We start from the raw sequence: 112,553 nt of genomic DNA on the forward strand, positions 1-112,553 counted from the left end.
CCGTCGCCCGCCGCAGCCCATCGCCCGGATGGTGCGTGGACAGGTCACGGCAGTGGCGTTTCCCCTTTGAGCTGGCGTTGCAGGGCGTTCTTCGCCGAGTCCTGCGCGGTGCTGCGTACCCAGCCGTCGCCCTGGGCGATCACCGGGTGGGCGGCCCAGTCGAGCAGATCCTGGCGCCGGCAGACGCCGGTATTGCCCTTGCCGGCGCCGGCGACCACCTTGTAGACCACCTGGTCCTGGCGGCTGCGCTTGTCCGGGTGGTCGTCGATCACCTGGCGCACGGCCCAGGCATCGCCGCTCAGGGCGTTGCTGTAGCTGGCACCGAGTAGTATGTCCTCGGGCGTCAGGCGCTGCGCCTGGGCATGCTCCTGGGCCAGTTGGAGAATCTTCAGCAGGTCGTCGAACTGCACGTCGATGTATGAATCCATCTTGCGCAGCGCGTGGTACAGGTCCTCCGGGGCCGGACCTGTGGGCAGCTTTGGCGTGGCGGGCAGGCGCGCCAGCGGTGCGGGATAGCGGCGCCAGGCGAACAGGCCGTTGAAGGCCACCGCAACGGCGAGGATCAGGACCACATTGAGCAGCACCGGGCTGAGTACGTAGTGGAACCCCAGGGCGCTGATCGCCGGGCCGCCGGACACTGCCGCCAGTGCGGTGGCGCCGCCGGGCGGGTGGATGCAGCGGGCGTAATGCATGACCAGGATCGCCGCCGCTACCGCGAGGGCGGGAGTGAAGCTCTGGTCAGGGAAGAGTTTCTGGCAGATCACCCCGACCAGGGCCGAGAGCACCTGGCCGCCGAGTACGGCCCAGGGTTGCGACAGTACGCCGTGGGGGACGGCGAACAGCAGCACTGCGCTGGCGCCCATGGAGGCGACGACCCAGATGGCCGCTTCGCTGGGCAGGACCCAGTGGGTGACGGCATAGATGGCGGCGATGCCGCACAGCGCTCCGATTGCGGAGAGCCATTTTTCAAGATGGCTGGTGGCGTTGGCGCGCCAGCCCATCAGGTGCAGAAAGCGTTTCATGGCAGGGAGCTGGCACGATGAGGCGAAAAGCAGTGGCGGGCGACTCGTTGGCCGCCCGCCTTATGGAGAGCGGGCCTTAGCCCTGGCGCGCACCACCCAGGCGCTCGCCCATGCGCACGGCGCTGGTGGCGGCGAGGTTTTCCGCCCAACTTACTTGCTCCGGCCCGAACAGCACGATGGCGGTGGAGCCCAGCTTGAAGCGGCCCAGCTCGGCGCCTTTCTCCAGGTGGATCGGCGCACGGGAGGCTTCGTCGTAGGAGAAGGACTTCAGCTCACGCTTGGGTGGAGTCACCAGGCCGGCCCACACGGTTTCGATGGAGGCGACGATCATCGCGCCTACCAGCACGACGGCCATCGGCCCGCGCTCGGTGTCGAAGATGCAGACCACGCGCTCGTTGCGGGCGAACAGCTCCGGCACCTGCTCGGCGGTCAACTGGTTCACCGAGAACAGGCGGCCCGGCACGTAGACCATCTCGCGCAGGGTGCCGGCCAGCGGCATGTGCACGCGGTGGTAGTCCTTGGGCGACAGGTAGACGGTGGCGAACTCGCCGCCCATGAAGGGCGCGGCGCGCTCGGCGTCGCCGCCCAGCAGCTCCATCAGGCTGTAGCTGTGGCCCTTGGCCTGGAATACGCGACCATGCTCGATCGGGCCGAGCTGGCTGATGGCGCCGTCGGCGGGGCAGAGCACCGCGTCGGCGGTTTCGTCCAGCGGACGAGCACCGTCTTTCAGGGCGCGGGTGAAGAAGGCGTTGAAGTGCTCATAGGCACGCAGGTCCTCGACCTGGGCTTCGCGCATGTCCACCCGGTAACGGCGGGCGAACCAGGGAATCAGGCGGTCCTTGAACCAGGGCGCGCGGCATTCCGCGGCGCAGCCGATCAGGCGCGACAGCAGGTGATGCGGCAGCAGGTACTGGGCGAGGATGAACAGACGATCTTTGAACGACATTCCTTAAACCTCTACGGGGGTGTCGGGATGGTTGCCCCATTCCGACCAGGAACCGGCATAGCCCTTGACCCGCGGATAGCCGAGGGCCTTGGCCACCAGGTAGGTGAAGCCGGAACGATGGTGGGTCTGGCAGTGGGTGATCACTTCCTTGTCCTTGGTGATGCCCAGGTCCTGGAGGATCTGCGGCATATCGGTACGGATGCGCAGGGCGCGGGCCGGGTCCATGCCGGCGGTCCATTCGAAATTGACGGCGCCGGGCACATGGCCGGCCTTGGCGGCGAGGACTTTCTGGCCGCTGTACTCGCTGGGGTTGCGCGCGTCCCAGATGGCCAGGTCGGCGGCGCCCAGGCGGCTCTGCAGGTATTCGCGGGTGGCGGTGGGTTCGTCGTGCAGGGTCAGCGGCAGCGGGCCGCCGGCCGGTGCCGGGACGTTCTCGGAGAGCGGCAGGTTGTCCGCGAGCCAGGCGTGCAGGCCGCCATCGACGTAGTGGTACTTGTCGTGGCCGATCACGTCCAGCAGCCAGATGAAGCGGCCGGCCCAGCCGCCGCCTTCGTCGTCGTAGACCACATAGACAGCATCGGGGTTGTGGCCCAGTTCGCCGAACAGTGCTTCCAGGTCGGCCTTGGCCGGCAGCAGGCCCGGAGCCGGTGTGCCACCCAATTGGGTACGCGCGGGGGCGACGAAACGGGCGCCGGGGATGTGGCCCTGGGCGTAGCGTGCGGCGCTGGTCAGGTCGACCAGGATCAGCTCGGGGGCGTCGAGGCGGCTGGCGAGGTCAGCCGGTTCGATCACCAGGGGCAGGGCGGAGAAGGCGGACATGACGGAGACTCCCGGCGGAAAAGGTGGGGGAGGCAAGGCGAGCAGGCGCCTTGGGCTACCCCGTGAGAAGCTGTCCAATGTCTGCCTGAGCTGCACTCGGCGAGACGTTGAACGGGTTCTGAGGGCGGTTAGTTTAAAGGGGAGACGGCGGGGCGCAAACCTTTCGCGGATCAGGAACCCCGCGCCATCTGCTTCACCGCGTGCTCGATGCACTGCACGGTGCGGCCGAAGGCTTGAGCGTGCAAGTCAGCCAGCGGCTGTCCATGACGGTCGGAGACGACCAGCATGACCACTCGCGCGCCGTTGCCCAGCGAGCGCAGCAGCAGATGTTCGCTGGGCAGCAGCGCCTTCAGCGAGCCGGGTATCAGTGCCGAGAACTCGGCCATGTTGGCCGGGCTCAGGCGCAGTTGCCCGGGTTGTTGCAGGAGTTTGCGCAGCACCGGGCTGGCGGCGACTTCCAGCTTGAAGTCGCCAATCTCGCCGTCCAGGCCGAAGTGCCGGCGCGCCTGCAACCAACTGCCGCCCTTGTCGGCCAGCAGGATCATCCCGCGTTGCAGCCCGCAGGCTTGCAGCGCAGCGGTGGCGCAGTCGAGCAATTGCACGGCGTTGCCGAAGGGGCTGGGCGTCTGCATCAGGCGGGTGCAGTGCTGGCGCCATTCGGCGAGGGTGTCCGGTGCCTTGGCCGGTTCCTCTGCCTTCGGCCCGTTGAGCCAGCGGCGCGCATCCCAGGGCCACAGCAGCGCCTCGGCGGGGTGCCAGAGGAGTGGGCGGGCATGGCGGCGGGCGCTCTGCGCGGCGAGGCCGTGGACGGTCTGTTGCAGTTCCTCCAGCGGCATCTGCAGATAAAGGCTGGTCAGGCGCTGCCAGCGCAGCATGTGCACGCCGCCCCAGGACTGGTGCGCGGCCATGGCCAGACTGTTGGCCAGCAGGATGGTGTTGGCTGGTCGGGTCAGCCAGCGTTGCAATTCCGGGTCGGCGTCCAGGCGTTGCTGCTGGCCGAGCGGTTCGTGTTCGGTGTGGGCAACGTGCAGCGCGCGTACCAGCAGGCGCTTGTCGTCACTGAGCAGGGCGTAGCCCTGGCCGACCCAATCCGGCAGCCGCCAGTTGTCGGCCAGCGCGCGGCACAGCGGCAGCAGGCGAGTGCCGAGCAGTTCCTCTTCGACTTCGCTGCTGCAGCGGCCCAGGCCGTAGACCTGGCGCTGCCAGCTTTCCATCAGTTCCGGTCTGGCGCTGGCCAGTGCCCACAGCGGGGCGAGGGTGAACAGGCTGCCCCAGTGGATTTCCTGCCACAGCCGCGCCAGGCGGTTGGCGAACAGGCCGCTGGCCTGCTGCATGGCATGGCGGCTGATCAGCAGCAATTGGCTCAGGGCGCGGGGCATCTGCGCTTCGGGCATCGCCGGCAGGCTGTCGAGCAATTGGGTGACGCGGGTCAGGCCCAGGCGGTTAAGGGCGACTTCCAGGCTTTCCGCCGGATTGCTCCGAGCGCTCTCGGCGCGGTTGGCCTCGCGCAGGATGGCGAAGGCCAGGGTTGGCGCGTCCTGCAGCAGTTCGGCGATGTCGCGGATCGAGCGGCGGCTGTCGTTCAGCGCACGGCGAATATCATCGCGCTGCTCCAGCGGAACCGGCAAAGGCAGATTTTCCAGCTGCGTGAGCCAGGCCTTGAGACGCTCTGGATGAAGCATTTGCTTTGACATGCGTAAGGCGCCGAACTGGTTTTTAGTGTTTTCGGCCTATAGTCTTGCCCGAAATCTCCGATAACAACAGGGAGGCGGGAATCATGCCTCCTTTCTGTTCACAGTTTCAGTCCGGTCCCCATGGCAAAAATCATCGGCATCATCGTCATTCTGGGTAGCGTGCTCGGCGGCTACATGCTCTCCGGCGGCAAGATCGCGGCCATCATCCAGCCGTTCGAAGTGCTGATCATCGGCGGCGCCGCGCTGGGCGCGTTCCTCCAGGCCAACCCTGGCAGCACCTTCATGACCGTGCTGAAGAAGGCGCCGAAGATGTTCGGCAACCGCTTCACCCACACCTTCTACCTGGAAGTGCTGGGCATGCTCTACGAAGTGCTCAACAAGAGCCGCCGCGAAGGCATGATGGCCATCGAGGCCGATGTCGAGGATCCGGCTGCCAGCCCGATCTTCAGCAAGTACCCGGCGGTGCTCAAGGACGAACGCATGACCGCGTACGTCTGCGACTACCTGCGCATCATGTCCTCCGGCAACATGGCGCCCCACGAACTCGAGGGCCTGTTCGACATGGAACTGGGCAGCCTCAAGGAAGACTTCGAACATCCGTCCCACGCCGTGACCCGCGTCGCCGACGCCCTGCCGGGCTTCGGTATCGTCGCCGCGGTGTTGGGCATCGTGATCACCATGGCCCTGCTCGGTCAGGGCAGCCAGGCCGAGATCGGCCACCACGTCGCCGCGGCGCTGGTGGGTACCTTCCTCGGTATTCTCGCCGCCTACGGTTTCGTCGGCCCGCTGGCCAACGCCCTGGAGCACGACGCCAAGGAAGAGCTGAACCTCTACGAAGCGATCAAGGCCTGCCTGGTGGCGTCTGCCTCCGGCATGCCGCCGTCGCTGGCCGTCGAATTTGGCCGCAAGGTGCTGCTGCCGGCACACCGTCCCAGCTTCAGTGAGCTGGAACAGGCGGTACGTGGTCGCTAAGCATGGATAACAACCAGCCGATCATCGTCAAGCGCATCAAGCGCTATGCCGCTGGCCACCATGGCGGTGGCTGGAAGATCGCCTTCGCCGACTTCGCCACCGCCATGATGGCGTTCTTCCTGGTGCTCTGGCTGCTGTCCTCGGCCACGCCGGAGCAGAAGAAGGCCATCTCCGGCTACTTCCAGGACCCGATCGGTTTTACCGAGAGCGCCAGCCCCTACGTCATTGACCTGGGCGGCACGCCGACGCCGGCGCCGGACAAGACGCTGAACCCGCAGATCCAGGCACAGCCGGACGCCGATGAGACGCGCATCAATCCGGACGAGAACGCCAAGATTACCGAGCAGCAGGCTCAGGACGTCGCCGAGCAGGTGGAAAAGGAGCGTCTGGAGCTGCTGCTGCAGGAATTGCAGAACAAGGTCGACGAGAACCCGACCCTGAAGCGCTTCAAGGACCAGATTCTCTTCGAGATCACCCAGGACGGCCTGCGCATCCAGATCGTCGACTCGGACAACCGGCCGATGTTCGACCTGGGCAGTGCGCGTTTGCAGTCGTACTTCGAGGACATCCTGCTGGCGCTGGCCGAGACCATCAAGCAGGTGCCGAACAAGATCAGTATCAGCGGCCACACCGACGCCAAGCCCTACGCCGGCAACGGCGATTTCGGCAACTGGGAGCTTTCGGCTAACCGCGCCAACGCCGCGCGTCGCGCGCTGGAAGCCGGTGGCTACCCGGAAGACCAGATTGCCCGCGTGGTGGGCTACGCCTCGTCCGCGCTGTTCGACCGCGACCAGCCGCTCAACCCGGTGAACCGTCGCATTGACATCATCGTCCTGACCAAGAAGGCCCAACGTGCCATCGAAGGTCAGGATGGCGGAGGCGACAAACCTGCCGATGGCGCAGCTCCCGGCGCTGCCGCGACCAATGGCAATGGCGCGCCGGCCAAGCCGGCGACCGGGCAGGGCGACCCGCTGCCGCCGGACCAGCTCAAGCAGAAGCTCAACCTGTTCGATGACGGCGGCACGCTGAAGCTCGACGAGTTGAACAAGCAGCAGTGATGAACGAAAAAGGCCAGCTGAAAAGCTGGCCTTTTTCTTCGCCTTTTCGCCTCAGATCGGCGAGAGGCTTTTTGTAGGAGCGAGCTTGCTCGCGAACAGAGTCCACTTGCAGTGCCGTCGCTGGGCGGTTCGCGAGCGAGCTCGCTCCTACAGGGGCCCGCAACCTCCGCGCCGCGGACGACCGACGCTCACTTGCCCATCAATATTCGTCTTCCGGCAGGCTGGCAAGAATGTGCCGGTAGCTGGCCATCCGCTGCGGCGAAATACGTCCATCTTCCAGCGCCTTGAGCAATGCACAGCCGGGCTCGCGGTCGTGCTTGCAGTCGCGGAAGCGGCAATGGCCGAGCAGGTCGTGGAATTCGATGAAGCCCGCTTCCACATCGTCACGGCTGACATGGCCGAGGCCGAATTCGCGGATGCCGGGGGAGTCGATAAGATCGCCGCCGGCGGGGAAGTGGAACAGCCGAGCAGTGGTGGTGGTGTGGGTGCCCTTGCCGGTGACTTCCGACAGATCACCAACGCGGGTGTCGACGCCCGGCAGTAGCGCGTTCACCAACGACGACTTGCCCACGCCCGACTGGCCGACGAACACGCTGACGTGCTCGTTCAGCGCGGCGCGCAGGGCGTCCAGGGCCAGTCCGTTGAAGGCGGAAACCTCCAGCAGCGGGTAGCCCAGCTCGCGGTAGGTGCCCAGCAGCGAATCGAGGAAGGGGGCATTGTCCTCGTCGATCAGGTCGGCCTTGTTCAGCAGCAGCAGCGGCTTGATGCCCGCGTGTTCGGCAGCCACCAGGTAGCGATCGATGAGATTGGCGTGGGGTTCCGGGCGCGGCGCGAAGACGATGACGATGCGATCGACGTTGGCCGCCACCGGCTTGAGCACGCCACGCATGTCCGGGCGACGTAGCTCGGAGGTGCGCGGCAACTGCGCAACGATCACGCCGATGCCCTGGTTGCCCGGCCGCCAGACCACCTGGTCGCCCGTCACCAGAGGCGGCAGGTTGGCGCGCAGGTGGCAGCGGAATACCTGGCCGGCGGCGTCGCCGTCCTGGGCCTCGACTTCCACCTGCACACCGAAGTGGGCAATCACCTGGCCGGTCTGCTCCGGGCCGAGGTCGCCGCCTTCCAGTTCTTCCAGGGCACGCGATTCGCGTTTGGCGGCGCGGGCAGCGCGCTCTTCCTGGACTTTTTCGATCCGCCAGCTCTGCCGGCGGGTGAGGTGACGCTTGGCCATAGGGTATCCACAGGGAAAATCGCGCCGCAGTTTAGCATGCGAAGGCGTGCTTCCCGCTAAACTAGAGGGCTGAGCTGAGGAGCCCCATCATGCAGAACCCACAGAACCTGATCTGGATCGACCTGGAAATGACCGGGCTGGACCCGGACAAGGACGTCATCATCGAGATGGCGACCATCGTCACCGACAGTGACCTGAACATCCTCGAGGAAGGCCCGGTGATCGCCGTGCACCAGAGCGAGGAGCTGCTCGCCGGCATGGATGAGTGGAACACCCGCCAGCACGGCCAGTCCGGCCTGACCCAGCGCGTGCGTGAGAGCACCATCTCGGCAGCCGAAGCCGAGGCGATGACCATCGCCTTCCTGGAAAAGTGGGTGCCCAAGCGCAGCTCGCCGATCTGCGGCAACAGCATCTGCCAGGACCGCCGCTTCCTCTACCGCCACATGCCGAAGCTGGAAGGCTACTTCCACTACCGCAACCTGGACGTCTCCACCCTCAAGGAACTGGCCGCGCGCTGGGCCCCGGCGGTGCGCGACGGCTTCAAGAAAGGCAACACCCATCTGGCCCTGGACGACATCCGTGAGTCCATCGCCGAACTGCGTTACTACCGCGAGCACTTCATCAAGGTGTAAGCGGAGCGAACCTGCTCTTGTAGGAGCGAGCTTGCTCGCGAACCGACTCCGCTGCGGGGGCTGTTCGCGAGCAAGCTCGCTCCTACTAATAGCCCCAAGCTTCAGGCGTTGTGGCGGCCCAGCGCCCACGCCACATGCTCGCGCACCAGTTCCGACGGGAACTCCCGCCGCGCGCGCAGCGCCTCGATCACCGGGATGGTCGACGGCGCATTGCCCAGCCCCACGGCCAGGTTGCGCAGCCAGCGCTCGTAACCGGCGCGCCGCAACGGCGAACCCTCGGTGCGGCTGAGGAACTCCTCCTCCGTCCACAGGAACAGCTCCGCCAGCGCGGCGTTGTCCAGGCTGTGGCGCGGTTGGAAGTCACCCTGGTCGGTGGCGCGGGCGAAGCGGTTCCACGGGCAGACCATCTGGCAGTCGTCGCAGCCGAACACGCGGTTGCCAATCAACGGGCGCAAGTCTTCGGGAATCGAGCCCTTCAGCTCGATGGTCAGGTAGGAAATGCAGCGCCGCGCATCCAGCACATAGGGCGCGACGAAGGCGGCGGTGGGGCATATGTCCATGCAGGCCGTGCAGCGCCCGCAGTGCTCCGTGCCGTGCTGCTCGTCCACTGGCAGTGGCAGGTCGGTGAACAGCTCGCCGAGGAAGAAGTAGCTGCCGGCCTTGCGATTGAGCACCAGGGTGTTCTTGCCGATCCAGCCCAGGCCCGATTGCTCGGCGATAGCCTTTTCCAGCACCGGCGCGCTGTCGACGAAGGCGCGGAAGCCGAACGGCCCGATCCGCTGCTGGATGCGCTCGGCCAGTTGTTGCAGGCGCTTGCGGATCAGCTTGTGGTAATCGCGGCCCAGGGCGTAGCGCGAGACGTAGGCCTTCTCCGCATCGCCCAGCACCTGCGCCATGCGCGTGTCGCCGGGCAGGTAGTCCATGCGCAGCGATACGACCCGTAGCGTGCCGGGCACCAGCTCGTCCGGCCGCCAGCGTTTGCTGCCATGGGCGCCCATGTAGTCCATTTCGCCGTGGTAGCCCGCTTCCAGCCAGCGTTGCAGGTGCTCGCCATGCGTCTCCAGGTCCAGCCCGCTGATGCCGACCTGCTGGAAGCCGAGTTCGCGCCCCCAGTCCTTGATGGAGAGGGCGAGGTTGGCGTAGTCGAGTGTTGAATCGTGCATGGAAGGCGGGAAACGGAAGTCGGGGTGCGTATAATTCTGCCAGACCTGGCCGGCGTCGGCCCGCCCGTACGCCAAGAGCCGCTCGAAATCTGCTGCGCGTCGGCAGAGCTGCGTTAGGAACAGACTCGGAATGCTCATTTACAGCAGTAAACTGCGCTTCCTCGTCTCTTTTTGCCTTGCTCTGCTCTAGCTCGCATGCTTTTGAACAGGCTCTCAGGCGACACATTCTGCCGCCCGGAACCGCGATGACTGCCCACGACGAACTGCCCCTTAATCTGTACAGCGCTCAGCAGGTGCGCGACCTCGACGCGCGCCTGATCGCCGCCGGCACGTCCGGCTTCGAACTGATGCGCCGCGCCGCCCATGCCGCCTGGCGCGCGCTGCGCCGCCAATGGCCGGATGCCGGCGAAATCACTGTGCTGGCCGGCCACGGCAACAACGCTGGCGACGGCTATCTGATCGCTGCCCTGGCCTTGCGCGCTGGCTGGCGCGTGCGCGTGCTGGCGGTAGGTGATGCCTCGCGCCTCTCCGGCGATGCGGCCTCGGCCCATGGGGAGGCGCGTGCCGGCGGGGTGGATATCGACGCCTGGAGTGACCGCGCCGAACTGCGTGGCGTGCTGGTGGATGCATTGCTGGGCACCGGTCTGGGCGGCGAGGTGCGCGAGCCCTACGCCTCGGCCATTGCGGCGATCAACGCCAGCGGCTTGCCGGTATTGGCGGTGGATATCCCCTCCGGCTTGAGTGCCGATACCGGGCAAGTCCTGGGGTGCGCGGTGCAGGCCGACCTCACCGTGACCTTCATCGGCCTCAAGTTCGGCCTGTTCACCGCCAGCGGTCCCGACCAGTGCGGCGAACTGGCGTTCGATGAGCTGGAGGCCGATCCGGCCCTGATTCCCGATGCATGCGTTGCGCGCCGACTCGCTCCGGCATCCCTGTCGCGCCTGGCCTCACGGCCGAAGGCCGCGCACAAGGGCCTGTTCGGCCATGCGCTGGTGATCGGCGGCGATACCGGCATGGGCGGCGCCGTGCTGCTGGCCGCCGAGAGCGCGCTGCGCTGCGGCGCCGGTCTGGTTTCCCTGGCGACCCGTGCCGCCCACGTGCCTGCTGCACTGGCTCGCCGGCCTGAGCTGATGGCGCGTGGCGTTTCTTCTTCTGCCGAGCTGCTGCGACTTGCCGAGCGCGCCGATGTGCTGGTGGTCGGCCCCGGTGTCGGCCGCGAAGCCTGGGGGCGTGTGCTGGTCAGCGCTGCCGCGAGCCTGGAGCGTCGACAGGTGTGGGACGCGGATGCGCTCAACCTGCTGGCTGAAGGTCTGGTCGCTCGCCCGTCCGGCGACTGGGTGATCACACCCCATCCGGCCGAGGCGGCGCGTCTGCTGGGTATTTCCACCGCCGAGGTCCAGGCCGACCGGCCGACAGCCGCTCACGCGCTGGCGCAGCGTTATCAGGCTGTGGTCGTGCTCAAGGGAGTCGGCAGCCTGGTCGCCTCCCCGGATGGCCGCCTGGCGCTGTGCAATCACGGGCATCCCGCCATGGCGGGCGCCGGACTGGGTGATGTGCTCTCCGGCATCCTCGGTGCGCTGCTGGCGCAGGGGCTGCCTGCTTTCGATGCCGCGTGCCTGGCAGTCTGGCTGCATGCACGCGCTGGCGAGTCGCTTGGCGCGCAAGGGCGCGGACTGGCTGCCGCCGATCTGATTCCTGCCGTTCGTCAGTTGCTCGAGGAGTTGTGCCCATGCCTGAACTGAATCTGTTCGCCGACGGCGAAGACGCCATGGTCGATCTTGGTCGGCGAATCGCCGAGGCGACCGGCGGGCGCGGGGTGATCTATCTGCATGGGGATCTGGGGGCGGGCAAGACCACGCTGTCGCGCGGCATCCTGCGGGGATTGGGCCATGGCGGAGCGGTAAAAAGCCCGACCTTCACCCTGGTCGAGCCCTACGAAATCGGCGATCTGCGCGCCTTTCACTTCGACCTCTACCGCCTCGCCGACCCTGAGGAACTGGAGTTCCTCGGCATCCGCGACTACTTCGAAGGCGACGCGTTGTGCCTGATCGAGTGGGCGGAGCGTGGCAAAGGCATTTTGCCAAAGGCCGACATGGACATTACCATTGTTCCGCATGCGGGCGGACGCATGCTGCGCCTAGACCCGCACGGAACACGGGGCGAAGCCTGGTGTGCCGCCCTGGCCACGGGAGCATAGAAAAAAGATGGGTTGGGGGTTGCGCCTTCGGGCGTTGTTTATCGGGGTGTCCGTTCTGCTGGCATTCTTTGCCGGTGAGGTTTCTGCCGCCACGCAAATCAAGAGCGTGCGCATCTGGCGCGCGCCGGACAACACACGCCTGGTGTTCGACCTGTCCGGCCCCGTGCAGCACAGTCTGTTCACCCTGAGTGCGCCCAACCGCATCGTCGTCGATATCAATGGCGCGCAGATGTCCGCCGCCCTCGACAAGCTCAAGCTGAGCAACACGCCGATCACCGCGATGCGCTCTGCCCAGCGTTCGCCCACCGACCTGCGCCTGGTGCTGGACCTGAAGAACCAGGTCACGCCCAAGAGCTTCGTGCTGCCGCCGAACCAGCAGTACGGCAACCGCCTGGTCGTCGATCTGTACGACCAGGGCGCCGACATCGCCCCGGACGTCCCCGCGACACCGACTCCCAGTGTGCCTGCCACGCCGGTCAGCCCTGTGCAGTCGGTCGCCAAGATTCCCGCGCCCAGCAGCGGCGGCAAGCGCGACGTCGTGATTGCCATCGACGCCGGCCACGGTGGCGAAGACCCCGGCGCCCTCGGACCGAACGGCCTGCACGAGAAGAACATCACCCTGTCGATCGCCCGCGAACTGCAGCGGCAGATCAACCAGATGAAAGGCTTCCGCGCGGAACTGACGCGCACCGGCGACTACTTCATCCCGCTGCGCAACCGCACCGTGATCGCCCGCAAGAAGGGCGCCGACCTGTTCGTCTCCATCCATGCCGACGCCGCGCCCAGCCGCAGCGCCTTCGGGGCCTCGGTGTTCGCCCTGTCCGATCGTGGCGCCACCTCCGAGACCGCGCGCTGGCTGGCCGATACGGAAAACCGTTCCGACCTCATCGGCGGCGACGGCGGCGTGAACCTCGACGACAAGGACAAGATGCTCGCCGGCGTGCTGCTCGACCTGTCGATGACCGCCACCATGTCCTCCAGCCTGGATGTCGGCCACAAGGTGCTGACCAGCGTCGGCCGCGTCACCCCGCTGCACAAGCGCCGCGTGGAACAGGCCGGCTTCATGGTGCTGAAGTCCCCGGATATTCCGTCGATCCTGGTGGAAACCGGCTTCATCTCCAATCCGAACGAATCCGCCAAGCTGGCCAGCGGTTCGCACCAGCAGGCCCTGGCACGCTCCATCGCTGCCGGTGTGCGTCAGTACTTCGTGCAGACCCCGCCGCCGGGTACCTACATCGCCTCGCTGCGCGACGGTGGCCAGTTGGCTTCCGGCCCGCGTGAGTACGTCGTGCGCAGTGGCGACAGCCTGGCGATGGTGGCCAGCCGCTTCGATGTCAGCACGTCCTCGATCCGCAGCGCCAACTCGCTCAAGAGCGACGAGCTGAAGATTGGTCAGGTGCTGAAGATTCCGGGCACCTCCCTGGCGTCGCAGCAATGAGTGAGGTGCGCCGCATCCAGCTGCTCACCCCGCGGCTGGCGAACCAGATCGCTGCCGGCGAAGTGGTCGAGCGACCTGCTTCGGTCATCAAGGAACTGCTGGAAAACTGCCTGGACGCCGGCGCCAAGCGCATCGACGTCGAAGTCGAGCAGGGCGGCGTCAAGCTGCTGCGCGTGCGCGACGACGGTAGCGGCATTCCGGCCGATGACCTGCCGCTGGCGCTGGCGCGCCACGCCACCAGCAAGATTCGCGAGCTGGAAGACCTGGAACGGGTGATGAGCCTGGGCTTTCGCGGCGAAGCGCTGGCGTCGATCAGCTCCGTCTCGCGGCTGACCCTGACCTCGCGCACCGCCGACGCCGAGCAGGCCTGGCAGGTGGAAGTCGAGGGCCGTGACATGGAGTCCACGGTGAAGCCGGCGGCCCACCCGGTGGGCACCAGCATCGAAGTGCGCGATCTGTTCTTCAATACCCCGGCGCGGCGCAAGTTCCTGCGCGCCGAGAAGACCGAGTTCGATCACCTGCAGGAAGTCATCAAGCGTCTCGCGCTGGCGCGCTTCGACGTGGCGTTCCACCTGCGCCACAACGGCAAGACCATCCTCTCGCTGCACGAAGCCAAGGACGAAGCCTCCCGCGCCCGCCGCGTCGGCGCCGTGTGCAGCAGCGGCTTCCTCGAACAGGCCTTGCCCATCGAAGTGGAGCGCAATGGCCTGCACCTGTGGGGCTGGGTTGGGCTGCCGACGTTCTCCCGCAGCCAGCCGGACCTGCAGTATTTCTACGTGAACGGCCGCATGGTGCGCGACAAGCTGGTCGCCCACGCGGTACGCCAGGCCTATCGCGACGTGCTGTACAACGGCCGGCATCCGACCTTCGTGCTGTTCTTCGAGGTCGACCCGTCGGTGGTGGACGTCAACGTCCACCCGACCAAGCACGAAGTGCGTTTCCGCGACAGCCGCATGGTCCACGACTTCCTCTACGGCACCCTGCACCGGGCGCTGGCGGAAGTGCGCCCGGACGACCAGCTGGCGCCGCCGGGCGCGACCAGCCTGACCGTGCCGCGCCCGACCGGTGCGGAAGCCGGCGAGTTCGGCCCGCAGGGTGAGATGCGCCTGTCCGGGACTGTGCTGGAGGCCCCGGCCGCCGCGCGTGCCTGGCAGCCGAGCCCGTCGTCGGGTGGTTCTGGCGGCGGTGGCGGCTACAGCTATCAGCCCACGCGCCCGGAAATACCGCCGATCCAGGAGGCCCAGGGTGCCTACAAGGCCTATTTCGCTCCGCTTGCCGACCAGGTGCTCCAGGCCCTGCCGGAAAGCAGCCAGGACGTGCCGCCGCTGGGTTACGCGCTGGCGCAGCTCAAGGGCATTTACATCCTCTCGGAGAATGCCCATGGGCTGGTGCTGGTGGATATGCACGCCGCCCACGAGCGCATCATGTATGAGCGCCTGAAGACCGCCATGGCCAGCGAAGGCCTGCGCGGCCAGCCGCTGCTGGTGCCCGAGTCCATTGCCGTCAGCGAACGCGAGGCGGACTGCGCCGAGGAACATGGCAGCTGGTTCTCCAGGCTCGGCTTCGAACTGCAGCGGCTTGGCCCGGAAAGCCTGGCAATCCGCCAGATTCCCGCGCTGCTCAAACAGGCCGAGGCTACCCAGTTGGTGCGCGACGTGCTCGCCGATCTGCTGGAATACGGCACCAGCGACCGCATCCAGGCGCATCTCAACGAGCTGCTTGGCACCATGGCCTGTCACGGCGCCGTGCGCGCCAATCGCCGGCTGACGCTGCCGGAGATGAACGGTCTGCTGCGTGACATGGAAGTGACCGAGCGCAGCGGCCAGTGCAACCACGGCCGGCCGACCTGGACCCAGCTGGGACTCGACGAACTGGACAAGCTTTTCCTGCGCGGGCGTTGATTTTCGTAAGGTTGCGTTCAGGAAAGTGCAGTAAACTGCGCGCCAATCGATTCAGCAGTGCGCAATGACTGCACTTAGTAATAACGAGCGTCCGATGTCCCTGCCTCCCGCGATATTCCTCATGGGCCCCACCGCCGCCGGCAAGACCGACCTGGCGCTGGAGCTGGCGCGTCTGCTGCCGGTGGAACTGATCAGCGTGGATTCGGCGCTGATCTATCGCGACATGGATATCGGCACCGCCAAGCCGCCCCGCGAGGTGCTGGAGGAATTTCCGCATCGCCTGATCGACATCCGCGACCCCAGTGAGGCCTATTCGGCGGCGGAATTCCGCGCCGATGCCCTGGCCGCCATGGCCGAGATCACTGCAGCCGGGAGGATTCCGCTGCTGGTCGGCGGCACCATGTTGTACTTCAAGGCGTTGCTGGAAGGCTTGGCCGACATGCCCAGCGCCGACCCCGCCGTGCGTGCCGAGCTGGAAGCCTGGGCCGCCGCCGAAGGCTGGGGTGCCCTGCACGAGGAGCTGGCCCGGGTTGATCCGGAGTCGGCTGCGCGTATCCATCCCAATGACCCCCAGCGCCTTGTCCGGGCCCTCGAGGTCTACCGTGTAAGCGGTATGTCCATGACTGCACACCGCCTTCGCCAGGCGAGTGAAAATGCGGGTCCCGGCGCGCAAGGTGGTGGACAATTACCGTATACTGTGGCTCATCTGGCGATTGCGCCTCTGCAGCGTCAGGTATTGCACGAGCGTATCGCGCAACGTTTTGACCAGATGCTGGAACAGGGCTTCATCGCCGAGGTCGAACGCCTTCGCGCAAGGAATGACTTGCACGTGGGGCTTCCTTCCATAAGAGCGGTGGGATACCGACAGGTATGGGACTACCTCGAGGGCAAACTGTCCTACGCTGAGATGGTGGAGCGCGGCGTCATCGCCACGCGGCAGCTGGCCAAGCGCCAGTTCACCTGGCTCCGCAGCTGGAGCGATCTACACTGGTTGGACAGTCAGGCAAGCGACAATTTGCCGCGTGCCTTGAAATACTTTGAGGCGGTCTCCATATAGGCTCGAGACCTTAATTCCGGCCGTCTATCCTTGGGGTTCAGGACGGCGTTAAGCCAAATTCGACTACTACTAAATCAGTTTTTTACCCTTACAAGGAGTGCGGCATATGTCAAAAGGGCATTCGCTACAAGACCCTTACCTCAATACCCTGCGCAAAGAACGCGTTCCGGTTTCTATCTACCTGGTCAACGGCATCAAGCTGCAGGGTCAGATCGAATCCTTCGACCAGTTCGTCATCCTGCTGAAGAACACTGTCAGCCAGATGGTCTACAAGCATGCGATTTCCACCGTGGTTCCCAGCCGCCCCGTGCGCCTGCCCACCGGTGATCAACCGGCTGAGCCGGGCAACGTTTGACGGGAGTCCGCCTTGTTCTTTGAGCGCCCGGGTGGTGGGGAACGGGCCATTCTGGTCCATCTGGAAGGTCAGGACCCCGAGGCGCGCGAAGACCCGCAGGAATTCCAGGAGCTGGCCCGTTCGGCAGGCGCGGAATCGGTTGCTTTCGTCAGCATTTCGCGCCATCAGCCCTCAGCCAAGTACCTGATCGGCAGCGGCAAGGTCGAAGAGTTGCACGACCTCGTCCACGCCGAGAAGGTCGAGCTGATCATCTTCAATCACACCCTTACGCCGAGCCAGGAGCGCAACCTCGAGCGAGCGCTCGAGTGCCGCGTGCTCGATCGTACGGGTTTGATCCTCGATATCTTCGCCCAGCGCGCCCGGACCCATGAGGGCAAGCTGCAGGTGGAGCTTGCCCAGTTGGAACACATGAGCACGCGTCTGGTGCGCGGCTGGACTCACCTTGAACGCCAGAAAGGCGGTATCGGCCTGCGTGGTCCGGGTGAAACCCAGCTGGAAACCGACCGCCGCCTGCTGCGTGGGCGCATCCGCCAGATCAAGTCCCGCCTGGAAAAGGTCCGCAGCCAGCGCGAGCAGGCTCGTCGTGGCCGTCGCCGTGCGGAGATTCCGGCGGTGTCCCTGGTGGGCTACACCAACGCCGGCAAGTCCACGCTGTTCAATGCGCTGACCACTTCGGAGGTCTACGCAGCCGACCAGTTGTTCGCCACCCTCGACCCGACCCTGCGCCGTCTGGAGCTGGATGACGTCGGGCCGATCGTGCTGGCCGACACCGTGGGCTTCATTCGCCACCTGCCGCACAAGCTGGTGGAGGCGTTTCGGGCTACCTTGGAAGAATCCAGCAACTCCGACCTGCTGCTGCATGTGATCGACTCCCACGAGCCGGATCGCGATGCACAGATCGAACAGGTGCTGGCGGTGCTCAAGGAAATCGGCGCGAACGAGTTGCCGATGCTCGAGGTGTACAACAAGATCGACCTGCTCCCGGATTTGCAACCAATGATCCAGCGCGACGAGCTGGGCAAGCCGGTCCGCGTCTGGCTGTCGGCGCGGGAGTCGCGTGGGCTGGAGCTGCTGGAACAGGCGATTTCCGAGTTGCTGGGGGAGGACATGTTCGTTGGAACGCTCTGCCTGCCACAGCGCCTCGGGCGACTTCGTGCTCAGTTCTTCGAGCTGGGTGCGGTACAGTCGGAGAATCACGACGAACAAGGACGCGCCGTTTTGCAGGTCCGCCTGCCGCGTGTCGAGTTGAACCGCATGGTGAGCCGCGAAGGCTGGCAGCCGGCGGAGTTCATTGCGCAACACACTTTGCAATAAAGCCCGGCACTCTGTTTTTGGCAGGGTAAGGGGCATTCGGTAGCATAGGTGGGCGCGCCGTAGGCGCGTTTTCGCGTTATCAGATGGAGAGCGCTATGGCTTGGAATGAGCCGGGTGACAACTCGAACAAGAACGACCAGGACCCCTGGGGTGGACGCCGTGGTGGTGGTCGCCAGGGCCCGCCTGATCTGGATGAGGCCTTCCGCAAGCTGCAAGACAGCCTGAACGGAATTTTCGGCAAACCCAAGCGCGGCAGTGGTTCGGGCGGTGGCGGCAGTGGTCGGGGCGGTAGCCTCGGTCTGTTCGGTATCGGCCTGGCGATCCTCGCCGTGCTGTGGCTGTACAACGCCATCTACGTCGTGGACGAACAGGAGCAGGCAGTGATCCTGCGCTTCGGTCAGTACCACGAGACCGTTGGTCCCGGCCTGAACATTTACTTCCCGCCGATCGACAAGAAGTTCCAGGAGAACGTCACCCGCGAGCGTGCCTATAGCAAGCAGGGTCAGATGCTCACCGAGGACGAGAACATCGTCGAGGTTCCGCTGACCGTGCAGTACAAGGTCAGCAACCTGAAGGACTTCGTGCTCAACGTCGACCAGCCGGAAGTGAGCCTGCAGCACGCCACCGAAAGCGCCCTGCGCCACGTGGCCGGCTCCACGACCATGGACAAGATCCTCACCGAGGGCCGTGAACAGATGGCCACCGAGGTGCGTGATCGCCTGCAGCGCTTCCTCGATACCTACAAGACCGGTATCACGGTGACCCAGGTGAACATCCAGAGCGCCGCCGCGCCGCGTGAAGTACAGGAAGCGTTCGACGACGTGATCCGTGCCCGCGAGGACGAGCAGCGCGAGAAGAACCAGGCCGAAGCCTACGCCAATGGCGTGGTGCCCGAAGCCCGTGGTCAGGCCCAGCGCATCATCGAGGAAGCCAACGGCTATCGCGATGAAGTGGTCTCCCGCGCCCAGGGTGAGGCGGATCGCTTCGCCAAGCTGGCCGGCGAGTATCACAAGGCCCCGGAAGTCACCCGTCAGCGTCTGTACCTGGACACCATGCAGGACGTCCTGAGCCAGACCAGCAAGGTGCTGGTCACCGGCCAGCAAGGTCAGAACAACCTGATCTACCTGCCGCTGGACAAGATGATGGATGGCCGTGGTTCGGCAGCTCCGAGCGCCGCGCCCAGCGCGAGCAGCAGCACGCCGGATATCGGTTCGCGGGTCGCCAGCGACCTGCAGCAGCGTGACACGCGTACCCGGGAGAGCCGCTGATGAGTAACAAGTCCCTGATCGCCCTCATCGCGGGTGTGGTGGTTGCTGTTGCCGTCTGGAGCAGCGTCTACGTGGTGCAACAGACCGAGCGCGCCGTGATGCTGCGCTTCGGTCGCGTGGTCGAGCCGGACGTGAAGCCTGGCCTGCACTTCAAGATTCCGTACGTCAACACGGTGCGCAAGTTCGACGGCCGCCTGCTGACCCTGGACTCGCCGACCCAGCGCTTCCTGACGCTGGAGAAGAAAGCGGTGATGGTCGATGCCTACGCCAAGTGGCGCGTCTCCGATGCCGAGCGCTTCTACACCGCGACTTCCGGCATGAAGCAGATCGCCGACGAACGTCTGTCCCGTCGTCTGGAAGCCGGTCTGCGTGACCAGTTCGGCAAGCGCACCCTGCACGAAGTGGTGTCGGGTGAGCGTGATGCGCTGATGGGTGATATCACCGCTTCGCTGAACCGCATGGCACAGAAGGAATTGGGTATCGAGGTGGTGGACGTTCGCGTCAAGGCCATCGACCTGCCCAAGGAAGTGAACCGCAGCGTGTTCGAGCGGATGAGCACCGAGCGTGAGCGGGAAGCCCGCGAGCACCGCGCCAAGGGGCGCGAACTGGCCGAAGGTATCCGCGCGGATGCCGACCGTCAGCGTCGCGTGCTGCTGGCCGAGGCCTATCGCGAGTCGGAAGAAACCCGCGGTGACGGCGATGCGAAGGCGGCGGCGATCTACGCCAAGGCCTACACCGCCGATCCGGAGTTCTACGCTTTCACCCGCAGCCTCAAGGCTTACCGCGAGAGCTTTGCCGACAAGAAGGACGTGCTGGTGCTCGATCCGAGCAACGAGTTCTTCCGCTATCTGGAAAAAGCTAAACCGTAAGTCAAAGTCTCCGGCGGGCGGCAGCGCCCGTCGGAGAAATCGTGTTATCATGGGTCAGCCGGGAAATCCCGGCTTTTTTGCGTCCGCGAGAATGATGTACGAGAGCCATGTGGCAGGAATTGGGCAAGGCGTTCTGTCTGTTGCTGGTGCTGGAAGGCGTCCTTCCATTCCTGTATCCGCGTGGCTGGCGCGACGCCGTGAGCGGGCTCGGGCGCCTTGGCGACCGCAGTCTGAGACTCATCGGGCTGGGCAGCATGCTGCTTGGCACCGTCCTTCTTTACTGCATTCATTGAAGTGCCGCCCGGCCTAAAAAAGGAGAGAGGCGACATGGCAACGGTAGACCGCTGGCTGCTGCCAGATGGGATCGAAGAAGTGCTGCCACCGGAGGCGGCTCGCGTTGAAGCAGCCCGCCGTCAGGTGCTGGACCTGTTCCAGCGCTGGGGATACGAGTTCGTCGTCACCCCGCATATCGAATACCTGGAATCCCTGCTGACCGGTGCCGGCCAGGATCTGGACCTGCGTACCTTCAAGGTCACTGATCCGGCGTCCGGCCGTCTGATGGGGTTCCGTGCGGATATCACGCCGCAAGTGGCGCGCATGGATGCCCACAGCCTGCGTCGCGAAGGCCCGAACCGCCTGTGCTACGCCGGCAGCGTGCTGCATGCCCGCCCGCGTGCGCTGGCCACTTCGCGCAGCCCGATCCAGCTGGGTGCCGAGCTCTACGGCAATACCGGTTCAGCCGGTGACGTAGAGGTCATCAGCCTGCTGCTCGACATGCTCGAGATGGCCCAGGTACCGGACGTGCACATGGACCTTGGTCATGTCGGTATCTACCGTGGCCTGGCCCAGGCAGCTGGCCTGTCCGGCGAAGTCGAGCAACTGCTGTTCGACGCGCTGCAGCGCAAGGCCGTGGACGAAGTCGCGGCACTGACCGAAGGGTTGCCTGCTGAGCTTGCCGGTATGCTTCGCGCCCTCGCCGAGCTGTGCGGCAGTCGCGAAGTGCTGGACCAGGCGCGCGAAGTGCTCGCTGGCGCCCCGGCCAACGTGCAGGCCGCGCTGGCTGATATCACCGCCATCGCCGACTCGCTGGCCGCACGCTTCCCGCAACTGCCGCTGTATTTCGATCTCGGCGAGTTGCGTGGCTATCACTATCACACGGGTGTGGTGTTTGCCGCGTTCGTGCCTGGGGTTGGCGAGTCCATCGCCCAGGGCGGCCGTTACGACGACATCGGCGCCGACTTCGGTCGCGCCCGTCCGGCGACCGGTTTCTCCACCGACCTCAAGACCCTGGTCACTCTCGGCCGCGCCCAGCTCGACGAGCCGCGCACCGGAGTCTGGGCGCCGGCCGATGGTGCTGGCTTGTGGCAGGCGGTGCAGCAGCTGCGCCGTCAGGGTGTGCGCGTGGTACAGGCGCTGCCCGGGCAGGATGCGGCTTCGGCTACCGAAGCGGGCTGCGACCAGCAACTGCTGGTTCGCGATGGCAATTGGCAGGTGGCTGCGCTCTGAGGCGCGTCACTTCGAGTTTTCGCCGGCCGCGGCCGGCACCGAACATCCACGATGGGGATAAGAGTTATGGGTAAGAATGTCGTAGTCCTGGGCACCCAGTGGGGTGATGAGGGCAAAGGCAAGATCGTCGACCTGCTGACCGACCAGGCTGCTGCCGTGGTGCGTTACCAGGGCGGCCACAACGCTGGTCATACTCTGGTCGTCGCCGGCGAGAAGACCGTTCTGCACCTCATTCCGTCGGGCATCCTGCGTGAAGGCGTGCAGTGCCTGATCGGCAACGGTGTGGTGCTGGCGCCCGACGCGCTGATGCGCGAGATCGCCAAGCTGGAAGAGAAGGGCGTGCCGGTGCGCGAGCGCCTGCGCATCAGCCCCTCCTGCCCGCTGATCCTGTCCTTCCACGTGGCCCTGGACCAGGCTCGCGAGAAGGCCCGCGGCGACGCGAAGATCGGCACCACCGGTCGCGGCATCGGCCCGGCCTACGAAGACAAAGTGGCCCGTCGTGGCCTGCGCGTGGGCGACCTGTTCCACCGCGAGCGCTTCGCCGCCAAGCTGGGTGAGCTGCTGGACTACCACAACTTCGTCCTGCAGAACTATTACAAGGAACCGGCCGTCGATTTCCAGAAGACCCTGGACGAGTGCATGGCCTATGCCGAAGAGCTGCGTCCGCTGATGACTGACGTGACCTCGACCCTGCACGACCTGCGCCGCGCCAACGAGAACATCATGTTCGAAGGTGCCCAGGGCTCGCTGCTGGACATCGACCACGGCACCTATCCGTTCGTCACCAGCTCCAACACCACCGCAGGCGGCACTGCCACTGGTTCGGGCTTCGGTCCGCTGTACCTGGACTACATCCTGGGTATCACCAAGGCCTACACCACTCGCGTGGGTTCCGGCCCGTTCCCGACCGAGCTGTTCGATGACGTTGGCGCACGTCTGGCCAAAGTCGGTCACGAGTTCGGTGCCACTACCGGCCGTGCCCGTCGTTGTGGCTGGTTCGATGCTGTCATCCTGCGTCGCGCCATCGAGATCAACAGCCTGTCCGGCCTGTGCCTGACCAAGCTGGACGTCCTCGACGGCCTGGAAACCGTGCGCATCTGCACCGGCTACCAGAACGCCGCCGGTGAACTGCTGACCGATGCACCGACCGATGCCGACAGCTACATCGGCCTTCAGCCGATCTACGAAGATCTGCCGGGCTGGAGCGAGTCCACCGTCGGCGTGCAGAGCCTGGAAGGCCTGCCGGCCAATGCGCGTGCTTACATCAAGCGCATCGAGGAGCTGGTCGGTGCGCCCATCGACATCATCTCCACCGGCCCGGACCGCGCCGAGACCATCGTCCTGCGCCATCCGTTCGGCTGATTCCAAGCTGAATGCCACAACGGGCCGCTCATGCGGCCCGTTGTCGTTTCCGGGGCATTCTGCGCGACGGCACGCGCTTTGCTGGTGAAACGGATTGGCGCGCTCCGCGCCAGACATCCGTTACATCCGGAGGAAGCCCGCCGTGTCCGCCGTCCTGTCTCTTCTGCGCAGCCGCCTGCTGCGCCCCGCTTTTATCGCCCTGGGGATTGCGCTGCTGGTGCAGTTGCTGATTGCCCTGTGGCTCACCCGTAGCACTGTTGATGGCCTTGTCGGCGATCTGGGTGCGCGCCTGGGTAACGAATCGCAACGCCTGGCCGTTGAGTTGGAAGAAGCTGGTCGGGAGGTCACCTCCGGCTTGAATGACCTTTCTGCGCGCACTCGCGAGCGCCTGGGTTCTGCGCTCTCCGCGCGACTGGAGGAAGAGCAGGGCGAATTGCGTCGGGGGCTGGAGCAAAGCCTGCGCCAGTCCGCCACCGAATTGGCGCAACTGTTGGCCGCCGTCGCGCCTAAGGCCATGTGGGATAACGATGTGCCGGTGCTGTCCGACTATGCTCGGCGCGCTCAGGCCAATCCCAATGTGCTCTTCGTGGTCTATGACGATCCGCAGGGCCAGCACCTGACTCGCTATCTGAACCGCGAGGATGCGCGGGTCAAGGCGCTGCTCGACAAAGGCAAGGGCGAGCGCGCGCTGGACAAAGTGCTGGAAGCGGCGAGCCATGATGATTCGGTGTTCCTCGTCGAGGCGCCAATCAGTCCTAACGGTGTGGTCATCGGGACGGTGCGCCTGGGGGTGTCCACCGATGCCATCGAGAAGCAGATTGCTGCGCTGGATCAGCGCTTCTCCGCCCTGGTCGCCAGTGGTGATCAACTGGTGGGCGATAGCCTCGCCGGCGCTGCGGCCGATAGCACCAAGGCGCTCAAGGCGCGTCTGCAATCGGCAAAGCAGGCGGCGGACGGCATGAGTCAGGGGGCGAAGGCGTCCATCGAAGACGCCGCTGGGACCCTGCGTTGGCGTATCGGCATGGGGCTATTGTTGGTTGGGCTCGGTGTATTGCTGTGCCTGGCGGTGGTGCTCGGTCATCGCGTGGTGAATCGCTTGCGCCTGCTGATCGACGCGCTGAACGATCTCGCGGCCGGGGAGGGCGATCTGACCCGCCGCGTGCGGCTGGACAGCCGTGATGAGTTGGGTGAGATGGCGACGGCGGTGAACCGTTTCGTCGACAAGCTGCAGCCTATCGTGCGCGAGGCGGGGCAGGTGGCGCAGCAGACCGGCAGTGAAATCGCCGCGCTGGCCAGCCGCAGCGCCAGTGCCGAGGCGGCGGCAGATCGGCAGCGCAATGAAGTGGCCGGCAGCCTGGAGGCGCTCTCCGGCATGGCAGCGGAAGCGGAAATGGAAAGTCGCTCCATGCAGGCGGCACTGGCTCGGGTTGGTGAGATCCGCAAGGCGGCGCAGGATAATGCGGCCATCGCGCGCAAAGTGGGTGGTCTGATCGAGACCCTTGAATCCCGTGTGCAGAGTGGCGCTGGCGTGATCGAGCGCCTGGCGCGGCAGAGCGAGCAGATCGAGGTGGTGCTTTCGGTGATTCACGGCATCGCCGAGCAGACCAACCTTCTTGCGCTCAATGCTGCCATCGAAGCGGCGCGCGCTGGCGAAAGCGGACGCGGCTTCGCCGTGGTGGCGGACGAGGTGCGTGCGCTGGCCAGCAAGACCCAGCAATCCACCGGCGATATCCAGTCGCACATCGGTGCGCTGCAGCAGGGGGCGCGCGAGGCGGTATCCGCCATCGGTCAGGCGCGCGAGCAGGCGGTACAGGGCTTGGCTGCGCTGCAGGACAGTGAGCGGCTACAGCGGGAGGTTCAGAGTGCCGTGGAAGAGGTGCACGGCGCTATCGAAGCGGCTACGCATTCTGCGCAACAACAGGCAGCCGGCGCTGCGGCGGTGCGTGGGCGGGTCGAGGTGATCCATGCCGAGGCGAGTCTCGCGGCGGAAGCGGTGAGTGCGACGGCTAGCAGTGGGCGCGTGCTTGATGGCCTGGCAGGGCAGCTGCGCGCCAGTCTCGGGCAATTCAAGGCGTGAAGGTGCGCAGGGTTCCGCCTTTTTCGTAGGAGCGGACTCTGTCCGCGATTGATTACCGGCAGCTTGGAGCCGGCCTGTTGCCCATCGCGGACAAAGTCCGCTCCTATGCGAGGTTTGGGTTCCGGATAGCGGAAAGCCGAAAACGAAAAAACCGAGCAGTGCTCGGCTTTTTCGTTTGAAGATGGTGCCCAGGAGAAGACTCGAACTTCCACGGTGTTGCCACCGCTAGGACCTGAACCTAGTGCGTCTACCAATTCCGCCACCTGGGCATGCTTTTCAGCATGGGGTGCGATGATCGCTCATCGTCTTGCGGTGATGCAACCGTTGGTTGCATCGGGCGGTCTATTGTTCGGTTATCAGGGTTCCGAACCCGCCTGATAAAGCCTGTCGATGACTGACTTTATCCTTGAATAAGTGGTGCCCAGGAGAAGACTCGAACTTCCACGGTGTTGCCACCGCTAGGACCTGAACCTAGTGCGTCTACCAATTCCGCCACCTGGGCACTGGAGTCGATGATTACTCATCGTTTCCGTGTTACAACGTCTGTCTGACGCTGTGGGCGCGAACTATACGGAGAGCGTTTTCGCTTGTAAACCCCTGATGCGATAAAAAATTTATTCTTGCCCAAAGCTGACCGACGAGCGGATTTCGCGCTTCAATAAGCACATGGCGATCCATACCCCTATATATAAGGTGACCGCACTTTAATGGCCGATTGGCAAAACCTCGATCCCGAGGCCGCCCGCGAGGCGGAAAAATACGACAACCCCATCCCCAGCCGTGAACTCATCCTGGCGCACCTCGCCGAGCGCGGCGCCCCCGCGACGCGGGCCCAGTTGCTGGAAGAGCTCGGCCTCTCCGGCGAAGAGCCGGAAGAAGCGCTGCGTCGCCGACTGCGCGCCATGGAGCGCGACGGCCAACTTATCTATACCCGCCGTGGCGCCTACGCGCCGGTGGACAAGCTCGACCTGATCCTCGGCCGCATTGCCGGCCACCGCGACGGCTTCGGCTTCCTCATCCCCGATGATGGCAGCGACGACCTGTTCCTCAGCCCGACGCAGATGCGCCTGGTGTTTGACGGCGACCGTGCCCTGGCGCGCGTGTCCGGCTTCGATCGCCGTGGTCGCCGTGAAGGCGCTGTAGTGGAAGTGGTCGAGCGCGCACACGAGACCATCGTCGGCCGTTACTTCGACGAGAGCGGCATCGGCACGGTCGTGGCCGACAACCCGAAGATCCAGCAGGAAGTGCTGATCCCACCGGGCAAGGCCGGCAAGGCCAAGCACAACCAGTTTGTCCAGGTGCGCATCGATGTCTGGCCGAGCGTGCATCGCCAGGCCCAGGGCGAGGTGGTGGAAGTGCTCGGCGACTACATGGCGCCAGGCATGGAAATCGAAGTCGCCTTGCGCAGCTATGACATCCCTCACACCTGGCCCGAGGCGGTGGAGAAGGAAGCGGCCAAGCTCAAGCCCGAAGTGCTGGAGAAGGACAAGGAAAAACGCGTTGACCTGCGCGCCCTGCCTTTCGTCACCATCGACGGCGAGGACGCCCGGGATTTCGACGACGCGGTCTACGCCGAGAAGCGCAAGGGCGGCGGCTGGAAGCTGTTCGTCGCCATCGCCGACGTCTCTCATTATGTGAAGGTCGGTTCGGCCCTGGATGAAGAGGCGGCCAAGCGCGGTAACTCGGTGTACTTCCCCGAGCGGGTGATCCCGATGCTGCCGGAGATTCTCTCCAACGGCCTGTGCTCCCTGAATCCGCTGGTCGATCGCCTTGCCATGGTCTGCGAGATGAATCTCTCCAAGGCCGGCAAGATGACCGACTACCAGTTCTATGAAGCGGTCATCCATTCCCATGCGCGCCTGACCTACACCAAGGTCAGCCAGTATCTGGAAACCCCGGACAGCCCCGAAGGCCAGCGCCTGAAGGAGCAACTGCCGGCGGTGGTGCCGCACCTCAACACGCTTTATGACCTGTACAAGGTCCTCGTCGGTGCTCGCCACGTGCGCGGGGCGATCGATTTCGAGACCCAGGAAACCCGCATCGTCTTTGGCGCGGATCGGAAGATCTCGGAGATCCGCCCGACCCAGCGCAACGACGCGCACAAGCTGATCGAAGAGTGCATGTTGGCGGCCAACGTGGCCACCGCCAAGTTCCTCGAGAAGCACGCCATTCCGGCGCTGTACCGCGTCCACGACGGCCCGCCGCAGGAGAAACTGAACAACCTGCGTCAGTTCCTCGGCGAGCTGGGGCTGACGCTGTACCGCGGCAAGGGCGATCCGACCCCGGCGGACTACCAGAAGCTGCTGGAGTCCATCCAGGGCCGCCCGGACCTGCAACTGATTCAGACCGTGATGTTGCGCTCGCTGAGCCAGGCGGTGTACAGCCCGGAGAATGCCGGCCACTTCGGCCTGAACTACGAGGCCTACACCCACTTCACCTCGCCGATCCGCCGCTACCCCGACCTGCTGACCCATCGTGCCATCCGTGGCCTGATCCGCTCCAAGGCGGCCTCCGAGCATGTGCAGCGCGTCGGCGCCGCCAGCATGCCCAAGGCGCGCATCTATCCGTACGACGAGGCGCGTCTTGCTCAGTTGGGTGAGCAGTGCTCGATGACCGAGCGCCGCGCCGACGAGGCAACCCGCGACGTCACCAACTGGCTGAAGTGCGAGTTCATGCGTGAGCGCGTGGGCGAGACCTTCCCCGGCGTGATCACCGCGGTGACCGGCTTCGGCATCTTCGTCGAGCTGAGCGACATCTATGTCGAGGGCCTGGTGCACGTCACCGCGCTGCCTGGCGACTACTACCACTTCGACGCCGTGCACCATCGCCTGAGTGGCGAGCGCACCGGCCGCAGCTTCCGCCTTGGCGATACCGTCGAGGTGGTGGTGGCGCGTGTCGATCTGGACGAGCGCAAGATCGACTTCGAGCTCTCCGACAATGTGCTCAGCGCGCCCATCGGCCGCAAGAAGCGTGGTGAGAAGGCCGAGCCGGTCGCCAAAGGCAAAGCGGCCAAGGGCAAGGCGCCCAAGGGCGCGGTTGCGAAGGACAAGCCAGCCAGGGCGCCGCGTGCCGTCGCGGACGACCCCTACCTCGCTCCGGATGTCGCTGTGCAGCCGCGCAAGCGCAAGGTTGGCGTGGTCCAGGCGTTGCCGTCGGTGGCGCCGGAGATGCTCGCCAAGGCCGAGGAAATGCTCGGCAATACCGATGTGCGCAAGAGCCGCGAAGTGAAGAAGGCGCTGCTCGAAGAGGCCAAGGTTGGCGGCAACAAGCCGGCAGCCGGCAAAGGCAAGTCCGCGCCTGCTGCGGGCAAACCGCGCAATCCGTCGAAACAGAAAGCCCGGTCCGCCAAGCCGTCCAAGCACCGCAAGGGCCCTGCCGCACCCAAGGCGGGTGCCACTGGCGGCGCACCGGCAAGCAAGCGTAAGGCGAAGAAATGAGTCAGTGGGAAAAGGTCTACGGGGTCCATGCCGTAGAAGCGTTGCTGCGCCATCACCCGAAACGGGTCAAGCAGCTGTGGCTGGCCGAAGGCCGCCAGGATCCGCGCGTCCAGGCGCTGGTTGATCTGGCCGGCCAGGCGCGCGTGCCGGTGGGCACGCGTGACCGCAAGGAACTTGATGAGTGGGCCGAGGGCGTGCATCAGGGCGTCGTCGCCGAGGTCAGCCCGAGCCAGGTGTGGGGTGAGAACATGCTGGAGGAGCTGCTGGAGCGCTCCACCGGCCCGGCGTTGCTGCTGGTGCTGGACGGCGTGACAGACCCACACAACCTCGGCGCGTGCCTGCGTACTGCCGATGCGGCGGGGGCGCTGGCGGTCATCGTGCCGAAGGACAAGTCCGCCACCCTCAACGCGACTGTGCGCAAGGTCGCGTGCGGCGCCGCCGAAGTGATTCCGCTGGTGGCCGTGACCAACCTCGCGCGCACTCTGGAGAAGCTCCAGCAGCGCGGCCTTTGGATCGTCGGCACTGCCGGCGAGGCGACTCAGATGCTCTACGAACTCGACCTCACCGGGCCGACCGTGCTGGTGATGGGGGCCGAGGGCAAGGGTATGCGACGTCTGACCCGCGATCACTGCGATTACCTGGCCAAGTTACCGATGCAGGGCAGCGTCAGCAGCCTGAACGTCTCGGTGGCAACCGGCGTCTGCCTGTTCGAGATCGTCCGCCAACGCCAGCTCAAGGCTGGCGCCTAAGTTTTTTGTAGGAGCGAGCTTGCTCGCGAACGGGCTCCAGCTCTGCGCTGACTCGTTTCGCGAGCAAGCTCGCTCCTACAAGTACCTGCTGCGGCAGCTGTACAAATAATCGTCAATTGCCTTGCGCCGCTTTCCCCCCTTCTCTAGAATGTCGGCCCTTGTCGTCCGGGCAGGCGTTTGCGCGTCCTTCCGAGCGGCAAGGAAAAAATCATTCACTCCTTGTCTGACCGCTTAGTCGGCAGGCTGCAATCCGTAAGGAGCATTTATGCGTCATTACGAAATCGTGTTCCTGGTTCACCCGGACCAGAGCGAACAAGTCGGTGGCATGGTCGAGCGTTACACCAAGGCCATCGAAGAAGACGGCGGCAAAGTTCACCGTCTGGAAGACTGGGGCCGTCGTCAGCTGGCTTACGCCATCAACAACGTGCACAAGGCTCACTACGTTCTGATGAACGTCGAGTGCACCGCCAAGGCCCTGGCAGAGCTGGAAGACAACTTCCGCTACAACGACGCCGTGATCCGTAACATGGTCATCCGTCGCGACGAAGCCGTTACCGGCCAGTCCGAAATGCTGAAGGCCGAAGAGAGCCGCAACGAGCGCCGTGAGCGCCGTGAGCGTCCCGAATCGAACGAGGGCGAGTCCGCTGACGGCGAAGATAGCCGCGACAGCGCTGACGAGTAATCCCGGACCAGTATTGAGGAGCCACACACATGGCACGTTTCTTCCGTCGTCGTAAGTTCTGCCGTTTCACCGCTGAAGGCGTGAAAGAGATCGATTACAAAGATCTGAACACCCTGAAGGCCTACGTTTCCGAAACCGGCAAGATCGTTCCGAGCCGTATCACCGGCACCAAAGCCAAGTACCAGCGTCAGCTGGCGACCGCTATCAAGCGCGCCCGTTACCTGGCCCTGCTTCCCTACACCGACAGCCACGGCCGTTGATCGGGCAGTCGACTGGAATTGATGGATAGATCGCATGCGCGCATTGGCTGAATTTGTCATGCGAGGCCGCATGCAGGCGACCCTGGTGGTCGTCGCAGCCGCGGTACTGCAGCCTTTGTTCTGGCTCGGTGCCGCAGCAGGCAGTCTGGTGCTGTTGCGCCGTGGTCCCAGCGATGCCTTTGGCATCCTGGCCTGGGCGCTGCTTCCGGCACTGGCCTGGTGGTACCTGGGTGACCCCAGCGTGAGTCTGGTTCTGGTGGGTAGTGCCGTGCTGGCGCAGGTTCTGCGCAGCAAGGTGTCCTGGAACCAGGTGATGCTGGCGAGCGTTGTGCTCGGTGCGGTGTTCGTGCTGCTGCTCAGCACGGTGTCGGCCGGGTTGGTCGCGGGTCTTGCCGATGCATTCGGCAAGGCACTGCCGCAGGTTCTGGCCGAAGCCAAGCTTTCGCCGGAACAGATGGCCGCCCTGCAGGCGGAGATGGTTCCGACCATCACCGGCCTGATGGCAGCCTCGCTGCAGACGATCAGCCTGTTGTGCCTGATGCTGGCGCGTTATTGGCAAGCAGTACTGTTCAACCCGGAAGGGTTTGGCCGCGAGTTCCGCGCACTGCGCCTGTCGCCGGGCACGGCTGTAGCGCTGCTGGTCGGCGTTGTGGCACTGCCTTTCGCAGGGCCCGCGGCCACCATGCTGGCGCCGCTGTGCATGATCCCGCTGCTGTTCGCCGGGATCGCACTGGGGCACGGCCTGGCCGCGCTGAAGAAGCTTCCGGGCTTCTGGCTGGCACCGCTGTACCTGCTGGTATTCGTACTGGGCAATGTGATCTGTCTTGTCGCCGTAGTCGACAGTCTGTTTGATTTTCGCGGTCGTCTGGCGAAACGCCAGAAAGCTGCGAACGGTGAAGGTTAAAAGTTAAGAGGTAAGACTCAAATGGAAGTCATCCTGCTGGAAAAGATCGCCAAACTGGGCAACCTGGGCGACAAGCTGAACGTAAAGGGCGGTTACGCTCGTAACTACCTGCTGCCGCAGGGCAAAGCCACCGCTGCCACCGCTGCCAACGTCGCTGCTTTCGAAGAGCGCCGTGCAGAGCTGGAAAAAGCCGCTGCTGAGAAAAAAGCCGCTGCTGAAGCTCGTGCTGCCCAACTGGCCGAACTGATCGTGACCATCGGCGCCCACGCTGGCGACGAAGGCAAGCTGTTCGGTTCGATCGGCACCCGCGACATCGCCGACGCCGTTTCGGCTGCCGGCTACCCGCTGGAAAAGAGCGAAGTTCGCCTGCCCGACGGCGCCCTGCGCGCTGTAGGCGAATACAACATCGAAGTGCAACTGCACATGGATGTTGATGCAACCCTGCACGTGGTTGTAGTCGCCGAGTAAGCGATCCGTCGCTAGGACGATTCACACGGCTTGCCTGTGTGAAGCTGTCCGCTAACAATGGGCACGGTACCGAATCTCGGTCCGTGCCCTTTGTTTTTTCAGCCGTTTCATTCAACACGAAGAGCCCATGAACGACATCACCGTCCCCGAGCAATACGACCTGCAGACCGCTTCCCTCAAGGTGCCGCCGCACTCGATCGAAGCCGAACAGGCAGTGCTGGGCGGTCTGATGCTCGACAACAACGCATGGGAGCGCGTCTCCGACGCCGTGTCCGATGGCGACTTCTACCGCCATGACCATCGCCTGATCTTCCGCGCCGTCTACAAGCTCGCCGAAGCCAACCAGCCGATCGACGTGGTCACCCTTTCCGAGCAGCTCGAGCGTGAAGGCCAGCTGTCCCAGGTGGGCGGTCTGGCCTACCTTGCCGAGCTGGCGAAGAACACCCCCTCGGTGGCGAACATCAAGGCGTATGCGGGCATCATTCGCGAGCGCGCCACGTTGCGGCAGCTGATCGGCATCAGCAGTGACATCGCCGACAGCGCTTTCAACCCCGAAGGGCGCAGCGCCAACGAAGTGCTCGACGAAGCCGAGCGCAAGATTTTCGAGATCGCCGAAGCGCGCCCCAAGACCGGCGGCCCGGTGGGCATCGGCGACATCCTGGTCAAGACCATCGACCGCATCGACCACCTGTTCAACACCTCGGACGCGCTGACCGGTATCACCACCGGCTTCACCGACCTCGACGAGAAGACCAGTGGCCTGCAGCCGTCCGACCTGATCATCGTTGCCGGCCGTCCGTCGATGGGCAAGACCACCTTCGCCATGAACCTGGTGGAGAACGCCTTGATGCGCAGCGACAAGGCGATCCTGGTGTACTCCCTGGAGATGCCCTCCGACTCCATCGTGATGCGTATGCTGGCCTCGCTTGGTCGCATCGACCAGACCAAGGTACGTACCGGCAAGCTGGATGACGAGGATTGGCCGCGCCTGACCTCGGCGGTGAACCTGCTCAGTGACCGCAAGCTTTTCATCGACGACACCGCCGGCATCTCGCCCTCGGAAATGCGCGCGCGGACCCGCCGCCTGGCGCGGGAGCACGGTGAGATCGGCATGATCATGGTCGACTACCTGCAGCTGATGCAGATTCCCGGTTCCGCCGGCGATAACCGGACCAACGAGATTTCCGAGATTTCCCGCTCGCTCAAGGCGCTGGCGAAGGAATTCAACTGTCCGGTGGTGGCGCTCTCCCAGCTCAACCGCTCGCTGGAACAGCGCCCCAACAAGCGCCCGGTGAACTCCGACCTGCGCGAATCCGGAGCGATCGAGCAGGACGCCGACGTGATCATGTTCGTCTACCGCGACGAGGTGTATCACCCGGAGACCGAGTTCAAGGGTGTCGCCGAGATCATCCTCGGCAAGCAGCGTAACGGCCCCATCGGCACCGTGCGCGTGGCCTTCCTTGGCCGCTACAGCCGCTTCGAGAATCTCGCGCCCGGCATGTACAACTTCGAAGACGAGTAACGATGCCGCATTCCGCGTGACCGACGGGCGCCTTAAGATAGGCGCCCGTTTTCATTGCAGAGGCCGCCATGCGCCCGCTCGTCGCCCACGTCGATCTAGCCGCCATTCGCCACAACTACGCCGTCGCCAAGCGCTGCGCGCCCGGCCGTGAGGCCTTTGCGGTGGTCAAGGCGAACGCCTACGGGCATGGCGCGCGTGAAGTGGTGAGCTGCCTGCATGATGACGCTGATGGCTTTGCGGTGGCCTGCCTGGAAGAAGCCGCCGAGGTGCGCGCCTTGCACGCCGGCACCCGCATCCTGTTGTTGGAAGGTTGCTTCGAGCCGGCGGAATACCTGATCGCCGCCCAACTGCGCCTGGACGTGGCGGTGCAAGGCCCCGAGCAGGCCCAGGCACTGCTCGCCGCGCAACTGCCCAGTGCGCTCAATGTGTGGATGAAGCTGGACACCGGCATGCACCGCCTGGGCTTCTCGCCCGAGGCGCTGCGTGACTGGCATCCGCGCCTGCGCCAAGCGCCGCAGGTGGCCGAGCTGAACCTGATGAGCCACTTTGCCAATGCCGACCTGCGCGGCGACGAGCTGACCGAAGATCAGGTGGCGTGCTTCCTCAGTGTGCTGGATCTGGATTTCGACCAGCGTTCGCTGGCCAACTCCGCCGCCGTGCTGACCATTCCCGCCGCGCACATGGACTGGATTCGTCCCGGCATCATGCTCTATGGCGCCACGCCCTTCGCCGACATCGGCGCGACTGAACTGGGCCTGCGCCCGGCCATGAGCCTCGAGGCGCAGCTGATCGCCGTGCGCGAGGTGGCGGTCGGTGAGAGCGTTGGTTACGGCGCGAGCTGGGTGGCCGAGCGGCCGTCGCGCATCGGCACCGTGAGCTGCGGGTATGCCGATGGTTATCCGCGCCACGCGCCGAGCGGCACGCCGGTGCTGGTGGATGGGCAGCGCACGATGCTGGCCGGGCGCGTGTCCATGGACATGCTGGCGGTGGACCTGACTGATCTGCCCAACGCCGCTGTAGGCGACCGTGTCGAGTTGTGGGGCGCCAACCTGCCGGTGGACGAGGTGGCGGCCCATGCCGGGACCATCGGCTACGAGCTGCTGACCAAGGTCACCGCCCGCGTGCCGCGCCGCTACCGCAGCTGATCAGGCACGGTCCTCGCTTTCCAGCCATTCGTTTTCCTGCCAGAGCTCGCTGGTCTCGCCAGCAGGCTCGCTGGCCATGGCATAGGCCGCCCGGCCGTTGCCCTTCACCTCGTAGAGCGCCTGGTCGGCGGCCTTGTAGAGCTTGCTGAACTGCATGGCATGGCTGGGATAGATGGCCACGCCGATGCTCGGCGTGACGCGCAGTTCCAGGCTGTCGAACTTCACCGGGCGTGACAGCTCGTTGAGGATGCGGCAGGCGATTTCCTTGGCGTGCCCCTCGGCATCCGGGCCCGAGATCAGCGCGGCGAATTCATCGCCGCCCAGGCGCGCCACGCAGTCGCTGCCGCGCACGCACTGGCGCAGGCGGTTGCCGACGTTCTGCAGCATGAAGTCCCCGGCGTCATGGCCGTGGCTGTCGTTGATCGGCTTGAAGTGGTCCAGGTCGATCAGCATCAGGGCCAGCGTCTCGCCATTCTGCTGCGCCCTGGTCAGGGCGTGCTCGGCGTGTTCCACCAGATAGCGACGGTTCGGCAGGCCGGTCAGCGGGTCGTAGTGTGCGGCGTGCTGCAACTGTACTTCGCGTTCGCGCAGCAACTGGTTGCTCTGGGTGAGTTCGGCGGTGCGCTCGGCCACGGCGGTGGCGAGGTCCTGCTGGGCGCTCTGCATCAGCGTCAGGCGCGCGCTTTTCTCGCGGTCGGCCTGTTCCAATGCCTGGGCGCGTTCGCGCTTGAGGCCCTGGATGCGTGAGGTGAGGGCGAAGGAGAACAGCACCGATTCCATGGCCACGGCGATGGGGAAGATGTAGGAGGTCAGCGGCGAGGGTTGTACGACACCCGCGGCGCGCAACACCGAGATGCTCACGCTGGTCAGCACCAGGCCGAAGCCAAGCAGGTAGAGGAAGGCCGGGAAGGAACCCTGGCGCCAGCGCACCAGGGCGCCGCCGAGGGCTGCCGGCACGCCGATCAGGGTAATCGCCACCAGCATCCAGCCGGCTACGCCACGCAGGTGCAGGGCGCCGAGGACGATGGTCAGCACATACAGCGCGCAGTTCAGGTTCAGCAGCCAGTGCGACCAGCGCACATGGCGACGGGTTTGCAGCAGGGTGATGGTGAAGCGGTGCACGCACAGGCCCCAGAGCGAGGGCAGGGTAATGCGGTCCAGCCACCAGGGTACCGGGTGGTTCGGCCAGAAGTACTCGAAACCGTGGCCAGTCATGCCCAGGCTGAACAGCAGCGCGCTGGCGGTGGTCAGCACGTACCAGAAGTACGCCCGGTCGCGGAGGGTCAGCAGGATGAACAGGTTGTACAGCAGCAGCGCGGCGATCAGGCCGTAGATGAAACCGAGGAACAGGCTGGTATCGGCGCGATGGTCCTGCAGGTCATTCAGCGACCAGATGCGCAACGGGAAGGAGTTGCCAGCCGGATCGTAGACGCGGGCATAGAGGCGTACCGGGCCGGTGCCTTCGGGCAGGTGGAAGACCGGGCGGCGATAGTCGCGATCTCGCCCTTCGGCGAAGGGCACGGCCTCGCCGGACAGCACCTGGCGGTAATTCCCCTGGGCGTCCGGCAGATAAAGGCGCAGGTCCTTCAGGTTGACCGCATCTACCTCCAGCCACCAGCCACCCACCGGCGAGGTGCGGCGGTCGAGGTCCAGGCGCAGCCACCAGCCGTCGGGGCTCTGGCCGACACTGGTGCGGCCGTTGGCCGGTACGAAGTCGCGGCTGGCCTGCACGGCCTCCAGCGTCATGGGGCTGCCGTGTTCCTGCAGCAATTCGAGGTGATCATTGAGCCAGGCGCCGCTGGCCTTGTCGTCCAGTTCGAAGGCGAGCGCCATATGGCAGAACAGCAGGGTAAGCAACAGCACGAAGGCACGACGCACGACAGGCACTCCCTGGCCTGGTCGGGATGGCCAGGCGTACTGCGGATAGTGGCTGAAGTATAGCCAGATGATGGCATTGGCAATCTACCGTGCGCCGGTTAAATCCCCCCCTAAATCTGAGTTCGATGGTCGGATTTGTACACTTTTTGTGCTATATTCCGCGCCCGCGTTTTTCCGCGATACCTACTTAGAGATACCCGGTGCCCGTGATGCAAGCCGCCAAGCCGTTGTTCGACTATCCCAAGTTCTGGGCCGAGTGTTTCGGCCCGGCGCCGTTCCTGCCCATGAGCAAGGAAGAGATGGATCAGCTGGGTTGGGATTCCTGCGACATCATCATCGTCACCGGGGATGCCTACGTTGACCATCCGTCGTTTGGCATGGCCATCATCGGTCGTCTGCTGGAGGCCCAGGGCTTCCGCGTGGGCATCATTGCCCAGCCGGACTGGCGCTCGAAGGACGACTTCATGAAGCTCGGCCAGCCGAATCTGTTCTTCGGCGTGGCGGCGGGCAACATGGACTCGATGATCAACCGCTACACCGCCGACAAGAAGATCCGCAGCGATGATGCCTACACGCCGGGCGGCCTGGCCGGCAAGCGCCCGGATCGCGCCAGCCTGGTCTACAGCCAGCGCTGCAAGGAAGCCTACAGCGACACGCCGGTGGTTCTTGGCGGCATCGAGGCTTCGTTGCGCCGCATCGCCCACTACGACTACTGGCAGGACAAGGTGCGCCGCTCCATCCTGATGGACGCCACCGCCGATATCCTGCTGTACGGCAACGCCGAGCGTGCCGTGGTGGAGATCGCCCAACGCCTGGCGGCCGGCGAGCAGGTCGAGCAGATCACCGACGTGCGCGGCACCGCCTTCGTACGCCGCGACACCCCTGAAGGCTGGTTCGAGGTGGACTCCACCCGCATCGACCGTCCGGGCAAGGTCGACAAGATCATCAACCCGTACGTGAACACCCAGGACACCGCCGCCTGCGCCATCGAGCAGGAGAAGGGCGAGCAGGAAGACCCGAACGAAGCCAAGGTCGTACAACTGCTGGCCCACCCGCGCCTGGAGCGCGAGCGCACGGTGATCCGCCTGCCGTCGTTCGAGAAGGTGCGCAGCGACGCGGTGCTCTATGCCCACGCCAACCGCGTACTGCACCTTGAGACCAACCCGGGCAACGCCCGCGCCCTGGTGCAGAAGCATGGTGAGGTGGACGTGTGGTTCAACCCGCCGCCCATCCCGATGAGCACCGAGGAAATGGACTACGTGTTCGGCATGCCCTATACGCGCGTGCCGCACCCGCTCTATGGCAAGGAGAAGATCCCGGCCTACGAGATGATCCGTTTCTCGGTGAACATCATGCGAGGCTGCTTCGGTGGCTGCACCTTCTGCTCGATCACCGAGCACGAGGGGCGGATCATCCAGAATCGCTCCCACGAGTCGATCCTCGCCGAGATCGAGGAGATGAAGAAGGTGCCGGGCTTCACCGGCGTCGTCTCCGACCTCGGCGGCCCGACCGCCAACATGTACCGCATCGCCTGCAAGGACCCGGAGATCGAGCGTCACTGCCGCAAGCCGTCCTGCGTGTGGCCGGGCATCTGCGAGAACCTCAACACCGACCACTCCTCGCTCATCGAGTTGTACCGCAAGGCCCGCGCCCTGCCGGGCGTGAAGAAGATCCTGATCGCTTCCGGCCTGCGCTACGACCTGGCCGTGGAGTCGCCCGAGTATGTGAAGGAACTGGTGACGCACCACGTCGGTGGCTACCTCAAGATCGCCCCGGAGCACACCGAGGAAGGCCCGCTGTCGAAGATGATGAAGCCGGGCATCGGCACCTACGACGCCTTCAAGCGCATGTTCGAGAAGTTCTCCAAGGAAGCGGGCAAGGAGCAGTACCTGATCCCGTACTTCATCGCGGCGCATCCGGGCACCACCGACGAGGACATGATGAACCTCGCCCTGTGGCTCAAGCGCAACGGCTTCCGCGCCGACCAGGTGCAGGCGTTCTATCCCTCGCCCATGGCCAGCGCGACCGCCATGTACCACTCGGGCAAGAACCCGCTGCGCAAGGTCACCTACAAGAGCGACGGCGTGACCATCGTCAAGAGCGACCAGCAGCGCCGCCTGCACAAGGCCTTCCTGCGTTACCACGACCCGAAGGGCTGGCCGATGCTGCGCGAAGCGCTGGAGCGCATGGGCCGCGCCGACCTGATCGGCAACGGCAAGCACCACCTGATCCCGACCTACCAGCCGCAGACCGACGAGTACCAGAGCGCGCGCCGCAAGAACTCCACTCCGGCCGGCAGCAAGAAGACCGGCAAGCCGCTGCTGACCCAGCATACCGGCCTGCCGCCGCGGGCCAGCAACGGCTCCAAGCCGTGGAACAAGGCCGAGGAAGGCAAGGCCAGCGGCTACGCCAAGGGCAAGAAGCGGACCACCAAGCGGCAGCCGAACATCCCGCGCTGATCCGTCCGCCTGTGCTGTAAAAAAGGGCGTGCCCGCTAAGCGGTCACGCCCTTTTGCTTGAAGAAGCTCACGTAGGCCTTGTCCACCTTCAGGATGTGGTGGATCAGCCAGGCCTTGAGCAGCTCCAGCGCCTCGACTGAAACAACCTCGCCATCCTCGTGGCGGTACAGCAGGTCGATGATCTGCCGATTGAAGCGGTCATGCTCGGCCCGGTGTGCCTCCTCCTCGGGATAGCCCAGGCGCTGGAACAGCACTTCCTCGACGATGAAGTGATTCATCGTGTATTCCACCAACTGCTCCAGCAGCTCACCGATGGGCTGGCCCTCGCCATCCGGGCCGTTGAGGCTGTCGTACAGCGCGTTGGTGAGGTCGACCAGCCAGCGGTGCTGTTCATCGATCCGCTCGATTCCGATCACGAACTCGTCGTTCCAGGGCATGAAGCTCATCCGTGCACTCCTTGGATTGGAAGCGCCGATCATCCCGATCCGTGGCGGGGAAACAGTGACGTCAATCAATCAAAGTGCGATGCGTCTGAAGGGCTGGCGTGGCGCGGGATGTAGGAGTATTCTCGGGCTTAATTGGTACGATAGTTCCATATGATAAAAACAAGACCGGAGCCCGCCATGCGTCTCGCTACCCTCTCCCTTCTCGCATTCTCCATTGCCCTGGCCGCCTGCGGCGAAGGCGACAAGCCCACCGCCGCCGTCAGCAGCGATTTCCAGAAGGACCTGCAGGCCCGTCTGATCAAGGCCAAGGCCGGTGATGTCATCGACATCCCCGCCGGTACCTACCACCTGGACCGCAGCCTCAGCCTGAAGGTGGATGGCGTGACCATCCGCGGCGCCGGAATGGACAAGACCATCCTCAACTTCAAGAACCAGAAGGCCGGTGCTGAAGGGCTGTTCGTCGACGCCTCCGACTTCACCCTGGAGAACCTCGCCATCGAGGACACCAAGGGCGATGGCCTGAAAGTCATCGGCGGCAAGAACATCGTCATCCGCAACATCCGCACCGAGTGGACCAACGGCGCCTCCACCGAAAACGGCGGCTACGGCATCTATCCGGTACAGACCGAGAACACCCTGCTCGAAGGCAACGTCGCCATCGGCGCCTCGGACTCGGGAATCTACGTGGGCCAGTCGCGCAACGTGGTGGTGCGCAACAACCGCGCCGAGCGCAATGTCGCCGGCATCGAGATCGAGAACACCATCGGCGCCGATGTCTACAACAACGTCGCCACTGACAACACCGGCGGCATCCTCGTCTTCAACATGCCCAACCTGCCGCAGCCAGGGCGCGGCACCCGTGTCTTCGACAACGACGTGCAGGGCAACAACCACGAGAACTTCGGCCACAAGGGCACCCCGGTGGCCAGCGTGCCGGCGGGCTCGGGCGTGGTGGTGAACTCCAACGACGACGTCGAGATCTTCAACAACCGAATCGGCAACCACAAGACCGCCAACGTCATCGTCAGCAGCTACTTCAGCACCGGCTATTCGGACAAGGCCACGCAGCCGAACTTCGACCCCTACCCCGAAGGCATCTTCATCCACGGCAACACCTTTGGGCCCGGCGGCGACAGCCCCGACCACCTGGAGCTGAAAGCGCTGAAGATCGCCAAGTTCGGCCTCAACGGACGACTGCCGGACATCCTCTGGGACGGCTACTTCAACCAGAAGAAACTGGTCGACGGCAAGCTGCCTGAAGCCCTGGCCATCTGTATCGACAACGGCAACGCCGGCATCGTCAACGTCGACGGCCCCAACGGCTACAAGAACATCAGCACCGACATCAGCTCGCACCAGTGCAAGCTCAAGCCGTTGCCCAAGATCGAACAGGCCGGGCTGGGTGAGAAGGGCAACAAGGCATGATGAAACCCGCTTCGTTCCTGTTGTCGCTCGCCCTGGCCACGTTGGTGGCCGGGTGCGGGCAGGAGAGCAAGCCGCGTTACCAGCCCGAAGGCGACGACTACCCGGAAAAGCTCAGTGGCTGGGGCATGCTGCACCTGGCGGGCGGCCACCTGACGCCGGCTGCCGAGGTACTGCCCTATGACCTGAATACCTCGTTGTTCACCGACTACGCGCACAAGCTGCGCACCGTGTGGATGCCCGAAGGGCAGTCCGCGCAGTACGCCGAGGATCGCTTCGACTATCCCGTCGGCACCGTGCTGACCAAGACTTTCTATTACCCGAAGGACGCCCAGGGCAACCTGCTGCGGAACAACCAGGACGACCGCGACCCCAAGGCCGGGCTCGACATGGCCAAGGTGCACCTGGTGGAGACCCGCGTGCTGGTGCGGCAGAAGGACGGGTGGGCGGCGCTGCCCTACGTGTGGAATGCCGACCAGAGCGAAGCGACCCTGGAGGTCGCCGGCGACAGTCCCGCGCTGGAGCTGACCGCCGAGGACGGCACGAAGACCGCCTTCACCTACATGGTCCCGGACGCCAACCAGTGCTCCGAATGCCACGCCGAGCAGAAGGGCGGCGGCATCGCGCCGCTGGGGCCCAAGGCGCGGCACCTGAACAAGGACTTTGCCTACGCCGAGGGTAGCGACAACCAGCTGCAGCACTGGCAGGCGCGCGGCTTCCTCAAGGGCCTGCCGGCGCTGGCGCAGGTGCCGCAGAACGCCCTGTGGGGCCATCCGCGCCCCGGTGAAGACCTGGAGAAACAGGCGCGCAGCTACCTCGACGTCAACTGTTCGCACTGCCACAACCCCAAGGGCGCGGCGCGCACTTCAGGTTTGCACCTTGATCCGCACACCCCGGTCTCCATTGCCTATGGCCTCTGCAAACCGCCGGTGGCAGCAGGCGGCGGTACCGGTGGGCGGCTTGAGGACATCCACCCCGGCAGCCCGGAGAAATCCGTACTGAACTACCGCGTCGGCAGCGACAAACCGGGCGACATGATGCCCGAACTGGGCCGCACGCTGGTGCACCGCGAAGGGCTGGAAATGCTCAACCGCTGGATCGCCTCGCTACCCGGCGACTGCTAGTGGAATGACGCCCGGAGCCCGCCAGGGCTCTGGGCTGAGCACTGCGACGAGCAAACGGCTGGGGCCGTGCTAGCGTTCATCTGGTCCCTTTCTCTCGCAGGTGCGCTTCCATGGACGATACGAACATCATCAATGTGGGTACGGAGAAGATCAACGCACTGTGGGCGACGGTTTCGCAGTACGCGCTCGCTTTCGGTGTAAAGATTCTCGTCGCCATTCTCTTCTGGGTGCTCGGCCGCTGGTTGATCAGCTTCGCGGTCGGACTGGTGGAAAAGGCCCTGGCTCGACAGAGTGTCGACCCGACGGTCCTGCGTTATGTGGGCTCCTTCATCACCGTCACCCTGAACATCCTCCTGGTCGTCGGCATCCTCGGTTACTTCGGCGTGCAGACCACCAGCCTCGCCGCGCTGATCGCCGCCATCGGCCTGGCCATCGGCATGGCCTGGTCCGGCTTGCTGGCGAACCTCGCGGCGGGCGGTTTCATCATCGTGCTGCGGCCGTTCAAGGTCGGTGATTTCGTCACCGCTGGCGGCGTGACCGGCACCGTGAAGGAGATCGGTCTGTTCGCCACCGCCATCAACACCCCGGACAACGTCCTGACCCTGGTGGGCAACAACAAGATCTTCAGCGACACCATCCAGAACTACACCCACAACCCGTACCGCCGCGTGGAGCTCAAGGCGCAGCTCTCCGGTGCCGCTGACTATGCGGCGGCTGTCGCCGTGCTCAAGCAACGCGTCGCGGCCATCCCCAACGTGCTGAGCGACCCGCCGGTGGATGTGGAGATCCTCGAGTTCAACCTCGTCGGCCCGGTGCTCGCCGTACGCCCGTATTGCCACAATGACAACTACTGGCAGGTCTACTTCGACACCAACCGCACCATCAAGGAAGCCCTGGGCACCGACTTCCCGGCGCCGATGCCGGCGCAGACGGTGATCGTCCAGCAGTCGGCGAACAGCTGACGGCTCCCGCTCCTGCAAAGGCCGCCGCGAGGCGGCCTTTTCTTTTATCGCGCGACTACTCCAGGCGGGACCGATGGCGTACCTGGCGGGATGAGTGGCGCGGTACTTCGGACGCCTTCCTAGCTGCACTCCCGATCCCGATCGGCTGGCGGATTTTTCCCTTCCATCTCCCAGCCAATGTCTGGCTGACCGCCCCGCGTTGTGCCTTGCACCCTTGAGGCTCATTCCTCACAGGCGAGGCGACGGGCATGGACGGCGGCAAGCGGAGCGAAGGATTCACCCTGGTGGAAGTGCTGGTCTCGGTGCTCATCCTCGGCATCGGATTGCTGGGGCTGGCAGGTCTGCAGAACGTCTGCATTGCCGCCGGCTACAGCTCGTTGCAGCGTTCCCAGGCCTCCTGGCTGGCCGTCGACATGGCTGATCTGTTGCGCGCCAATCCGGACGCCGCCCGCGCTGGCGACTACGACACGAACTTCGCCGACGTGGCCGCTGGATGCCCGAAAGGCAGCGGCGCTACACGGGCTCAACTCGACCTCGGCCTCTGGCAGAGCAACGTTTGCACGGCGCTCGGTGGTACGGGCAGCGGCTCGGTGCAGGTAGTCCGCCGAGGCGATCTGTTCAGCGCGCTGATCGCCGTGCGCTGGAGTGACCGACGTGCCCGAGATCACCTGGCGGCGTCCGGCGACGACTGGGAGACCTTCACCTACCAGGTCGGGTTGTGACATGCGCCAGCGCGGCTTGTCGCTGGTTGAGCTACTGGTCGCCATGGCGCTCAGCCTGTTGCTTCTGGCGGGTGTCATCGAGATCGTTCTCGGCAGCAAGCGCAGCTATCAGGCCGGCAATGCCCTGGCCGAACTGCAGGAGAGCGGACGCTTCGCGCTGGAGGCCATGGCGCAGGACCTGCGCAACACCGGTTTCATCGGAGCCTGCCCGGGCGGGCTGGCCAATGCTTCGGGAATGGATACCGCGCAATACGCGCTGGATAAGTCCGGCATCGAGGGTTACGGCACGGGTATGCCGGCGGTGTCCTGGTTACCGTCCGGGCGGCTGGCCAATACCGATGCGGTGCTGCTGCGCTATGCCTCGGAGCCGGTCCTCGAAGCGAAGTCGATTGTCGGTAATCGCCTGACTCTCGCAGCAAGCGGCGCTGTTGCAGGGGCGTTCTATCTGCTCGGTGATCAACAGTCCTGCCTGCTGCTGCGCAACGCCGCGAATGTCACGAGCCTGCTGGCGGATCGCTCGCTGGAGCACTTCCTGGCGTCGGCGACACGGGTCTATCGGTACCGCTACGCCATCTACTGGGTACGCCGGAACGATGATGGGACGTCGGGATTGTTCGTCACCGACAACAGCGAAACCTCGATCAAATCCACTACCGATGAACTGGTGAATGGTGTCGCCGGGATGAGCTTGCGCTATGGCGTGGCGGAGGCAGGCCGGGACGTGGTGGCGGCCTACAAGGCGGCGCGGGAAATGACCGCCAGCGACTGGCGCCGCGTGCGCACGGTGCGCATCAGCCTGTTGCTGCAAAGCCAGACCCGTGACGTGGACGAGGCACCGAAGGCGATGGAGTTCGACGGCCGGACTCTGGCGCCGGACGCGGAGCGAAGACTGCGGCTGGTGATGGGCAGCACCGTCGCGCTGCGCAATCCGTTGCCATGAAGGGGAGGACGCCGATGCGTGGTGAATCCGAGCGCGGGGCGGTGCTGTTGGTCGCGCTGGTCATGTTGCTGCTGCTCACCCTTATTGGCCTTGCGGGCATGCGCATGGAGCAGTTGGAGGAGCGGATGGCCGGCAACCTGCGCGACCGGCAGATGGCGTTCCAGTCGGCAGAAGCGGCACTGAGCGCGGGGGAGTTGGCGGCGCGGGACATTCATCAGCGTAGCGGCGCCGAGGCGTCTGCCTATGGCGCCGACGGCAGCGTGAGTGGCTTTGCGCAGATGGCCGCGGCGCCGGTTTACCAGTTGCGGTTCCTCCGCTGGCTGGGCAACGAAGGGCTGGAAGTGGGCAAAGGTGGTTCGGCCAGTGGGGTGGCCATCGAGGTACGCGCCATCGGCTTTGGCGTGCGTCGCCAGCCTTCGGGGGAACCGGTTTCCAGGGTTCGGTTGAGCAGCATCTACTTCATTCGATGACAGCAAGCAGGAGGTGGCGGTGAGGCTCGCAAGCGTTTGTCTCCTGTGGGGAAGCGCTGCCCTGGCGCACCCGGTGCTGGCCGCGCCGGTCAGCCAGGTGCCGCTGCAGATCGCCAGCGGTGCACCGGGCAATCTCCTGCTGTTGCCGTCTTCGGCCAGTTCGGCGACGGCAGCAGCGGCCAATCCGGAGCCTGCCTACGCTGCCGGCGAGCGATACTTCGGCTACTTCGACCCGGACAAGTGTTATGCCTACCGCTTCGGTGAAGCCCCGTCGGACCGCTATTTCCACCCCGTCGGCCCCGCCCAGGGCCATGCCTGTCGCCAAGCTTGGAGCGGCAACTTCCTCAACTGGGCGACGGCGCAAGCCATCGATATCTACCGCACAGTGCTGACCGGGGGCGATCGCTTCGTCGATAGCATCGGACAGACGCTGCTGCAGAAAGGCTTGAGCCTGGAGCAGGGCGAGGCTTTTGCGGATCGCGCCTTGCCGCCGAACGCTGTCGCGAGCGGCACGCCATTCTCTGGTACAGCGCTTCATCTGCGCATTGCGGGGCAGGGACGTAGCCTGTTGCTCAGTCGCAGCTCGGACTTTCCTGGTGAGCCGCAGGAGTTTGTGCCCGGCGAGCCGCTGTTGCCGGCGGCGTCCTACCGGTTGGCGGTGCGCGTGCAGGTCTGCGTTGCCGGTCAACTGGAGCGCAACTGCCAGCGCTACGGCGAGCACTACAAGCCCGAGGGGCTGCTGCAGCATTACTCTGAGCGCTTGCGCTTCAGCGTCTTCGGCCGGTCGGAGCTGGGTGAGGGCGTGGTGCTACGCGCACCGCAGAAGTTTGTCGGGCCCAGGTTGGACGATGGGCGGGATAACCCGCAGAAGGAATGGTCGGCGCAGACCGGCGTATTCATCAATCGGCCGGCCAGTGTGATGGTCTCTCTCAATCGTTTCGACGAGGCCCGGCCGAGGTCGTTCGATGATATGGGCGAGTTGCTCCATGCTGCCATCCGCTATCTGCGTCATCAGGACGGTGACGGGGGCTCGGCCCATTGGCGTGACCCGCTCACCAATGCCTGCCAGCGCAACGCCCTGCTTGGGATCGGCGGCGCGGGCGATGGCGAGGCAGGCGCGAGTCTGCTGCGCCTTGGTGATCCGGACGTGGCCTGGGCCGCGCGGCAGGTGGAGGCCATGCAGGGTGGCGCAGGCTCCGACGCCTCGCTTGCGTTGGCAGGCCTGGCCTATGACGCCCATGTGCGCGATCTGCGCCCGGACCTGCCAGGCCGGCAAAGCGCCTCCACCTACTGGCTGGCGACTCCCCAGGAAGTGACCGGGCAGGGTAGTGCGCTCTGGCTGACGGCCCTGTACGGCGGCTTCGCTGTCCCGCGTAGCTACTCGCCTGTGCTTGGCTCGCCACTGCCGGAAAGCCGATGGAAGGGGGTGGACGGCTGGCCGGCCAACCTGCTGCGGCTCGCCGAACCCGACAAGCTGCGCGATGAGCTGAAGCAGGCATTTGCTCGCGTGGCTGGCGATGATCCAGTGAGCGTCGGTAACTTCAGCGCGGGCCCGCAATCGAATGAGTGGTTCAGCACAGTATTGGAAGGACGCCGCTGGAGTGGCGACCTGCAGCTGTGGCGCGAGGGCGAGCGGCAGCCGCAATGGTCGGCCGCGCGAAAGCTGGATGAATTGAGCGAGGTACAACTGGCGGGGCGAAATCTCCTGTCCGTGCGGCCTGCCAGCGCGGCTGCGGATGGATCGCGGGTTGCCCGCGAAGGTGTGCCTTTCATCTGGAGCGCCTTGGACGACGAGCAACGTCGCAACCTGAGTGTTGAGCAGGGGGACGCGCTGATGGACTACCTGCGTGGTTCCCGACTGCTGGAGCACCGCGAGCCGGGCAGCGCCTCGTCGTTCCGCCAGCGCGCCAGCCGGCTGGGCGATATCGTCGGATCACGGCCTGTCTACTCCTGGCACGACCCTCAGCCCTACGACGAGCTGCCCAAGCCGCTGGGCAGCAGCTACCGAGAGTTTCTCACCAGCGCGCTGTATCGGCAGCGTGCGCCGCTGGTGGCGGTGGGCGCCAATGACGGCATGCTGCATGGGTTCGATGCGCGTGATGGGCGGGAGCTGTTTGCCTACGTGCCAGCGGCGGTACTGGGGCATCTGCGCGAGTTGGCCGACGCTGGCTACACCCATCGCTACTACGTCGATGGTTCGCCCACGGTGGGCAACGCCTGGATCGGCGGGCAATGGCGGACGCTACTGGTGGGAGGCCTGGGCGCTGGCGGCAACAGCCTGTTCGCGCTGGACGTCACCGACCCCGAGAGCGTGCGCCCAGGCAGTGTGCTCTGGGAATTCAGCCATCCCGACCTTGGCTACACGCTGGGGCGGCCAACGCTCATGGCCCTGGGCTCGGGCAAGTTCGTGGTGGCGTTGTCCTCGGGTGCCAGGGACCCGGAAAAACGCGGCGGGGACATCTGGTTGCTCGATGCCGAGGATGGTCATGTGCTCAAGCGCATTCATCTGCCGGACGCCGGCGATCTCGGGGCGGTGACGGCGATCAGCAGCCAGGGCGATGTCACCGCCAATCGCCTCTACGTGGGTGACAGCCTTGGCAATCTCTGGCGTGTGGACCTGTCGGGAGAAGCGGGCGGCGATTCTGCGATTCCGTCGTCACTGGGCGGCAAGCCGCTGTTCCGCGCCCTGGCGCCGGATGGCAGCCCACAGGCGATCAGCGCACCGTTGGCGGCCGCGCTGGACCGCAGCGGGCAGGTGCGTGTGCTGTTCGGCAGCGGTCGTTTCTACCGGGTGGGCGACGATGAACCTTCAGGGAAGATCGACAGCCTGTACGGCGTGCTGGATGACGGGCAGGCATTTGCTGGACGGCCCGACCTTCGGCCGGTGGGGCCGAGTGTCGACGTGGACCCCGTTCGTGGCTGGTATCTGGACCTGCCGGCCGACGGTTCGCGCACCATCGAACAGGCGCAGATACGTGACGGTAAATGGGTGCTGTTCAACCTGGTTGCGCTGGCGGAGGACCCCTGCAGCGACCCCCTCATTCATTCTGCAGTCGTGCTGGATCTCGGCAGTGGGGAGGGGCTGGCCGGGCGCTTGCCCAAGGGCGATCTGTCGAACGTTGACGGGGGGCAGCAGTCGAGTGGAGCGCTGTTCCAGGCCGATCCCTCCGGCGACCTGCGCCTCCTGACCCTGGATCGCGACGGCCGCGGGCAGAGCCGGAAGGTCGACCTGCCTCGCGACTCTGGCCGAAAGGCCTGGTGGGAGTCTCGCTGAGATGCATTCGCTGAGCCAACGAGTGGACGGCTTCACGCTGGTGGAGCTGCTGGTTTGCCTGAGCCTGATCGGCATTCTGCTGGGAATCGCTCTGCCGGTGTACCAGGAGCACATACAGCGGGTACGCCGGGTGGACGCGCAGAAGTCCCTGGTGGAGTTGGCGCAGTCGCTTGAGCGCTTCTACACCAGCCGAGGCAGCTACATTGGCGCAACGCTGCCGTTCGCGCAGTCACCACGGAGCGCAGGTCAGGTGTTCTATCGATTGGGCTTCGTCGGGGAGCCGGACGAGTCAGGCTATGTCCTGCAGGCCGAGCCGGTGGGGGCGATGGCGCGGGACGCCTGCGGGGTGCTGACGCTGACCAGCAGCGGGCTCCGCGGCGCGGCCACGGAACGCTGCTGGTAGTCGTGCGTCAGGTTGGAGTGCGGTCGACCCACTTGGGCGCGGCCAGCGGCTTCCAGGCGGCCAGGGCATTGACCAGTTCGGCCGGCGAGGCGGCGCGCTGCAGCATGTCGCGGTGCGACTGGCGCACGAAGCGCTCCTGCACCAGGTGGTCGAGGAAGGTCAGCAGCGGGTCGAAGAAGCCGTTCACTTCCAGCAGGCCCAGCGGCTTGGCGTGGTAGCCGAGCTGGCCCCAGGTCCAGACCTCGAACAACTCTTCCAGCGTGCCCAGGCCGCCCGGCAGGGCGATGAAGGCGTCGCTCAGCTCAGCCATGCGGGCCTTGCGCGCGTGCATGCCGTCCACCACTTCCAGGCGCGTCAGGCCGCTATGGCCGACTTCGGCGTCCTTCAGGCTCTGCGGAATGATTCCGATGACCTCGCCGCCAGCGGCCAGCGCGGCATTGGCGACCATGCCCATCAGCCCGACGGCGCCACCGCCGTAGACCAGTTGGATGCCGTTTTCAGCAAGGTAACGGCCGAGAGCTTCGGCAGCTTCCTGGTAGATCGGGGTGGCGCCGGGGCTGGCGCCGCAGAATACGCAGATGGAACGCAAGGTCATGGAGCTGTCCTCGATTTGCTGGCCTGGTTTTGCAGGCCGTCAGGGTAGCGGCAGAGCGAGGGGCGACCAAGCCGAAAATCCATTACTCCAATTCTGCCCGGCGGCAATCCCCGCCGCAGGCCCCGAGTGCATAGCAGGCGAGCAGGTGCTGTAACAGCGGGCTTTGTAACAGCGCAAGACGGTGCATGGCGTGAACTCCTGTTGGGCCGGGGGATGGGGTCTATGCTAGGCGGGGTGCGCTGATCTGCCTCGTTGATCCTGCTGATCGGCCTGATAGACAGTTCGTAGCTTGGCTCGTGGCCGATGGCCATTGATGCAGATCAGGGGAACCCCGATCACGTTCGGGCAGTCTTCCCTTTCAGGATTCTCCGCCCAACCTGCCTAGGAGGCATGTCATGTTCCGTAAACTCGCCGCTGTATCCCTGCTTGGCCTGTTCAGTGCCCCGCTGCTGGCCGCCGAATGCTCCGTGGACATCCAGGGCAACGACCAGATGCAGTTCAGCACCAACGCCATCAGCGTGGACAAGAGCTGCAAGACCTTCACTGTGAACCTGTCCCACCCCGGCAGCCTGCCGAAGAACGTCATGGGCCATAACTGGGTGCTGACCACCGCCGCTGACATGCAGGGCGTAGTGACCGACGGCATGGCCGCCGGCCTGGACAAGAACTACGTGAAAGAAGGCGACACCCGCGTGATCGCCCACACCAAGATCATCGGCTCCGGCGAGAAGGATTCGGTAACCTTCGACGTCTCCAAGCTGAAGGCTGGTGATGAATACGCCTTCTTCTGCTCCTTCCCGGGCCACTCGGCCATGATGAAGGGCACCCTGGCGGTGAAGTGATCCGGCCTTCGCTCGAAAGCCTGTGATCCGAAAAGCCCGACCCATGGTCGGGCTTTTTATTTAATAAAACCGAGGTAGGGTGTTGCGTGGTTGAAATCGTAACGGGGGACCCATGTACCACGGTGAACGCTTCAACGCCTGGACACACCTGATCGGCGCTGTGCTGGCGCTGGTGGGCGGCATCTGGCTGCTGGTAGCCACCAGCCTGGTGGGCGAGCCGCTGCGCATCGTCAGCGTGGCGGTGTACGGCACGACACTGACCATGCTCTACAGCATCTCCACGCTCTACCACAGTGTGCAGGGCCGGGCGAAGGTCATCCTGCGCAAGCTCGACCACCTGTCGATCTACCTGCTGATCGCGGGGAGCTATACGCCGTTCTGCCTGGTGACGCTGAAAGGCCCGTGGGGCTGGACGCTGTTCGGCATCGTCTGGTCGATGGCGGTGATCGGCATGCTGCAGGAGATCAAACCACGCTCCGAGGCACGGGTGCTGTCGATCATCATTTACGCGGTGATGGGCTGGATCGTGCTGATCGCGGTCGGGCCGCTGTACCGCGCCCTGGGCGGCGCGGGCTTTGCCTGGCTGGTGGGTGGCGGGGCCTTCTACACCATCGGCATCATCTTCTTCGCCTACGACAGTCGCTTCCGCCACTGGCATGGCATCTGGCACCTGTTCGTGATCGCCGGCAGCCTGCTGCACTTCATCGCCATCTGGCGCTACGTCATTCCCCAGCATTGATTGCCAGCGGCGCGGGATCGCTCGCGCCGTTGGCTGCCGTGTACTCAAGGCGCGGTGGGCAGAGCACGCTTGTGATGGGTCTTCTCGAAGGTGCGGACGATGATGTCGAAGGCTTCCTGGCTGACGTCCTGGCCGTGCAGGAAGGCATCGATTTCCTTGTAGGTCACGCCGTGGGAATGCTCGTCCGGCTTGCCGGGGGCGAGGTCTTCGAGATCGGCGGTCGGCACTTTCTCCACCAGATGCTCCGGCGCGCCGAGGCTACGGGCAATGCTGCGCACCTGGTTTTTCACCAGGCCGGTGAGCGGGGCGAGGTCGCAGGCGCCGTCGCCGAATTTGGTGAAGAAACCCATCACCGCCTCGGCGGCGTGGTCGGTGCCCACCACCAGGCCGGCACGGGCGTTGGCGATGGTGTACTGGGCGACCATGCGGATGCGCGCCTTGGTGTTGCCAAGGGCGAAGTCGCGGGTGGCCGGGGCCAGGCCTTCCAGCGCCTGGGTCTCGGCGGCCAGCGCCTGTACCGATGGGCCGATGTTCACGGTGTGGCGCTCATCAGGGGCGATGCAGTCCACCGAGTCCTGGGCGTCCTGCTCGTCGCCCTGCACGTTGTACGGCAGGCGCACGGCGAGGAAGCGGTAGTCCGGGTTGCCGGTCTCGGCGCGCAGGCCTTCCACGGCGCGCTGGCAGAGCATGCCGGCGGTGAGCGAGTCGACGCCGCCGCTGATGCCCAGCACCAGCGTTTTCATGCCCGAGCCCTTCAGGCAGTCCTGGATGAAGCGCACGCGGCGCTGGATCTCGGCCTGCAGCTCGGCGTCGGACTGGAAGGGCGGCTGCACGTTGAGTTCTCTGGCGATGGCGGCCTGTCTGTCTTTCATCTGGAGGGCTCCTGTGGAAAGCGGAAAAAGGGTTACACCGGCACCTTGAACACGTGGCGCAGGTAGGCGACGAAGTTCTCGTCGCGGCATTGGGTCTTGCCCGGGGTGTCGGAAATCTTCGCCACGGGGTGGCCGTTGCAGGCCGTCATCTTGAGCACGATGTTCATCGGTTCCACGCCGGGGATGTCGCAGGTCAGGTTGGTACCGATACCGAAGCTGGTGTTGATCTTGCCACGCAATGCACGGAAGAGCTGCAACGCCTTGGGCATGTCCAGGCCGTCGGAGAACACCAGGGTCTTGGTCATCGGGTCGATTCCCAGGCGGCGGTAGTGCGCGACGGCCTTCTCGGCCCAGGCCAGCGGGTCGCCCGAATCGTGGCGCAGGCCATCGAAGAGCTTGGCGAAGTACAGGTCGAAGTCGCTGAGGAAGGCGTCCATGGTAATGCAGTCGGTCAACGCGATGCCCAGTTGGCCGCGGTATTCGCGTACCCAGCAGTCCAGCGCGGCGATCTGGCTGTCGATCAGTCGCGGGCCGAGTTGCTGGTGCGCCATCAGCCACTCGTGGGCCATGGTGCCGATGGGCTTCACGTCGAACTCGCGGGCCAGGTGCACGTTGCTGGTGCCGACGAAACGGCCGGGGAAGTCGCGCTTGAGGATGTGCACGACCTCTTCCTGGGTACGGTAGGAGAAGCGCCGGCGGGTACCGAAGTCGGCCACCTGGAATTCCTTCAGTTCCTCTTCGCTGGCGTTGCCGGCAAGCCAGTCGAGCTTGCGGTACAGCTGCTCGCCGACCTGCTCCAACACCACCTCGCGGTAGCGATAGCGGTTGCGCACCTCGCTGACGATGGCCAGCAGCGGCACTTCGAAGAGGATCACATGCAGCCACGGGCCGCGCAGGCGAATGGCCAGTTGGCCGTCCTCGATGCTGGTGTGCACGTAGCGCAGGTTAAAGCGGAACAGGCTGAGGAAGCGGATGAAGTCCGGCTTGATGAACGGGATGCGTTCGAGGAAGGCCAGTTGGTCCGGCGTGGCCTCCAGCTCGGCCAGGCGCTCGATCTGGTAGCGGATTTCCGCCAGGTATGGGCGCAGGTCTTCGGCGTTGCGGCAGCGAAATTCCCACTCGACTTCAGCGTTGGGGTAGTTGTGCAGCACCGCCTGCATCATCGTCAGCTTGTAGAAGTCGGTGTCCAGCAGGTTCTGCACGATGCGCTCGGCAAACACGCTCTCGGCCATGATCAGTTCTCCCTGATGCCCGCGAGGGCGCTATCCAATTCGTTCTCGTCCGCGCAGAGGATCACCCCGGCGCTGCGCATCTCGACGCAGGCGGCCTTCGCGGTTTCCTCCGCGATGGCGCGGCAGGCCGGCAGGTAGAGCAGTACCTCGAAGCCGGCGCGGCGCAGTTGCAGCGCAGTGGTCTTCACGCAGTAGTCCAGCGCCAGGCCGCCCACCAGCACGTGGCTGACCGCATTCTGCCGCAGGTATTCGATCACCCCGGTGCTGCGCCGTTCCGCCAGGTCATGGAAGCAGGCGCCGTACGGATGCAGGTCCGGCTCCACGCCCTTCCAGATGAAGAAGTCGTAGTCCATCGGTTGTGGCAGTTCGTCCAGCAGTTCGAAGCCCGGCGTGCCCGGCACGCAGTGGCTGACCCAGGTGAGGTCGGCATTGGGCAGGCTGAGCGGTTGCAGCATCTCTGCCGGTGCGCTGACCACCCAGGGCGCTTGCGGGCTGTGGGCGTCCTTGCTGCCCAGGCGCAGGCTGGCGCGCTCGGCCATGAGGTTGAGGGCGCCGCCGATGGCGTCACCGCCGGGTACCGGCAGTTCATTGGGGCAGAGCGGTGTGAAGCCTTTCTGGGCGTCTACATCGAAGCTGGCGATCAGGTTCATGGAAGCCTCCGCTTGACCGTGGGTGGTCTGTCGTGGCTACATAATTCACGACGTGAAATAAGTCGTCAAGCAGAAAGATGAAAAATGCTCGGAGGTGGAAGGTGCTTTCTGTACATGGTGAAATAAGTCACAGGACTTCTTCCAACGAGGGAGCATTCGAGGAGCATCGATGAGTAGCGCTGAAGTGCTGGCCACCGTGGATATCGTGGCGCTGCGCCTGAACCCCGAGCGCGGGTTGGAGTTGCTGCTGATCCGCCGCGCCCAGGCGCCGTACGAGGGCCAGTGGGCGCTGCCCGGCGTGCTGATCAATGGCCGCTGCGCCGATCATGGCCTGGACGATGCTGCCCTGCGCGCGCTGCGCGAGAAGGCGCGGGTACAGCCGGCCTACATGGAGCAGGTGGCGACGGTGGGCAATGCGGTGCGCGACCCGCGTGGCTGGTCGCTGAGTGTGTTCTATCTCGTGCTGGTGGCGCCGGATACCGAACTGGCCGCCGACGATCTCGACTTCGTGCCGCTCGACGCCGTGCGCGGCGAGCGCCTGGCCTTGCCTTTCGACCATGCCCATCTGGTGCAGCAGGCTTGTGAGCGCTTGGCGGGCAAGTCGGTGTACAGCGCGTTGCCGCTGCACCTGCTGCCAGAACGTTTCACCGTGGCAGAGGCGCTGAAGGCGTTCGAGTTATCCATCGGCGAGGAAATCCAGCATTCCAGCCTGCGCGGAAGGCTGGAGCGGATGAAGGCAGCGGGCTGGGTGGAAGATACCGGTGAGCGCCACCAGCCGCCGATGGGGCGGCCGCAGCATGTCCTGCGCTTTACGCCGCAGGGAGCGGGGGCGTTTGTGTTTGATCGGAGTTTGTTGGTGTAGGTGTTCTCGGGGGAGTGCGGAGTTGGGCGTTCCCTCTCCCCAGCCCTCTCCCTGAAGGGAGAGGGAGCCGTTCGGCTTGCGCGGATAGCGGGAAGTCAGCCGGCGAGCTCTGGACGATCCGAACGCACGGAGAGTCCCCTCTCCCTTCAGGGAGAGGGTTAGGGAGAGGGCGCCCCCGACCGCACAGAAATCATCCCTCCATCCGCTCCCCGATCCACTCCACAAACGCCCTGACCTTGGGCACCGCCGCCGCATGCTCGGGGTACGCCAGGTAGTACCCGTTGCGGCTCTGCAGCCCGTGCTCCCAGGCGATCACCAGCTTGCCCTCGCTCAGCTCCTCTTCCACCAGGAAGCGCGGCAGCAGCGCCACGCCGCAGCCGGCCTGGGCGGCGCGGATGCACATGTAGAAGGTGTCGAAGCGCGGTCCGTGGTAGCTGTGCTCGCTGTGCTGGCCGAGGCTCAAGAACCACTCGTGCCAGGCTTCCTGACGCGTGGCGTTCTGCAGCAGGACCAGGTCTGCCAGCTGCGTCGGGTCGGTCAGCGGCTGCGCCGGCAGGATCGCCGGAGAGCACACCGGCACCATTTCTTCGCCGAACAGCGCCACGCACTCCGCGCCGGGCAGGGTGGCGGCACCGAAGAAGAAGGCGATATCGCAACGCGACTGCAACAGGTCGCCGGGCTCCAGCTCCTGGCGCAGGTCCAGGTGGATGTTCGAGTGGCGATGGCGCCAGCCGTTCAGCCGCGGGATCAGCCAGCGCGCGCCAAAGGTCGGCGGTGTCGCCACGCGCAGCACTTCGGTTTCGCCGCCATAGGACAGCAGGTAATGGGTGGATATCTCTACCTGCGTAAGGATCTTGCGCACTTCCACCAGGTACAGGTCGCCTGCCGGGGTGAGTTGCAGGCGGCGACGCACGCGGCGAAACAGCAGGTGCTGGAGCATTTCCTCCAATTGAGCGACCTGCTTGCTGACTGCGCTCTGGGTCAGGTTCAGCTCTTCGGAAGCGCGGGTAAAACTCAGGTGCCGTGCCACCGCTTCGAAGCATTGCAGGGCGGTCATGGACGGCAGGTGGCGTTTGCTCAGCATGGCGGGCAGTTCATGAATTTACGGAATGATGTGCATAGGAAACGTTGTTTGTTGTGCCCAGGCAAGCCAGTTATTACTTCCGGCATTCCATAAGGTCATCCGAAACAAACAGGAGTCCGCATGATTTCCGCACTGCTCGAATCCCTCGGCGTCGATTCTCGCCTGGCCACCGGTGGCGATCAGGTCATCCACTCTCCCATCGACGGCAGCCGCCTGGGCGCGGTGCGCCTGGAAAGCGCCGCCGAGGTAGAACAGAAGATCGGTCGCGCCGCCCATGCCTTCGACGCCTGGCGCAAGGTGCCGGCGCCGCGCCGTGGCGAGCTGGTGCGGCTGTTCGGCGAGGAGCTGCGGGCGAGCAAGGCGGCGCTGGGCGAGCTGGTGTCCTGGGAGGCCGGCAAGATCACCCAGGAAGGTCAGGGCGAAGTGCAGGAGATGATCGACATCTGCGACTTCGCCGTCGGCCTGTCGCGCCAGCTCTACGGCCTGACCATCGCCTCCGAGCGCCCCGGCCACCACATGCGCGAGAGCTGGCACCCGCTGGGCGTGGTCGGGGTGATCAGCGCGTTCAACTTCCCGGTCGCGGTGTGGTCCTGGAACACCGCGCTGGCGCTGGTGTGCGGCAACTCGGTGGTGTGGAAGCCGTCGGATAAAACCCCGCTCACCGCGCTGGCCTGCCAGGCGTTGTTCGAGCGTGCACTGAAGAAGTTTGGCGATGCGCCGGAATACCTGAGCCAGGTGGTGATTGGCGATCGCAGCGCCGGCGAAGCGCTGGTGGACGACGTCCGTGTCGCCCTGGTCAGCGCCACCGGCAGCACCCGCATGGGTCGTGAAGTCGGCCCGCGCGTAGCGGCTCGCTTCGGCCGCAGCATCCTCGAACTGGGCGGCAACAACGCGATGATCCTCGCGCCCAGCGCCGACCTCGACATGGCCGTGCGCGCCGTGCTGTTCAGCGCCGTCGGCACCGCCGGGCAGCGCTGTACCACGCTGCGCCGGCTGATTGCCCACGAGTCGGTGAAGGACGAGTTCGTCAGCCGCTTGAAGACGGCCTATGCCAAGGTGCGCATCGGTCATCCGCTGGAAGGCAACCTGATCGGTCCGCTGATCGACGAGCGCAGCTTCCTGGCCATGCAGGGCGCGCTGGAGCAGGCGCGCGGCGAGGGCGGTGTGGTGTTCGGCGGCGAGCGCCAGTTGGCTGAGCAATTCCCCGAGGCCTATTACGTGTCGCCGGCCATCGTCGAGATGCCCGAGCAGAGTGACGTGGTGCGCAGCGAAACCTTCGCGCCGATCCTCTACGTGGTGCCCTACAAGGACTTCAACGATGCGGTAGCGCTGAACAACGGCGTGCCGCAAGGCCTGTCGTCCTGCATCTTCACCACCGACCTGCGCGAGGCCGAGGCCTTCGTCTCGGCGGTGGGCAGCGACTGCGGCATCGCCAACGTCAACATCGGTCCGAGCGGCGCGGAGATCGGCGGGGCCTTCGGCGGCGAGAAGGAAACCGGCGGCGGCCGCGAATCTGGCTCCGACGCCTGGAAGGGCTACATGCGCCGGCAGACCAACACCGTGAACTACTCGCGGGAACTGCCGCTGGCCCAGGGCATAGTCTTCGACTGATCGCACCGGGGCCATGGGCCCCTGTAGGAGCGAGCTTGCTCGCGAACGGAGTCCGGCTGGACTTCGGCGCGATGCGGTTCGCGAGCAAGCTCGCTCCTACAGCCACCCCGGCCCACGAACGGGCCTGAAGTACCGAGTCATTCACAAGGTTCGCGTAGAAGGATCGCTGGATGTCGCTTCGCCAAGAGTGTTTGTGGGAGTACCTGACGCCCGACCGCCCGGAAGCTCCGGAGCTGCGCGGGGATCGCAAGGTCGATGTGTGTGTCATCGGCGCGGGCTTCACCGGCCTGTCCGCCGCGCTGCATCTGCTGGAACGGGACCAGAAGGTCTGCGTTCTGGAAGCCCACACCACCGGGCATGGTGGCTCGGGGCGTAACGTCGGGCTGGTCAACGCCGGCCTGTGGATTCCCCCGGACGAGATCGAAGCGGGCATGGGGGCGGAGATCGGTCAGCGGGTCAACCGCATGCTCGGCAACGCGCCCTCGCTGGTCTTCTCCCTGATCGACAAGTACGCCATCGATTGCCAGGCGCGCCGCGAAGGCACGCTGCACATGGCGCACAACGCCCGTGGCCTGGCCGACCTGCGCAGCCGCTGCGAACAATGGGGGCGCCGCGGCGCTCCTGTTGAGTTGCTCACCGGCGCCGACTGTGAACAAGCCTGCGGCACTGACAAGATCGCCGGCGCGCTGCTGGACCGCCGCGCCGGTACGCTCAACCCCATGGCCTACGTCAGCGGCCTCGCCCGCGCGGTGGTCGGTCTGGGTGGCGAGCTGTATCACCATTCCCCGGTGGTTGGCCTGGTGCGCGTCGGCAGCGCGTGGAACGTGATCACCGCCGGTGGCGTGGTCACAGCCGACAAGGTGGTGATCGCCTCCAGCGCTTACACCGAGGGTGAGTGGACGCAGCTGCGCCGTACCTTCTTCCCCGGCTACTACTACCAGGTCGCCTCGCGCTCGCTGGAGGGCGCGGAAGCTGCGCGCATCCTGCCGGGCGGGCAGGGCTCCTGGGATACCCGCCAGGTGCTCAGCAGCATCCGCCGTGACGCCGACGGCCGCCTGCTGCTCGGCAGCCTCGGCAAGGGCACCGGCAAGCCGGCGTGGTTCCTGAAAAGCTGGGCGGACCGCATCCAGCAGCACTACTTCCCGAAGCTGGGCAAGGTGGACTGGGAGTTCACCTGGACCGGCTGCATCGACTTCACCCCCGACCACCTCATGCGCCTGTTCGAGCCGGCGCCGGGGCTGGTCGCCATGAGCGGCTACAACGGTCGTGGCGTCACCACCGGCACGGTGGTGGGCAAGGCCTTCGCCGACTTCCTGTTGGACGGTGACGCCAGCGCCTTGCCGATGCCGCTGCGGCCTATGGAGGAAATCTCCGCGGTTGGCCTGCGCAGCTGTCTGTACGAAGCCGGCTTCTCCCTCTACCACGCCGGGCAGTGCCTGCGGGTGGTGATCTGAGACGGTTCAAAGTGGGGCGCGCGCCGCCCCGGTTTGACCCACCAACGCTCGCTGCACTTTGGTCTAGCCTCTTATGGTGCGTTACCCCGACGGGTCTGCACCGCGGATGTGCAGTTCGGTGACAGCGACGGTTACGGTTGGGGTTGCGCCTGTGGTGGCTGGAAAAAGCCAGCTCACGGGAAGGTTGGTTGCACCCTGCTGCCTGTTCGGTTGCACCTTTTTCTTTCAATGGGTTGCACGTGTCTAGCGCTTGATGTCTGCCAGCTTGCGCTGTTTTCGCTGTAGGACTTGGTTAATAACAAAAACGAATGGCACGCCGCTTGCTGTCGATATCTCGCTGAATCGCTTAAACGAGAAATCGCCAACAAGAAACACAACGCGCCATTACAAAAACCCTCAGGAGCAAAACTCCATGTCGCAGAAGATTTTCAGAAAAGGCTTTCTGGCTCTGGCGGTAACCACCGCACTGGGTGTGTCTTCCGTAGTACAGGCCGATGTCGTTATCGGGGTCGCAGGTCCGCATACCGGGGCGAACGCCTCGTTCGGGGAACAGTACTGGCGTGGGGCTAGCCAGGCCGCGGAAGACATCAACGCCGCTGGCGGTATCAATGGCGAGAAGATCAAGCTGGTGAAGGCGGACGACGCCTGCGAGCCGAAACAGGCCGTGGCCGTGGCCAACCGCCTGGTCGACCAGGACAAGGCGGTCGCCGTGGTCGGCCACTTCTGCTCCTCCTCCACCATCCCCGCCTCGGAGGTCTACGACGAGGCCGGCGTCATCGCCATCACCCCCGGTTCCACCAACCCGCAGGTCACCGAGCGCGGTCTCTCCGGCATGTTCCGCATGTGCGGCCGTGACGACCAGCAAGGCGTGGTCGCCGGCGATTACATCGTCGACGTGCTGAAGGCCAAGAAGGTCGCGGTGATCCATGACAAGGACACCTACGGCCAGGGCCTGGCGGACGCCACCAAGGCGCAGCTGAACAAGCGCGGCGTGAAGGAAGTGCTGTACGAAGGCCTGACCCGCGGCGAGAAGGACTTCAACGCCCTGGTCACCAAGATCCGCGCTTCGGGCGCAGAGGTCGTCTACTTCGGCGGCCTGCACCCGGAAGCCGGCCCGCTGGTCCGTCAGATGCGCGAGCAGGGCCTGACCGCCAAGTTCATGTCCGATGACGGCATCGTCACCGACGAACTGGTCACCACCGCTGGCGGCCCGCAATACGTCAAGGGCGTGCTGATGACCTTCGGCGCCGACCCGCGCCTGATCCCGGACGGCAAGGCCGTGGTGGAGAAATTCCGCGCCAACGGCTTCGAGCCTGAGGGCTACACCCTCTACGCCTACTCCTCGGTACAGGCCCTGGCCGCTGCCTTCAATGGCGCGGGCAAGACCGACCCGGCCAAGGCCAGCGAGTGGCTGAAGTCGCACCCGGTCGCCACCGTCATGGGCCAGAAGGAATGGGACAAGAAGGGCGACCTGAAAGTCTCCGACTACGTGGTCTACGAGTGGGATGACAAGGGCAAGTACCACCAGCTCGACGCGATGAAGAAGTAAGCCCGCCTGACCGGCCGGCGCCGCTACCCGCGGCGCCGGCTTCCCCGCAGGTCGGCGGTACGCGCGCAGCTGGTCACAAGCCGGTGATTGCGCGAGCCGTCAGCCTTTCCTGCCCTGCTTGCGCGAGTACCCAATCGTGGACGGTATCTTTCTTCAGCAAATGATCAACGGGCTGACCCTGGGGTCGGTCTACGGTCTGATCGCCATCGGCTATACGATGGTCTACGGCATCATCGGCATGATCAACTTCGCCCACGGCGAGGTGTACATGATCTCTGCCTATCTCTCCGCGGTGGGCCTGGCCCTGCTGGCCTTCTTCGGCCTGCAGTCGTTCCCGCTGCTGATCCTCGGCACGCTGGTCTTCACCATCTTCGTCACCGGCGTGTACGGCTGGGTGATCGAGCGGATCGCCTACAAGCCGCTGCGCAACTCCACGCGCCTGGCTCCGCTGATCTCCGCCATCGGCATGTCGCTGATCCTGCAGAACTACGTGCAGTTAGCCCAGGGCCCGCGCCAGCAAGGCGTGCCGACCCTGCTCGACGGCGCCTTCAAGTTCCACATCGGCGAAGGCTTCGTACAACTGACCTACACCAAGGTGTTCATCCTCATCGCCGCCTTCGTCGGCATGGGCGTGCTGACCTACGTGATCCAGTACACCAAGCTGGGGCGCATGTGCCGCGCCACCCAGCAGGACCGCAAGATGGCCTCGATCCTGGGGATCAACACCGACCGGGTGATCTCCTACGTGTTCGTCATCGGCGCCGCCATGGCCGCGCTGGCCGGCGTGCTGATCACCATGAACTACGGCACCTTCGACTTCTACGCCGGCTTCATCATCGGCATCAAGGCATTCACCGCCGCGGTGCTCGGCGGCATCGGCTCGCTGCCCGGCGCCATGCTTGGCGGGCTGATCCTGGGCGTGGCCGAGGCGCAGTTCTCCGGCATGGTGAACACCGACTTCAAGGACGTGTTCGCCTTCGGCCTGCTGGTGACCATCCTGATCTTCCGACCGCAAGGGCTCCTGGGTCGTCCCCAGGTATCGAAGGTGTAAGCATGACGTCCGTTACCCAGACCTCTGCCGCGCCGAAAGCAGCGCGCATCGATATCCGGAAGAGCCTCGTCGACACCGTCCTCGCCGGTCTGATCGCCCTGATCGTGTTCGGCCCCATCGTCGGCATCGTGCTCGATGGCTACAGCTTCAAGGTCGAACCGGTCCGCCTGGCCTGGATGATCGGCGCGGTGATGCTCGGCCGCCTGCTGCTCAGCCTGTTCCTGCAGACGCCCGCCGGCCTGCGCATCATGGATCGCTTCGAAAGCTCCGACTCGGGCATCAGCGTCCTGCCGCCGGGCTACAAGACGCGCCTGCGCTGGATAGTCCCGCTGGTGATCCTCGCCGCGGTGATCTTCCCGTTCTTCGCCAGCAAGTACCTGCTCACCGTGATCATCCTCGGGCTGATCTACGTGCTGCTGGGCCTGGGCCTGAACATCGTGGTCGGCCTCGCCGGGTTGCTCGATCTGGGCTACGTGGCCTTCTACGCCATCGGCGCCTACGGCCTCGCGCTGGGCTACCAGTACCTTGGCCTGGGCTTCTGGACGGTGCTGCCGCTGGCGGCCATCGTCGCCGCGCTGGCGGGAGCGTTATTGGGCTTCCCCGTGCTGAGGATGCACGGGGACTACCTGGCCATCGTGACCCTGGGCTTCGGCGAGATCATCCGCCTGATCCTCAACAACTGGCTGTCCTTCACCGGTGGCCCGAACGGCATGCCGGTGCCGTCGCCGACTTTCTTCGGCCTCGAGTTCGGTCGCCGGGCGAAGGAGGGCGGCACGCCTATCCACGAGTTCCTCGGCATCGATTACAACCAGAACTTCAAGTTCCTGTTCATCTACGTGGTGCTCTTCCTGGTGGTGCTACTGGTGCTCTACATCAAGCACCGCCTGACCCGCATGCCGGTCGGTCGCGCCTGGGAGGCCCTGCGCGAGGACGAGATCGCCTGCCGCGCCATGGGCCTGAACCACGTGCTGGTGAAACTCTCGGCGTTCATGCTCGGTGCCTCCACCGCAGGTCTGGCCGGCGTGTTCTTCGCCAGCTACCAGGGCTTCGTCAACCCGTCGTCCTTCACCTTCTTCGAGTCGGCGCTGATCCTCGCCATCGTGGTGCTGGGCGGCATGGGGTCGACGGTCGGCGTGGTGATCGCTGCCTTCGTCCTCACTGTCGCGCCGGAACTGCTGCGCAGCTTCGCCGACTACCGCGTGCTGCTGTTCGGCATCCTCATGGTGCTGATGATGATCTGGCGTCCGCGCGGGCTGATCCGCATCAGCCGTAGCGGCTTTGCCGTACGCAAGGGGGTGGCGCCATGAGCGGTGACAAGATCCTCAGCGTCGAGCACCTGATGATGCATTTCGGCGGCATCAAGGCGCTCAACGACGTCAACCTCGACGTGGAGCGTGGCTCCATCACTGCGCTGATCGGCCCCAACGGCGCTGGCAAGACCACGGTGTTCAACTGCCTCACCGGCTTCTACAAGGCCACTGGCGGCAACATCCTGCTCAACACCCAGGGCGGCACCACGGATGTCATCAAGGTGCTCGGCCAGCCGTTCCAGGCTGGCGACTTCGTCAACCCGGCGCAGTTCGGCAACCGCGTTTTCTACAAGATGTTCGGCGGCACCCACCTGGTGAACCGCGCCGGCTTGGCACGCACCTTCCAGAATATCCGGCTGTTCCGCGAGATGTCGGTGGTGGAGAACCTGCTGGTGGCCCAGCACATGTTCGTCAACCGCAACCTCATCGCCGGCATACTCAATACCCCCGGCTACCGCCGCGCGGAAAGCGAAGCGCTGGACCACGCCTTCTACTGGCTGGAAGTGGTGGACCTGGTGGATTGCGCCAACCGCCTGGCAGGCGAGATGTCCTACGGGCAGCAGCGTCGCCTGGAGATCGCCCGCGCCATGTGCACGCGGCCCGAGTTGATCTGCCTCGACGAACCGGCTGCTGGCCTCAACCCCGCTGAAACCCAGGCCCTGGCGCGCATCGTTCGCTACCTGCGTGACCACCACGGCATCACCGTGCTGCTGATCGAGCACGACATGGGCATGGTGATGAACATCTCCGACCACATCATCGTGCTCGACCACGGCGTGGTCATCGCCCGTGGCGGCCCGGAGGAGATTCGCCACAACGACAAGGTCATTGCCGCCTATCTCGGCGCAGACGAAGAGGAGCTGGCATGACGGCGCCGATGTTGGAATTCCGTGAGGTCGATGTGTTCTACGGGCCGATCCAGGCGCTGAAGAAAGTCTCGCTGACCGTCAACGAAGGGGAGACCGTGGCGCTGATCGGCGCCAACGGCGCGGGCAAGTCGACGCTGCTGATGTCGATCTTCGGCCAGCCCCGTGCGGCCGGCGGCGCGATCCTCTACAAGGGCCAGGATATCCGCCACAAGTCCGCGCACTACGTGGCCTCCAACGGCATTGCGCAGTCGCCGGAAGGGCGCCGGGTGTTCCCCGACATGACGGTGGAGGAGAACCTGCTGATGGGTACCATCCCCATCGGCATGGACCACGCTCAGGAAGACATGCAGCGCATGTTCGATCTCTTCCCGCGCCTGAAGGAGCGGCGCAACCAGCGCGCCATGACCATGTCCGGCGGTGAGCAGCAGATGCTCGCCATCGCCCGCGCGCTGATGAGCCGGCCCAAGCTGCTGCTGCTCGACGAACCCTCGCTGGGCCTGGCGCCCATCGTGGTCAAGCAGATATTCCAGACCCTGCGCGAGCTGGCGCAGAGCGGAATGACGCTGTTCCTCGTGGAGCAGAACGCCAACCATGCGCTGAAGCTGTCGGACCGTGGCTACGTGATGGTCAACGGTGAAATCCGCCTGAGCGGCACGGGCGCGGAATTGCTGGGTAACCAGGAGGTTCGCAACGCGTATCTGGGTGGGCACTGACACCGTCGCCTTTCGTAGGAGCGAGCTTGCTCGCGAACATCTCCGCAGCGGGGCTTGTTCGCGAGCAAGCTCGCTCCTACAGGTTCTTCGCCGCTTTGTAGAGGGGTTTCCATGCAAGACCTCCGCTTCCTCACCAACGCCGACGTCGCCCAGCGCCTGGGTTATCCCCAACTGATCGAAGCCTTGCGCATCGGCCTGGCCGGAGCCTGCGAAGCGCCGGTGCGCGGTTGCCACGAACTCCCCGAAAACGCCTCGCTGCTGACCATGCCGGTGTGGCGGCCGGGGCAGGACATCGGCGTGAAACTGGTCACCGTATTCCCCAATAACAGCGCGAAGAACCTGCCGGCGGTGGCCGCCTTGTTCTGCCTGTTCGACGGGCAGACCGGCCACCCCCTGGCGATGCTCGAAGCTTCGGAAATGACTGCGCGGCGTACCGCCTGCACCTCCGCACTGGCCGCCGATTACCTGGTGCGGCGCGATGCGCGACGGCTGTTGGTCGTTGGCAGTGGCACCCTGGCGCCGCATATGGTCCGCGCCCATTGCTCGGTGCGCGAGTACGAGGACATTGCCCTCTGGGGGCGCCAGGAAGACAAGGTGAACGCCCTGGTGAAGCAGCTGCAGGACGAGGGCTATCCCGCCCACGCCTGTGTCGATCTGCGAGGTGGCGTGGCGGCAGCGGATTGCATCAGTTGCGTCACCACCTCCCGCGAGCCAATCGTGCTCGGCGCATGGCTGCGTTCGGGTTGCCACCTCGATCTGGTCGGCGCCTTTCTTCCGAGCATGCGCGAGACCGACAGCGAAGCCGTGCGCCGTGCGCGTATCGTCGTCGATACCTGCGAAGGTGCGCGGGAGGAAGCGGGCGATCTGCTGATTCCCCTGGGCGAAGGCGTGATCGATGAGAGCGCCATTGGCTGCCAGTTGGCCGACCTCCTGCAGGGGCGCGGTGCACGCAAGGATGACAGCGAGATCACCCTGTTCAAGTCCGTCGGTTATGCACTGGAAGACCTGATCGCGGCGCGTCTGCTGGTCCTGTGAAGTTGTCCCGAAATTCTGTGGGCGGGGCTGTGGATAACGTCTGGGAGAACCTTGCGAGCCCGCGTCGCCACAGGCGCCGCCAAAGCCGCTCGATTTCTGTTCGATTGCCCTGCAACCCCTGTATGGATGGACAGGTACGGCTTCGCGGAAAAGTTCCGGGAAGCTGACAATTGTCCCCGTCTGCCGTTGAAAGACTTGTGGATAACCTTGGGAAGAACTTCTCCAGCGCAGCGGCGGCGCGGCTTGCAGGCAAGCGCTCGAAAATCGTCCAGCGGAAAACGCCATTCCGCTTGCCCACAGAAACCGTGGAGCAGCCTGTGGACAAGGTGGGTGCAGATCTCGGCGGGCCTTTAGCCATGGGGCTCTCAAGCGGCTGTTCGGGTTTTATCCAGCACGGCTGTAACGCAACGCGGCAGGCCCGGGCTGTTATGCTCGGCCGACCGACAAGAACGCGCACCGCACGAATCTCCGGCATGCACCGGTGACGGCGGCGCCAGCAAAGAGGATTTCAGTGATGACCACTCCCACCCTGTTCATTACCGGCGCCACCTCCGGCTTCGGCGAAGCCTGTGCACGGCGCTTCGCCCGTGATGGCTGGTCGCTGGTGATCACCGGCCGCCGCGAGGAGCGCCTGAACGCGCTGGCCCAGGAACTGTCCGCCGAGACCGACGTGCTGCCGCTGGTGCTCGACGTGCGTGACCGTGCCGCGATGACCGCCGCCGTGGACAGCCTGCCGGAGAAGTTCGCCAAGCTGCGTGGCCTGATCAACAACGCCGGCCTCGCCCTGGGCACAGACCCTGCGCAGGAGTGCGAGCTGGATGACTGGGACACCATGGTGGACACCAACATCAAGGGCCTGATGTACGCCACCCGCCTGCTGCTGCCGCGCCTGATCGCCCATGGCCCGGGCGCGAGCATCCTCAACCTGGGTTCGGTCGCCGGCCACTGGCCCTATCCGGGCGGTCACGTCTATGGCGCGACCAAGGCCTTCGTCGAGCAGTTCTCGCTGAACCTGCGCTGCGACCTGCAGGGCACCGGCGTGCGCGTCACCAACCTCGAGCCGGGCATGTGCGAGAGCGAGTTCTCCCTGGTGCGCTTCGGCGGCGACCAGGCGAAGTACGACAAGACCTACGCTGGCGCCGAGCCGATCCAGTCCGCGGACATTGCCGAGACCATCCACTGGATCATGAACCAGCCGCCGCACATCAACATCAATACCCTGGAGATCATGCCGGTGAGCCAGGCCTGGGCGGGGTTCTCGGTGCATCGCAAGGGGTGATCTATGGTCGGGTAACCGTCGCACTCAGGGGGCGTGCCGGGATTTCTCCCTCACCCCAGCCCTCTCCCAGAGGGAGAGGGGGCCGTCTGAGCCGGCTGACACCGAGGCTTCATCCTGCACCAAACGGTCGTCTCACCCACTGGGAGAGGGGGAGGGGCTTTTGATCTTGTAGGAGCGAGCTTGCTCGCGAACCAATCCCGCTGCGAGGCCGTTCGCGAGCAAGCTCGCTCCTACAAAGAGCAGGTCAGCCGGCGAGCAGCCAGGCGCCGGCGCCTGCCGAGGCCAGGCCTGCGAAACGCACCAGCGGCGCCGCGGCCTGCGGCAGCACGCGAACCAGACCGTAACCCGCCGCATGCAGCGCGGCGGTCGCGCCGACGAAGCCGGCGGCGTACAGCCACGGGCTGCTCAGGTCCGGCAGTTCCAGCCCGTGCGCCACCCCGTGGGCGAGGGCGAACAGCGCCGTCGCGCCCATCGCCAGGAACAGCGGCGGACGCACCGCCAGCGCCACGCACAGGCCCAGCGCCAATACCGAGGCGGCGATGCCGGTCTCCATGAACGGAATCTCCAACCCCTCGAAGCCCAGCAGCCCGCCGATCAGCATGGTGCCGACGAAGGTGCAGGGCAGCGCCAGTCGCGCGGCGCCTTGCTGCTGGGCGGCCCAGAGGCCGACGGCAACCATCGCCAGGAGATGGTCGAGGCCGGTGATGGGGTGGGCGATGCCGGCGATCAGGCCGTGGTCGCCGTGGCCCGGATGAGCGAAGGCCACCGCCGGGGTGAGGAACAGCGCCAGGCTGTAGAGGGCTTTACGCAGGGTCATGGTCATTCCTTGGTCTGTGGGTCTGTTCAGGCTGCGGTCAGCAGGCCCTGCCGCTCGATGAAGGCGATGATCTCGGCCAGGCCCTGGCCGGTCTTCTGGTTGCTGAACACGAACGGCTTTTCGCCGCGCATGCGGGCTGCGTCCTGGTCCATCACGTCCAGCGAGGCGCCCACCAGCGGGGCGAGGTCGATCTTGTTGATCACCAGCAGGTCGGACTTGCAGATGCCCGGCCCGCCCTTGCGCGGGATCTTGTCGCCGGCGGAGACGTCGATCACGTACAGCGTCAGGTCCGACAGCTCGGGGCTGAAGGTGGCCGAGAGGTTGTCGCCACCGGACTCCACCAGGATCAGGTCGAGGCCCGGAAAGCGGCGGTTGAGCTGATCCACGGCTTCGAGGTTGATCGAGGCGTCCTCGCGGATCGCCGTGTGCGGGCAGCCGCCGGTTTCCACGCCGATGATCCGCTCCGGCTCCAATGCCTCATTGCGCACCAGGAACTGCGCGTCTTCCTGGGTGTAGATGTCGTTGGTGACCACGGCGATGTTGTAGCGCTGACGCAGGGCGCGGCACAGCGCCAGGGTCAGGGCGGTCTTGCCGGAGCCCACCGGGCCGCCGATGCCGACGCGAAGGGGTTGAGAGTTCATGGCAGTTCTCCTAGGAGCGGAACAGACGGCTGTATTGGGTTTCGTGATTCATGCAGGCCAGCGCGAGACCGAAGGGCGCGCCGCCGTGGGGATCGTTTTCCAGCGCGGCCCGGCAGGCGGCGTCAAGGTCGGGAAGCAATTGCGAGGTAAGCTTCTGCGCGGCCAACTGGCCCAGCGGCAGGGTCTTCATCAGCACCGCCAACTGGTTCTCAAGCCAGCTCCACAGCCAGGCACCGAGGGCCTGTTCCGGGGAAAGCGCCCAGGCGCGGGCGGCCAGCGCCCAGGCGGCGGCGAAGGAGGGTTCGGCCTGTTCGGCGAGCCACAGGCGAGCGGGTTCGTCCAGTTCGGGCAGGGCTTCGAGCAACTGGCCGAGGGAGAAGCCCATCTGCCGGTTCTCCAGGCCCAGTTCGCGGGTTTCGCGGCTGGCGCGATGGCGCTCGGCGGCATCGCCCAGGGCGTCCCAGTCGGCGCTCTGCGCGGCGCGCAGCAATTCGGCCAGCAGCGGGCCTTCGAAGCGCGCGAGGTTGAGATGCAGTTGATCGACGAGCCAGGTGCGGGCGCCATCGGCGTCCTTCACCTGGCCCTGGTCGATGGCGCTTTCCAGCCCTTGCGAGTAGCTGTAGCCGCCGATGGGCAACTGCGGGCTGGCGAGGCGCAGCAGCGCCCAGAGGTTCGAGATTTCAGTCACGAGCGACTATCTGCCAGGGCATGCTGTTCGGCTCCCTCTCCCTTCGGAGCGGGGCGCGCAGCCGGGGTTGGGGAGAGGGTGCTAACCCGTTGCGCCGAGTTCACCGGCGCACTCCGAACTGATGCAGCTTCGGCGCGTAGTTGAACTGCTCTTCGCCGTGGTGCGAGTGATGATGCCCACCACCATAGGCGCCGTGCTCGGGCTGGAACGGCGCTTCGATGGCTTCCACCGTGGCGCCGAGCTGGTCGAGCATGGCCTTGAGTACGTAGTCGTCGAGCAGGCGCAGCCAGCCGTCGCCGACTTGCAGGGCGACGTGTCGATTGCCCAGGTGATAGGCCGCGCGGTTCAGCTCGCGGGCATTGGCGCAGGTGACGTGCAGCAGTTTCTCGGGCGCCGCGCAGACCCGTACCACGCGACCATCGTTGGCCAGCAGGCACTCGCCGTCGGCCAGCGGCGACTGGCCGCGCTCGAGGAACAGGCCGACGTCTTCACCGGTACTGGTGAAGCAGCGCAAGCGGCTCTTGCTGCGCGCTTCGTAGTTCAGGCGCAGTTCGGCGTCACAGTGTTCGCGGGGTTCGATTCGTTGGTGGATGACCAGCATGGCAGCGTCCGGCAGTAGCAATGACGGTGCTAGAGCAAGGGGCTTGCCAGCGCAGGTGCATGTCAGCGCTGGCGCGGGCTGGCGGGGTTGTCCGGGCGATCAGGAATGGTGCGCGTGGGCAAGGATGGTGCGCACGAAAACGGTGCGCACCAATGCGGGGCGATGCGGATCTTTGTAGGAGCGAACTTGCTCGCGAACAAATTCCGCAGTGAGGCGGTTCGCGAGCAAGCTCGCTCCTACAGGTCGTGCAGGGGCGAAGGGCGGTCGGGGGTCAGGGCCGTGAACCGATCCCGGTCCAGTGCTTGGCGCCGATCATGATGAAGCGCAGCTGCTGGGTGATCTTGGCCTGGGGCGAGAGGTGCGTGGGCAGCGAGTCGGCCGGAGGGTCGATCAGCTCGGGCAGGGTGGCGAACACCGTCTTCACCACCAGGTCGGCGATCACGTCGATGTCCTGGGCGGTGAGGTGCGGCAGCTTGTTGAGCAGCGCCAGGTCGGCGGCCAGGTCGTCGGTGATGCGCTGGCGCAGAGCGCCCACGGCCTGGCGGATCGGGTGCGAGCCGCCGTACTGCTCGCGGGCGAGGAAAAGGAACTGGGTGCGGTTGGCAGTCACGGCATCGAGGAAGATGCGTACTGACGCCTCGATCACGCCGCCCAGTTCGAACTCGTTGTGGCGCACCACGCGCAGGGTTTCGCGGAAGGTCTCGTCAACATCGGCGACCAGGGCGAGGCCGAGCTGGTCCATATCGGCGAAATGCCGGTAGAAGCCCGCCGGGACGATCCCCGCGGTTTTCGCCACTTCGCGCAGGCTCAGGGTGCCGAAGCCACGGCCGCTGTCCATCAGGCTGCGCGCGGCATCCATCAGGGCCAGGCGGGTCTGTTGTTTCTGTTCGGCGCGGGGAGTGGACATACGACTGGGCTATCCAAGGCGAAGGCGCAGGCACTCTAGCAAATGCCGCCTGGCGTTGGGGAAGTTCGTGATCAGTCCAGTGAACAGGTGTTGACTGAAAAGTCCTGTGCATGCGATTTTAAGTGAACACGTGTTTACTGTCTGGTGTTCGACCATGTCCCTGTTTCCCTTCGCCGGCCTGCGTTTCGTATCGCCGCTCTTGTCGCCGTTGCGTGCATTGGTGCATGGCCAGTGGCTGCGCGAGTCGGACATCGATGCCGTGCTGCGCGCCTGCAATAGCGGCTGGTCCTTGCAGCGCGTATTCGCGCGGGTCGAGGCGCGGCAGTGGGTGGCGGACGACATGCTCGAACTACGCCTGCGCCCCAATGCGCACTGGCGTGGCGCGCGGCCCGGCCAACACCTGCAACTGTTCGTCGAGCGCGATGGAATTCGCCATAGCCGCAGCTACAGCCTGACCCGTGTCGCCGCCGACGGCTGCCTGGAATTCGCCGTGAAGTTGCAGCCGGGCGGGCGGATTTCTTCCTTCCTGCTGCAGCAACTCTGCGTCGGTGACGTGCTGGAACTGGGCCAGCCGGACGGCGACCTGAGCTGGCCAGCCGATGGCCAGGGCGTGCTGCTGCTCGCCGCCGGCAGTGGCCTGACGCCCTTGCTCGGTCTGCTCCGCGAGGCGCTGGCGCGCGGCTACAGCGGGCCGGTGACGCTGCTGCATTACGTCCGCGAGCGTGGCCAGAAGGCCTTCGTCGTTGGGCTGGAGGCGCTGGCGCGGCAATACCCGAACCTCGAACTGCGCTGGGCGCTGAGTGGTGATGCCGCACGGGAAGGCGAGCTGTCCGGGCGCCTGCAGCGTGATCACGTTGCTGATCTGGCTGGTCGTCACGTGCTGGCTTGCGGCCCCGGCGGGTTCGTCGAAACCGTGCGGCAGGTGCTGGGTGCGAGCAGCCGAAGTTTGCAGGTGGAAAGCTTCAGCCCGCCCGCCTGGGACGAGAACCAACCAGCCAAGTCAGTGACCCTGCGCTTTGCTCGCAGCGCACTGCAAGTGCAGGGCGACAGCCGCCGTAGCCTGCTGGAGCAGGCTGAAGCCAGCGGCCTGCGCCCCGTACATGGTTGCCGCCAGGGCGTCTGCACCAGCTGCACCTGCACGCTGGTCAGCGGCTGTGTGCGTGACCTGCGCAGCGGCGAGCTGTTCAGCGAACCGGGCCAGCCCATCCGCATTTGCGTCAGCGCGCCCCAGGGCGACCTGGCCGTCGATCTCTAGGAGCTCTCATGCGCGAAGACCGCGACCTCACTGCCGCCGAGCTGGCGGCCTTCGGTGCCGAGCTGGACGCCCTGCGCCAGCGCACCCTGCACGACCTGGGCGAGAAAGACGCCCGCTACATCCGCCGCATCCGCGCGGTGGTGCGCTTCTGCTGCTGGAGCGGGCGCGCGTTGCTGATGGCCGGCTGGTTCCCGCCCACCTGGCTGCTGGGCACCTTTCTGCTCGGGCTGGGCAAGATCCTGGAGAACATGGAGCTGGGCCATAACGTCATGCATGGCCAGTACGACTGGATGAACGATCCGGAGTTTTCCGGGCAGAACTACGAGTGGGACATCGTCGGGCCATCGGACTTCTGGCGGCACACGCACAACCACGTGCACCACACCTACACCAACGTGCTGGGAATGGACGACGACGTTGGTTATGGCGTGGTGCGGCTGTTCCCCGAGCAGAAGTGGAAGCCGTTCTACCGCTGGCAGCCGATCTGGGTGACCCTACAGGCGCTGCTGTTCCAGTACGCCGTGGCGGTGCAGCACCTGCGCCTGGACAAGTACGTGAAGGGGCGGATGAGCAAGGAAGAACTGCGCCCGTTGCTGCGCCAGTTCAACGCCAAGGTCGGGCGCCAGTGGGTGAAGGATTACCTGGTTTTCCCGCTGCTCGGGTTGTTCACGGGGGCCTTCGGCGCAGTGCTGCTGGGTAACGTCATCGCCAATCTGATGCGCAACCTGTGGACCTTCACGGTGATCTTCTGCGGCCACTTCACCGAGAAGGCGGCGGTGTTCCCGCCCGAGGTGCTGCAGGGCGAGACGCGCGGCCACTGGTACCTGCGCCAGTTGCGTGGGTCGAGCAATCTGGAAGGCGGCCCGCTCTTCCACATCCTCACCGGCAACCTCAGCCACCAGATCGAGCACCACCTCTATCCGGACCTGCCGGCGCGCCGCTATGCGCAGCTGTCGAAGGAAGTACAGGCGATTGCCGCGCGCTACGGCCAGACCTACAACAGTGGCCGGCTGTCGGCGCAGTTCGCCACGGTGCTCAAGCGCATCTGGGTCCATCGCCGGCCGACACAGCCGGCGGTCGCCTGAGCCGAATCAGGCACGGCGGGTCATCGGCGAGGCGATCTCCTCACGCAGGGCGCGCAACTCGGCGGCGTCCTGATTGAGATGGTGGATGGACTTGAGCAGCTTCTGTCGGAGCAGGTCATCCTGGACCTGTTCGACCGCCCGCATGACTTCCAGGGCCGTGGCCTCGTTGTTGGCGGCGACGGCATCGAGAGTCTTTCGCAGGCTGCGGGTTGCGTGGTTCACGTTGGTGTTCTCCTGAAAACTGCACGCACCCTACGACCTGAGTATTTCCAATAAATTTCAACAAGTTGCTTTCCGATCGACGGTCATGATGTCGCACCAGTGGCGCATCGGTTCAGGAAAGCATGCACAACGCCAGCAGTGGCACCAGGTTGAGCAGCAGCACGCCGATCTTGTAGATCGCCATGCCGCCGTAATGAATGCCGTCGAATCTCTCCACCGGCAGGGCGAACCAGCGGGTGTGCAAGCGATAGACGAAGTCGTGGGCGAGGGTAAAGGCGGCGAACCAGACCAGCAGGATGGCGTAGTTGATCAGGGTGCAGTAGAGCAGGAAGGGTTTCAGGTCCATGAGCGGCATGATGATTCTCCGGCCACATACTGCATTGGAGTCGCCGCCGGGCGCAGGGTTTCACCGGTTGCCGGCGGGCGCGCGTCCGATAGCCGGGGCGCTGGCCGACGGCCATAATGCGGATCGCGGCAAAGCGTGTGATCTTTGCCTCACCTGCGCTGTCCGATGTCCGGGCGGTCGCCGATGCCGCCACAATCCCATCCCTCTCTGCCTGCCGGACTCGCCATGTTCAGCCCGCTCGTCACGTTCCCTGCGCTCTATACCGCCACGCTGTTGATGCTCGCCGGCTCCGGCCTGTTCACCACCTACATGGGCCTGCGCCTCACCCAGGAAGGCGTCAGCGACCTGTGGGTCGGCGGCCTGATGGCGGCCTACTATTTCGGCCTGGTGTGTGGCGGCAAGTTCGGCCACAAGCTGATCGCCGGCTTCGGCCATATCCGTTCCTACGTGGCCTGCGCCGGCATGGCGACGGTGATCGTGCTGATCCACGCGCTGGTCTCGCAGCTGGAGGTGTGGATCGTCCTGCGCTTCGTGATGGGCGCGGTGATGATGAACCAGTACATGGTCATCGAGAGCTGGCTCAACGAGCAGGCCGAAGGGCACCAGCGCGGCAAGGTGTTCGCCGGCTACATGGTGGCGGTGGACGCCGGCCTGGTGGTCGGCCAGGGCCTGCTGGCGCTCAGCCCGGCGCTGGATTACAAGCCGCTGCTGCTGGTCGCCATCTGTTTCTCGTCCTGCCTGATCCCGCTGGCGCTCACCCGCCGCGTCCACCCGGCCAAGCTGGTGGCGGCGCCGCTGGAGATCGGCTTCTTCTGGAAGCGCGTGCCGCAGTCGCTGGGCACCATCTTCGTCGCCGGTCTGATGGTCGGCGCCTTCTACGGCCTGGCGCCGGTGTATGCGGCACGCAATGGCCTGGACACATCACAGGCGAGTTTCTTCGTCGGCATGTGCATCGTCGCCGGCTTCTGCGCACAGTGGCCGCTGGGCTGGTTGTCGGACCGGGTGAACCGCAGTTGGCTGATCCGCGCCAACGCCTTGCTGCTGTGCCTGGCGGCGGTGCCGATGTGGGGCCTGATCGAGCTGCCCTATACCCTGCTGCTGGTGAACGGTTTCGTCACCGGCATGCTGCTGTTCACGCTCTACCCGCTGGCCGTGGCGCTGGGCAACGACCATGTCGAGCAATCGCGCCGCGTGGCGCTGTCGGCGATGCTGCTGACCACCTACGGCGTCGGTGCCTGTATCGGCCCGCTGTTCGCCGGCGCGATGATGCGCCACTTCGGCCCGGGCATGTTCTACATGCTGGTGTCGGCTTATGCGCTGATCCTGATCTTCTGGGTCCAGCCCAAGCGCGTCACCGGTGTGCACCGTGTCGACGAAGCACCGCTGCACCACGTGGCGATGCCCGATACCGTCAGCCCAATGGCCGCAGCGCTGGACCCGCGTGTCGAGGAAGTGCCGGATGAGCTGGTGGTGGAAGCGCCGGCGACCATTGGCCGCTCCGATGGCGAGCCGGACAGCGCCGAGAACAAGAGCTGATCGCGCTCAGCGAATCGCGGAAATGAGAAAGCCCGGCAGATGCCGGGCTTTTCTTTCGCCTGTGCGGCGTATTTCGCTGGATCAGGAAACACGCTTCAGGTGGGCATCGAACACGGTGTCGCCACCGGACTCGGCGACCATGTTGCTGTGCAGTTTGTCGATGGTGTGCTCGGAGCCGTTCTCGGCCACGCGGACGTCATCCATTTGCTTGTGCAGGCGGTCGATGGTGCGTTCGGAACCGTTGTCGGCGACGCGGGCGTCGCCCATTTGCTTGTGCAGACGGTCGATGGTGCGTTCGGAACCGTTGTCGGCGACGCGGGCGTCGCCCATTTGCTTGTGCAGACGGTCGATGGTGCGTTCGGAACCGTTGTCGGCGACGCGGGCGTCGCCCATTTGCTTGTGCAGGCGATCGATGGTGCGGTCGGAGCCGTTCTCGGCGACGCGGGGTTCAGCGCTCTGCTGCTGCAGTTGATGAGTGCTGCGCGGGCCGTTGTTGAGGATGGCCGGGGCGGCGAAGACGGCGCTGGCGGTCATCAGGGAGGTGAGTGCAAGGCTGAGGGCGATCTTGGTTTTCATGTTGAGTGGCTCCGAAAGGGGGGCGGTATGTTTTGGCTACAGGGTTATTTTCCCTTCGGATAAATCGATTTAAAAACGATGCTGGGTAATACAGAGCATCAGTGATGTCGATTATTTAGCCGGCTAATTTCAACTATCGCCGCCAATGATGGAACGACGAAAACCGCTCTAGGGCGGCGTTTGCAGGCGTGTTTCAGGAGGTTTCAGGCAAGACGCCGTTACAAATCACGGCTGGCCTGTTATCGATGGCAGGGTTTTGCGGATCCTGAGTGATAAGAAAGCCCGGCGGGGCCGGGCTTTTCTCTCACCTTGCGGTGTACTGCGTGCAGCGTTACGCCTTCAGGTGGGCGTTGAAGACGGTATCGCCACCGGATTCGGCCACCATGTTGCTGTGCAGTTGGTCGACGGTGTGCTCGGAACCGTTTTCGGCCACGCTCATGTCGCTGTGCAGACGGTCGATGGTTTTGCTCGAACCGTTTTCAGCCACGCCCAGTTGCTTGTGCAGGCGGTCGACGGTCTGGCTGGAGCCGTTCTCGGCGACGTTCATCTGCTGGTGCAGGCGGTCAACCGATTGGCTCGAACCGTTTTCGGCAACGCTCATGTCGCTGTGCAGACGGTCGATGGTTTTGCTCGAACCGTTTTCAGCCACGCCCAGTTGCTTGTGCAGGCGGTCGACGGTCTGGCTGGAGCCGTTCTCGGCGACGTTCATCTGCTGGTGCAGGCGATCAACCGATTGGCTCGAACCGTTTTCGGCCACGCTCATGTCGCTGTGCAGACGGTCGATGGTTTTGCTCGAACCGTTTTCAGCCACGCCCAGTTGCTTGTGCAGGCGGTCGACGGTCTGGCTGGAGCCATTCTCGGCAACGTTCATTTTCTGGATCAGGCGATCAACCGACTGGCTGGAACCGTTTTCGGCGATGCGCGCCTTGGCAGCGTCCAGTTGCTTCTGCTGTTGGTCCAGGGTGCGTTCGGCGCCGTCCTGAACAATGATCTGAGTCTGGCTGGCGTTGATGACCGGGGATTCCTGCTGGGAGCCGGCGAAAGCGGCATTGGCAGCAAGTACGGAGAGGGCAAAGCCAAGTACGAGGGTGCGTTTCATGATGCGGCTCCAGAAAGAGTGGGGAGTTCGTTGGACACGGGCTCAGTATCTGTTCTGGATAATCGATTGAAAAACGATGCTGGAAGATAGTCGCTATCGATATGGATGATTGTTGATTTATTTATTTAAAATCAACAAGTTGACTTTAAAAATTGACTTCTATCAATGCCTTCGATTGGCAGTATCGGCGCCATTGTTAGTATCTGATAAATCGATGTGTTTGTGAGTGCGATGGGTTGCAGAGGCTCTGGATCGGGGCTTTTCGCTGAGCGGCAGGGGGAAAAGCAGGATGCCCGGCGCGGGCCGGGCATCGATGCGGGCGATTGGGGGGATGCGGGGAAAGGCTATTTCAGGTCCTGAAGCAGGTCCGCCATGTCGTCGGCATGCTCTTCTTCCTGCGCGAGGATCTCTTCGAACAGGCGGCGCGTGGTCGGATCGTCGTTACCGAGGTAGATCACGATCTCGCGGTAGCTGTCGATGGCGATGCGCTCGGCGACCAGGTTCTCGGTGATCATCTCGCGCAGGTTCGCCCCGGCCACATATTCGGCGTGGGAGCGCTGGGACAGGCCTTCGGGGTTGAAGTCCGGCTCGCCGCCCAGTTGCATGATGCGTTCGGCCAGCTGGTCGGCGTGCTGTAGTTCCTGGGTGGCATGCTCGAGGAATTCGGCAGCGGCCACGCTGGCCTTCAGGCCGGTGGCCATGAAGTAGTGGCGCTTGTAGCGCAGGTAGCAGACCAGTTCGGTGGCCAGCGACTCGTTGAGCAGGCGCAGCACGGTCTTGCGGTCGGCATGGTAGCCCTCGGTCACCGCGCCTTCTTCGATGTTCTGGCGCGCCCTCTGGCGCAGGGTCTGGACGTCGGTCAGTTGGGCCTGGTTCATCAGCTATCTCCTTAACGGCGGGACTTGTGACGGGCCGGCGCTGCGGTGGCGCGCGGCACGATTCGGGTCACAAGGTTGTGAGTCATGGGCCGGTGGGAAAGTTTGGTTTTTTTCTCCGGCAGGTTCGCCAGGAGCATTTGCTGCACAGATTGCGGGAGCCATCGCCTCGCTATGCTGGTCCAAGACGACAGGCCAAGGGAGAATGCCGGCCCGGCATGCTCAGGCGGCCATTGATACCGGCAGCGGCGTGGGGACGTTGCTGCTTCCACCGACGCGGCAAGCAGGGAGTTCAGGTATGACGCGCGGGAAAAGAATTTGCCTCTGGAGCTTCACGGGTTTCATTGCGGTGATCACCGCGCTGGTGGTGTTCATCGCCACCTTCGACTGGAACCGGGTGAAGCCGACCATCAACGAGAAGGTCTCGGCCGAACTGGGCCGCCCGTTCGCCATCAACGGCGACCTGCAGGTGTTCTGGCGCACGGAACCTGCGGAAAGCGGCTGGCGCGCCTACGTGCCGTGGCCGCACTTCAGCGCCGCCGATATCACCTTGGGCAACCCCGACTGGGCGGCCGGCAAGACGCGGTCGCCCAACTTTGCCAGCCTGGAGAAAGTCGAGTTTCGCCTTGCCCCGTTGCCGCTGCTTTGGCAGACGGTGAACATCCCGCAGATCGTCCTCACCCGCCCCAGCGCGGACCTCCTGCGTCTGGGGGACGGCCGCGCGACCTGGGTCTTCGAGCTGCCGAAGAAGGATGAAGACCCCAACGCGATGCCGGAGAAGTCGCCGTGGAAGTTGGATATCGGCGAGATCGGCTTCGACAAGGGCAACGTCACCCTTGATGACCAGAGCCTGAAGACGCGCCTGGAGCTGGTGGTGGACCCGCTCGGCAAGCCGGTGCCCTTCGGCCAGTTGGCGGGCAAGGCGCTGGCTGGCGGCGACAAGGCCGGAACCCAGGACTATGTGTTCGGCTGGAAGCTCAAGGGTCAGTACAAGGGCCTGCCCCTGAATGGTTCGGGCAAGGTCGGCGGCATGCTTGCCCTGCAGGACGCGGCCAAGCCCTTCCCGGTGCAGGCGGACGTCTCTGCCGGCAGCACCCGCGCCAGCATTGTCGGGACCCTGACCGACCCGCTCAATCTTGGCGCGCTCGACCTGCGCCTGAAGCTGGCCGGCACCAGCATGGCCAATCTCTTCCCGCTGACCGGGGTGACCCTGCCCGACACCCCGGCCTACGAGACCGATGGCCGCCTGAAGGCCGAGCTGCACGATTCGGCGGGCGCGCAATTCCACTATGAAAACTTCAACGGCAAGGTGGGGGACAGCGATCTGCATGGCGACCTGGTGTTCGTCAATCGGCAGCCGCGGCCCAAGCTCTCCGGCAAGCTGCGTTCGGACCAGCTGCGCATGGCCGACCTCGGGCCGCTGATCGGCGCCGACTCGAACAAGCAGAAGCAGGCGCGTGGCCAGAGCACCCGCCAGCCGGCGGACAAGGTGCTGCCGGTGGAAGAGTTCCGCACCGATCGCTGGCGCGCCATGGATGCCGACGTCGAGTTCACCGGCAAGCGCATCGTGCACAGCGACAAGCTGCCGATCAGCGACCTCTATACCCACCTGGTGCTCAACGACGGCCTGCTGAACCTGGAGCCGCTGCGCTTCGGCGTGGCCGGCGGCACACTGGAATCACACATCCGCCTGGACGGCGGCAAGACGCCGCTGCAGAGCAAGGTCCAACTGCAGGCGCGCAGCTTCAAGCTCAAGGAGCTGTTCCCCAGCTTCGCGCCGATGCAGTCGAGCTTCGGCGAACTGAACGGCGATGCGGCCATTACTGGCACCGGCAACTCGGTGGCGACCATCCTGGCCGGCGCCAACGGCGAGATGAAGCTGCTGGTCAACGATGGCCGCATCAGCCGCAGCCTGATGGAGATCGCCGGGCTCAACGTGGGCAACTACGTGGTGAACAAGCTGTTCGGCGATGACGAAGTGAAGATCAACTGCGCCGCCGCTGACGTGGGCATCACCAACGGTTTGGCCAAGCCACGGGTGTTCGCCTTCGATACCGAGAACGCGATCATCACGGTGGACGGCACCGCCAACTTCGCCACCGAGCAGCTGGACCTGGACATCACGCCGCAGAGCAAGGGCGTGCGCATCTTCTCCCTGCGTTCGCCGCTTTATGTACAAGGCACCTTCAAGAACCCGAAAGCCGGCGTGCATGTGCTGCCGCTGGCGGCGCGGGGCGCGGGCATGGTCGCCCTCGGCGTGGCGGTGGCTCCGGCGGCGGCGCTGCTGGCCCTGATCGCCCCGAGCAAGCAGGACGACAACCAGTGTGCTGCGCTGCTGCAGCAGATGAAGCAGCCGTCGAAGGCGCCCACGCCGGCCACGCGCAAATAAAAGGCGGTGATCCTGTAGGAGCGAGCTTGCTCGCGAACCGCCTCACGACGGAGTTTGTTCGCGAGCAAGCTCGCTCCTACAAAAAGCGGACGCGGATCGTCTCGGTGAGCAGGACGCATGACACTCGAGGCGTTATGCGTCCTATTCAGCTTCGATGCCAGCCGGGGGGCGCGAGCAAGCTCGCTCCTACAGGAAGCAAAATGCGGTCGCGGGTGGTGTCAGTAGATCGGCACGTACAGGTCGGTTTCCGAAGCCGGGTCTTCCGGGCCGAGGAAGCGCTCGGTGTAGCGCTCCAGGTCCACGCCTTTCTTCGGCTCCAGGCCGTGGCGGGTCAGCAGGCTGGAGTAGATGGCCTGGAAGCTGTCGGCGATGGCGGCGACCGGGCCGATATGGGTGAACACCGCGTACTTCTGCGCGGGCACCTCGACGCTCATCATGCCGTCGGGCACGACGGCGCCGGCGTCCACCGGCAGCCCCGCGATGTAGTGGAACTCACCGCCCGGCAGCTGGGTGCAGACGCCATAGGCGGTCTTGTCCTTCGCGCTGGCGGCGACTTCCGCCTCGCGCGGCAGGAAGCGTTGCCAAAGCTGGCCGATGCTGTCGCCCGCTGCGCTGCCGCGGTAGTCCATGCCCACCACTTCGAAGGCGGGCAGTTCGATGATGCGGTATTTCATGGTCGGCTCCTGAAGTGGCTGCTGGGATGATAGACGGCCACCGCGCGGCGCGAATATCCCCGGTGTCCCGGACTGTGGCGTCATGCCGAATGAAAAAGCCCCCGCCGGCTGGCGAGGGCAATGTCGTCACAAATGGAGGTCCGTCACGGCTGGGCGTCGCGCTCGTGGCGGTCGAGCTCGGAGCAGGTCATGAAGCCCGAGCCGTCAACCCGGCCGCTGCTGTCGAAACTCACGTAGAAGGGCTGTTGCTGCCCATCCTTGCTGAGGATGTAGCTGTTGCAGCTGCCCGGCTTCATCAGGCGCTTCTGCGTGGAAGACGGGGTGCCGCCAATCTTCAGGACTTCTTCCTGGCTCATCCCCTTCTCGACATTGCGCACCAGAGGCTGGTCGCGGAAGGTGATGTAGTTGACCGGGTTTTGCACCTTGGTGGAGGCACAGCCCGCCACCGAGGCCAGTACGAACAGCGCCAGCAGTGATCGCTTGTACATGGTGTTCTCCTTGGTTGAGCAACTCACTCGCTCAACTTGGAGCCTAGGCGATGATCCGGCGTTCAAGAAATCTGTGCGGTACGGCGTTTACTGGGTGTCCTTCAGGGCGTCGTCCAGGCGCTGCTGGTTCTGCGCGTTGGCCGCATCGACCTGCTGCTTGAGCTGCTGCATCTGCTGCTGGGCCTGTTGCGCCTGCTTGGCCTGCAGGTTGGCGGTGGTGGCCGCAGTGGCGGCGGTCTCGCCCAGGCCGCAGGCGGAAAGCGCGGCGGACAGGAGCAGCAGGCAGGTCAGTTGGGCGATACGCATGGCGGGCTCCGGGCGCGAGGGGGATTACCGCCACACTAGCGTATGGCGGCATTCCCGTCAGTGAGCGGCCGCTCAGCCGTAGCGCTTCATCGCCTCGATGGCCAGGCCGTTGCCGATTCCGCCGAAGCGGTCGCCGTCCACGTGACGGGCATTGGGCAACATGGCTGCCACGCTCTGGCGCAGCGCCGGCACACCGGAGGAGCCGCCGGTGAAGAACACCGTGTCGACCCGCGCCGGGTTCACGTCGGCGCTATTGAGCAGCTCGCTGATGCTGCCGCGCACGCGCTCGAGCAGCGGGCCGATGGCGCCTTCGAACAGTTCGCGGCTGAGTTCTGCGACCAGGCCGGCTTCGACACGCGCCAGGTCGATGTCGCGGCGCTCGGCGTCGGATAGCTCGATCTTGCTGGCCTCCACCTGCATCGCCAGCCAGTGGCCGGCGCGCTGCTCGATGAGCTTGAACAGCCGGTCGATGCCGGTGGCGTCGACGATGTCGTAGCGCATGTTCTGCAGCGCCAGCTGGGACTTCTGCGCGTACACCGCGTTGATGGTGTGCCAGGTGGCGAGGTTGAGGTGGTAGCTGGTCGGCATGAAAGCGTCGCTCTTCATCTTGCTGCCGTAGCCGAACAGCGGCATCACGCCCTGGATGCTCAGCTGCTTGTCGAAGTCGGTACCGCCGATGTGCACGCCGCCGGTGGCGAGGATGTCGCCCTGACGGTCGGCCACTTCGCGACGCTCCGGCGACAGCCGCACCAGCGAAAAGTCCGAGGTACCGCCGCCGATATCGACGATCAGCACCAGTTCTTCGCGCTGGATGCTGCGCTCGTAGTCGAAGGCCGCGGCAAGGGGTTCGTACTGGAAGGAGACGTCCTTGAAGCCGAGCTTCTGCGCCACGGCCACCAGGGTGTCCTGGGCTTCCTGGTCGGCCTTGGGATCGTCGTCGACGAAGAACACCGGGCGACCCAGCACGACGGACTCGAACTCGCGCCCGGCGACCGTTTCGGCGCGCTTCTTCAGTTCGCCGATGAACAGCCCCAGCAGGTCCTTGAAGGGCATGGCACTGCCCAGCACGGTGGTCTCGCTTTTCAGCAGCGAGGAGCCCAGCAGGCTTTTCAGCGAGCGCATCAGGCGGCCTTCGTAGCCTTCCAGGTATTCGTGCAGGGCCAGGCGGCCGTACACCGGACGGCGTTCCTCGACGTTGAAGAAAATCACCGAGGGCAGGGTGATCTTGTCGTCTTCCAGGGCGATCAGCGGTTCGGTGTCCGGGCGCCACCAGCCGACGGTGGAGTTGGAGGTGCCGAAGTCGATGCCCAGGGCGCGGGCAGCTGTGGTCTGGAACATGGGGCGAGTGTCCGGAGAAAAAACGGCCGCGCAGTGTACGCGAGTGTTTGCCGAAATTCAGGGTATCCGTCGGGAAGCGATGGTGGCAAAGAGGGCTTGGGGAGTAGCTTGTAGTTTTGCTACATTGTGTTCCTGTAGTTTTCCTACAAGAGTTTTCCACTATCTGATTTCCGTTCTCCCACCCCGTATTAGCCGTTGGATCCCACCATGCACAGAGCCTCCTTCCACGAATTGCGCAAGGATTTCCGCGCCTTACTGAATTCTTCAGCCTGCTATCACACCGCTTCGGTGTTCGACCCCATGTCGGCGCGTATCGCCGGCGACCTGGGTTTCGAAGTAGGCATCCTGGGCGGTTCTGTAGCTTCACTACAAGTTTTGGCGGCGCCTGATTTCGCGCTGATTACCCTGAGCGAATTCACCGAGCAGGCCACCCGCATCGGCCGTGTCGCCCGCCTGCCGGTGATCGCCGACGCCGACCACGGCTACGGCAACGCGCTGAACACCATGCGCACCATCGTCGAGCTGGAACGCGCCGGCGTGGCCGCACTGACCATCGAGGACACCCTGCTGCCGGCGCAATTCGGGCGCAAGTCCACCGACCTGATCCCGGTCGAGGAAGGTGTCGGCAAGATCCGCGCGGCACTGGAAGCGCGCATCGATTCGGAAATGGCCATCATCGCCCGCACCAACGCCGAAGTGCTGGAAGTGGACGACGTGATCCGCCGCACCCTGGCCTACCAGGCTGCCGGCGCCGACGGCATCTGCATGGTCGGCATCCGTGATTTCGACCATCTGGAAGCCATCTCCCGCCACCTGTCCGTGCCGCTGATGCTGGTGTCCTACGGCAATCCCGAGCTGCGCGATGACGCGCGCCTGGCCGAGCTGGGCGTGCGCATCGTGGTCGACGGTCACGCCGCCTACTTCGCCGCGATCAAGGCCACCTACGACTGCCTGCGCGAGCAGCGTGGCGTGCATGCCTCCGACCTCACCGCTTCGGAGCTGGCGAAGAAGTACACGCTGCCCGAGGAGTACCAGATCTGGGCTCGTGAATACATGGAAGTGAAAGAGTAAGGTCGCGCCGCAGTTCCCCGGCACATCAGCTCTGGGGCAGATGGCGTGTGAGGTATTCGATCTGCGCGTTGAACGGGTAGAGCAGGGTGCCCGTGGGGCCTTCGGCTTTGCGCAGATAGGTCCAGCGCATCAGCAGCGCATCTCGCTCGTTGCCGGCTGGCATGGCCTCGAGCTGGGACTGGATGGCTTGCTGCAATGCCAGGATCTGCTGCGACTCTTCATCGGCCGGCTCGCCCAACAGCTTGCCATTGGCCTTGCGCGCCTCCAGCAGTGCCAGCTCGCGCAGGTCGATGTGCAGCTTGGAGGATGTGTCTGCACCGGCCTCCAGGAAGCTGTCGAACAATTGGGCGACCTCGCGGGTTTGCCGGACGGCGGTGGGCAGGTCGACCCCCTTCTTGTTGTAGGCATCCCGTACCTTGGCGAGGGTCTGCTGATAGAGCGTCCAGATGTCCTTCAGGGCGGTGGCGTTGCGCTGGGCGGCGAGCTTGTCGGCAAAGGCCGTGCCCAGATTATCGAGGCGCGTCAGGAACCGCTCATCGCCGGTGGCGCTGTACAGCAGCAGATAGCGTTCGATGTCCTTCATCAACGGATCGGTGGTGAACGTTTCCGGCTCGCCCGCCAGCGCGATTGCAGCGGTGGTTGTAAGCAGCAGGCAGCTCAGCAGCGCGGAGAGGCGGCGCATGACGTGGTCCTTGAGTTATCGAAAGTGCCGACATTTTCGAGGTCCGTCTCCGGAGTGGATGTCAGATAAATCCGATATAACGCGCCCGAAGTTTCGCTTTCCTGCCTGACGCTGCCCTTGCAAAGCGCGATCTCAACCGTCATATCTGTACAAATACTGAGCAAGGTATGGGAGGTCGTCATGGCCAGTGGTTGGGCAAACGACGGAGCGGTTCAGGAACAGATCGACAGCACCATCGAGGACGCCATCGCCCGGGCGCGCAGCCAATTGCCCAAAGGTGAGAGCCTGACCCACTGCGAAGAGTGCGATGTGCCGATTCCCGATGCGCGCCGCAAGGCCATTCCCGGCGTGCGCCTGTGCGTGAACTGTCAGGCCGAGCACGACAAGGAACAGTCCGCGCACAGCGGCTACAACCGTCGCGGCAGCAAGGACAGCCAGTTGCGCTGAGCTTTCTTTGTCCAATGAAAACGGCGCCCCGAGGCGCCGTTCTGCATTCCAGGAGCGAGCTCGCTCGCGAACCCTGGCAGGGCACCGAGGCTCGGGGCGGTTCGCGAGCAAGCTCGCTGCTGCAGGGCTTTGTGGTATCAGGGCGCTGGTCGCAGTGGCACCAGCACATTGAAGGTGATGATGCCGTCGGCCTGTTCCACTTCGATGCGGCCGCCATGGGCGTTGACGATGGCCTGGGAGATGTACAGGCCTATGCCCAGCCCGCTTTTGTTGCGGCCGTGGCCGCCGGCGTCCTGCTTGAACGGCTCGAACAGATTGGCGATGCGCGTTTCATCCAGCGCTTCGGCCTCGTTGAGGATACTCAGCCGGGCGACGTCGTTCTGCCGGCACAGCTCCACCAGCACCGGGCGGCCGGGGCGGCCATGGTGGCGGGCATTGCTCAGCAGGTTGGCCACCACTTGCAGGTAACGGTCCGGGTCGACCTGGGCTTCGACGCCGCTTTCGATGGCGGTTTCGATGGACAGGCCCGGATAGGCCACGTCGGTTTCCTGGACGATATCGCGCACCAGTCGCGAGAGGTCGGCAGCCACCGGCTTCACTGTCATTCCCGCGCCGCTCTGTAAGCGGCTCATCTCCAGAATCTGGCTGATCAGCCGCTCCATGCGACTGCTGGAATAGGTGATGTGCTGGCGCAGTTCGGCGTTTCGCACATCGCTGGAGGAGAGCATGGCAGCGGCCATGGAGATCGATTGCAGCGGGTTGCGCAAGTCGTGGCCGAGCACGGCGATCAGGCGCTGGCGCATGCGGTCGATCTCGCCGGCGCGGTTCAGGCACAGCTCCACCAGTTCGGTGCGCAGCTTGTCGGCGATGCTCAGATCGATGCCGGTCCAGGGCATGGAGCGCCCGCGCACCACTTCCTCCCAGGCCTCGAACGAACCGCGCGGCGTCAGGCGCGGGCCAGAGGGGCCGGTGCTGACGATTTTCTCCGGCTTGCCGCCCCAGCGGATGCGGTGCACCTGCTCCAGGCGTAGCCAGACGATCCAACCCGATTCCTGGCGGTGGAAACGAATCGCCATGACGCCGCAGTAACGCGGGTCGTGTGGGGCGTCGGGCAGGTCCTGGCGGCGGTCGCTGTGGAACAGGTCAAGGTCGTCGTGCTGCTGGAGTTCGGCGACCATGGCCACCGCCAGCGCCTCAAAATCCCCCCCGATGCTGCTGGCGCGTCCGCCGAGCATCACCACCGCGCCGTCGCACGGCAGCAGGTCGGCGACGCTGGCGCCGGGGCGCGACAGGGCGCTGAGCAGGTCGTCGGAGTCACGGGTGCGACGCAGCAGCGCCTGCTGACGTTCGGAGGCCTGGCGCAGCAGTTCGCTGGTGCGCGCCTGTTCCAGGCGCTCGACCATGGCGCTGCACACCTGGGAGAACACCTGGAATGACATGCGGATCGGGTAGGGCACCACCTTGGGGCTCATGTGGTGGCAGGAGAAGAGTCCCCACAGCCGCCCGCCGACCACGATGGAAATGCTCATCGAGGCGCGCACGCCCATGTTGGCGAGGTACTCGCAGTGGATCGGCGAAACGCTGCGCAGGGTGCTGAAGCTCAGGTCGAACGGCTTGCCGCTGCTCGGGTTCAGCGTCGGGTGCACAGCCACCGGTTGGTAGGCCGCATCGCCAATCAGCCGCACCGGGTTCTGCAGGTACAGGCGGCGGGCCTGGGCGGGGATGTCCGACGCCGGATAGCGCTGGCCGAGGTAGCTTTCCAGGTCCTCGCGGCGGGATTCGGCCACCACCTCGCCGGAGTCGTCCTCGTTGAAACGGTAGGCCATGACGCGGTCGTAGCCGGTCATCCGCCGCACTTCCTCGGTGACGCTGATGAGCAGGCTCTCGACGTCGTTGCGCAGCTGTAGCTGGCTGACCAGGCGCTGGGCATTCAGGGCGAAGGTAGTGAAGGACGCGGTGCCGGCCGCCCGCCGTTCGAACTCCAGGTAGCGCACGCCGTCATGGCTGTGGCCGATCACGTCGAAGAAGCGCCGGTTGATCCGCGCTTCCACGCTGTTGACCCAGGGACCTTCCACGCTCAGTCCCTCGGCGAGCATCGCCAGTACGCCGGGGCCGACGTCGGCCTCCGCCAGCAGCTCGCCCCGCTGCGGGGCGATGCCCAGCAGGGTGCCGAGGTTGTCGCTGAAACCGAGCACTCGGCCTTGCTCGTCGAGAGCGATCAGTGCGCCGTGAGGCTGGATCGCGCCGGGCACATGGATGGGTTCGTCCTCGCAGTTGGCGAGGGTGACAGTCTGCTCGCTCATGCCAGGACCGCCCGTTTCGGCGCGGCGTCCAGCACCCAATCGCGGAAGGAGGTGAACGCGCGCACCGCCGCAGCCTGGGCGCGGGCGATGTCCTCGGGCGTGCTGACCTGCTCGGCGAGCTGGCGCTGGAAGGCGGTCCAGCGCTCGCCGGTGTGTTCGCCATAGCCTTGCAGCCAGTGCAGCGGCAGGGGCTCGAGAGAGGCCTTGTGACGTTTGTAGAGCACGCGCCCGCCCAGTGTCGCGCCTTCGGCGACGTAGGCGATGCCGAAGGCTTCGGCCAGGCAGGTTGGCGTTGGTGCCACGGGGCACTCGGGCAGTGTGTCGAGGGGGTGGCCGCCAGCCTGCAGGTCGGCTTCCAGCCACTGGCTCTTGCCGCGCCGCAGGCGGGCATCGTGCTGATCCGGCCAGAGGGGCCAGAGCGACTGCTCCAATGGGCGCATCCAGACGAGTACGCGGGCGGCGTGGTCAAGGTAGTCGGCGTGGGTCAGCACGCCGCCGAATGGCGAACGGCTGTCGAGGTCGGCATGCAGCGCATGGGTGGCGGCGCGCAACGCGGCCAGCGCGGGCGAGATGCCCGGGCGGTCGTTCGTCTGGGAAGTCATCGCCGTCATCGCAGGTCTACCTTTTTCTTCGAGCATCAGAGCATAGCAGCAGAGGTGTACGACCGGGCTGACAGAAGAAAATTGACTGAGTCGTCAGGGTTTTCACTCCTGTAAGAGCGAGCAAGCTCGCGAACCGCCTCACTGGATGTGTCTGGTTCCGCGCTTGGCTCCCTCCTGCGAAGAGGGCATGTGGCCAAGGGGCCGCATCCCGTGTGCCGGGGTTCGCGAGCAAGCTCGCTCCTACAGGAGCGGGATGAGAAAAAGGGCCGCCGCACGTTGCGTGCGGCGGCCCTGGTTCACGACAGGATCAGAAGTTGACCTTGAAGCCCACGGTCACGGCCTGGTCGCGGTAGCCGTTGTCGCCGAACTGGTGGCCCACTTCACCCCAGACGTTGACTCGGCTGTTCACCTTGCTGGTGGCTCCGAGCTTCACTTCGAAGATGTCACTGGCGCCGTCCATCTCGAACTTGGTGCTGCCCATCTTCGCGCCGAAGTCCTTGGAGTTGTGGATCCAGTTGGTTTCCACGTAGGGCTCCACACCGTAGGTGTTGGCGAAGCCGCCTTCCTGGTTGCTGCGCACGGCGGCGCGGGCGCCCAGACGGGTCATGACGTTGCCGTCGCCCTTGCCGGTGACCTTGGTGCCGTTGGCCTCGCGGTGGCTGTCAGCCTTCACGCCCATGTAGACCACTTGCGCCTGCGGCTGCACGTAGTAGGTAGCGCTCTCGGTCTTGGCCACTTCGAAGGTCTTGCCGGCCTCGATGGAGGCGGTGATGCCCTTGAGGTCGTAGCTTTCCTTGGCCAGTTGATCGCCCTTCACGTCGGCGTCGAACTCGTTGTAGAGAACCCAGCTGTCGACATAGGCGCCGTTTTCGTCCTCCTTATTTTCGTACCAGGTGCCGTACACGCCCAGGCTGTAGCCATCGATCTCGCCGCGCGAGCGGTAGCCGGTGATGCGCGACTTGGTGGTGGAGTTGCCATTGGCGTAGCCGGCCATCACGCCGAATACCCAGTCACCGTTGTCGGTTTCCTTGCGGTACAGGTCGCTGCCCAGTTGCAGCACATAGCGGTTGGACTCGGTCTTCAGCTGCCCGGTGCTGTCTTCCCAGCGGGTCGAGCCGTCGACGTTGCGCATCCACAGCATCGAGGTCACTTCCTTGCCGGTATCCGGGTCGACGTAGGTCAGGTTGCCGGTGCGGTCATGCAGGCGATGCAGGAACATGGTGTTGGCCGCCGCGATGTTGGCGGTGTAGCTACCACCTTCGGGCTGACGCACGCGGTCCTTGTCGTTGGGCGCGGGTTTTTCCGGCACCGGGTCGGTCGGGCCCGGATCAACCGGACCTGGCTCTTCAGGACCTGGATCGACGGGGCCCGGCTCTTCAGGACCCGGATCGACCGGACCCGGATCTTCGGGGCCCGGATCGACGGGACCGGGGTCTTCCGGACCCGGATCTTCGGGGCCTGGATCGACGGGACCGGGGTCTTCCGGACCCGGATCGACAGGGCCCGGATCCTCAGGGCCGGGGTCGACCGGATCGGGATCTTCCGGCTCCGGCTCGGTCGGCTTGTAGGACGTCAGGTACCAGTCGCTGTCCCGGCCAGTGGAACCGACGAAGCTGCCGCCACGACGCAGCACATACTCGTATCCGCCCTCGGTGACCCGGTCGGACTTGAACTCGCCAGCGGAGGTGCCGCCCACGGTGATCATCTGGATGCCTTCCAGGGTTTCGGCACCGGGGCCGTCGGTGTTGTTGACGGTGACGCGCGTATCGCCCGAAGTGCTGCCGCTGATGGCGAGCTTGTCGGTCTCGGACGTGTCGTCGCCCAGGTAGGTATTCATCACCAGGTGACCGCCGCCGGTGAAGTCGCCGTCCACGGTCAGGGTCTTGTAGGTGTATGCGCCGTGTTCGTCATGACGGTCATAGACCAGTTGGGCGCCATCGGTGAGCGTGAGGTTGGTCAGGTTGGAGTTGCCGGTCATGAACCACTGGCTGGAAGCACCGTCCATGGCCAGGTCGATCACGCCATCGGTGGCGGTGCTGGTGGTGCCATTGAGATAGGAGCCGGCAGCCATCTTCAGGTCCAGCTTGCCCTGGTTCTCGGCATAGAGGGCCACGCCTTTGCGGTTGGCGAGGTCTTGTGCGGCGCTGCTGTCCAGCACGTAGATCGCAGCATTCTCCGAGACGATGCTGGAGTCCGCGCCGTTGGCCGACATGGCGCGGGTACCGTCGATCACGGTGACCTTGGTGTCGCCATACAGATGCACCTTGCCGCCGCGCATGCCATTGAAGTCTTCCAGGGTCTGCGCATAGATGCCGTAGGCGTTGTTTCTGCCGGTGGTGATATCAGTGCTGCCCAGGTGGATCTCGCCGCCGCGGTTGGCGAACACGGCGTGGGCGGAAGAACCCGTCGTGCTGATGGTGCTGCCATCGTCGATGCGCACTTCGGCATCACCCTTGTACAACAGTGCTTCGCTGTCCCGGTTGCCGGCATAGACCGCGTAGCCATTGCCATCGCTGCCATTGGTGCCGCTGCCGGTGGTAGCGATCACCGCGCCTTTACCCAGCAGGATGCGGTTGGTGCCGCCATTCTTCGAGGTATTGGCGCGCACGCCCATGCCGGAAGTCGTGATGCTGGCGTTGTCGCCGATGGTCACCGTGGAGTTGTAGGCATTCTCGGTGACGTTGATGCCGTCAGCCGAGGAGCCCTTGGTGACGATGGTCAGCTTGTCGATGGAAATGTTGTTCGTGCCGATGTTGGCCTGGATGGCATCGGCCTTGTAACCGCTGAGCAGGCCCGAGACGGTGCCGGTCATCAGCGTCGCTTCCTTCAGGTTCCAGCTCGAGCCGTTGCCGTACATGGCGAAGCCTGCCATGGGGCCCATGCTGCCGCGTGCGTTGCCGGTATCGACGTGGACGCTCTCCACAGCGCTATCGAGCCCCCACCACAGGGTCTCGTCGCAGGTGTATGTCTTGCCGTCACCGCTGGTGGTGCAGGTGGCACTGGCTGTGCCCACTTGCCCCGCCAGGGCGATGGCCAGCGCGATGTGCGTGGCCAGAAGGGTCTTGGTAAAGCGCATTGCAAACCTCCTTGCACCCGTCGCCGAGTGGCGATGCGGGGCGGATTTCCAGCGCCTGTGTGAGCCTGTCCTGGCGGGGGATCGGAGTACTCCGGATCGGGGTCCTGCTTTCACTGGAAGTTGCGTTGGGGAGGCATGGCTGCGAGCCGTCGCGCCACGCCAGATCGGCCGCCGCGTAAGGCTTTGCCGGATCAGTGGGCACATTGTTCAGCGCGCGTTCAGGTAGCCGAATAAGACGAATCTCAATCGGCGGGCGGTGAGGCGGGGGATGGCGCAAAGCTTGATTTATGGCAAGGGATGAAGCCGGACCGGGCATGGCGCGCCGGTCCGGGAAAACAGCGGAGCCTTACTTGTTCAGCTTGACCACGTCACCGGAAACGGTGGTGGTGTAGCCGGTCAGGACCCAGGCCCAGAACCAGTTTTCCTGCACCTGGGTGTTGATCAGCGCATCACCGCCCTTGGTCTTGACCGCGGCGTTCTGCGCGCGGACGAAGCGGTCGTTCTGCTGGATCGGGATGAAGCCGAACAGCAGGATGCCAGTGGCCTTGCCTTCGCTGTGGCCGACCACGGTGTACTGGTCGGGGCTGTAGCTCTGGGTCTTCATCGGGGTGCCGGTGCAGCCGGCGAGAACGGCGGTGGCCAGCAGGGTGGCGGCGATACGGGTGAACTTCACATGACTCTCCTGAGATTGAAACCCCTGGGACTCTTTCCCAGGGGGCCGCAGGGTAGCCATCATTGCGCCATAGCGGAAGCCGGCAATGTGTCGCAATCTTCGGAGTCGGTCTTCGGAATAGTCTGTCCTTACAGCAGCTTCTCTCAGAAGAGGAAGTACCGCTGTGCCATCGGCAGCACGTCCGCCGGTTCGCACCAGAGCAACTGGCCGTCCGCGCGCACCTGGTAGTTCTGCGCATCGACCTCGATGTGCGGCAGGTACGCGTTGTGGATCAGGTCGGTCTTCTGCACGCTGCGGCAGCCCTTCACCACGCCGATGCTCTTGCGCAGGCCCAGTTCGTGATGCACGCCGAGGTCGAACGCGGCCTGGCTGATGAAGGTCAGGCAGGTAGCGTGGCGGCTGCCGGCGTAGCTGGCGAACATCGGCCGGTAGTGCACCGGCTGCGGCGTCGGGATCGAGGCGTTGGCGTCGCCCATCAGGCTCGCGGCAATGGCGCCGCCCTTGAGGATCAGGCTCGGCTTCACGCCGAAGAACGCCGGGCGCCAGAGCACCAGGTCGGCCAGCTTGCCCACTTCGATGCTGCCCACTTCATGGGCCACGCCATGGGTGATCGCCGGGTTGATGGTGTACTTGGCGATGTAGCGCTTGGCGCGGAAGTTGTCGTTGCGCGCGCCGTCGCCGTCCAGCGCGCCGCGCTGCTGCTTCATCTTGTCGGCGGTCTGCCAGGTGCGCGTGATCACTTCGCCGACGCGGCCCATGGCCTGGCTGTCGGAGCTGATCATGCTGAAGGCGCCGAGGTCGTGGAGGATGTCCTCGGCGGCGATGGTCTCGCGGCGGATGCGCGATTCGGCGAAGGCCACGTCCTCGGCGATGCTCGGGTCCAGGTGATGGCAGACCATGAGCATGTCCAGGTGCTCGTCGATGGTGTTGCGGGTGAACGGCCGCGTCGGGTTGGTCGAGCTGGGCAGCACGTTGGCGAAGCCGCACGCCTTGATGATGTCCGGCGCGTGGCCGCCGCCGGCGCCCTCGGTATGGTAGGTGTGGATGGTGCGGCCCTTGAAGGCGGCCAGGGTGGTTTCGACGAAGCCGGACTCGTTCAGGGTGTCGGTGTGGATCGCCACCTGCACGTCAAGGCGGTCAGCCACGGACAGGCAGTTATCGATCGCCGCCGGAGTGGTGCCCCAGTCCTCGTGCAGCTTCAGGCCGATGGCGCCGGCGCGCACCTGTTCTTCCAGTGGCAGCGGCAGGCTGGCGTTGCCTTTGCCGGTGAAACCGATGTTCATCGGGAAGGCGTCGGCGGCCTGGAGCATGCGCGCCATGTGCCAGGGGCCGGAGGTGCAGGTGGTGGCGTTGGTGCCGGTGGCCGGCCCGGTGCCGCCCCCAATCATGGTGGTCACTCCGCTCATCAGCGCCTCTTCGATCTGCTGCGGGCAGATGAAGTGGATGTGCGTGTCTATACCGCCGGCGGTGAGGATCATGCCCTCGCCGGCAATCACTTCGGTGCTGGCGCCCACGGCGATGGTGACGCCGGGCTGGATGTCCGGGTTGCCGGCCTTGCCGATGGCGGCGATGCGACCGTGCTTGAGGCCGACGTCGGCTTTCACGATGCCCCAGTGGTCGATGATCAGCGCGTTGGTGATCACGGTATCGACGACCTGCGCGGCACACAGCTGGCCCTGGCCCATGCCGTCGCGGATGACCTTGCCCCCGCCGAACTTCACTTCCTCGCCGTAGACGGTGAAGTCCTTTTCCACTTCGACCCACAGGTTGGTGTCGGCCAGGCGGACGCGGTCGCCGACGGTGGGGCCGAACATGTCGGCGTAGGCTTGTCTGCTGATCTTCATCGGGGCTCCTTGGTCGGTCCTTGCGCTGGTTTGCCCTCTCCCCAACCCTCTCCCTGAAGGGAGAGGGGGCTGATCGGTGCACTGTGCTGACTCACTGCTCGCGCTGCTTTCTCCCTCTCTTCAGGGAGAGGGCGGGGGAGAGGGGCTCTATGTGGCATTTAGCTCAGAGCGCGCCCATCACCCGCCCGGCAAATCCGTAAACCTTTCTCTCGCCCGCCAATTCCACCAGCTCCACCTCGCGGCTCTGCCCCGGCTCGAAGCGCACGGCTGTGCCGGCCGGGATATTCAGGCGCATGCCGCGAGCCGCGTCGCGGTCGAACAGCAGCGCGTCGTTGGTCTCGAAGAAGTGGTAGTGCGAGCCGACCTGGATCGGCCGGTCGCCGCTGTTGGCCACCGTCAGGGCGAGCGTGCGGCGGCCGGCGTTGAGTTCGATCTCGCCGGGCTGGATGTCGTATTCGCCAGGGATCATGGGACGCTCCGTGAGTCGAGGTTCAATTGCATGAAGGTGAGGTCCAGCCAGCGGCCGAACTTCTGGCCCACCTGCGGCATCTGCCCGGTGGTGATGAAGCCCAGGCGCTCGTGCAGGCGGATCGACGCCGCGTTGCCGCTTTCGATGGCCGCGACCATCACGTGCAGGCTCTGGGCGCGGGCGCGCTCGATCAGTGCGTGCATCAGGATCGGGCCGAGGCCCTTGCCGCGCTGGTCGGCGCGTACGTAGACCGAGTGCTCGACCGTCTCGCGGAAACCGTCGAAGGCGCGCCACGGGCCGTAGCTGGCGTAGCCCACCACCTCGCCGCCATCTTCGGCCACCAGCACCGGGAAGCCCTGCTGCGCGCGCAGTTCCAGCCAGGCGCGGCGGTTCTCCAGGTCAATGGCGACCTCGTTCCAGATGGCGGTGGTGTTGAGCACGGCGTCGTTGTAGATGTCGCGCAGACTGCCGAGGTCGGCTTGGCTGGCGTCGCGGATGAGCATGGTGGTTCCTCTATACGTAGGGCGAATGAAGCGGAAGGCTTCATCCGCCATTGTCGCTGCCCCCTTGTTGGATGGCGCGCGATCAGGCGATGGGCTGATGCACGGTGACCAACTTGGTGCCGTCCGGGAAAGTGGCTTCCACCTGGATTTCCGGGATCATTTCCGGCACGCCTTCCATCACCTGTTCACGGCTCAGCAGCGTGGTGCCGTAGTGCATCAGGTCGGCGACCGTCTGGCCATCTCGCGCGCCTTCGAGCAGCGCGGCGGAGATCAGCGCCACGGCCTCCGGGTAGTTGAGTTTCACACCACGGGCGAGGCGACGTTCGGCGACCAGGCCGGCGGTGAAGATCAGCAGCTTGTCTTTTTCGCGGGGCGTCAGGTCCATCTCAGGTGCTCCAGATTCGGGGAAGAACGGCTTCGCGGCCGAGCAGCGCCGGCCGCAGCCGACGCCAGAGTTCGATGAGCCAGGCGCGGGCGTGCAGCGCCTCATGGGCGAGGCAGCGGGCGACCACCAGGCCGGGCAGTTGGGTGAGGTTGCCGCGCCCCTGGCAGGGCACGGCGCGGCAGGCTTCGAGCAGCGCCGCATCGATCTGCCCACTGGCGATCAGCGTCGCCATCACCGGGTGGCCGGCGAGGCCGATGGGCGAATCGAGCAGGCGGTCGCTACCCGTCACGCGCTGGCGCTCGTGCCACAGGCGCTGGCCGTCGCGGCGGATGTCCAGGGCGGCGGCGAAGTGGCCTTCGTCGAAGCGCTCGCCACTGGCTGGGCGGCCGAGGGCGACCACGTCCCAGTAGAACAATCGGGCGTCGGCTTCGAGATCGATACGGGTCGTGAGTTCGGCCTGCGCGCCGGAGTAGACGATGGTTTCCTGCGGCAGCCATTCCAGCGTGGCACCGGGGCCGACGCGGATGTCCAGTTGCTGTTTCGCCACGCAGTTGGCGCGGTACCACTTGGCCGCGCCGGGGCTGGTGAGCTGCGCCCAGCTGTCGTTGCCGGCGCGGATGTCGAGGCTCAGGGTGTCGCCGCCAGCGATGCCGCCAGGCGGATGCACGACGATGTGCTGACAGACTTGCGGCCCTTCCGCATAGAGGTGCTTCTGCACCCGCAGCGGCCCGAGGTGGCGCCGGGTGACCGGCCGCGTGCAATCGCCGAAGCGAGCGTAGGCAAGCTCCAGCTCGGCGTGCCAGGCAGGATGGAAGAGGATGGCCGGTGCGTTCATGGGCAGCTTCGAAACGAAGGATGCTCAGGACAGAGCAATCAGCGTGCCGGGATGCGCCAGGATAGTGCGTGGCGCCTGCACAAGGTGCCGCAGGGCCCGTTCGGCGCGGGGTATGGGGTGCCCAGGGTGATTGTCCGATCGGTCAGGTACGGGCGCGGTTGCGGTGCGTCCTCGATCAATGCGCACCATGGTGGTGCGCTCGCTCCTACAAGAGCCGCGCCTCAGCCTAGCTGCTTGCGCATGTACACGCGGCGGAAGCCGTTCTCGACTTTGCGCGCGTACTCCTGGTACCCGTTCTTCGCGTAGAGCTCGATGTTCTCCACCATGCGCTCGTTGGTGTACAGGTAGAGGGAGCTGAAGCCCAACTGGGCGGCGGTTTCCTCGGCGTGGATCAGCAGCACGCGGCCGATGCCCTGGCCGGCGCACTCGGGCAGCACGGCGATGTTGTCGAGCAGGAAGCCTTCGTCGGTCTCGCGCATCACCAGCAGGCCGACGGGCACGCCGTCCTGCTCGGCGATCAGCACGCGGTCCTCGGCGATGATGGCGTGATAGTCGTCCAGCATCGGACCGGGCTTGCGGCCGAGTTTGGGAATCCACTGGGCGTAGGCGGCTGCCACGCAGACTGCGGCGAATCCGGCGTCGTCATTGACGGCGGGGCGCAGGACGAGGGGCATGACGAACTCCAGAAAAATCCAGTACGGGGCCTGGCAGCTTGCCATCCGCCGCGCTCATGCGCCAGTGACAGGTCGTCTCAGCGTGGGCGTGGGTGTGGTTCGCGAGCAAGCTCGCTCCTACAGATCGGGTCTGCATGCTCTTTGTAGGAGCGAGCTTGCTCGCGAACCCCGTCGGCCTAGATAGTCACCAGCCCGCGTACGCCCTCGGCTTCCATATCCGCCCCCCGGCCCTGCTGGACGATCTCGCCACGGGACATCACCAGGTACTGGTCGGCCAGTTCGGCGGCGAAATCGTAGAACTGCTCCACCAGCAGGATGGCCATGTCGCCGCGTTGGGCGAGCTTGCGGATCACCGCGCCGATCTCCTTGATCACCGACGGCTGGATGCCTTCGGTGGGCTCGTCGAGGATCAGCAGGCGTGGCCTGCTGGCCAGTGCGCGGCCGATGGCGAGCTGTTGCTGCTGGCCGCCGGAGAGGTCACCACCGCGGCGCTGTTTCATCTCCTTGAGCACCGGGAACAGTTCGTAGATGTGTTCAGGCACCGCCCTGGCTTCGTTGGCGCTGAACCGTGACAGGCCCATCAACAGGTTTTCCTCCACCGTCAGGCGCGGAAAGATTTCCCGGCCTTGCGGCACGTAGGCGATGCCGGCGTGCACGCGCTGGTGTGGCTTGAAACCGGTGATCGGCTTGCCTTCCCAGCTGACCTTGCCTTCCTTGGCCGGCACCAGGCCCATCAGGCAGCGCAGCAGGGTGGTCTTGCCCACGCCGTTGCGGCCGAGCAGGCAGGTGACCTCACCGATCTTCGCGTCGAACGACAGGCCACGGAGGATGTGGCTGCCGCCGTAATACTGGTGGAGTTTGTCGACTTGCAGCATGGGTGTTTCCTTTGCATTCGGCTGCGGCGGATAACGCTGCGCGTTATGCGCCCTACGGTTGCTTGCGGCGTCGGGCGAATGAAGCGGAACGCTTCATCCGCCGTCGTACTAGCGGCCCAGATAAACCTCGATCACTTGCTCGTTCGCCTGCACTTCCTCCAGCGAACCCTCGGCCAGTACATGCCCCTGGTGCAGCACGCTGACGTGGTCGGCGATGCTGCCGACGAAGCCCATGTCGTGCTCCACCACCATCAGCGAATGCTTGCCGGCAAGGGACTTGAACAGCTCGGCGGTGAACTCGGTCTCGGCGTCGGTCATGCCCGCCACCGGTTCATCCAGCAACAGGAGTTGCGGCTCCTGCACCAGCAGCATGCCGATCTCCAGGAACTGCTTCTGCCCGTGGGACAGCAATCCTGCGGGGCGATTGCGCGACTCGTGCAGGCGGATGGTGGTGAGCACTTCCTCGATACGGTCCTTCTGCTCGCGGGAGAGCTTCGCCTTGAGGCTGGCCCACACCGACTTGTCGGTCTTCTGCGCAAGCTCCAGGTTCTCGAACACCGAGAGCGCCTCGAACACCGTGGGCTTCTGGAACTTGCGACCGATGCCGGCCTGGGCGATTTCCACCTCGCTCATGCGGGTGAGGTCGAGGGTTTCGCCGAAGTACGCCTTGCCGTTGTCCGGGCGGGTCTTGCCGGTGATCACGTCCATCAGCGTGGTCTTGCCCGCGCCGTTGGGGCCGATGATGCAGCGCAGCTCGCCGACACCGATGTACAGCGTGAGGTCGCGCAGGGCGCGGAAGCCATCGAAGCTGACGTTGATGTCTTCCAGGGTCAGGATGGTGCCGTGGCGCACGTCCAGCTGGCCGCTGGCGCTCGAACCGATGCCGATGGCATCGCGGCTGGCGCCAGGGTCGCGGTTGGGATCGTAGGCCGGTTCCAGCATCAGGTGGGGGACCGCTCTCATTGCTCTTTCTCCGCGGAAATCGTCAGGAGCGCGTCGCGAGCAATCCCGACTGCAAGGCGCGCCGCGCACAGCGACGAGACAGTACGATGGAGTACGGTGAGGAGTGAGCGCGGCGCAACGCCGCAGTCGGGATGCGCAGTAGCGATCATGATGATTTCCTCAGGCCGATGATGCCGCGCGGCAGGTACAGGGTGACCACGATAAACAGCGCGCCGAGGAAGAACAGCCAGTACTCGGGGAAGGCCACGGTGAACCAACTCTTCGCGCCGTTTACCACGCCAGCGCCGAGCAGCGGGCCGATCAGCGTGCCGCGCCCGCCGAGGGCAACCCACACGGCAGCTTCGATGGAGTTGGTCGGCGACATCTCGCTGGGGTTGATGATGCCCACCAGCGGCACGAACAACGCGCCGGCCAGGCCGCAGATCACCGCGGACAATGTCCAGACGAACAGCTTGTAGCCGCGCGGGTCGTAGCCGCAGAACATCAGGCGGTTTTCCGCGTCGCGCAGGGCGGTGAGCACCCGGCCGAACTTGCTGCGCGCCAGGGCAAAGCCAATGGCCAGGCTCGCCGCCAGCAGCACGACGATGGCGATGAACAGCGCCACCCGCGTGCCCGGTGCGGTGATGGAAAAGCCCAGGATGCTGCGGAAGTTGGTGAAGCCGTTGTTGCCGCCAAAGCCCGTCTCGTTGCGGAAGAACAGCAGCATGCCGGCGAAGGTCAGCGCCTGGGTCATGATCGAGAAGTACACACCCTTGATCCGCGAGCGGAAGGCGAAGAAGCCGAATACCAGCGCCAGCAATCCGGGCGCCAGCACCACCAGGCACAGCGCCCAGATGAAGTGCTGGGTGCCGGCCCAGTACCAGGGCAGCTCCGTCCAGGAGAGGAAGGTCATGAAGGCTGGCAACTGGTCGCCGGCGGCCTCGCGCATCAGGTACATGCCCATGGCGTAGCCGCCCAGGGCGAAGAACAGCCCGTGGCCCAGGGACAGCAGGCCGGCGTAACCCCAGACCAGGTCCAGCGCGAGGGCGACGATGGCGTAGCAGAGGATCTTGCCGGTGAGCGTCAGCCCGTAGGCCGACAGGTGCAGCGCGTTGCTTTCCGGCAACAGGTGCAGCAGCGGCAGGATCAGCAGCGCGATGAGCGCGGCGCCGACGATGCCCGCGGTGAGTTTCGGGCCGGCCTTCTGCGCGGCCGTCACGGTGAGTGGCTGGTTCACGAATAAGTCTCCCCGGCTTTCTGTAGGAGCGAGCTTGCTCGCGAACAGATTTCCCGTTGGCTTCGGAGTTGGGCGGGTTCGCGAGCAAGGGCTGAGGCGCCCCCCTCGGTCCTACGAAGAGCGGATGGATAGAAGGGGAACGTTTTCATCAATCGATGACCCTCCCTTTCAGAGCGAAGAGCCCCTGCGGACGTTTCTGGATGAACAGGATGATCAGCGCGAGGATCAGGATCTTGCCCAGCACCGCGCCGATCTGCGGTTCGAGGATCTTGTTCGCCACGCCCAGGCCAAAGGCGGCGAACACGCTGCCGGCGAGTTGGCCGACACCACCGAGCACCACCACCAGGAAGGAGTCGATAATGTAGCTCTGGCCCAGGTCCGGGCCGACGTTGCCGACCTGCGACAGCGCTACGCCGCCCAGGCCGGCGATGCCCGAGCCCAGGCCGAAGGCGAGCATATCCACGCGGCCGGTGGGCACCCCGCAGCAGGCGGCCATGTTGCGGTTCTGGGTCACCGCGCGGACGTTCAGGCCCAGCCGCGTGCGGTTGAGCAGCAGCCAGGTGAGCGCCAGCACGAACAGCGCAAAGCCGATGATGACGATGCGGTTCCACGGCAGTACGAGGTTGGGCAGCACCTGGATGCCGCCGGACAGCCACGCCGGGTTGGCCACTTCGACGTTCTGCGCGCCGAACAGCACGCGCACCAGCTGGATCAGCACCAGGCTGATGCCCCAGGTGGCGAGCAGGGTTTCCAATGGGCGGCCGTAGAGATGGCGGATCACCGTGCGTTCCAGTGCCATGCCGATGCACGCAGTGACCAGGAAGGCCACCGGCAGCGCGAGTAACGGATACAGCTCCAGCAGGCCGGGAGCGAAGCGCTGGCAGAGCAACTGCACCACATAGGTGGAGTAGGCGCCGAGCATCAGCATTTCGCCGTGGGCCATGTTGATCACCCCGAGCAGCCCGTAGGTGATCGCCAGGCCCAGGGCGGCGAGCAGCAGGATCGAGCCCAGCGACAGGCCGCTGAAAGCCTGGCCGAACAGATCGCCCATCAACAGACGGCGCTTGACCTGGCCGAGGCTGGTGGCGGCGGCGGTGCGCACCGAATCGTCGGGTTCGACAGCGGGGTCGAGGATATTTTCCAGGCGGGTGCGCGCCTGCGGATCGCCGGATTCGCCCAGCAGGCGCACGGCGGAGAGGCGCACGGCGGGAGCCGGGTCGGCCAGCTGCAGGTTGGCCAGGGCCAGTTGCAGGGCGGCTTTGACGGCGTCGTCGGATTCTTCGTTGAGACGGTATTCGAGCAGCGTGCGCTGCGCCGGGCGGGCACTCTTCTGCAATTGACGCGCGGCTTCCAGGCGCACGTCGGCGCTGTCGGCGACCAGTTGGTGGCTGGCCATTGCGGTGTTCACCAGGCCGCGCAGGCGGTTGTTCAGGCGTAGCTTGTCGGGCTCGCCGACTGGTGCGGCACCGCCGTCGGCGGGGTGGTATTGCCCCTCGTCACCGAGGACGAAGGCACGACCCTGCGCATCGATGGCGAGGCGGCCGGACTGGATGGCTTCCAGCAACGGCAGGCGGTCGGCATCAGGCGCGGCGGCCCATTGCTCCAGCAGTTTGGCGCGGGCGTCGTTATCGGCGCTGGCGAAGTCCTGCGCGGGGCCGGCGAAGGCGAGCTGCGGCAGCAGCGCGGTCAGTGCGAGGGCGCAGAGGCGAAGCAGGTGGAGCAGGGCAGTGGGCATGGTGTGTTCCCTGAAAGGCGGGAGTGGGCGGATGCCCCCTCTCCCCAGCCCTCTCCCTGAAGAGAGAGGGGGTTGTCCGTGCCGCCAGATACTTCTGGCTTCATCCTGTGTCTGACTGTTTTTCTCCCGTCAGGGAGAAAGCCGTCCGAGCCGGCTGATGCCTTGGCGTGATCTTGCGCCATACGGTTCCCTCTCCCTTCAGGGAGAGGGTTAGGGAGAGGGGCTCTGGCTCCCCGGAGGATCAGTTGCTGCGCACCGCGTAATCCGGCTTCTTGTCGTTGCCCGGAATGAACGGGCTCCACGGCTGGGCGCGGATCGGCTCGGGGGTCTTCCAGACCACGTTGAACTGACCGTTGTCCTCGATCTCGCCGATCATCACCGGCTTGTGCAGGTGGTGGTTGGTCTTGTCCATGGTCAGGGTGAAGCCCGAGGGCGCCTTGAAGGTCTGCCCGCCCATGGCCTCGCGAACCTTGTCGACGTCGGTGCTGCCGGCCTTCTGCACGGCCTGCGCCCACATGTGGATGCCGACGTAGGTGGCCTCCATCGGGTCGTTGGTCACGGCGGTGCTGTAGTTGGGCAGGTTCTTGGCCTTGGCGTAGGCCTTCCAGTCAGCGACGAACTTGGTGTTTTCCGGGTTCTTCACCGACTCGAAGTAGTTCCACGCCGCGAGGTTGCCCACCAGCGGCTTGGTGTCGATGCCGCGCAGTTCTTCCTCGCCCACGGAGAAGGCCACCACCGGTACTTCGGTGGCTTCCAGGCCCTGGTTGGCCAGTTCCTTGTAGAACGGCACGTTGGAGTCGCCGTTGACGGTGGAGATCACCGCGGTCTTGCCGCCGGCGGAGAACTTCTTGATGTCGGCGACGATGGTTTGATAGTCGCTGTGGCCGAACGGGGTGTAGACCTCCTGGATATCCTTGTCGGCCACGCCCTTGCTGTGCAGGAAGGCGCGCAGGATCTTGTTGGTGGTGCGCGGGTAGACGTAGTCGGTGCCCAGCAGGAAGAAGCGCTTGGCGGCGCCGCCGTCCTCGCTCATCAGGTATTCCACGGCCGGGATCGCCTGCTGGTTCGGCGCCGCGCCGGTGTAGAAGACGTTGGGCGACATTTCCTCACCCTCGTACTGCACCGGGTAGAACAGCAGGCCATTGAGCTCCTCGAACACCGGCAGCACCGACTTGCGCGACACGCTGGTCCAGCAGCCGAAGACCACCGCGACCTTGTCCTGGGTCAGCAGCTGGCGCGCCTTCTCGGCGAACAGCGGCCAGTTGGAGGCGGGGTCGACCACCACCGCTTCGAGCTTCTTGCCGTTCACCCCGCCCTTGGCGTTGATCTCGTCGATGGTCATCAGCGCCATGTCCTTGAGCGAGGTCTCGGAGATCGCCATGGTGCCGGACAGCGAATGCAGGATGCCGACCTTGATGGTCTCGGCGGCCTGGGAGCTGAACGGGAACAGACCGGTGAGCAGCAGGGCACTCACGGCCAGCGTACTTTTCAACAGCGGACGACGTTTCATCGCGGCAGCCTCCTTGGCTATCCAGGGGCGGGGAGTTGCCGGGCGGCAGCTTCCCCGGAAATGGGGCGATCCTTGAGCGGGATCGAAGCTGCCATCGCAGCATCCGTGCCAAACAGGCAAAAGCCTTGGCGCAGATGGGCTGCACGCGATTTTCTGTCGTAATGGTGAGGTTTTTCAGTGCGCAGCTTTGGTGCGCCGAACGCCCTTTGGTGCGCGGCGCTCCCCAAAGGAGCGCGTCATTGCGGGAGGAAGTAGCCGCGCACGCCGGTCATGATGATCTGCGCGGCGAGGGCGCAGACGAACAGCCCCATCAGGCGGCTGACGATCATCAGGCCCTGTTCGCCGAGGACCTTTTCGATCTTGTCGGAGAGGTAGAGCGTCACACCCACGGTCAGGCAGGCCAGGAAGATCGCCGCCAGGGCCAGCAACTTGTGCTCCCAGTCCTGGTTCACGCCCATCACCAGCAGCGCACCGATGGTGCCGGGACCGACGGTGATGGGGATGGTCAGTGGGACGATGGTGACGTCCTGTTGCACGTTGTCCGCCTGCACCGCCGAGCGCCCTTGCGCCATGCCCAGGGCGGAGATGAACAGTACGGAGCCTGCGCCGATGCGGAAGGCATCGGCGGTGATGCCGAACAGGGTGAAGATGTAGCGGCCGAACAGATACAGCAGAACGCTGGCGATCAACGCCGCCAGGGCCACGCGCCAGGCCATGCGCTTGCGGTCGCGCGGGGCGAAGCCGCGGTTCAGGCTGATGAAGCAGGACAGCACGAAGAATGGGCTGTAGAGCACCAGCATCTTCAGGTACACGCTGAACATCACTTGCATGGGAACGACTCGTCCGGATTGAGAGGGCGCGGCAGGGCAAAGCATAGCGGGTGGGACGGCGGGCGGCATTGCGGCGGGGCAATTGCCCGGTAGGTCTATCGGGTTACGTAGGAGCGGACTCCGTCCGCGATTGACGTCCGGCGCGATACGGAATCTATCGCGGACGGAGTCCGCTCCTACGCCAAGGGATATGACGGGGGAAGGGCGAAATCAGGATGGCAGCGCGTCGCTCTGCTGCTGGCGCAGGCGGCGATCCCGCTCGCCGACCCAGTAGGCCACCAGCTCGCGCAGTTGCGACAACTCCACCGGCTTGGCCATGTGGCCGTCCATTCCGACCAGCCGTGCGCGCTCCTTGTGCTCGCTGAGGATGTGCGCGGTGAGCGCCACCACCGGGGTGTGCGGGCGGTGTTCGCTGGCTTCCCAGGCGCGCAGGCGCTCGGTGGCGGAGAAGCCGTCGAGCACCGGCATCTCGCAGTCCATCAGTACCAGGTCGTACTGGGTGGACTTCATCGCGGCCAACGCTTCTTCACCGTTGCTGGCGGTATCGGGCTGCAGGTTGAGCTTGCTCAGCATGCCGCGGATGACCTTGGTGGAGATGCTGTTGTCCTCGGCGACGAGGATGCGGAAGTCGCTGGGCGGCACGTTCGAAGCCGGCTCGCTGGTTGGCGCAAGATAGTTGCTCACGCCACTCGGGCCGCGCTGGGACAGCTCTTCGGCCAGCGTCGCCTTCAGCGTATAGCCCGCCACCGGCTTGGCCAGGATGCGTTTGATCCCGGCATTGCGCGCGATGATCTTGCTCGGCGCGTTGCTGATGCCGGTGAGCATGATCAGCAGGATGTCGTGATTGAGGTTCGGGTCTTCCTGGATCTTGGTGGCCAGTTGCATGCCGGTCATGCCGGGCATGTCCTGGTCCAGCAGGACCACATCGAAATACTCGCGCAGGTGCGCCTTGGTGCGCAGCTGGGCCAGCGCTTCCTTGCCCGAGGACACCGCGCTGACGTTCATGCCCCAGGCGCTGCACTGCTGCACCACCACCTTGCGGCAGGTCTGGTTGTCGTCCACCACCAGCAGACGCGCGCCCTGCAGCGGGCTGTCGAGGTCGGCGCCGGCCTGGTCGATCTGCTGCGGGTCCAGCGGCAGGCTGAGCCACAGCAGGTTGCCCGAATCGCCACCGCTGTCCCCGCTCTCTATTCCAAAATCGCCGTTCATCAGGCGGATCAACTGGCGCGCGATGATCAGGCCGAGGCGGCTGCTCATGCGGGTAGCGGAGAGGAAGTCACGGCTGTGCAGTTCGGCGGTGAGCAGGGCCTGGCGGTCGGCGGCATCCAGCGGGCGACCACTGTCCTGCACGGCGATGCGCAGGCGCGGGCGCTCGGCCGAGCCGTCGAGGGCGACGACGAGAAGGATTTCGCCCTCATCGGTCTGTTTGAAGGCGTTGTCCAGCAGGCTCAGCACGGCCTGGCGCAGGCGTGTCGGGTCGCCGCTGACGATGCGCGGCACCTGCGGCTGGGTGAAGCTGATCAGCTCGACCTTCTGCTGTTCGGCCTTGGCGCGGAAGATCGCCAGGCAGTCCTCGATCAGCGCGCCGAGGTCGAACTGCACTTCATCCAGTTCGATCTGCCCGGACTCCAGCTTGGAGATGTCGAGGATTTCGTTGATCAGCGAGAGCAGTTCGTTGCCCGCGCTATGGATGGTCTGCACGTAGTCGCGTTGCTTGGCCGAGAGCGGGGTGCCGAGCAGCAACTCGGTCATGCCCAGCACACCGTTCATGGGCGTGCGGATCTCGTGGCTGATCTTTGCCAGGAAGTCGCCCTTGGCCTTCAGCTCGGCGACGTTGGCGGCGCGCTGGCGGCTGGCGGCGAAGTGGTCGTTCTGGATTTTCCGCTGGCGCTCGGCGAGGGCGAGGCTGAGCAGGAAGCCGACCACCGCCGAGAGACCGAGCAGGCCGCTGCCGAGCCATTCCGCGCGAGTCGCCACATAGCCCAGCAGCGACGGCAAGCACAGGCACCAGACCACCACGAAGACGCCCATGCCGATAGCGAACAGGCGCGCCGGTTGGTAGGAGTGAATCCAGTAGTAGACCGCTACGCCGAGCATGCCCAGGGTCACCAGGGTGATCAGCCCGTAGACCAGGCTGCTGATGGACAGGGCAAGCACCAGATTGAGGACGACGCTCAGTACCACCAGTACGGCGGTGCCGCCCAGCAGCAGACGCTTGAGCGGCAGGCGCGGGGTGAGGCCAGAGAAGAAGCTGGCGGTGTAGCCCAGCGCGCAGAACAGCGTCACCACCAGGCAGGCTAGGGCGGCCATCGGCTGCAGCGACTGGCTGTTGCCGTACCAGGGGCTGAGCAGGCCGAACAGGTTGAGGCAGGCCAGCAGCAGGCTGACGTGCACGCCGGCCAGCCACAGGCCGCTCGCGACGCGGGTGTAGGCGAAGCGTACGAGGTTGTAGAGCAGCAGCATGGCCAGGCAGCCGATCAGCACGCCGAAGTGCAGCGGGCGCTGGTCGTTGCTCGGCTGGCCGGCGGCTTCGATGCTGATGTTTGGGCGCAGCGGCATGGCTGAGGCGAGGCGCAGGTAGAGGTCCAGCGGCTCGGCGGCGGTGCGCAGGGGGATCACCAGATCACTGTTGAGCAGCGGACGCTGCACCGGGGAGAGGTTGCCGGCACTCTTCTGCTCGAGGATTTTCTGCCCGTCGAGGATGAACATCTCGAAGCTGTCCAGGCTCGGCGCGAACAGGCGCAGCTGCTGGGGCTCGTCATTGGCGGGAAGGCGGAAGTGCAGCCAGGTCGCGCCGGGGCCGGCGGGGGCGTGCAGGTCGTTGATGTCGAGCGGGCTGAAGAGGGTGCGGTAGCGCGGGGAAATAACGTCCTGCAGTTGCAGGCGGGCGTCACTGTCGTGGAGCTGGGACCAGCCGGGTTCCTGGCTTGCCGCATAGGTCGGAAGACAGACCAGAGCGGCCAGCAGCAAGCTGACGAGGAGTCCTGTGGCAGTCCAGAGCCGACGCACGGCGAAGTCCCTTCGGTAGTGAGTGGGCGGATTATAGCCAAGTGTGCTGAAGGCCGTAATCCACCCGGGCACGCCGGGACCAGCGGGAAGGAGGCGTCCGACGGGGGACGCCTCCGCCCGTCGGATCAGCCCTCGCCGCGTTCGCGGGCGATGGCGCGATAACCGATGTCCTTGCGGTAGAAGCTGCCGTTCCAGCGAATCTTCTCGGCCAGGCGGTAGGCCTGTTCCTGAGCGGACGAAACGGTCGGGCCGAGGGCGGTGGCGCACAGTACGCGACCGCCAGCGGTGACGATCTGGCCGTCCTTGAGCGCGGTGCCGGCGTGGAACACCTTGCCGTCGAGCTTGGCGGCCTCGTCGAGACCGAAGATGGCGTCACCCTTGGCATAGTCGCCCGGGTAGCCGCCGGCGGCGATCACCACGCCCACGGTGGGACGCGGGTCCCAGGTGGCTTCGACCTTGTCCAGCGCCTTGGCCAGGGCGGCCTCGACCAGCAGGACCAGCGACGATTCCAGGCGGACCATGATCGGCTGGGTTTCCGGATCGCCGAAGCGGCAGTTGAACTCGATGACTTTGGGCTTGCCGCTCTTGTCGATCATCAGGCCGGCGTAGAGGAAGCCGGTGTAGACGTTGCCTTCCTCGGCCATGCCGCGCACGGTCGGGTAGATCACTTCGTCCATCACACGCTGGTGCACGTCCGGGGTGACGACCGGAGCAGGAGAGTACGCACCCATGCCGCCGGTGTTCGGGCCGGTATCGGCGTCGCCGACGCGCTTGTGGTCCTGGCTGGTGGCCATGGGCAGCACGTTCTGGCCGTCGACCATGACGATGAAGCTGGCCTCCTCGCCGTCGAGGAACTCTTCGATCACCACGCGCGAACCGGCGTCACCGAAGGCATTGCCGGCGAGCATGTCGCGTACGGCCTCCTCGGCTTCGGCCAGGGTCATGGCGACGATCACGCCCTTGCCCGCGGCCAGGCCGTCGGCCTTGATCACGATGGGCGCGCCTTTCTCTTTCAGGTAGGCCAGCGCCGGCTCGACTTCGGTGAAGTTCTGGTAGTCGGCGGTGGGGATCTGGTGGCGCGCGAGGAAGTCCTTGGTGAAGGCCTTGGAACCTTCCAGCTGGGCGGCGCCCGCGGTGGGGCCGAAGATGTCCAGGCCGCGCGAGCGGAACAGGTCGACCACGCCTTTGACCAGCGGAGCCTCGGGGCCGACGATGGTCAGTTGCACGTTCTTCGCGGCGAAATCGGCCAGCTCTTCCAGGGCCAGTACGTCGATGGCGACGTTCTCGCATTTGGCTTCAGTGGCGGTGCCGGCGTTGCCCGGCGCAACGAAGACCTTCTGCACGCGCGAATCCTGCGCGACCTTCCAGGCCAGCGCGTGCTCGCGACCGCCGCTGCCGATGATGAGTACGTTCATTGGAGTTCTCCTGAACAGTTCCGGCAGTGCCGGATCGTTGGGTATCGCTTCGCTCGCGGAGCGCCGCCCGACCCAACCTACGAATTCTTTATGACCGGTCCGCTCTTCACGAACCAATCTCAAGGGGCGCAATCGGGCTCGTAGATGCAAGGCGCCCGGCCCTTCACCCAGCGGAGTTGCCTTCTGGCAATGAGCATGGGGGAAGGGCCGGGCAACGCCGCAGATGCGGGTCCGAGTGCGTCCTTACCACTTAGTGGCGGAAGTGGCGCATACCGGTGAACACCATGGCAATGCCGGCTTCGTCAGCGGCGGCGATCACTTCGTTGTCACGCATCGAGCCACCCGGCTGGATCACCGCGGTGATACCGGCCTTGGCGGCGTTGTCGATGCCGTCGCGGAACGGGAAGAAGGCGTCGGAAGCCATGACCGCGCCTTTCACTTCCAGACCGGCATGCTCAGCCTTGATGGCAGCGATGCGGGCGGAGTTCACGCGGCTCATCTGGCCGGCGCCGACGCCGACAGTCTGGCGCGCCTTGGCGTAGACGATGGCGTTGGACTTGACGAACTTGGCGACTTTCCAGGCGAAGATCAGGTCATGGATTTCCTGCTCGCTCGGGGCGCGCTGGGTGACGATCTTCAGGTCATCGGCGGTGATCATGCCGATGTCGCGGCTCTGTACCAGCAGGCCGCCGTTGACGCGCTTGAAGTCCCAGCCTGGCGCACGCTCGGCCGGCCACTCGCCGCATTCGAGCAGGCGCACATTGGCCTTGGCAGCGACCACGGCACGGGCGGCTTCGGAGATTTTCGGCGCGATGATCACTTCGACGAACTGGCGCTCGACGATGGCCTGGGCGGTGTCGCCGTCCAGCTCGCGGTTGAAGGCGATGATGCCGCCGAAGGCCGACTCGGTGTCGGTGGCGTAGGCCAGGTCGTAGGCCTTGCGGATGCCGCCTTCGTTTTCCGGAACCACGGCTACGCCGCACGGGTTGGCGTGCTTGACGATGACGCAGGCCGGCTTGACGAAGCTCTTCACGCACTCCAGCGCGGCGTCGGTGTCGGCCACGTTGTTGAACGACAGTTCCTTGCCCTGCAGCTGGATGGCGGTGGAGACGCTGGCTTCGCCCTTCTTCGCCTCGACGTAGAAGGCCGCGCTCTGGTGCGGGTTCTCGCCGTAGCGCATTTCCTGCGCCTTGATGAACTGGCTGTTGAAGGTGCGCGGGAAGGCGCCGCGGTCTTCGGTGGACAGGGTGTCGCGCGCCTGGTCGATGGTGCCCAGGTAGTTGGCGATCATGCCGTCGTAGGCCGAGGTGTGCTCGAAGGCCTTCAGGGCCAGGTCGAAGCGCTGGGCGTAGGTCAGGCCACCGGCTTTCAGGCCAGCCACGATGCCGGCGTAGTCGCTGGCATTGACCACGATGGCGACGTCCTTGTGGTTCTTCGCCGCGCTGCGGACCATGGTCGGGCCGCCGATGTCGATGTTCTCGATGGCGGTCGGCAGGTCGCAGTCGGCCTTGGCCACGGTCGCTTCGAACGGGTACAGGTTGACCGCCACCAGATCGATCGGCTTGATGCCGTGCTGCTCCATCACCGCGCTGTCGAGGTCACGACGGCCGAGGATGCCACCGTGGATCTTCGGGTGCAGGGTCTTCACGCGGCCGTCCATCATTTCCGGGAAGCCGGTGTAGTCGGCCACTTCCACGGCGGCGATGGCGTTGTCCTTGAGCAGCTTGTAGGTGCCGCCGGTGGAGAGAATCTCCACGCCGAGGGCAGCCAGCTCACGGGCGAAATCGACGACGCCGGTCTTGTCGGAAACGCTGATCAGCGCACGGCGGACGGGCAGGCGGGTGGTTTGGTCGGTCATAACGGCTTCCACAAAGGCTTCGGGCTTTTCGCGTGTCAGGCGTGGGCCCGGCTGACCTTGAGGTCGCGGGCCCGCGCCTGCCACCTGTCAGAGAAGATCGTACTGCTTGAGTTTCTTGCGCAGGGTCCCGCGGTTCAGCCCCAGCAGTTCGGAGGCTTTGGTCTGGTTACCCTTCACGTGGTTCATGACGGTTTCCAGCAGCGGCGCTTCGACTTCGCAAAGCACCATGTTGTACACGTCCGTGACCGGCTGCCCTTCGAGATGGGCGAAATAGTTGTGCAGTGCCTTTTCCACGCTGTCGCGGAGGGTCTGGCCCTCCTGCGTCGGAGTGGTCAGGTGCTGTTTAAGGTTGGCGTTGTCGCTCACGGGTGTCATTCCACTCACTAATGTCTCGGTCATCGTTGTCATGCGGCCACCCCTTCTCCGTTATTGTGGCGCTCGGCGAAGAACTGCCTGACGCTGGCGCTCTGTGCATCCGTGTCCTGCAAACGATTGAACTGGGCGCGGAACTCCGCCGCGCCCGGTTGGGTTGCGAGGTACCAGCCCACATGCTTGCGGGCAATGCGCACACCCATTTCCTCCCCATAAAACGCATGCAATGCAGCGAGGTGTTCGAGCAGGATGCTCTGCACCTCGTGCAGACTCGGCGCCGGCAATAGTTCGCCGGTGCAGAGGTAATGATCGATCTCGCGGAAGATCCAGGGGTTGCCCTGGGCAGCGCGGCCGATCAGCAGGGCATCCACGCCCGTCTGCTCGAAAACCTGCCGTGCCTTTCGCGGTGAATCGATATCACCATTGGCGAAGACCGGAATCGAAACCGCCTGCTTGATCGCCGCGATGGTTTCGTACTCCGCCTCGCCGGTGTAGAGGTCGGCACGGGTCCTGCCGTGTACCGCCAGCGCCTGGATGCCCGACTGCTCGGCGATCCGCGCCACCGTCACACCGTTCTTGTTCGACCGGTCCCAGCCGGTGCGAATCTTCAGGGTGACGGGAACCTCTACCGCCGCGACGACCGCCTCGAGGATGTCGGCCACCAGCCGTTCATCCTTCATCAGCGCGGAACCCGCGGCCTTGTTGCACACCTTTTTCGCCGGGCAGCCCATGTTGATGTCGATGATCTGGGCGCCGAGCTCCACGTTGCAGCGTGCAGCTTCCGCGAGCATTTGCGGGTCGCCGCCAGCGATCTGCACCGAACGGGGTTGATCCTCATGGTCGTGCTGCAGGCGCAGGCGCGACTTGCGGCTGTTCCACAGGCGGACGTCGCTGGTGACCATCTCGGAAACCACCATGCCGGCGCCGAGGCGGCGGCACAGCTGGCGGAACGGACGATCGGTGACGCCGGCCATCGGGGCCAGGATCAGTCTGTTGGGCAGTGTGTAGGAGCCGATGCGTACCACCGACTGGATTTCCATGGTCAATGGGGCGGGAACACCGAGGCGCCGCGCGCTGTACAACTCGCGGATGCGTTTCGGGGCCTGCCACCGGTGCTAGCAAAAAAGGGAGGGCATGATACCCGCTCTCGATGACCGGATAAAGGCGATTTTGGATAAATTCTGAACAGCTTCGGGCTTAGCACCCAAGGTAGGAAGACGAGTGGAACTGGCGCTCTCAGGCGCTTTGAGCTACTCGCCGGGTTATTCCGGCGAGTGGAAGCTCAGGCTGTAGTTCACTGCCTTGGGGCCGGGATCGAGGATGTCCAGGGAGATGTGGATCGGCGTCTGCGGCGGCATCTCGCTCTGTCCGGCCAGCTCGCCGGAAAGGTATTCGCTGGGCTTGAAGCGGCGGCTGGCGATCAACTGGCCGTTCAGGTCGGCGAAGCGCATTTCCAGCAGCGGGAAGGGCTGGGAGAAGTTGGCGCGGTTGTAGATGATCGCGTCCACCACCAGCGCGCCGCTGAAGTCCGGGTGGCTGCGCACCACCAGGTTGCTGCTGCGGATCTGCTCCACGTCGACCTTGGAGGGCAGGGTGCAACCCAGCTCCGGGCAGGCCTGGGCGAACCAGGGGCGGTACTGGTCCTGGCGGGCCAGTTCGTCGAAGTGATAGGCGATGTACTGGCCGGCGAGACCGGCCAGGGCCAGCAGCACCAGCAGCAGCCAGAACAGGCGGCGACCCCAGCGGCGCTCGGGCTTCTGCCAATCCAGTTGCAGGGGTTCGTCGCTCAGGTCGCTCAGGTCGCCGTTTTGCAGGCCCGGCTCGGCGCGGCGGCTGTCGCCGCGCTGGTCGGCCAGCGAGGGCTCATCGTCCTGCTCGTCGTCCACGTCGGGCTCGTCGTCATCGCGGCGGGCGCTGAAGGCGGGGAGCTTCTCTTCATCGCTCTCCACGCGCAGCGGGGCCGGGTCGATGCGCGGTTCGTAACCAGACTCGTCCTCAGGCTCTTCCGGCTCCGGCTCCGGATCCTTGTCGGCCACCAGTCGGGCACTGGCGGGCGGTTCTTCCGGCTCGTCGGCGGGCAGGTGGCCGAGGCTCGGTTCCTGGCGGGAAACACGGCTGGTGCCTTTCTGCTCTTCTTCCAGCAGGGCTTCGGCCCAGCGCTCGTCGTGCGGGTCGCGCTTCTCTTCCGGGCGGGCCTGCAAGGCTTCGCTGGGACGCGGCGCGCGTTCGATGCTGAGGAATTCCTGGGACAACTCGAACTCATCGAGCTTGGCCAGCTCCTCGTCGAGGTTGAGGCTGTCCAGGTCGAGATCGTCGTGAATCCACAGCGTCTCGTCTTTCTTTGCCGGCGCAGAGGCGGGTCTTGCGGGTTCGCTGGTCACCGTGGCCGCCGTGGCAATCACCGTGGCTGCGGCGACGGGCTCGGCAACCGGTGCCGGTTTCGCTTCCACCTTGGGTTCGGCGATGGCGGGTTTTTCTGCAACATCGCTGGAATGTCGCGCCGCATGGGGCGCCAGCGGCCAGCCCAGGGTGGCGGTGCCGGATGCGCTGGGGGCGGCGGGCTTTTCCGGCGCGAAGGTGCTGAAGGCCGGTGCGGGAGCGGGCGCTGCTGCGACCGGTTCCGGGGCTTTCACAGGAGTCGGTTGAACGACCGGCTCCTGTCTCGGGGGCACGACAGGCTGCACTGCGGCGACCGTCGGTGCCTCGGTCGGGTCTCCCACCATGTTCTGCGGCGCGCTGAAGACCTTCAGGCAGGTACCGCAGCGCACAGCACCGCTGGCCGCGCCCAGTTGCGCCGCGTTGACGCGGAAACGGGTCTGGCAATGGGGGCACTGTGTGATGAAGCTGTCGCTCATGCGGCGGTCCGGCGGAAAAATCTGGCGGTTAGTCTAACTCAAGCCCCGTACGGCGGGCACTCAGCGGCGGCGGCCGCTGATGCGGATCCAGCCATCGCGCTCGGCAGTCGGGTCGAGGTCGAAGGCGCCTTCATAGGCGGCGCGCACTTCCTCGGCCTGCTCGGCGAGGATGCCCGAGAGGGCCAGCAGGCCACCGGATTTCACCAGGCCGGTGAGCTGCTCTGCCAATGTGACCAGCGGACCGGCCAGAATGTTCGCCACCAGGACGTCCGCCTGCTCCCTGGGCAGATCAGCGGGCAGGTAGACGGGGAACTTCGACGGGTCGATGCCGTTGCGCGTGGCGTTGTCGCGCGAGGCTTCCAGCGCCTGCGGGTCGATATCGGTGCCGACCGCCTGCTCGGCGCCCAGCAACAGCGCAGCGATGGCGAGAATGCCCGAGCCGCAGCCAAAATCCAGCACCTGCTGGCCGGCCAGCTCCTGGCCGTCGAGCCATTCCAGGCACAGCGCGGTGGTCGGGTGGGTACCGGTGCCGAAGGCCAGGCCCGGGTCGAGCAACAGGTTGACCGCTTCCGGCTCCGGGGCGTCGTGCCAGCTGGGGACGATCCACAGGCGG

The 112,553-nt window shown here is 65.2% G+C and carries 100 protein-coding genes, 2 tRNA genes and 3 pseudogenes (1 of these 105 running past the window's edge); 52 read left to right on the plus strand and 53 right to left on the minus strand.

Features of this window, described 5'->3' with window-relative positions:
- Positions 1–44 precede the first annotated feature (44 nt).
- From AC2T4A_RS07910 to AC2T4A_RS07925, 4 genes are all read right to left on the minus strand, one after another.
- A complete protein-coding gene (locus tag AC2T4A_RS07910; RefSeq protein ID WP_478378603.1) occupies positions 45–1,022 on the minus strand; it encodes an HPP family protein in 978 nt (325 codons plus the stop codon).
- Positions 1,023–1,098: 76 nt separating this feature from the next.
- Positions 1,099–1,968 carry an archaetidylserine decarboxylase gene (gene asd, locus AC2T4A_RS07915; RefSeq protein WP_416750769.1) on the minus strand — a complete coding sequence of 290 codons (870 nt, stop codon included), beginning with the start codon at positions 1,966–1,968 and terminating at the stop codon, positions 1,099–1,101.
- A gap of 3 nt (positions 1,969–1,971) precedes the next feature.
- Positions 1,972–2,787: a thiosulfate sulfurtransferase gene (rhdA, locus tag AC2T4A_RS07920; protein ID WP_486743042.1), complete on the minus strand. Its 816-nt coding sequence runs from the start codon at positions 2,785–2,787 to the stop codon at positions 1,972–1,974.
- Between the two features lie 170 nt (positions 2,788–2,957).
- Entirely contained in the window at positions 2,958–4,481 is a 1,524-nt protein-coding gene (locus tag AC2T4A_RS07925; RefSeq protein WP_486743043.1) for an HDOD domain-containing protein, read from the minus strand.
- Between the two features lie 120 nt (positions 4,482–4,601).
- Between AC2T4A_RS07925 and motA the strand changes: the two genes are divergently transcribed.
- Both motA and motB read left to right on the plus strand, forming a co-directional pair.
- Entirely contained in the window at positions 4,602–5,453 is an 852-nt protein-coding gene (motA, locus tag AC2T4A_RS07930; protein ID WP_416750763.1) for a flagellar motor stator protein MotA, read from the plus strand.
- 2 nt (positions 5,454–5,455) lie between these two features.
- On the plus strand, positions 5,456–6,511 hold the full coding sequence (motB, locus tag AC2T4A_RS07935; RefSeq protein WP_486743044.1) for a flagellar motor protein MotB: 1,056 nt from the start codon (positions 5,456–5,458) through the stop codon (positions 6,509–6,511).
- 199 nt (positions 6,512–6,710) lie between these two features.
- On the opposite strand, the gene rsgA is transcribed toward motB, so the two are convergent.
- Positions 6,711–7,742: a small ribosomal subunit biogenesis GTPase RsgA gene (rsgA, locus tag AC2T4A_RS07940; RefSeq protein WP_416750759.1), complete on the minus strand. Its 1,032-nt coding sequence runs from the start codon at positions 7,740–7,742 to the stop codon at positions 6,711–6,713.
- An 89-nt stretch (positions 7,743–7,831) separates the two neighbouring features.
- Between rsgA and orn the strand changes: the two genes are divergently transcribed.
- Positions 7,832–8,374 (plus strand): oligoribonuclease, encoded by a 543-nt coding sequence (gene orn / locus AC2T4A_RS07945; protein WP_081515526.1) that lies wholly within the window; start codon positions 7,832–7,834, stop codon positions 8,372–8,374.
- Between the two features lie 101 nt (positions 8,375–8,475).
- Here the strand turns inward: orn and queG are convergent, their stop codons facing one another.
- Complete coding sequence (gene queG / locus AC2T4A_RS07950) at positions 8,476–9,537, minus strand: tRNA epoxyqueuosine(34) reductase QueG (RefSeq protein WP_486743045.1); 1,062 nt, start codon at positions 9,535–9,537, stop codon at positions 8,476–8,478.
- Between the two features lie 245 nt (positions 9,538–9,782).
- Between queG and AC2T4A_RS07955 the strand changes: the two genes are divergently transcribed.
- From AC2T4A_RS07955 to AC2T4A_RS08020, 14 genes and pseudogenes are all read left to right on the plus strand, one after another.
- Complete coding sequence (locus AC2T4A_RS07955) at positions 9,783–11,279, plus strand: NAD(P)H-hydrate dehydratase (protein ID WP_486743046.1); 1,497 nt, start codon at positions 9,783–9,785, stop codon at positions 11,277–11,279.
- Positions 11,267–11,734 (plus strand): tRNA (adenosine(37)-N6)-threonylcarbamoyltransferase complex ATPase subunit type 1 TsaE, encoded by a 468-nt coding sequence (tsaE, locus tag AC2T4A_RS07960; protein ID WP_416750752.1) that lies wholly within the window; start codon positions 11,267–11,269, stop codon positions 11,732–11,734. Before AC2T4A_RS07955 ends, tsaE begins: the two co-directional genes overlap by 13 nt.
- A 7-nt stretch (positions 11,735–11,741) precedes the next feature.
- Positions 11,742–13,172, plus strand: a complete 1,431-nt coding sequence (amiB, locus tag AC2T4A_RS07965; protein WP_416750749.1) for an N-acetylmuramoyl-L-alanine amidase AmiB — start codon at positions 11,742–11,744, stop codon at positions 13,170–13,172.
- Positions 13,169–15,073, plus strand: coding sequence for a DNA mismatch repair endonuclease MutL (mutL, locus tag AC2T4A_RS07970; protein ID WP_486743047.1), 1,905 nt, complete (start codon positions 13,169–13,171; stop codon positions 15,071–15,073). Before amiB ends, mutL begins: the two co-directional genes overlap by 4 nt.
- Before the next feature lie 94 nt (positions 15,074–15,167).
- Positions 15,168–16,130 carry a tRNA (adenosine(37)-N6)-dimethylallyltransferase MiaA gene (gene miaA, locus AC2T4A_RS07975; protein WP_486743048.1) on the plus strand — a complete coding sequence of 321 codons (963 nt, stop codon included), beginning with the start codon at positions 15,168–15,170 and terminating at the stop codon, positions 16,128–16,130.
- A gap of 106 nt (positions 16,131–16,236) precedes the next feature.
- A complete protein-coding gene (hfq, locus tag AC2T4A_RS07980) occupies positions 16,237–16,485 on the plus strand; it encodes an RNA chaperone Hfq (protein WP_017520393.1) in 249 nt (82 codons plus the stop codon).
- Positions 16,486–16,497: 12 nt separating this feature from the next.
- Positions 16,498–17,799: a ribosome rescue GTPase HflX gene (gene hflX / locus AC2T4A_RS07985; RefSeq protein WP_045216226.1), complete on the plus strand. Its 1,302-nt coding sequence runs from the start codon at positions 16,498–16,500 to the stop codon at positions 17,797–17,799.
- Positions 17,800–17,894: 95 nt separating this feature from the next.
- Positions 17,895–19,067, plus strand: coding sequence for an FtsH protease activity modulator HflK (gene hflK / locus AC2T4A_RS07990; protein ID WP_416750742.1), 1,173 nt, complete (start codon positions 17,895–17,897; stop codon positions 19,065–19,067).
- Positions 19,067–19,936: a protease modulator HflC gene (gene hflC, locus AC2T4A_RS07995; protein ID WP_081515534.1), complete on the plus strand. Its 870-nt coding sequence runs from the start codon at positions 19,067–19,069 to the stop codon at positions 19,934–19,936. The genes hflK and hflC overlap by 1 nt, the downstream gene beginning before the upstream one ends.
- A 107-nt stretch (positions 19,937–20,043) precedes the next feature.
- On the plus strand, positions 20,044–20,229 hold the full coding sequence (locus tag AC2T4A_RS08000) for a DUF2065 domain-containing protein (RefSeq protein WP_486743049.1): 186 nt from the start codon (positions 20,044–20,046) through the stop codon (positions 20,227–20,229).
- A gap of 34 nt (positions 20,230–20,263) precedes the next feature.
- The gene (locus tag AC2T4A_RS08005) at positions 20,264–21,442 is read left to right on the plus strand and encodes an ATP phosphoribosyltransferase regulatory subunit (protein ID WP_416750740.1); all 1,179 of its coding nucleotides are present in this window, start codon (positions 20,264–20,266) and stop codon (positions 21,440–21,442) included.
- A gap of 66 nt (positions 21,443–21,508) precedes the next feature.
- A complete protein-coding gene (locus AC2T4A_RS08010; protein ID WP_236171299.1) occupies positions 21,509–22,804 on the plus strand; it encodes an adenylosuccinate synthase in 1,296 nt (431 codons plus the stop codon).
- Positions 22,805–23,825: 1,021 nt separating this feature from the next.
- Positions 23,826–23,975: pseudogene (locus tag AC2T4A_RS08015) on the plus strand (hypothetical protein); the annotation flags it as partial.
- Positions 23,976–24,335: 360 nt separating this feature from the next.
- Positions 24,336–24,881 (plus strand): annotated as a pseudogene (locus tag AC2T4A_RS08020) (methyl-accepting chemotaxis protein); the annotation flags it as partial.
- Between the two features lie 182 nt (positions 24,882–25,063).
- Here AC2T4A_RS08020 and AC2T4A_RS08025 read toward each other — a convergent pair.
- Positions 25,064–25,150, minus strand: a tRNA-Leu gene (locus tag AC2T4A_RS08025).
- A 146-nt stretch (positions 25,151–25,296) separates the two neighbouring features.
- Positions 25,297–25,383: transfer RNA gene (locus AC2T4A_RS08030), tRNA-Leu, on the minus strand.
- A gap of 205 nt (positions 25,384–25,588) precedes the next feature.
- Here AC2T4A_RS08030 and rnr point away from each other — a divergent pair.
- From rnr to alr, 8 genes are all read left to right on the plus strand, one after another.
- Complete coding sequence (rnr, locus tag AC2T4A_RS08035) at positions 25,589–28,318, plus strand: ribonuclease R (RefSeq protein ID WP_486743050.1); 2,730 nt, start codon at positions 25,589–25,591, stop codon at positions 28,316–28,318.
- Positions 28,315–29,067, plus strand: coding sequence for a 23S rRNA (guanosine(2251)-2'-O)-methyltransferase RlmB (gene rlmB, locus AC2T4A_RS08040; RefSeq protein ID WP_484294424.1), 753 nt, complete (start codon positions 28,315–28,317; stop codon positions 29,065–29,067). The genes rnr and rlmB overlap by 4 nt, the downstream gene beginning before the upstream one ends.
- Positions 29,068–29,332: 265 nt before the next feature.
- The gene (gene rpsF, locus AC2T4A_RS08045) at positions 29,333–29,749 is read left to right on the plus strand and encodes a 30S ribosomal protein S6 (protein ID WP_054906367.1); all 417 of its coding nucleotides are present in this window, start codon (positions 29,333–29,335) and stop codon (positions 29,747–29,749) included.
- Positions 29,750–29,778: 29 nt separating this feature from the next.
- Positions 29,779–30,009, plus strand: a complete 231-nt coding sequence (rpsR, locus tag AC2T4A_RS08050) for a 30S ribosomal protein S18 (protein ID WP_003095634.1) — start codon at positions 29,779–29,781, stop codon at positions 30,007–30,009.
- 34 nt (positions 30,010–30,043) lie between these two features.
- Positions 30,044–30,913 carry a hypothetical protein gene (locus AC2T4A_RS08055; protein ID WP_045216250.1) on the plus strand — a complete coding sequence of 290 codons (870 nt, stop codon included), beginning with the start codon at positions 30,044–30,046 and terminating at the stop codon, positions 30,911–30,913.
- Between the two features lie 21 nt (positions 30,914–30,934).
- Positions 30,935–31,381, plus strand: a complete 447-nt coding sequence (rplI, locus tag AC2T4A_RS08060) for a 50S ribosomal protein L9 (RefSeq protein ID WP_015479134.1) — start codon at positions 30,935–30,937, stop codon at positions 31,379–31,381.
- 127 nt (positions 31,382–31,508) lie between these two features.
- Positions 31,509–32,903, plus strand: a complete 1,395-nt coding sequence (gene dnaB / locus AC2T4A_RS08065; protein ID WP_138524151.1) for a replicative DNA helicase — start codon at positions 31,509–31,511, stop codon at positions 32,901–32,903.
- Between the two features lie 68 nt (positions 32,904–32,971).
- Positions 32,972–34,048, plus strand: a complete 1,077-nt coding sequence (gene alr / locus AC2T4A_RS08070; protein WP_486743051.1) for an alanine racemase — start codon at positions 32,972–32,974, stop codon at positions 34,046–34,048.
- On the opposite strand, the gene AC2T4A_RS08075 is transcribed toward alr, so the two are convergent.
- Positions 34,049–35,881, minus strand: a complete 1,833-nt coding sequence (locus tag AC2T4A_RS08075) for a diguanylate cyclase domain-containing protein (RefSeq protein WP_478378654.1) — start codon at positions 35,879–35,881, stop codon at positions 34,049–34,051.
- Between the two features lie 254 nt (positions 35,882–36,135).
- Between AC2T4A_RS08075 and AC2T4A_RS08080 the strand changes: the two genes are divergently transcribed.
- Positions 36,136–38,385: a YgiQ family radical SAM protein gene (locus AC2T4A_RS08080; RefSeq protein ID WP_486743052.1), complete on the plus strand. Its 2,250-nt coding sequence runs from the start codon at positions 36,136–36,138 to the stop codon at positions 38,383–38,385.
- Positions 38,386–38,420: 35 nt separating this feature from the next.
- On the opposite strand, the gene AC2T4A_RS08085 is transcribed toward AC2T4A_RS08080, so the two are convergent.
- Positions 38,421–38,831 carry a bacteriohemerythrin gene (locus AC2T4A_RS08085; RefSeq protein WP_416752540.1) on the minus strand — a complete coding sequence of 137 codons (411 nt, stop codon included), beginning with the start codon at positions 38,829–38,831 and terminating at the stop codon, positions 38,421–38,423.
- Positions 38,832–39,008: 177 nt separating this feature from the next.
- Here AC2T4A_RS08085 and AC2T4A_RS08090 point away from each other — a divergent pair, with 177 nt between their 5' ends.
- The 8 genes from AC2T4A_RS08090 (at position 39,009) to AC2T4A_RS08125 (ending at position 48,148) form a co-directional block, all read left to right on the plus strand.
- Complete coding sequence (locus AC2T4A_RS08090; RefSeq protein WP_478378618.1) at positions 39,009–40,256, plus strand: parallel beta-helix domain-containing protein; 1,248 nt, start codon at positions 39,009–39,011, stop codon at positions 40,254–40,256.
- Entirely contained in the window at positions 40,253–41,377 is a 1,125-nt protein-coding gene (locus AC2T4A_RS08095; protein ID WP_486743053.1) for an SO2930 family diheme c-type cytochrome, read from the plus strand. The genes AC2T4A_RS08090 and AC2T4A_RS08095 overlap by 4 nt, the downstream gene beginning before the upstream one ends.
- 110 nt (positions 41,378–41,487) lie before the next feature.
- Positions 41,488–42,339: a mechanosensitive ion channel family protein gene (locus AC2T4A_RS08100; RefSeq protein ID WP_486743054.1), complete on the plus strand. Its 852-nt coding sequence runs from the start codon at positions 41,488–41,490 to the stop codon at positions 42,337–42,339.
- Positions 42,340–42,587: 248 nt separating this feature from the next.
- Positions 42,588–43,061, plus strand: a complete 474-nt coding sequence (gene pilV, locus AC2T4A_RS08105) for a type IV pilus modification protein PilV (RefSeq protein WP_486743055.1) — start codon at positions 42,588–42,590, stop codon at positions 43,059–43,061.
- A 1-nt stretch (position 43,062) separates the two neighbouring features.
- Positions 43,063–44,001: a PilW family protein gene (locus AC2T4A_RS08110; RefSeq protein ID WP_486743056.1), complete on the plus strand. Its 939-nt coding sequence runs from the start codon at positions 43,063–43,065 to the stop codon at positions 43,999–44,001.
- A 14-nt stretch (positions 44,002–44,015) separates the two neighbouring features.
- Positions 44,016–44,471, plus strand: coding sequence for a pilus assembly PilX family protein (locus AC2T4A_RS08115; protein ID WP_486743057.1), 456 nt, complete (start codon positions 44,016–44,018; stop codon positions 44,469–44,471).
- 19 nt (positions 44,472–44,490) lie between these two features.
- Positions 44,491–47,745, plus strand: coding sequence for a pilus assembly protein (locus AC2T4A_RS08120; protein ID WP_486743058.1), 3,255 nt, complete (start codon positions 44,491–44,493; stop codon positions 47,743–47,745).
- Position 47,746: 1 nt separating this feature from the next.
- Positions 47,747–48,148: a type IV pilin protein gene (locus tag AC2T4A_RS08125; RefSeq protein ID WP_486743059.1), complete on the plus strand. Its 402-nt coding sequence runs from the start codon at positions 47,747–47,749 to the stop codon at positions 48,146–48,148.
- Between the two features lie 7 nt (positions 48,149–48,155).
- Here AC2T4A_RS08125 and AC2T4A_RS08130 read toward each other — a convergent pair whose 3' ends face one another.
- A complete protein-coding gene (locus AC2T4A_RS08130) occupies positions 48,156–48,743 on the minus strand; it encodes a cytokinin riboside 5'-monophosphate phosphoribohydrolase (RefSeq protein ID WP_486743060.1) in 588 nt (195 codons plus the stop codon).
- A 395-nt stretch (positions 48,744–49,138) separates the two neighbouring features.
- On the opposite strand from AC2T4A_RS08130, the gene azu reads away from it, so the two are divergent.
- Positions 49,139–49,585 carry an azurin gene (gene azu / locus AC2T4A_RS08135; protein ID WP_045216277.1) on the plus strand — a complete coding sequence of 149 codons (447 nt, stop codon included), beginning with the start codon at positions 49,139–49,141 and terminating at the stop codon, positions 49,583–49,585.
- Between the two features lie 112 nt (positions 49,586–49,697).
- Entirely contained in the window at positions 49,698–50,324 is a 627-nt protein-coding gene (gene trhA / locus AC2T4A_RS08140) for a PAQR family membrane homeostasis protein TrhA (RefSeq protein WP_416752508.1), read from the plus strand.
- A 44-nt stretch (positions 50,325–50,368) separates the two neighbouring features.
- Here trhA and nadE read toward each other — a convergent pair whose 3' ends face one another.
- From nadE to AC2T4A_RS08155, 3 genes are read right to left on the minus strand one after another with little or no spacing between them, the layout of a single operon-like run.
- Positions 50,369–51,196, minus strand: a complete 828-nt coding sequence (gene nadE, locus AC2T4A_RS08145) for an ammonia-dependent NAD(+) synthetase (RefSeq protein ID WP_416752506.1) — start codon at positions 51,194–51,196, stop codon at positions 50,369–50,371.
- A 32-nt stretch (positions 51,197–51,228) separates the two neighbouring features.
- On the minus strand, positions 51,229–52,428 hold the full coding sequence (pncB, locus tag AC2T4A_RS08150) for a nicotinate phosphoribosyltransferase (RefSeq protein ID WP_416752504.1): 1,200 nt from the start codon (positions 52,426–52,428) through the stop codon (positions 51,229–51,231).
- Positions 52,429–52,430: 2 nt separating this feature from the next.
- Positions 52,431–53,078, minus strand: coding sequence for a nicotinamidase (locus AC2T4A_RS08155; RefSeq protein WP_486743061.1), 648 nt, complete (start codon positions 53,076–53,078; stop codon positions 52,431–52,433).
- Between the two features lie 169 nt (positions 53,079–53,247).
- Here AC2T4A_RS08155 and AC2T4A_RS08160 point away from each other — a divergent pair, with 169 nt between their 5' ends.
- A complete protein-coding gene (locus AC2T4A_RS08160) occupies positions 53,248–53,940 on the plus strand; it encodes an NUDIX hydrolase (protein WP_416752500.1) in 693 nt (230 codons plus the stop codon).
- 190 nt (positions 53,941–54,130) lie between these two features.
- Here the strand turns inward: AC2T4A_RS08160 and AC2T4A_RS08165 are convergent, their stop codons facing one another.
- On the minus strand, positions 54,131–55,024 hold the full coding sequence (locus tag AC2T4A_RS08165; protein ID WP_486743062.1) for a LysR family transcriptional regulator: 894 nt from the start codon (positions 55,022–55,024) through the stop codon (positions 54,131–54,133).
- 120 nt (positions 55,025–55,144) lie between these two features.
- On the opposite strand from AC2T4A_RS08165, the gene amaB reads away from it, so the two are divergent.
- From amaB to AC2T4A_RS08210, 9 genes are all read left to right on the plus strand, one after another.
- A complete protein-coding gene (amaB, locus tag AC2T4A_RS08170; RefSeq protein ID WP_486743063.1) occupies positions 55,145–56,635 on the plus strand; it encodes an L-piperidine-6-carboxylate dehydrogenase in 1,491 nt (496 codons plus the stop codon).
- Between the two features lie 170 nt (positions 56,636–56,805).
- Positions 56,806–58,089 (plus strand): L-pipecolate oxidase, encoded by a 1,284-nt coding sequence (gene amaA, locus AC2T4A_RS08175; protein WP_486743064.1) that lies wholly within the window; start codon positions 56,806–56,808, stop codon positions 58,087–58,089.
- Positions 58,090–58,501: 412 nt separating this feature from the next.
- Positions 58,502–59,638 (plus strand): branched-chain amino acid ABC transporter substrate-binding protein, encoded by a 1,137-nt coding sequence (locus AC2T4A_RS08180; RefSeq protein ID WP_416752492.1) that lies wholly within the window; start codon positions 58,502–58,504, stop codon positions 59,636–59,638.
- A gap of 136 nt (positions 59,639–59,774) precedes the next feature.
- Positions 59,775–60,689, plus strand: coding sequence for an ABC transporter permease subunit (locus AC2T4A_RS08185; RefSeq protein WP_054906392.1), 915 nt, complete (start codon positions 59,775–59,777; stop codon positions 60,687–60,689).
- A gap of 2 nt (positions 60,690–60,691) precedes the next feature.
- Positions 60,692–61,996: a high-affinity branched-chain amino acid ABC transporter permease LivM gene (gene livM, locus AC2T4A_RS08190; protein WP_416752490.1), complete on the plus strand. Its 1,305-nt coding sequence runs from the start codon at positions 60,692–60,694 to the stop codon at positions 61,994–61,996.
- Complete coding sequence (locus AC2T4A_RS08195) at positions 61,993–62,868, plus strand: ABC transporter ATP-binding protein (protein ID WP_478378631.1); 876 nt, start codon at positions 61,993–61,995, stop codon at positions 62,866–62,868. The genes livM and AC2T4A_RS08195 overlap by 4 nt, the downstream gene beginning before the upstream one ends.
- Entirely contained in the window at positions 62,865–63,581 is a 717-nt protein-coding gene (locus AC2T4A_RS08200) for an ABC transporter ATP-binding protein (protein WP_045216300.1), read from the plus strand. The genes AC2T4A_RS08195 and AC2T4A_RS08200 overlap by 4 nt, the downstream gene beginning before the upstream one ends.
- Positions 63,582–63,692: 111 nt before the next feature.
- Positions 63,693–64,616 carry a bifunctional Delta(1)-pyrroline-2-carboxylate/Delta(1)-piperideine-2-carboxylate reductase gene (lhpI, locus tag AC2T4A_RS08205; protein WP_416752487.1) on the plus strand — a complete coding sequence of 308 codons (924 nt, stop codon included), beginning with the start codon at positions 63,693–63,695 and terminating at the stop codon, positions 64,614–64,616.
- A 514-nt stretch (positions 64,617–65,130) separates the two neighbouring features.
- Positions 65,131–65,895: an SDR family oxidoreductase gene (locus tag AC2T4A_RS08210; RefSeq protein ID WP_416752485.1), complete on the plus strand. Its 765-nt coding sequence runs from the start codon at positions 65,131–65,133 to the stop codon at positions 65,893–65,895.
- A gap of 244 nt (positions 65,896–66,139) precedes the next feature.
- Here AC2T4A_RS08210 and AC2T4A_RS08215 read toward each other — a convergent pair whose 3' ends face one another.
- From AC2T4A_RS08215 to AC2T4A_RS08235, 5 genes are all read right to left on the minus strand, one after another.
- Positions 66,140–66,712 carry a HupE/UreJ family protein gene (locus tag AC2T4A_RS08215; RefSeq protein WP_478378632.1) on the minus strand — a complete coding sequence of 191 codons (573 nt, stop codon included), beginning with the start codon at positions 66,710–66,712 and terminating at the stop codon, positions 66,140–66,142.
- A gap of 26 nt (positions 66,713–66,738) precedes the next feature.
- Complete coding sequence (gene ureG / locus AC2T4A_RS08220) at positions 66,739–67,353, minus strand: urease accessory protein UreG (RefSeq protein WP_486743065.1); 615 nt, start codon at positions 67,351–67,353, stop codon at positions 66,739–66,741.
- A 10-nt stretch (positions 67,354–67,363) separates the two neighbouring features.
- Positions 67,364–68,032 (minus strand): urease accessory protein UreF, encoded by a 669-nt coding sequence (locus AC2T4A_RS08225; RefSeq protein ID WP_486743661.1) that lies wholly within the window; start codon positions 68,030–68,032, stop codon positions 67,364–67,366.
- A 109-nt stretch (positions 68,033–68,141) separates the two neighbouring features.
- A complete protein-coding gene (gene ureE / locus AC2T4A_RS08230; RefSeq protein WP_416752479.1) occupies positions 68,142–68,642 on the minus strand; it encodes an urease accessory protein UreE in 501 nt (166 codons plus the stop codon).
- A 271-nt stretch (positions 68,643–68,913) separates the two neighbouring features.
- Positions 68,914–69,549, minus strand: coding sequence for a TetR family transcriptional regulator (locus AC2T4A_RS08235; RefSeq protein WP_416752477.1), 636 nt, complete (start codon positions 69,547–69,549; stop codon positions 68,914–68,916).
- A 154-nt stretch (positions 69,550–69,703) separates the two neighbouring features.
- On the opposite strand from AC2T4A_RS08235, the gene AC2T4A_RS08240 reads away from it, so the two are divergent.
- Together AC2T4A_RS08240 and AC2T4A_RS08245 are read left to right on the plus strand one after the other, a co-directional pair.
- Positions 69,704–70,804 carry a ferredoxin reductase gene (locus AC2T4A_RS08240; RefSeq protein WP_478378633.1) on the plus strand — a complete coding sequence of 367 codons (1,101 nt, stop codon included), beginning with the start codon at positions 69,704–69,706 and terminating at the stop codon, positions 70,802–70,804.
- Between the two features lie 8 nt (positions 70,805–70,812).
- Positions 70,813–71,889 (plus strand): fatty acid desaturase family protein, encoded by a 1,077-nt coding sequence (locus AC2T4A_RS08245; protein WP_486743066.1) that lies wholly within the window; start codon positions 70,813–70,815, stop codon positions 71,887–71,889.
- Between the two features lie 6 nt (positions 71,890–71,895).
- Here AC2T4A_RS08245 and AC2T4A_RS08250 read toward each other — a convergent pair whose 3' ends face one another.
- On the minus strand, positions 71,896–72,111 hold the full coding sequence (locus AC2T4A_RS08250) for a hypothetical protein (RefSeq protein ID WP_296289626.1): 216 nt from the start codon (positions 72,109–72,111) through the stop codon (positions 71,896–71,898).
- A gap of 112 nt (positions 72,112–72,223) precedes the next feature.
- On the minus strand, positions 72,224–72,466 hold the full coding sequence (locus AC2T4A_RS08255; protein ID WP_486743067.1) for a DUF6868 family protein: 243 nt from the start codon (positions 72,464–72,466) through the stop codon (positions 72,224–72,226).
- Positions 72,467–72,682: 216 nt separating this feature from the next.
- Here AC2T4A_RS08255 and AC2T4A_RS08260 point away from each other — a divergent pair, with 216 nt between their 5' ends.
- Positions 72,683–73,993, plus strand: coding sequence for an MFS transporter (locus AC2T4A_RS08260; protein WP_416752469.1), 1,311 nt, complete (start codon positions 72,683–72,685; stop codon positions 73,991–73,993).
- A gap of 264 nt (positions 73,994–74,257) precedes the next feature.
- Here AC2T4A_RS08260 and AC2T4A_RS08265 read toward each other — a convergent pair.
- The 3 genes and pseudogenes from AC2T4A_RS08265 to AC2T4A_RS08275 form a co-directional block, all read right to left on the minus strand.
- A pseudogene (locus AC2T4A_RS08265) lies at positions 74,258–74,569 on the minus strand (phage infection protein); the annotation flags it as partial.
- Positions 74,570–74,900: 331 nt separating this feature from the next.
- Entirely contained in the window at positions 74,901–75,668 is a 768-nt protein-coding gene (locus AC2T4A_RS08270) for a hypothetical protein (RefSeq protein WP_486743068.1), read from the minus strand.
- Positions 75,669–76,012: 344 nt separating this feature from the next.
- Positions 76,013–76,546 (minus strand): ferritin-like domain-containing protein, encoded by a 534-nt coding sequence (locus AC2T4A_RS08275; protein ID WP_416750346.1) that lies wholly within the window; start codon positions 76,544–76,546, stop codon positions 76,013–76,015.
- A gap of 295 nt (positions 76,547–76,841) precedes the next feature.
- Between AC2T4A_RS08275 and AC2T4A_RS08280 the strand changes: the two genes are divergently transcribed.
- Positions 76,842–78,932, plus strand: coding sequence for an AsmA family protein (locus tag AC2T4A_RS08280; RefSeq protein WP_486743069.1), 2,091 nt, complete (start codon positions 76,842–76,844; stop codon positions 78,930–78,932).
- A gap of 218 nt (positions 78,933–79,150) precedes the next feature.
- Here the strand turns inward: AC2T4A_RS08280 and AC2T4A_RS08285 are convergent, their stop codons facing one another.
- The 4 genes from AC2T4A_RS08285 to AC2T4A_RS08300 form a co-directional block, all read right to left on the minus strand.
- Positions 79,151–79,606: a GyrI-like domain-containing protein gene (locus AC2T4A_RS08285; protein ID WP_486743070.1), complete on the minus strand. Its 456-nt coding sequence runs from the start codon at positions 79,604–79,606 to the stop codon at positions 79,151–79,153.
- Positions 79,607–79,749: 143 nt separating this feature from the next.
- Positions 79,750–80,094: an osmotically-inducible lipoprotein OsmE gene (gene osmE / locus AC2T4A_RS08290; RefSeq protein WP_416750340.1), complete on the minus strand. Its 345-nt coding sequence runs from the start codon at positions 80,092–80,094 to the stop codon at positions 79,750–79,752.
- Positions 80,095–80,181: 87 nt separating this feature from the next.
- The gene (locus AC2T4A_RS08295) at positions 80,182–80,400 is read right to left on the minus strand and encodes a hypothetical protein (protein ID WP_486743071.1); all 219 of its coding nucleotides are present in this window, start codon (positions 80,398–80,400) and stop codon (positions 80,182–80,184) included.
- A gap of 72 nt (positions 80,401–80,472) precedes the next feature.
- Entirely contained in the window at positions 80,473–81,738 is a 1,266-nt protein-coding gene (locus AC2T4A_RS08300; protein WP_486743072.1) for an Hsp70 family protein, read from the minus strand.
- A gap of 207 nt (positions 81,739–81,945) precedes the next feature.
- Between AC2T4A_RS08300 and AC2T4A_RS08305 the strand changes: the two genes are divergently transcribed.
- A complete protein-coding gene (locus AC2T4A_RS08305) occupies positions 81,946–82,809 on the plus strand; it encodes an isocitrate lyase/PEP mutase family protein (protein ID WP_017518216.1) in 864 nt (287 codons plus the stop codon).
- Between the two features lie 25 nt (positions 82,810–82,834).
- Here the strand turns inward: AC2T4A_RS08305 and AC2T4A_RS08310 are convergent, their stop codons facing one another.
- On the minus strand, positions 82,835–83,491 hold the full coding sequence (locus tag AC2T4A_RS08310; protein ID WP_486743073.1) for a hypothetical protein: 657 nt from the start codon (positions 83,489–83,491) through the stop codon (positions 82,835–82,837).
- Between the two features lie 180 nt (positions 83,492–83,671).
- Here AC2T4A_RS08310 and AC2T4A_RS08315 point away from each other — a divergent pair, with 180 nt between their 5' ends.
- A complete protein-coding gene (locus AC2T4A_RS08315; RefSeq protein WP_478378642.1) occupies positions 83,672–83,938 on the plus strand; it encodes a DksA/TraR family C4-type zinc finger protein in 267 nt (88 codons plus the stop codon).
- Positions 83,939–84,075: 137 nt separating this feature from the next.
- Here AC2T4A_RS08315 and AC2T4A_RS08320 read toward each other — a convergent pair whose 3' ends face one another.
- From AC2T4A_RS08320 to prmA, 23 genes are all read right to left on the minus strand, one after another.
- Entirely contained in the window at positions 84,076–86,241 is a 2,166-nt protein-coding gene (locus AC2T4A_RS08320; protein WP_486743074.1) for a GAF domain-containing protein, read from the minus strand.
- Positions 86,238–86,843 carry a biliverdin-producing heme oxygenase gene (locus tag AC2T4A_RS08325; RefSeq protein WP_486743075.1) on the minus strand — a complete coding sequence of 202 codons (606 nt, stop codon included), beginning with the start codon at positions 86,841–86,843 and terminating at the stop codon, positions 86,238–86,240. The genes AC2T4A_RS08320 and AC2T4A_RS08325 overlap by 4 nt, the downstream gene beginning before the upstream one ends.
- A gap of 307 nt (positions 86,844–87,150) precedes the next feature.
- Entirely contained in the window at positions 87,151–89,919 is a 2,769-nt protein-coding gene (locus AC2T4A_RS08330; protein WP_486743076.1) for an autotransporter outer membrane beta-barrel domain-containing protein, read from the minus strand.
- 346 nt (positions 89,920–90,265) lie between these two features.
- The gene (locus AC2T4A_RS08335; RefSeq protein WP_416750323.1) at positions 90,266–90,592 is read right to left on the minus strand and encodes a hypothetical protein; all 327 of its coding nucleotides are present in this window, start codon (positions 90,590–90,592) and stop codon (positions 90,266–90,268) included.
- Between the two features lie 143 nt (positions 90,593–90,735).
- Positions 90,736–92,436: an urease subunit alpha gene (ureC, locus tag AC2T4A_RS08340; RefSeq protein ID WP_486743077.1), complete on the minus strand. Its 1,701-nt coding sequence runs from the start codon at positions 92,434–92,436 to the stop codon at positions 90,736–90,738.
- Between the two features lie 163 nt (positions 92,437–92,599).
- Positions 92,600–92,905 (minus strand): urease subunit beta, encoded by a 306-nt coding sequence (locus AC2T4A_RS08345; protein ID WP_331317618.1) that lies wholly within the window; start codon positions 92,903–92,905, stop codon positions 92,600–92,602.
- Positions 92,902–93,408 (minus strand): GNAT family N-acetyltransferase, encoded by a 507-nt coding sequence (locus tag AC2T4A_RS08350; RefSeq protein WP_478378648.1) that lies wholly within the window; start codon positions 93,406–93,408, stop codon positions 92,902–92,904. Before AC2T4A_RS08350 ends, AC2T4A_RS08345 begins: the two co-directional genes overlap by 4 nt.
- Before the next feature lie 82 nt (positions 93,409–93,490).
- The gene (locus AC2T4A_RS08355) at positions 93,491–93,793 is read right to left on the minus strand and encodes an urease subunit gamma (RefSeq protein ID WP_017518207.1); all 303 of its coding nucleotides are present in this window, start codon (positions 93,791–93,793) and stop codon (positions 93,491–93,493) included.
- Between the two features lies 1 nt (position 93,794).
- Entirely contained in the window at positions 93,795–94,628 is an 834-nt protein-coding gene (locus AC2T4A_RS08360) for an urease accessory protein UreD (protein WP_486743078.1), read from the minus strand.
- A gap of 221 nt (positions 94,629–94,849) precedes the next feature.
- Positions 94,850–95,302, minus strand: a complete 453-nt coding sequence (locus AC2T4A_RS08365) for a GNAT family N-acetyltransferase (RefSeq protein ID WP_416750312.1) — start codon at positions 95,300–95,302, stop codon at positions 94,850–94,852.
- 176 nt (positions 95,303–95,478) lie between these two features.
- On the minus strand, positions 95,479–96,177 hold the full coding sequence (gene urtE, locus AC2T4A_RS08370; RefSeq protein WP_478378650.1) for an urea ABC transporter ATP-binding subunit UrtE: 699 nt from the start codon (positions 96,175–96,177) through the stop codon (positions 95,479–95,481).
- A 108-nt stretch (positions 96,178–96,285) separates the two neighbouring features.
- Positions 96,286–97,140, minus strand: coding sequence for an urea ABC transporter ATP-binding protein UrtD (gene urtD / locus AC2T4A_RS08375; RefSeq protein WP_416750308.1), 855 nt, complete (start codon positions 97,138–97,140; stop codon positions 96,286–96,288).
- A 145-nt stretch (positions 97,141–97,285) separates the two neighbouring features.
- Positions 97,286–98,356, minus strand: coding sequence for an urea ABC transporter permease subunit UrtC (gene urtC, locus AC2T4A_RS08380; RefSeq protein WP_486743079.1), 1,071 nt, complete (start codon positions 98,354–98,356; stop codon positions 97,286–97,288).
- Positions 98,357–98,504: 148 nt separating this feature from the next.
- The gene (gene urtB, locus AC2T4A_RS08385; protein WP_486743080.1) at positions 98,505–100,091 is read right to left on the minus strand and encodes an urea ABC transporter permease subunit UrtB; all 1,587 of its coding nucleotides are present in this window, start codon (positions 100,089–100,091) and stop codon (positions 98,505–98,507) included.
- Positions 100,092–100,332: 241 nt separating this feature from the next.
- Positions 100,333–101,601 carry an urea ABC transporter substrate-binding protein gene (urtA, locus tag AC2T4A_RS08390; RefSeq protein WP_416750304.1) on the minus strand — a complete coding sequence of 423 codons (1,269 nt, stop codon included), beginning with the start codon at positions 101,599–101,601 and terminating at the stop codon, positions 100,333–100,335.
- A 236-nt stretch (positions 101,602–101,837) separates the two neighbouring features.
- Positions 101,838–102,431 (minus strand): MarC family protein, encoded by a 594-nt coding sequence (locus AC2T4A_RS08395; RefSeq protein ID WP_416750302.1) that lies wholly within the window; start codon positions 102,429–102,431, stop codon positions 101,838–101,840.
- A 210-nt stretch (positions 102,432–102,641) separates the two neighbouring features.
- The gene (locus AC2T4A_RS08400) at positions 102,642–105,440 is read right to left on the minus strand and encodes a hybrid sensor histidine kinase/response regulator (protein WP_486743081.1); all 2,799 of its coding nucleotides are present in this window, start codon (positions 105,438–105,440) and stop codon (positions 102,642–102,644) included.
- A 125-nt stretch (positions 105,441–105,565) separates the two neighbouring features.
- Positions 105,566–106,855, minus strand: coding sequence for a phosphoribosylamine--glycine ligase (purD, locus tag AC2T4A_RS08405; RefSeq protein ID WP_486743082.1), 1,290 nt, complete (start codon positions 106,853–106,855; stop codon positions 105,566–105,568).
- Positions 106,856–107,105: 250 nt separating this feature from the next.
- Positions 107,106–108,713: a bifunctional phosphoribosylaminoimidazolecarboxamide formyltransferase/IMP cyclohydrolase gene (gene purH, locus AC2T4A_RS08410; protein WP_486743083.1), complete on the minus strand. Its 1,608-nt coding sequence runs from the start codon at positions 108,711–108,713 to the stop codon at positions 107,106–107,108.
- A gap of 87 nt (positions 108,714–108,800) precedes the next feature.
- The gene (fis, locus tag AC2T4A_RS08415) at positions 108,801–109,121 is read right to left on the minus strand and encodes a DNA-binding transcriptional regulator Fis (protein WP_024766365.1); all 321 of its coding nucleotides are present in this window, start codon (positions 109,119–109,121) and stop codon (positions 108,801–108,803) included.
- Entirely contained in the window at positions 109,118–110,125 is a 1,008-nt protein-coding gene (gene dusB, locus AC2T4A_RS08420) for a tRNA dihydrouridine synthase DusB (protein ID WP_416750367.1), read from the minus strand. Before dusB ends, fis begins: the two co-directional genes overlap by 4 nt.
- Before the next feature lie 222 nt (positions 110,126–110,347).
- Positions 110,348–111,940 (minus strand): DUF3426 domain-containing protein, encoded by a 1,593-nt coding sequence (locus AC2T4A_RS08425; protein ID WP_486743084.1) that lies wholly within the window; start codon positions 111,938–111,940, stop codon positions 110,348–110,350.
- Between the two features lie 60 nt (positions 111,941–112,000).
- Positions 112,001–112,553 carry the 3' portion of a 50S ribosomal protein L11 methyltransferase gene (prmA, locus tag AC2T4A_RS08430; RefSeq protein WP_416750292.1) on the minus strand. The gene runs 326 nt beyond the window's last position, so only the last 553 of its 879 coding nucleotides appear in the window; its start codon lies beyond the right edge, outside the window; the stop codon is at positions 112,001–112,003.

The organism is Pseudomonas sp. PVC-3-1 (genome assembly GCF_057444315.1).

What these genes read in the sequence shown, in the direction of transcription:
- amaA (WP_486743064.1), top strand. Translation starts at nt 56,806, where the DNA reads ATGTCGCTTCGCCAAGAGTGTTTGTGGGAGTACCTGACGCCCGACCGC.
- rhdA (WP_486743042.1), bottom strand. Translation starts at nt 2,787, where the DNA reads ATGTCCGCCTTCTCCGCCCTGCCCCTGGTGATCGAACCGGCTGACCTC.
- AC2T4A_RS08075 (WP_478378654.1), bottom strand. Translation starts at nt 35,881, where the DNA reads ATGGCGCTCGCCTTCGAACTGGACGACAAGGCCAGCGGCGCCTGGCTC.
- AC2T4A_RS08005 (WP_416750740.1), top strand. Translation starts at nt 20,264, where the DNA reads ATGGCAACGGTAGACCGCTGGCTGCTGCCAGATGGGATCGAAGAAGTG.
- tsaE (WP_416750752.1), top strand. Translation starts at nt 11,267, where the DNA reads ATGCCTGAACTGAATCTGTTCGCCGACGGCGAAGACGCCATGGTCGAT.
- AC2T4A_RS08235 (WP_416752477.1), bottom strand. Translation starts at nt 69,549, where the DNA reads ATGTCCACTCCCCGCGCCGAACAGAAACAACAGACCCGCCTGGCCCTG.
- AC2T4A_RS08055 (WP_045216250.1), top strand. Translation starts at nt 30,044, where the DNA reads ATGCGCGCATTGGCTGAATTTGTCATGCGAGGCCGCATGCAGGCGACC.
- fis (WP_024766365.1), bottom strand. Translation starts at nt 109,121, where the DNA reads ATGACAACGATGACCGAGACATTAGTGAGTGGAATGACACCCGTGAGC.
- hfq (WP_017520393.1), top strand. Translation starts at nt 16,237, where the DNA reads ATGTCAAAAGGGCATTCGCTACAAGACCCTTACCTCAATACCCTGCGC.
- AC2T4A_RS08295 (WP_486743071.1), bottom strand. Translation starts at nt 80,400, where the DNA reads ATGCGTATCGCCCAACTGACCTGCCTGCTGCTCCTGTCCGCCGCGCTT.
- AC2T4A_RS08300 (WP_486743072.1), bottom strand. Translation starts at nt 81,738, where the DNA reads ATGTTCCAGACCACAGCTGCCCGCGCCCTGGGCATCGACTTCGGCACC.
- dnaB (WP_138524151.1), top strand. Translation starts at nt 31,509, where the DNA reads ATGAACGACATCACCGTCCCCGAGCAATACGACCTGCAGACCGCTTCC.
- AC2T4A_RS08125 (WP_486743059.1), top strand. Translation starts at nt 47,747, where the DNA reads ATGCATTCGCTGAGCCAACGAGTGGACGGCTTCACGCTGGTGGAGCTG.
- AC2T4A_RS08180 (WP_416752492.1), top strand. Translation starts at nt 58,502, where the DNA reads ATGTCGCAGAAGATTTTCAGAAAAGGCTTTCTGGCTCTGGCGGTAACC.
- mutL (WP_486743047.1), top strand. Translation starts at nt 13,169, where the DNA reads ATGAGTGAGGTGCGCCGCATCCAGCTGCTCACCCCGCGGCTGGCGAAC.
- ureC (WP_486743077.1), bottom strand. Translation starts at nt 92,436, where the DNA reads ATGAAGATCAGCAGACAAGCCTACGCCGACATGTTCGGCCCCACCGTC.
- ureG (WP_486743065.1), bottom strand. Translation starts at nt 67,353, where the DNA reads ATGAACTCTCAACCCCTTCGCGTCGGCATCGGCGGCCCGGTGGGCTCC.
- AC2T4A_RS08210 (WP_416752485.1), top strand. Translation starts at nt 65,131, where the DNA reads ATGACCACTCCCACCCTGTTCATTACCGGCGCCACCTCCGGCTTCGGC.
- livM (WP_416752490.1), top strand. Translation starts at nt 60,692, where the DNA reads ATGACGTCCGTTACCCAGACCTCTGCCGCGCCGAAAGCAGCGCGCATC.
- hflK (WP_416750742.1), top strand. Translation starts at nt 17,895, where the DNA reads ATGGCTTGGAATGAGCCGGGTGACAACTCGAACAAGAACGACCAGGAC.
- AC2T4A_RS08330 (WP_486743076.1), bottom strand. Translation starts at nt 89,919, where the DNA reads ATGCGCTTTACCAAGACCCTTCTGGCCACGCACATCGCGCTGGCCATC.
- AC2T4A_RS07925 (WP_486743043.1), bottom strand. Translation starts at nt 4,481, where the DNA reads ATGTCAAAGCAAATGCTTCATCCAGAGCGTCTCAAGGCCTGGCTCACG.
- rplI (WP_015479134.1), top strand. Translation starts at nt 30,935, where the DNA reads ATGGAAGTCATCCTGCTGGAAAAGATCGCCAAACTGGGCAACCTGGGC.
- AC2T4A_RS08240 (WP_478378633.1), top strand. Translation starts at nt 69,704, where the DNA reads ATGTCCCTGTTTCCCTTCGCCGGCCTGCGTTTCGTATCGCCGCTCTTG.
- AC2T4A_RS08090 (WP_478378618.1), top strand. Translation starts at nt 39,009, where the DNA reads ATGCGTCTCGCTACCCTCTCCCTTCTCGCATTCTCCATTGCCCTGGCC.
- motB (WP_486743044.1), top strand. Translation starts at nt 5,456, where the DNA reads ATGGATAACAACCAGCCGATCATCGTCAAGCGCATCAAGCGCTATGCC.
- motA (WP_416750763.1), top strand. Translation starts at nt 4,602, where the DNA reads ATGGCAAAAATCATCGGCATCATCGTCATTCTGGGTAGCGTGCTCGGC.
- AC2T4A_RS08130 (WP_486743060.1), bottom strand. Translation starts at nt 48,743, where the DNA reads ATGACCTTGCGTTCCATCTGCGTATTCTGCGGCGCCAGCCCCGGCGCC.
- amaB (WP_486743063.1), top strand. Translation starts at nt 55,145, where the DNA reads ATGATTTCCGCACTGCTCGAATCCCTCGGCGTCGATTCTCGCCTGGCC.
- alr (WP_486743051.1), top strand. Translation starts at nt 32,972, where the DNA reads ATGCGCCCGCTCGTCGCCCACGTCGATCTAGCCGCCATTCGCCACAAC.
- AC2T4A_RS08095 (WP_486743053.1), top strand. Translation starts at nt 40,253, where the DNA reads ATGATGAAACCCGCTTCGTTCCTGTTGTCGCTCGCCCTGGCCACGTTG.
- AC2T4A_RS08325 (WP_486743075.1), bottom strand. Translation starts at nt 86,843, where the DNA reads ATGACTTCCCAGACGAACGACCGCCCGGGCATCTCGCCCGCGCTGGCC.
- AC2T4A_RS08080 (WP_486743052.1), top strand. Translation starts at nt 36,136, where the DNA reads ATGCAAGCCGCCAAGCCGTTGTTCGACTATCCCAAGTTCTGGGCCGAG.
- orn (WP_081515526.1), top strand. Translation starts at nt 7,832, where the DNA reads ATGCAGAACCCACAGAACCTGATCTGGATCGACCTGGAAATGACCGGG.
- AC2T4A_RS08260 (WP_416752469.1), top strand. Translation starts at nt 72,683, where the DNA reads ATGTTCAGCCCGCTCGTCACGTTCCCTGCGCTCTATACCGCCACGCTG.
- lhpI (WP_416752487.1), top strand. Translation starts at nt 63,693, where the DNA reads ATGCAAGACCTCCGCTTCCTCACCAACGCCGACGTCGCCCAGCGCCTG.
- AC2T4A_RS08355 (WP_017518207.1), bottom strand. Translation starts at nt 93,793, where the DNA reads ATGGACCTGACGCCCCGCGAAAAAGACAAGCTGCTGATCTTCACCGCC.
- asd (WP_416750769.1), bottom strand. Translation starts at nt 1,968, where the DNA reads ATGTCGTTCAAAGATCGTCTGTTCATCCTCGCCCAGTACCTGCTGCCG.
- hflC (WP_081515534.1), top strand. Translation starts at nt 19,067, where the DNA reads ATGAGTAACAAGTCCCTGATCGCCCTCATCGCGGGTGTGGTGGTTGCT.
- rpsR (WP_003095634.1), top strand. Translation starts at nt 29,779, where the DNA reads ATGGCACGTTTCTTCCGTCGTCGTAAGTTCTGCCGTTTCACCGCTGAA.
- dusB (WP_416750367.1), bottom strand. Translation starts at nt 110,125, where the DNA reads ATGGAAATCCAGTCGGTGGTACGCATCGGCTCCTACACACTGCCCAAC.
- AC2T4A_RS08000 (WP_486743049.1), top strand. Translation starts at nt 20,044, where the DNA reads ATGTGGCAGGAATTGGGCAAGGCGTTCTGTCTGTTGCTGGTGCTGGAA.
- AC2T4A_RS08285 (WP_486743070.1), bottom strand. Translation starts at nt 79,606, where the DNA reads ATGAAATACCGCATCATCGAACTGCCCGCCTTCGAAGTGGTGGGCATG.
- rpsF (WP_054906367.1), top strand. Translation starts at nt 29,333, where the DNA reads ATGCGTCATTACGAAATCGTGTTCCTGGTTCACCCGGACCAGAGCGAA.
- AC2T4A_RS07955 (WP_486743046.1), top strand. Translation starts at nt 9,783, where the DNA reads ATGACTGCCCACGACGAACTGCCCCTTAATCTGTACAGCGCTCAGCAG.
- nadE (WP_416752506.1), bottom strand. Translation starts at nt 51,196, where the DNA reads ATGAAAGACAGACAGGCCGCCATCGCCAGAGAACTCAACGTGCAGCCG.
- AC2T4A_RS08160 (WP_416752500.1), top strand. Translation starts at nt 53,248, where the DNA reads ATGAGTAGCGCTGAAGTGCTGGCCACCGTGGATATCGTGGCGCTGCGC.
- urtD (WP_416750308.1), bottom strand. Translation starts at nt 97,140, where the DNA reads ATGAGAGCGGTCCCCCACCTGATGCTGGAACCGGCCTACGATCCCAAC.
- pncB (WP_416752504.1), bottom strand. Translation starts at nt 52,428, where the DNA reads ATGGCCGAGAGCGTGTTTGCCGAGCGCATCGTGCAGAACCTGCTGGAC.
- purH (WP_486743083.1), bottom strand. Translation starts at nt 108,713, where the DNA reads ATGACCGACCAAACCACCCGCCTGCCCGTCCGCCGTGCGCTGATCAGC.
- AC2T4A_RS08365 (WP_416750312.1), bottom strand. Translation starts at nt 95,302, where the DNA reads ATGCCCCTCGTCCTGCGCCCCGCCGTCAATGACGACGCCGGATTCGCC.
- AC2T4A_RS08270 (WP_486743068.1), bottom strand. Translation starts at nt 75,668, where the DNA reads ATGAAACGCACCCTCGTACTTGGCTTTGCCCTCTCCGTACTTGCTGCC.
- AC2T4A_RS08315 (WP_478378642.1), top strand. Translation starts at nt 83,672, where the DNA reads ATGGCCAGTGGTTGGGCAAACGACGGAGCGGTTCAGGAACAGATCGAC.
- AC2T4A_RS08395 (WP_416750302.1), bottom strand. Translation starts at nt 102,431, where the DNA reads ATGCAAGTGATGTTCAGCGTGTACCTGAAGATGCTGGTGCTCTACAGC.
- AC2T4A_RS08360 (WP_486743078.1), bottom strand. Translation starts at nt 94,628, where the DNA reads ATGAACGCACCGGCCATCCTCTTCCATCCTGCCTGGCACGCCGAGCTG.
- purD (WP_486743082.1), bottom strand. Translation starts at nt 106,855, where the DNA reads ATGAACGTACTCATCATCGGCAGCGGCGGTCGCGAGCACGCGCTGGCC.
- miaA (WP_486743048.1), top strand. Translation starts at nt 15,168, where the DNA reads ATGTCCCTGCCTCCCGCGATATTCCTCATGGGCCCCACCGCCGCCGGC.
- AC2T4A_RS08350 (WP_478378648.1), bottom strand. Translation starts at nt 93,408, where the DNA reads ATGCTCATCCGCGACGCCAGCCAAGCCGACCTCGGCAGTCTGCGCGAC.
- amiB (WP_416750749.1), top strand. Translation starts at nt 11,742, where the DNA reads ATGGGTTGGGGGTTGCGCCTTCGGGCGTTGTTTATCGGGGTGTCCGTT.
- AC2T4A_RS08100 (WP_486743054.1), top strand. Translation starts at nt 41,488, where the DNA reads ATGGACGATACGAACATCATCAATGTGGGTACGGAGAAGATCAACGCA.
- AC2T4A_RS08200 (WP_045216300.1), top strand. Translation starts at nt 62,865, where the DNA reads ATGACGGCGCCGATGTTGGAATTCCGTGAGGTCGATGTGTTCTACGGG.
- AC2T4A_RS08245 (WP_486743066.1), top strand. Translation starts at nt 70,813, where the DNA reads ATGCGCGAAGACCGCGACCTCACTGCCGCCGAGCTGGCGGCCTTCGGT.
- AC2T4A_RS08165 (WP_486743062.1), bottom strand. Translation starts at nt 55,024, where the DNA reads ATGCTGAGCAAACGCCACCTGCCGTCCATGACCGCCCTGCAATGCTTC.
- AC2T4A_RS08310 (WP_486743073.1), bottom strand. Translation starts at nt 83,491, where the DNA reads ATGCGCCGCCTCTCCGCGCTGCTGAGCTGCCTGCTGCTTACAACCACC.
- AC2T4A_RS08280 (WP_486743069.1), top strand. Translation starts at nt 76,842, where the DNA reads ATGACGCGCGGGAAAAGAATTTGCCTCTGGAGCTTCACGGGTTTCATT.
- AC2T4A_RS08255 (WP_486743067.1), bottom strand. Translation starts at nt 72,466, where the DNA reads ATGCCGCTCATGGACCTGAAACCCTTCCTGCTCTACTGCACCCTGATC.
- AC2T4A_RS07910 (WP_478378603.1), bottom strand. Translation starts at nt 1,022, where the DNA reads ATGAAACGCTTTCTGCACCTGATGGGCTGGCGCGCCAACGCCACCAGC.
- AC2T4A_RS08275 (WP_416750346.1), bottom strand. Translation starts at nt 76,546, where the DNA reads ATGAACCAGGCCCAACTGACCGACGTCCAGACCCTGCGCCAGAGGGCG.
- osmE (WP_416750340.1), bottom strand. Translation starts at nt 80,094, where the DNA reads ATGTACAAGCGATCACTGCTGGCGCTGTTCGTACTGGCCTCGGTGGCG.
- AC2T4A_RS08195 (WP_478378631.1), top strand. Translation starts at nt 61,993, where the DNA reads ATGAGCGGTGACAAGATCCTCAGCGTCGAGCACCTGATGATGCATTTC.
- pilV (WP_486743055.1), top strand. Translation starts at nt 42,588, where the DNA reads ATGGACGGCGGCAAGCGGAGCGAAGGATTCACCCTGGTGGAAGTGCTG.
- AC2T4A_RS08110 (WP_486743056.1), top strand. Translation starts at nt 43,063, where the DNA reads ATGCGCCAGCGCGGCTTGTCGCTGGTTGAGCTACTGGTCGCCATGGCG.
- AC2T4A_RS08425 (WP_486743084.1), bottom strand. Translation starts at nt 111,940, where the DNA reads ATGAGCGACAGCTTCATCACACAGTGCCCCCATTGCCAGACCCGTTTC.
- azu (WP_045216277.1), top strand. Translation starts at nt 49,139, where the DNA reads ATGTTCCGTAAACTCGCCGCTGTATCCCTGCTTGGCCTGTTCAGTGCC.
- rlmB (WP_484294424.1), top strand. Translation starts at nt 28,315, where the DNA reads ATGAGTCAGTGGGAAAAGGTCTACGGGGTCCATGCCGTAGAAGCGTTG.
- AC2T4A_RS08215 (WP_478378632.1), bottom strand. Translation starts at nt 66,712, where the DNA reads ATGACCCTGCGTAAAGCCCTCTACAGCCTGGCGCTGTTCCTCACCCCG.
- AC2T4A_RS08085 (WP_416752540.1), bottom strand. Translation starts at nt 38,831, where the DNA reads ATGAGCTTCATGCCCTGGAACGACGAGTTCGTGATCGGAATCGAGCGG.
- rnr (WP_486743050.1), top strand. Translation starts at nt 25,589, where the DNA reads ATGGCCGATTGGCAAAACCTCGATCCCGAGGCCGCCCGCGAGGCGGAA.
- rsgA (WP_416750759.1), bottom strand. Translation starts at nt 7,742, where the DNA reads ATGGCCAAGCGTCACCTCACCCGCCGGCAGAGCTGGCGGATCGAAAAA.
- urtE (WP_478378650.1), bottom strand. Translation starts at nt 96,177, where the DNA reads ATGCTGCAAGTCGACAAACTCCACCAGTATTACGGCGGCAGCCACATC.
- urtA (WP_416750304.1), bottom strand. Translation starts at nt 101,601, where the DNA reads ATGAAACGTCGTCCGCTGTTGAAAAGTACGCTGGCCGTGAGTGCCCTG.
- AC2T4A_RS08155 (WP_486743061.1), bottom strand. Translation starts at nt 53,078, where the DNA reads ATGAACCTGATCGCCAGCTTCGATGTAGACGCCCAGAAAGGCTTCACA.
- AC2T4A_RS08305 (WP_017518216.1), top strand. Translation starts at nt 81,946, where the DNA reads ATGCACAGAGCCTCCTTCCACGAATTGCGCAAGGATTTCCGCGCCTTA.
- trhA (WP_416752508.1), top strand. Translation starts at nt 49,698, where the DNA reads ATGTACCACGGTGAACGCTTCAACGCCTGGACACACCTGATCGGCGCT.
- AC2T4A_RS08010 (WP_236171299.1), top strand. Translation starts at nt 21,509, where the DNA reads ATGGGTAAGAATGTCGTAGTCCTGGGCACCCAGTGGGGTGATGAGGGC.
- ureE (WP_416752479.1), bottom strand. Translation starts at nt 68,642, where the DNA reads ATGCTGGTCATCCACCAACGAATCGAACCCCGCGAACACTGTGACGCC.
- queG (WP_486743045.1), bottom strand. Translation starts at nt 9,537, where the DNA reads ATGCACGATTCAACACTCGACTACGCCAACCTCGCCCTCTCCATCAAG.
- AC2T4A_RS08345 (WP_331317618.1), bottom strand. Translation starts at nt 92,905, where the DNA reads ATGATCCCTGGCGAATACGACATCCAGCCCGGCGAGATCGAACTCAAC.
- AC2T4A_RS08320 (WP_486743074.1), bottom strand. Translation starts at nt 86,241, where the DNA reads ATGAGCGAGCAGACTGTCACCCTCGCCAACTGCGAGGACGAACCCATC.
- urtB (WP_486743080.1), bottom strand. Translation starts at nt 100,091, where the DNA reads ATGCCCACTGCCCTGCTCCACCTGCTTCGCCTCTGCGCCCTCGCACTG.
- AC2T4A_RS08115 (WP_486743057.1), top strand. Translation starts at nt 44,016, where the DNA reads ATGCGTGGTGAATCCGAGCGCGGGGCGGTGCTGTTGGTCGCGCTGGTC.